The organism is Streptomyces sp. NPDC088923 (assembly GCF_044749745.1).
GTDB lineage: Bacteria > Actinomycetota > Actinomycetes > Streptomycetales > Streptomycetaceae > Streptomyces.
Window position 1 is genome coordinate 465,122 of the sequence record NZ_JBIVIO010000001.1, and the last position, 112,947, is coordinate 578,068.

95 protein-coding genes, 1 tRNA gene, 7 pseudogenes, 2 CRISPR repeat arrays and 1 riboswitch (1 of these 106 running past the window's edge) are annotated in these 112,947 nt (G+C 72.9%); of the genes and pseudogenes, 55 read left to right on the forward strand and 48 right to left on the reverse strand.

Going from position 1 to position 112,947, the window contains the following annotated elements; all coding sequences use genetic code 11:
- The 9 genes from ACIP4O_RS02290 to ACIP4O_RS02330 all read right to left on the reverse strand — a co-directional run.
- On the reverse strand, window positions 1–379 hold the 5' portion of the coding sequence (locus tag ACIP4O_RS02290; RefSeq protein WP_401570494.1) for a GNAT family N-acetyltransferase. Its footprint begins 128 nt before the window's first position; 379 of the gene's 507 nt are visible here — the first part of the coding sequence; it begins with the start codon at window positions 377–379; its stop codon lies beyond the left edge, outside the window.
- Window positions 376–1,155 carry an NDP-sugar synthase gene (locus ACIP4O_RS02295; RefSeq protein WP_401570497.1) on the reverse strand — a complete coding sequence of 260 codons (780 nt, stop codon included), beginning with the start codon at window positions 1,153–1,155 and terminating at the stop codon, window positions 376–378. The genes ACIP4O_RS02290 and ACIP4O_RS02295 overlap by 4 nt, the downstream gene beginning before the upstream one ends.
- A 117-nt stretch (window positions 1,156–1,272) precedes the next feature.
- Complete coding sequence (locus tag ACIP4O_RS02300) at window positions 1,273–1,707, reverse strand: hypothetical protein (protein ID WP_401570499.1); 435 nt, start codon at window positions 1,705–1,707, stop codon at window positions 1,273–1,275.
- A 257-nt stretch (window positions 1,708–1,964) separates the two neighbouring features.
- Entirely contained in the window at window positions 1,965–3,086 is a 1,122-nt protein-coding gene (locus ACIP4O_RS02305) for a sn-glycerol-3-phosphate ABC transporter ATP-binding protein UgpC (RefSeq protein WP_361330970.1), read from the reverse strand.
- A gap of 150 nt (window positions 3,087–3,236) precedes the next feature.
- Window positions 3,237–4,604, reverse strand: a complete 1,368-nt coding sequence (locus ACIP4O_RS02310; protein WP_401570502.1) for a beta-ketoacyl-[acyl-carrier-protein] synthase family protein — start codon at window positions 4,602–4,604, stop codon at window positions 3,237–3,239.
- Entirely contained in the window at window positions 4,601–5,065 is a 465-nt protein-coding gene (locus ACIP4O_RS02315) for an SRPBCC family protein (protein WP_401570504.1), read from the reverse strand. Before ACIP4O_RS02315 ends, ACIP4O_RS02310 begins: the two co-directional genes overlap by 4 nt.
- Window positions 5,052–9,146, reverse strand: coding sequence for an amino acid adenylation domain-containing protein (locus ACIP4O_RS02320; RefSeq protein ID WP_401570507.1), 4,095 nt, complete (start codon window positions 9,144–9,146; stop codon window positions 5,052–5,054). Before ACIP4O_RS02320 ends, ACIP4O_RS02315 begins: the two co-directional genes overlap by 14 nt.
- Window positions 9,143–9,454: an acyl carrier protein gene (locus tag ACIP4O_RS02325; protein ID WP_401570511.1), complete on the reverse strand. Its 312-nt coding sequence runs from the start codon at window positions 9,452–9,454 to the stop codon at window positions 9,143–9,145. Before ACIP4O_RS02325 ends, ACIP4O_RS02320 begins: the two co-directional genes overlap by 4 nt.
- 158 nt (window positions 9,455–9,612) lie before the next feature.
- Entirely contained in the window at window positions 9,613–11,418 is a 1,806-nt protein-coding gene (locus tag ACIP4O_RS02330; protein WP_401570513.1) for an acyl-CoA dehydrogenase family protein, read from the reverse strand.
- Between the two features lie 998 nt (window positions 11,419–12,416).
- Here ACIP4O_RS02330 and ACIP4O_RS02335 point away from each other — a divergent pair.
- The 5 genes from ACIP4O_RS02335 (at window position 12,417) to ACIP4O_RS02355 (ending at window position 18,178) form a co-directional block, all read left to right on the forward strand.
- Window positions 12,417–12,908, forward strand: a complete 492-nt coding sequence (locus tag ACIP4O_RS02335; RefSeq protein WP_361330952.1) for a MarR family transcriptional regulator — start codon at window positions 12,417–12,419, stop codon at window positions 12,906–12,908.
- Window positions 12,909–13,406: 498 nt separating this feature from the next.
- Window positions 13,407–15,014 carry an MFS transporter gene (locus ACIP4O_RS02340; RefSeq protein WP_401570516.1) on the forward strand — a complete coding sequence of 536 codons (1,608 nt, stop codon included), beginning with the start codon at window positions 13,407–13,409 and terminating at the stop codon, window positions 15,012–15,014.
- Window positions 15,015–15,357: 343 nt separating this feature from the next.
- The gene (locus tag ACIP4O_RS02345) at window positions 15,358–16,314 is read left to right on the forward strand and encodes a hypothetical protein (RefSeq protein ID WP_361330946.1); all 957 of its coding nucleotides are present in this window, start codon (window positions 15,358–15,360) and stop codon (window positions 16,312–16,314) included.
- 117 nt (window positions 16,315–16,431) lie between these two features.
- Complete coding sequence (locus ACIP4O_RS02350) at window positions 16,432–17,253, forward strand: hypothetical protein (RefSeq protein WP_401570520.1); 822 nt, start codon at window positions 16,432–16,434, stop codon at window positions 17,251–17,253.
- A complete protein-coding gene (locus ACIP4O_RS02355) occupies window positions 17,237–18,178 on the forward strand; it encodes an inositol monophosphatase family protein (RefSeq protein WP_401570522.1) in 942 nt (313 codons plus the stop codon). The genes ACIP4O_RS02350 and ACIP4O_RS02355 overlap by 17 nt, the downstream gene beginning before the upstream one ends.
- Before the next feature lie 22 nt (window positions 18,179–18,200).
- Here the strand turns inward: ACIP4O_RS02355 and ACIP4O_RS02360 are convergent, their stop codons facing one another.
- Complete coding sequence (locus tag ACIP4O_RS02360) at window positions 18,201–19,364, reverse strand: SLC13 family permease (RefSeq protein WP_401573775.1); 1,164 nt, start codon at window positions 19,362–19,364, stop codon at window positions 18,201–18,203.
- A gap of 236 nt (window positions 19,365–19,600) precedes the next feature.
- On the opposite strand from ACIP4O_RS02360, the gene ACIP4O_RS02365 reads away from it, so the two are divergent.
- On the forward strand, window positions 19,601–25,498 hold the full coding sequence (locus ACIP4O_RS02365; RefSeq protein ID WP_401570525.1) for a TIR domain-containing protein: 5,898 nt from the start codon (window positions 19,601–19,603) through the stop codon (window positions 25,496–25,498).
- 587 nt (window positions 25,499–26,085) lie between these two features.
- Here ACIP4O_RS02365 and ACIP4O_RS02370 read toward each other — a convergent pair.
- Window positions 26,086–26,325, reverse strand: a complete 240-nt coding sequence (locus tag ACIP4O_RS02370) for a transposase (protein WP_401570527.1) — start codon at window positions 26,323–26,325, stop codon at window positions 26,086–26,088.
- A 98-nt stretch (window positions 26,326–26,423) separates the two neighbouring features.
- Here ACIP4O_RS02370 and ACIP4O_RS02375 point away from each other — a divergent pair.
- A pseudogene (locus tag ACIP4O_RS02375) lies at window positions 26,424–27,235 on the forward strand (IS5 family transposase); the annotation flags it as partial.
- A 10-nt stretch (window positions 27,236–27,245) separates the two neighbouring features.
- Here the strand turns inward: ACIP4O_RS02375 and ACIP4O_RS02380 are convergent.
- The 4 genes and pseudogenes from ACIP4O_RS02380 to ACIP4O_RS02395 all read right to left on the reverse strand — a co-directional run bounded on the left by ACIP4O_RS02380 (window position 27,246) and on the right by ACIP4O_RS02395 (window position 30,260).
- Window positions 27,246–27,721: pseudogene (locus ACIP4O_RS02380) on the reverse strand (hypothetical protein).
- Window positions 27,722–27,767: 46 nt separating this feature from the next.
- Window positions 27,768–29,198 carry an MFS transporter gene (locus ACIP4O_RS02385; protein WP_401570529.1) on the reverse strand — a complete coding sequence of 477 codons (1,431 nt, stop codon included), beginning with the start codon at window positions 29,196–29,198 and terminating at the stop codon, window positions 27,768–27,770.
- Window positions 29,199–29,299: 101 nt separating this feature from the next.
- Window positions 29,300–29,974 carry an NAD(P)H-binding protein gene (locus ACIP4O_RS02390; protein WP_401570532.1) on the reverse strand — a complete coding sequence of 225 codons (675 nt, stop codon included), beginning with the start codon at window positions 29,972–29,974 and terminating at the stop codon, window positions 29,300–29,302.
- 212 nt (window positions 29,975–30,186) lie between these two features.
- Window positions 30,187–30,260, reverse strand: a tRNA-Thr gene (locus ACIP4O_RS02395).
- Between the two features lie 195 nt (window positions 30,261–30,455).
- Between ACIP4O_RS02395 and ACIP4O_RS02400 the strand changes: the two genes are divergently transcribed.
- The 17 genes from ACIP4O_RS02400 to ACIP4O_RS02480 all read left to right on the forward strand — a co-directional run bounded on the left by ACIP4O_RS02400 (window position 30,456) and on the right by ACIP4O_RS02480 (window position 50,313).
- Entirely contained in the window at window positions 30,456–30,785 is a 330-nt protein-coding gene (locus tag ACIP4O_RS02400; protein ID WP_401570535.1) for a hypothetical protein, read from the forward strand.
- Between the two features lie 54 nt (window positions 30,786–30,839).
- Window positions 30,840–31,148, forward strand: coding sequence for a pore-forming ESAT-6 family protein (locus ACIP4O_RS02405; RefSeq protein WP_009066937.1), 309 nt, complete (start codon window positions 30,840–30,842; stop codon window positions 31,146–31,148).
- 46 nt (window positions 31,149–31,194) lie between these two features.
- Window positions 31,195–31,581 (forward strand): DUF6507 family protein, encoded by a 387-nt coding sequence (locus ACIP4O_RS02410; protein WP_401570538.1) that lies wholly within the window; start codon window positions 31,195–31,197, stop codon window positions 31,579–31,581.
- Window positions 31,578–34,133 (forward strand): hypothetical protein, encoded by a 2,556-nt coding sequence (locus tag ACIP4O_RS02415; RefSeq protein WP_401570541.1) that lies wholly within the window; start codon window positions 31,578–31,580, stop codon window positions 34,131–34,133. The genes ACIP4O_RS02410 and ACIP4O_RS02415 overlap by 4 nt, the downstream gene beginning before the upstream one ends.
- Window positions 34,134–34,223: 90 nt before the next feature.
- On the forward strand, window positions 34,224–35,018 hold the full coding sequence (locus ACIP4O_RS02420) for an immunity 49 family protein (protein ID WP_401570543.1): 795 nt from the start codon (window positions 34,224–34,226) through the stop codon (window positions 35,016–35,018).
- Between the two features lie 406 nt (window positions 35,019–35,424).
- Window positions 35,425–36,288, forward strand: a complete 864-nt coding sequence (locus tag ACIP4O_RS02425) for an immunity 49 family protein (protein WP_401570545.1) — start codon at window positions 35,425–35,427, stop codon at window positions 36,286–36,288.
- A gap of 485 nt (window positions 36,289–36,773) precedes the next feature.
- Complete coding sequence (locus ACIP4O_RS02430; RefSeq protein WP_401570548.1) at window positions 36,774–37,637, forward strand: immunity 49 family protein; 864 nt, start codon at window positions 36,774–36,776, stop codon at window positions 37,635–37,637.
- 48 nt (window positions 37,638–37,685) lie between these two features.
- Window positions 37,686–38,327 (forward strand): hypothetical protein, encoded by a 642-nt coding sequence (locus ACIP4O_RS02435; RefSeq protein WP_401570551.1) that lies wholly within the window; start codon window positions 37,686–37,688, stop codon window positions 38,325–38,327.
- Between the two features lie 14 nt (window positions 38,328–38,341).
- Window positions 38,342–39,241 (forward strand): immunity 49 family protein, encoded by a 900-nt coding sequence (locus ACIP4O_RS02440; protein WP_401570553.1) that lies wholly within the window; start codon window positions 38,342–38,344, stop codon window positions 39,239–39,241.
- A gap of 110 nt (window positions 39,242–39,351) precedes the next feature.
- Window positions 39,352–39,588 (forward strand): hypothetical protein, encoded by a 237-nt coding sequence (locus ACIP4O_RS02445; RefSeq protein WP_361330906.1) that lies wholly within the window; start codon window positions 39,352–39,354, stop codon window positions 39,586–39,588.
- Window positions 39,585–40,907, forward strand: coding sequence for a type VII secretion integral membrane protein EccD (gene eccD, locus ACIP4O_RS02450; protein ID WP_401570557.1), 1,323 nt, complete (start codon window positions 39,585–39,587; stop codon window positions 40,905–40,907). Before ACIP4O_RS02445 ends, eccD begins: the two co-directional genes overlap by 4 nt.
- 26 nt (window positions 40,908–40,933) lie before the next feature.
- Window positions 40,934–42,157, forward strand: a complete 1,224-nt coding sequence (locus tag ACIP4O_RS02455) for a hypothetical protein (RefSeq protein WP_401570560.1) — start codon at window positions 40,934–40,936, stop codon at window positions 42,155–42,157.
- Entirely contained in the window at window positions 42,154–46,170 is a 4,017-nt protein-coding gene (gene eccCa, locus ACIP4O_RS02460; RefSeq protein ID WP_401570563.1) for a type VII secretion protein EccCa, read from the forward strand. Before ACIP4O_RS02455 ends, eccCa begins: the two co-directional genes overlap by 4 nt.
- A complete protein-coding gene (locus ACIP4O_RS02465; RefSeq protein ID WP_401570566.1) occupies window positions 46,167–47,663 on the forward strand; it encodes a DUF6177 family protein in 1,497 nt (498 codons plus the stop codon). The genes eccCa and ACIP4O_RS02465 overlap by 4 nt, the downstream gene beginning before the upstream one ends.
- Before the next feature lie 109 nt (window positions 47,664–47,772).
- On the forward strand, window positions 47,773–48,360 hold the full coding sequence (locus ACIP4O_RS02470) for a TetR/AcrR family transcriptional regulator (protein WP_361330893.1): 588 nt from the start codon (window positions 47,773–47,775) through the stop codon (window positions 48,358–48,360).
- Window positions 48,361–48,479: 119 nt separating this feature from the next.
- Window positions 48,480–49,052: an RBBP9/YdeN family alpha/beta hydrolase gene (locus tag ACIP4O_RS02475; RefSeq protein WP_401570569.1), complete on the forward strand. Its 573-nt coding sequence runs from the start codon at window positions 48,480–48,482 to the stop codon at window positions 49,050–49,052.
- A gap of 199 nt (window positions 49,053–49,251) precedes the next feature.
- Entirely contained in the window at window positions 49,252–50,313 is a 1,062-nt protein-coding gene (locus tag ACIP4O_RS02480; RefSeq protein WP_401570571.1) for an NUDIX domain-containing protein, read from the forward strand.
- Window positions 50,314–50,363: 50 nt separating this feature from the next.
- Here the strand turns inward: ACIP4O_RS02480 and ACIP4O_RS02485 are convergent, their stop codons facing one another.
- The 6 genes from ACIP4O_RS02485 to ACIP4O_RS02510 form a co-directional block, all read right to left on the reverse strand.
- Complete coding sequence (locus tag ACIP4O_RS02485) at window positions 50,364–50,945, reverse strand: hypothetical protein (protein WP_401570573.1); 582 nt, start codon at window positions 50,943–50,945, stop codon at window positions 50,364–50,366.
- Window positions 50,926–51,417 carry an RNA polymerase sigma factor gene (locus ACIP4O_RS02490; protein ID WP_361330881.1) on the reverse strand — a complete coding sequence of 164 codons (492 nt, stop codon included), beginning with the start codon at window positions 51,415–51,417 and terminating at the stop codon, window positions 50,926–50,928. Before ACIP4O_RS02490 ends, ACIP4O_RS02485 begins: the two co-directional genes overlap by 20 nt.
- Complete coding sequence (locus ACIP4O_RS02495) at window positions 51,414–52,031, reverse strand: class F sortase (RefSeq protein WP_401573777.1); 618 nt, start codon at window positions 52,029–52,031, stop codon at window positions 51,414–51,416. Before ACIP4O_RS02495 ends, ACIP4O_RS02490 begins: the two co-directional genes overlap by 4 nt.
- Before the next feature lie 14 nt (window positions 52,032–52,045).
- Window positions 52,046–52,462, reverse strand: a complete 417-nt coding sequence (locus tag ACIP4O_RS02500) for a sortase-dependent protein (RefSeq protein ID WP_401570576.1) — start codon at window positions 52,460–52,462, stop codon at window positions 52,046–52,048.
- 266 nt (window positions 52,463–52,728) lie between these two features.
- Complete coding sequence (locus ACIP4O_RS02505) at window positions 52,729–53,013, reverse strand: hypothetical protein (protein ID WP_401570579.1); 285 nt, start codon at window positions 53,011–53,013, stop codon at window positions 52,729–52,731.
- A 157-nt stretch (window positions 53,014–53,170) separates the two neighbouring features.
- Window positions 53,171–54,373 (reverse strand): helix-turn-helix domain-containing protein, encoded by a 1,203-nt coding sequence (locus tag ACIP4O_RS02510; protein ID WP_401570582.1) that lies wholly within the window; start codon window positions 54,371–54,373, stop codon window positions 53,171–53,173.
- Between the two features lie 615 nt (window positions 54,374–54,988).
- Window positions 54,989–55,383: a CRISPR direct-repeat array (repeat unit 29 nt; unit sequence CTGCTCCCCGCACGCGCGGGGATGGCCCC).
- A 129-nt stretch (window positions 55,384–55,512) separates the two neighbouring features.
- Here ACIP4O_RS02510 and ACIP4O_RS02515 point away from each other — a divergent pair.
- From ACIP4O_RS02515 to manD, 6 genes and pseudogenes are all read left to right on the forward strand, one after another.
- Window positions 55,513–56,709, forward strand: a pseudogene (locus ACIP4O_RS02515) (NAD(P)/FAD-dependent oxidoreductase).
- Window positions 56,710–56,742: 33 nt separating this feature from the next.
- Window positions 56,743–57,513 (forward strand): FadR/GntR family transcriptional regulator, encoded by a 771-nt coding sequence (locus ACIP4O_RS02520; RefSeq protein ID WP_401570585.1) that lies wholly within the window; start codon window positions 56,743–56,745, stop codon window positions 57,511–57,513.
- Window positions 57,514–57,629: 116 nt separating this feature from the next.
- Window positions 57,630–58,141: a CRISPR direct-repeat array (repeat unit 29 nt; unit sequence CTGCTCCCCGCGCGTGCGGGGATGGACCC).
- 567 nt (window positions 58,142–58,708) lie between these two features.
- Window positions 58,709–59,881 (forward strand): ABC transporter substrate-binding protein, encoded by a 1,173-nt coding sequence (locus ACIP4O_RS02525; protein WP_401573779.1) that lies wholly within the window; start codon window positions 58,709–58,711, stop codon window positions 59,879–59,881.
- Window positions 59,881–60,825 (forward strand): carbohydrate ABC transporter permease, encoded by a 945-nt coding sequence (locus ACIP4O_RS02530; RefSeq protein ID WP_401570587.1) that lies wholly within the window; start codon window positions 59,881–59,883, stop codon window positions 60,823–60,825. Before ACIP4O_RS02525 ends, ACIP4O_RS02530 begins: the two co-directional genes overlap by 1 nt.
- A complete protein-coding gene (locus ACIP4O_RS02535; RefSeq protein WP_401570590.1) occupies window positions 60,822–61,709 on the forward strand; it encodes a carbohydrate ABC transporter permease in 888 nt (295 codons plus the stop codon). The genes ACIP4O_RS02530 and ACIP4O_RS02535 overlap by 4 nt, the downstream gene beginning before the upstream one ends.
- A 45-nt stretch (window positions 61,710–61,754) precedes the next feature.
- Complete coding sequence (manD, locus tag ACIP4O_RS02540; RefSeq protein WP_401570593.1) at window positions 61,755–62,963, forward strand: D-mannonate dehydratase ManD; 1,209 nt, start codon at window positions 61,755–61,757, stop codon at window positions 62,961–62,963.
- Between the two features lie 237 nt (window positions 62,964–63,200).
- Here manD and ACIP4O_RS02545 read toward each other — a convergent pair whose 3' ends face one another.
- Complete coding sequence (locus tag ACIP4O_RS02545; RefSeq protein WP_007825338.1) at window positions 63,201–63,371, reverse strand: hypothetical protein; 171 nt, start codon at window positions 63,369–63,371, stop codon at window positions 63,201–63,203.
- Between the two features lie 476 nt (window positions 63,372–63,847).
- Here ACIP4O_RS02545 and ACIP4O_RS02550 point away from each other — a divergent pair, with 476 nt between their 5' ends.
- A complete protein-coding gene (locus tag ACIP4O_RS02550; RefSeq protein WP_401570596.1) occupies window positions 63,848–65,167 on the forward strand; it encodes a family 16 glycosylhydrolase in 1,320 nt (439 codons plus the stop codon).
- Window positions 65,164–66,582, forward strand: coding sequence for a ricin-type beta-trefoil lectin domain protein (locus tag ACIP4O_RS02555; RefSeq protein WP_401570598.1), 1,419 nt, complete (start codon window positions 65,164–65,166; stop codon window positions 66,580–66,582). The genes ACIP4O_RS02550 and ACIP4O_RS02555 overlap by 4 nt, the downstream gene beginning before the upstream one ends.
- A gap of 97 nt (window positions 66,583–66,679) precedes the next feature.
- On the opposite strand, the gene ACIP4O_RS02560 is transcribed toward ACIP4O_RS02555, so the two are convergent.
- Complete coding sequence (locus ACIP4O_RS02560) at window positions 66,680–67,126, reverse strand: anthrone oxygenase family protein (RefSeq protein ID WP_401570599.1); 447 nt, start codon at window positions 67,124–67,126, stop codon at window positions 66,680–66,682.
- 92 nt (window positions 67,127–67,218) lie between these two features.
- Between ACIP4O_RS02560 and ACIP4O_RS02565 the strand changes: the two genes are divergently transcribed.
- Window positions 67,219–67,797 carry a TetR/AcrR family transcriptional regulator gene (locus tag ACIP4O_RS02565; RefSeq protein ID WP_401570602.1) on the forward strand — a complete coding sequence of 193 codons (579 nt, stop codon included), beginning with the start codon at window positions 67,219–67,221 and terminating at the stop codon, window positions 67,795–67,797.
- 184 nt (window positions 67,798–67,981) lie between these two features.
- Here ACIP4O_RS02565 and ACIP4O_RS02570 read toward each other — a convergent pair whose 3' ends face one another.
- A complete protein-coding gene (locus ACIP4O_RS02570; protein WP_401570605.1) occupies window positions 67,982–69,082 on the reverse strand; it encodes a translation initiation factor IF-2 in 1,101 nt (366 codons plus the stop codon).
- Window positions 69,083–69,800: 718 nt separating this feature from the next.
- Between ACIP4O_RS02570 and ACIP4O_RS02575 the strand changes: the two genes are divergently transcribed.
- Window positions 69,801–70,607, forward strand: coding sequence for an HAD family acid phosphatase (locus tag ACIP4O_RS02575; RefSeq protein WP_401570608.1), 807 nt, complete (start codon window positions 69,801–69,803; stop codon window positions 70,605–70,607).
- Between the two features lie 76 nt (window positions 70,608–70,683).
- Here the strand turns inward: ACIP4O_RS02575 and ACIP4O_RS02580 are convergent, their stop codons facing one another.
- On the reverse strand, window positions 70,684–71,148 hold the full coding sequence (locus ACIP4O_RS02580; RefSeq protein WP_401570609.1) for a hypothetical protein: 465 nt from the start codon (window positions 71,146–71,148) through the stop codon (window positions 70,684–70,686).
- A 115-nt stretch (window positions 71,149–71,263) separates the two neighbouring features.
- Here ACIP4O_RS02580 and ACIP4O_RS02585 point away from each other — a divergent pair, with 115 nt between their 5' ends.
- Window positions 71,264–72,109, forward strand: a complete 846-nt coding sequence (locus ACIP4O_RS02585; protein WP_401570612.1) for an arylamine N-acetyltransferase — start codon at window positions 71,264–71,266, stop codon at window positions 72,107–72,109.
- Window positions 72,110–72,144: 35 nt separating this feature from the next.
- Here ACIP4O_RS02585 and ACIP4O_RS02590 read toward each other — a convergent pair whose 3' ends face one another.
- Entirely contained in the window at window positions 72,145–72,873 is a 729-nt protein-coding gene (locus ACIP4O_RS02590; RefSeq protein WP_401570615.1) for a GNAT family N-acetyltransferase, read from the reverse strand.
- A 245-nt stretch (window positions 72,874–73,118) separates the two neighbouring features.
- Here ACIP4O_RS02590 and ACIP4O_RS02595 point away from each other — a divergent pair, with 245 nt between their 5' ends.
- Window positions 73,119–74,576, forward strand: coding sequence for a sugar porter family MFS transporter (locus tag ACIP4O_RS02595; protein ID WP_401570616.1), 1,458 nt, complete (start codon window positions 73,119–73,121; stop codon window positions 74,574–74,576).
- A 100-nt stretch (window positions 74,577–74,676) separates the two neighbouring features.
- Here ACIP4O_RS02595 and ACIP4O_RS02600 read toward each other — a convergent pair whose 3' ends face one another.
- From ACIP4O_RS02600 to ACIP4O_RS02610, 3 genes are all read right to left on the reverse strand, one after another.
- Entirely contained in the window at window positions 74,677–75,081 is a 405-nt protein-coding gene (locus ACIP4O_RS02600; RefSeq protein WP_401570619.1) for a VOC family protein, read from the reverse strand.
- 485 nt (window positions 75,082–75,566) lie between these two features.
- Complete coding sequence (locus ACIP4O_RS02605) at window positions 75,567–76,736, reverse strand: GDSL-type esterase/lipase family protein (protein ID WP_401570622.1); 1,170 nt, start codon at window positions 76,734–76,736, stop codon at window positions 75,567–75,569.
- A gap of 90 nt (window positions 76,737–76,826) precedes the next feature.
- The gene (locus ACIP4O_RS02610) at window positions 76,827–77,408 is read right to left on the reverse strand and encodes a TetR/AcrR family transcriptional regulator (protein ID WP_401570625.1); all 582 of its coding nucleotides are present in this window, start codon (window positions 77,406–77,408) and stop codon (window positions 76,827–76,829) included.
- Between the two features lie 96 nt (window positions 77,409–77,504).
- On the opposite strand from ACIP4O_RS02610, the gene ACIP4O_RS02615 reads away from it, so the two are divergent.
- Window positions 77,505–78,002, forward strand: a complete 498-nt coding sequence (locus ACIP4O_RS02615) for an FBP domain-containing protein (protein WP_401570628.1) — start codon at window positions 77,505–77,507, stop codon at window positions 78,000–78,002.
- Window positions 78,003–78,041: 39 nt separating this feature from the next.
- Here ACIP4O_RS02615 and ACIP4O_RS02620 read toward each other — a convergent pair whose 3' ends face one another.
- From ACIP4O_RS02620 to ACIP4O_RS02635, 4 genes are all read right to left on the reverse strand, one after another.
- Window positions 78,042–78,746, reverse strand: coding sequence for an alpha/beta fold hydrolase (locus tag ACIP4O_RS02620; RefSeq protein ID WP_401570631.1), 705 nt, complete (start codon window positions 78,744–78,746; stop codon window positions 78,042–78,044).
- A gap of 66 nt (window positions 78,747–78,812) precedes the next feature.
- Complete coding sequence (locus tag ACIP4O_RS02625) at window positions 78,813–79,205, reverse strand: hypothetical protein (protein WP_401570634.1); 393 nt, start codon at window positions 79,203–79,205, stop codon at window positions 78,813–78,815.
- Window positions 79,202–80,206, reverse strand: coding sequence for a phosphotransferase family protein (locus ACIP4O_RS02630; RefSeq protein ID WP_401570636.1), 1,005 nt, complete (start codon window positions 80,204–80,206; stop codon window positions 79,202–79,204). Before ACIP4O_RS02630 ends, ACIP4O_RS02625 begins: the two co-directional genes overlap by 4 nt.
- 147 nt (window positions 80,207–80,353) lie before the next feature.
- Complete coding sequence (locus ACIP4O_RS02635) at window positions 80,354–81,751, reverse strand: NAD(P)/FAD-dependent oxidoreductase (protein WP_401570639.1); 1,398 nt, start codon at window positions 81,749–81,751, stop codon at window positions 80,354–80,356.
- Window positions 81,752–81,858: 107 nt separating this feature from the next.
- Between ACIP4O_RS02635 and ACIP4O_RS02640 the strand changes: the two genes are divergently transcribed.
- Window positions 81,859–82,800 (forward strand): aminoglycoside phosphotransferase family protein, encoded by a 942-nt coding sequence (locus tag ACIP4O_RS02640; RefSeq protein ID WP_401570642.1) that lies wholly within the window; start codon window positions 81,859–81,861, stop codon window positions 82,798–82,800.
- Between the two features lie 70 nt (window positions 82,801–82,870).
- On the opposite strand, the gene ACIP4O_RS02645 is transcribed toward ACIP4O_RS02640, so the two are convergent.
- Entirely contained in the window at window positions 82,871–83,680 is an 810-nt protein-coding gene (locus ACIP4O_RS02645; RefSeq protein ID WP_401570644.1) for an alpha/beta hydrolase, read from the reverse strand.
- 263 nt (window positions 83,681–83,943) lie between these two features.
- On the opposite strand from ACIP4O_RS02645, the gene ACIP4O_RS02650 reads away from it, so the two are divergent.
- Window positions 83,944–84,456: a GNAT family N-acetyltransferase gene (locus ACIP4O_RS02650; protein WP_401570647.1), complete on the forward strand. Its 513-nt coding sequence runs from the start codon at window positions 83,944–83,946 to the stop codon at window positions 84,454–84,456.
- Window positions 84,457–84,471: 15 nt separating this feature from the next.
- On the opposite strand, the gene ACIP4O_RS02655 is transcribed toward ACIP4O_RS02650, so the two are convergent.
- Window positions 84,472–84,852: a hypothetical protein gene (locus ACIP4O_RS02655; protein WP_401570650.1), complete on the reverse strand. Its 381-nt coding sequence runs from the start codon at window positions 84,850–84,852 to the stop codon at window positions 84,472–84,474.
- Between the two features lie 588 nt (window positions 84,853–85,440).
- Here ACIP4O_RS02655 and ACIP4O_RS02660 point away from each other — a divergent pair.
- The gene (locus tag ACIP4O_RS02660) at window positions 85,441–86,163 is read left to right on the forward strand and encodes a pentapeptide repeat-containing protein (protein WP_401570653.1); all 723 of its coding nucleotides are present in this window, start codon (window positions 85,441–85,443) and stop codon (window positions 86,161–86,163) included.
- A gap of 3 nt (window positions 86,164–86,166) precedes the next feature.
- On the opposite strand, the gene ACIP4O_RS02665 is transcribed toward ACIP4O_RS02660, so the two are convergent.
- The gene (locus ACIP4O_RS02665; protein ID WP_007825376.1) at window positions 86,167–86,667 is read right to left on the reverse strand and encodes a hypothetical protein; all 501 of its coding nucleotides are present in this window, start codon (window positions 86,665–86,667) and stop codon (window positions 86,167–86,169) included.
- 266 nt (window positions 86,668–86,933) lie between these two features.
- Here ACIP4O_RS02665 and ACIP4O_RS02670 point away from each other — a divergent pair, with 266 nt between their 5' ends.
- The gene (locus tag ACIP4O_RS02670; protein WP_401573781.1) at window positions 86,934–87,500 is read left to right on the forward strand and encodes a Uma2 family endonuclease; all 567 of its coding nucleotides are present in this window, start codon (window positions 86,934–86,936) and stop codon (window positions 87,498–87,500) included.
- Window positions 87,501–87,534: 34 nt separating this feature from the next.
- Here ACIP4O_RS02670 and ACIP4O_RS02675 read toward each other — a convergent pair.
- Window positions 87,535–87,741: pseudogene (locus ACIP4O_RS02675) on the reverse strand (response regulator transcription factor); the annotation flags it as partial.
- Between ACIP4O_RS02675 and ACIP4O_RS02680 the strand changes: the two are divergent.
- Window positions 87,731–88,168, forward strand: a pseudogene (locus tag ACIP4O_RS02680) (ankyrin repeat domain-containing protein); the annotation flags it as partial. The pseudogenes ACIP4O_RS02675 and ACIP4O_RS02680 sit on opposite strands and share 11 nt — an antisense overlap.
- A 51-nt stretch (window positions 88,169–88,219) precedes the next feature.
- Here the strand turns inward: ACIP4O_RS02680 and ACIP4O_RS02685 are convergent.
- Complete coding sequence (locus ACIP4O_RS02685) at window positions 88,220–88,768, reverse strand: GNAT family N-acetyltransferase (protein ID WP_401570655.1); 549 nt, start codon at window positions 88,766–88,768, stop codon at window positions 88,220–88,222.
- A gap of 182 nt (window positions 88,769–88,950) precedes the next feature.
- Between ACIP4O_RS02685 and ACIP4O_RS02690 the strand changes: the two genes are divergently transcribed.
- A complete protein-coding gene (locus ACIP4O_RS02690; RefSeq protein WP_401570657.1) occupies window positions 88,951–89,853 on the forward strand; it encodes a prephenate dehydratase in 903 nt (300 codons plus the stop codon).
- A gap of 70 nt (window positions 89,854–89,923) precedes the next feature.
- On the opposite strand, the gene ACIP4O_RS02695 is transcribed toward ACIP4O_RS02690, so the two are convergent.
- Entirely contained in the window at window positions 89,924–90,499 is a 576-nt protein-coding gene (locus tag ACIP4O_RS02695) for a TerD family protein (RefSeq protein WP_361319626.1), read from the reverse strand.
- Window positions 90,500–90,718: 219 nt separating this feature from the next.
- On the opposite strand from ACIP4O_RS02695, the gene arfB reads away from it, so the two are divergent.
- Entirely contained in the window at window positions 90,719–91,150 is a 432-nt protein-coding gene (gene arfB / locus ACIP4O_RS02700) for an alternative ribosome rescue aminoacyl-tRNA hydrolase ArfB (RefSeq protein ID WP_401570660.1), read from the forward strand.
- An 8-nt stretch (window positions 91,151–91,158) separates the two neighbouring features.
- Here the strand turns inward: arfB and ACIP4O_RS02705 are convergent, their stop codons facing one another.
- Entirely contained in the window at window positions 91,159–91,668 is a 510-nt protein-coding gene (locus ACIP4O_RS02705) for a flavin reductase family protein (protein WP_401570662.1), read from the reverse strand.
- Between the two features lie 448 nt (window positions 91,669–92,116).
- Between ACIP4O_RS02705 and ACIP4O_RS02710 the strand changes: the two are divergent.
- The 3 genes and pseudogenes from ACIP4O_RS02710 to ACIP4O_RS02720 all read left to right on the forward strand — a co-directional run.
- Window positions 92,117–93,259: pseudogene (locus ACIP4O_RS02710) on the forward strand (PAS domain S-box protein); the annotation flags it as partial.
- 273 nt (window positions 93,260–93,532) lie between these two features.
- Window positions 93,533–94,069 (forward strand): annotated as a pseudogene (locus tag ACIP4O_RS02715) (GGDEF domain-containing protein); the annotation flags it as partial.
- 175 nt (window positions 94,070–94,244) lie between these two features.
- On the forward strand, window positions 94,245–95,276 hold the full coding sequence (locus tag ACIP4O_RS02720) for a CBM35 domain-containing protein (RefSeq protein ID WP_401570665.1): 1,032 nt from the start codon (window positions 94,245–94,247) through the stop codon (window positions 95,274–95,276).
- A gap of 26 nt (window positions 95,277–95,302) precedes the next feature.
- Here the strand turns inward: ACIP4O_RS02720 and ACIP4O_RS02725 are convergent, their stop codons facing one another.
- From ACIP4O_RS02725 to ACIP4O_RS02735, 3 genes are all read right to left on the reverse strand, one after another.
- Entirely contained in the window at window positions 95,303–96,253 is a 951-nt protein-coding gene (locus ACIP4O_RS02725) for a 1-phosphofructokinase family hexose kinase (RefSeq protein WP_401570667.1), read from the reverse strand.
- A gap of 341 nt (window positions 96,254–96,594) precedes the next feature.
- Window positions 96,595–97,764 (reverse strand): N-acetylglucosamine-6-phosphate deacetylase, encoded by a 1,170-nt coding sequence (gene nagA / locus ACIP4O_RS02730; protein WP_401570670.1) that lies wholly within the window; start codon window positions 97,762–97,764, stop codon window positions 96,595–96,597.
- Window positions 97,764–98,696 carry an ROK family protein gene (locus tag ACIP4O_RS02735; protein ID WP_401570672.1) on the reverse strand — a complete coding sequence of 311 codons (933 nt, stop codon included), beginning with the start codon at window positions 98,694–98,696 and terminating at the stop codon, window positions 97,764–97,766. The genes nagA and ACIP4O_RS02735 overlap by 1 nt, the downstream gene beginning before the upstream one ends.
- Before the next feature lie 117 nt (window positions 98,697–98,813).
- On the opposite strand from ACIP4O_RS02735, the gene ACIP4O_RS02740 reads away from it, so the two are divergent.
- Both ACIP4O_RS02740 and otsB read left to right on the forward strand, forming a co-directional pair.
- The gene (locus ACIP4O_RS02740; RefSeq protein WP_401570674.1) at window positions 98,814–99,203 is read left to right on the forward strand and encodes a DUF3263 domain-containing protein; all 390 of its coding nucleotides are present in this window, start codon (window positions 98,814–98,816) and stop codon (window positions 99,201–99,203) included.
- A gap of 34 nt (window positions 99,204–99,237) precedes the next feature.
- Window positions 99,238–100,098: a trehalose-phosphatase gene (gene otsB / locus ACIP4O_RS02745; RefSeq protein WP_401570676.1), complete on the forward strand. Its 861-nt coding sequence runs from the start codon at window positions 99,238–99,240 to the stop codon at window positions 100,096–100,098.
- Between the two features lie 359 nt (window positions 100,099–100,457).
- Here otsB and ACIP4O_RS02750 read toward each other — a convergent pair whose 3' ends face one another.
- The gene (locus tag ACIP4O_RS02750) at window positions 100,458–101,900 is read right to left on the reverse strand and encodes a trehalose-6-phosphate synthase (protein WP_401570678.1); all 1,443 of its coding nucleotides are present in this window, start codon (window positions 101,898–101,900) and stop codon (window positions 100,458–100,460) included.
- 166 nt (window positions 101,901–102,066) lie between these two features.
- On the reverse strand, window positions 102,067–103,017 hold the full coding sequence (locus tag ACIP4O_RS02755; protein WP_401570681.1) for a glucosyl-3-phosphoglycerate synthase: 951 nt from the start codon (window positions 103,015–103,017) through the stop codon (window positions 102,067–102,069).
- 220 nt (window positions 103,018–103,237) lie between these two features.
- A riboswitch (SAM riboswitch) is annotated at window positions 103,238–103,393 on the forward strand.
- A gap of 14 nt (window positions 103,394–103,407) precedes the next feature.
- Between ACIP4O_RS02755 and thrC the strand changes: the two genes are divergently transcribed.
- From thrC to ACIP4O_RS02780, 5 genes are all read left to right on the forward strand, one after another.
- A complete protein-coding gene (gene thrC / locus ACIP4O_RS02760; protein ID WP_401570684.1) occupies window positions 103,408–104,703 on the forward strand; it encodes a threonine synthase in 1,296 nt (431 codons plus the stop codon).
- A 75-nt stretch (window positions 104,704–104,778) separates the two neighbouring features.
- Window positions 104,779–105,057 (forward strand): MoaD/ThiS family protein, encoded by a 279-nt coding sequence (locus ACIP4O_RS02765; RefSeq protein ID WP_164289041.1) that lies wholly within the window; start codon window positions 104,779–104,781, stop codon window positions 105,055–105,057.
- Between the two features lie 464 nt (window positions 105,058–105,521).
- A complete protein-coding gene (locus ACIP4O_RS02770) occupies window positions 105,522–105,725 on the forward strand; it encodes a cold-shock protein (RefSeq protein WP_008747198.1) in 204 nt (67 codons plus the stop codon).
- A 418-nt stretch (window positions 105,726–106,143) separates the two neighbouring features.
- Window positions 106,144–107,766, forward strand: a complete 1,623-nt coding sequence (gene groL, locus ACIP4O_RS02775; protein ID WP_007825444.1) for a chaperonin GroEL — start codon at window positions 106,144–106,146, stop codon at window positions 107,764–107,766.
- A 509-nt stretch (window positions 107,767–108,275) separates the two neighbouring features.
- On the forward strand, window positions 108,276–109,076 hold the full coding sequence (locus ACIP4O_RS02780) for a response regulator transcription factor (protein WP_401570687.1): 801 nt from the start codon (window positions 108,276–108,278) through the stop codon (window positions 109,074–109,076).
- A 52-nt stretch (window positions 109,077–109,128) separates the two neighbouring features.
- Here ACIP4O_RS02780 and ACIP4O_RS02785 read toward each other — a convergent pair whose 3' ends face one another.
- The 3 genes from ACIP4O_RS02785 to ACIP4O_RS02795 form a co-directional block, all read right to left on the reverse strand.
- On the reverse strand, window positions 109,129–109,971 hold the full coding sequence (locus ACIP4O_RS02785) for a helix-turn-helix transcriptional regulator (RefSeq protein WP_401570690.1): 843 nt from the start codon (window positions 109,969–109,971) through the stop codon (window positions 109,129–109,131).
- A gap of 314 nt (window positions 109,972–110,285) precedes the next feature.
- Window positions 110,286–111,104, reverse strand: coding sequence for an SDR family NAD(P)-dependent oxidoreductase (locus ACIP4O_RS02790; protein ID WP_401570693.1), 819 nt, complete (start codon window positions 111,102–111,104; stop codon window positions 110,286–110,288).
- 288 nt (window positions 111,105–111,392) lie between these two features.
- A complete protein-coding gene (locus tag ACIP4O_RS02795; RefSeq protein ID WP_401570695.1) occupies window positions 111,393–111,641 on the reverse strand; it encodes a hypothetical protein in 249 nt (82 codons plus the stop codon).
- A gap of 802 nt (window positions 111,642–112,443) precedes the next feature.
- On the opposite strand from ACIP4O_RS02795, the gene ACIP4O_RS02800 reads away from it, so the two are divergent.
- Window positions 112,444–112,935, forward strand: coding sequence for a GNAT family N-acetyltransferase (locus ACIP4O_RS02800; protein WP_401570698.1), 492 nt, complete (start codon window positions 112,444–112,446; stop codon window positions 112,933–112,935).
- Window positions 112,936–112,947 lie beyond the last annotated feature (12 nt).

Genomic DNA, 112,947 nt, shown 5'->3' on the forward strand with positions numbered 1-112,947 from the left:
AGTAGGGGGCGTTCCAGGGGACCTCGGTGAAGGTCGTCAGGGTGAGGGCCGGGGTGTCTTCCCTGCGGGCGTGGTGCGCCACGTGGTCGATCAGGAGACGGCCCAGGCCCTGGTGGGCGTGGGACGGGTGGACCGAGACCTGTTCGATGTGGAGACTTCCGTCGATCCTGTCCGCGATCAGGTAGGCCACCGGGGTGTCGTCGGGGAGCGTGCACACCCAGGCCAGGCCCGCGCGTCGGTGGTGTTCCAGGGTCGCGAGCGGGGGCGGGGCGTCGTCGGCTATCTCGGGCATGCCGAGGGCGCGGAAGGGTTCGCCCGCCGCCCGTTCGATCTCCTGGAGCCGGGGGAGGTCGGCGGGGCTCGCGGCCCGGATCGTCATGCCTCGTAGCCCCGTTCCTCCGCGAGTTCCCTCGCCGCCTCCTTCAGGTCCTTCGCCGTGTCGATCGCGCGCCAGTAGGCGCCCTGCGGGATCGGGTAGCCGGCGAGGCGGCGTTCGCGGGCGAGGCGGGGGAAGGCGGTGCGCTCGTGGTCGCCGCGCTCGGGGAGCAGGGCCGTGAAGGCGGGGGAGAGGACGTAGACGCCCGCGTTGACCGAGTACGGGGACGGCGGGGCCTCGATGAAGTCGCTGATGTGGCCGAAGGTGTCCGTCTCGACGACGCCCCAGGGCAGGCGCGGGCGCGCCAGCGCGAGGGTGGCCACGGCGGCGCGTTCGGCGTGGAAGGCGGCCATCGCGCGCAGGCCGAAGCGGGTCCAGATGTCGCCGTTCGTCGCGTACCAGGGCTCGCCCGGGTGCGGCAGGTGCGCGGCGGCGAACTTGAGGCCGCCGCCCCGGCCGAGCGGCTCCGGCTCGATCACCGTCTCGACGCGCAGGGGGAGTTCGGTCTGCCGGAGCCAGGCGATGAGCACGTCGGCGAGGTGGCCGCAGGAGATGACGACGTCCGTCACGCCCTCGCGCGCGAGCCAGTCCAGCTGATGGCCGATGATCGGCACGCCCGTGCCCGGGATCTCGACCATCGGCTTGGGCCGGTCGTCGGTGTACGGGCGCAGCCGGGAGCCCTGGCCCCCGGCGAGGATCACGGCCTGTCGGGGCGCCCCGGCCGGCCAGGCGGGGGCGGGGCCCTCGTCCGTGGTCGGGCGCGCGTGCGATTCGCTCATGGCGGCACTGTACGGGGGAGGGGGCCGCGCGGGAGGGGGCGGCCGTCCCGCGCGGGGGCCGCGCCCGGCCCGTACCGCCGTGCCCGGCCCCGTCGTACCGCCCTCCCGGCGCTCCGCTCAGCCCTGCATCGACGCCACGCCCGTCGCGTACGCCGTGTCGCAGACCGGGCGGGCGAAGGACTGGGCGCGGTTGGGGCCGTAGGCGCGGACCGCGGCCTCGCCGAGGGAGCGTGCGAGCGAGACGCAGTGCTCGGCGAGCGAGGGGCGTTCGCGGACGGCCTGCTGGAGGTGGGTGAGGGCGATGCCCGGGTCCTTCTCCCGGAGTTCGGAGAGGAGCTTGGCGCGCAGCACCTCCTCGGGGGCGCGGCGCTTGTTCTTCGCGTCCGCGCTCGCGGGCGCGGAGGCGTCGGAGGCGGAGGCGGTGAGCGTGGAGTCGCTCGTCCCCTGGGTCGTCCAGCTGACGTGCGTCACGGCGAGCGTCCCGGAGAGCACCAGGACGACGGGCAGGACGAGGGCGAGCGTTCGGCCGATGCGGCGGGCGGTGTAATTCACGCGGGGAAGCGTAGCGCTCCGTACTGATATAGCGACATTTAGTCACTCTATCGAGTGAGGTAATTCGGGGTTTCGTGGGTATGGAAGTTGACTTCGCAGGTCGGGGAGGGGGTACTCCGGGGCGCTTTCGGCAGGTGCGGGTACGGCGAGGGCCCCGCCCTCCCCACTGCGGGGAAGGACGGGGCCCGTTGGCGCGTGGTTGCCTCCGTGGCCCGTACAGGCCGGTAATGCACCCGTACGAGTGAAGGCGGCCGGCGTCAGTCGCTCAGGCGCTCGCCCGTCGAGGTCGCGAAGACGTGGCCCTCGCCGGCGCGCGGGACGACGTGGAGGACCTCGCCCTTGGCCGGGACCGCGCGGGAGTTGCCGCGGATGACCAGGTCCTTCGTCTCGCCACCGATCTCGACCGTGCCGAAGATGAACGCGTCGGCGCCCGTCTCCTCGACGACGTTGACGGTGACGGGCAGGCCCGCCGGGGCGTCCTTCGACAGACCCGCGCCGGAGCCCTCGGTCTGCACGTCGAAGTGCTCGGGGCGGACGCCGACGGTGACGGTCTTGTCGCCCTTGTCGGTGGCGGCCTTGAGCGCCTCGCGGTTGACCGGGACGACCGAGTTGCCGAACTTCACGCCGCCGTCGGTGATCGGGACCTCGATGAGGTTCATCGCCGGGGAGCCGATGAAGCCGGCGACGAAGAGGTTCGCGGGCTTGTCGTACATGTTGCGCGGCGAGTCGACCTGCTGGAGCAGACCGTCCTTGAGGACCGCGACGCGGTCGCCCATCGTCATGGCCTCGACCTGGTCGTGCGTGACGTACACGGTCGTGATGCCCAGGCGGCGCTGGAGCGAGGCGATCTGCGTACGGGTCGAGACACGGAGCTTGGCGTCGAGGTTCGACAGCGGCTCGTCCATGAGGAAGACCTGCGGCTCGCGGACGATCGCGCGGCCCATCGCGACACGCTGGCGCTGACCACCGGAGAGCGCCTTCGGCTTGCGGTCGAGGTACTCGCTCAGGTCGAGGATCTTCGCGGCCTCCTCGACCTTCTTGCGGATGTCCGCCTTGTTGACGCCGGCGATCTTGAGCGCGAAGCCCATGTTGTCGGCGACGGTCATGTGCGGGTACAGCGCGTAGTTCTGGAACACCATCGCGATGTCCCGGTCCTTCGGGGGCAGGTGGGTCACGTCGCGGTCGCCGATGCGGATGGCGCCGCCGTTGACGTCCTCCAGGCCCGCGAGCATGCGCAGCGAGGTGGACTTGCCACAGCCGGAGGGGCCGACGAGGACGAGGAACTCGCCGTCCTCGATGGCGATGTCGAGCTGGTCGACAGCGGGCTTCGTACCGCCGGGGTAGATGCGGGTTGCCTTGTCGAACGTCACAGTGGCCATTGCGGGCCCCCTTCACCGGCAGGAACGTGCCGGACGATCCGAGTAAAGAGAGAAGAAGTGGTGTAGTCCACACGGGTGAACTGCGGGTGACGGTACCCCGGCGTGTGCGGATTGTCAGTAGTCCCGGTCATGTGATGTTCATCCGTTGCCTCACCTGCCTCCCTCACCCGGTGTCTCGCCGCCGCGCCGCCCACCGGGCTCCGGGTGCGTGCTCACGCTCCGGAAGGTCAGCGCCACGTTGTGGCCGCCGAAACCGGCCGAGTTCTTCACCGCGTAGAGCCGCTCGGGCCCGGTCTTGCGGGGGGCGCCGTGCACGAGGTCGAGCGTGACGCCCTCGTCGGGGCGGACGAAGTTGCGGGTCGGCGGGATCAGCCCGTGGTGCAGGGCCAGGACGGTGCTGATCGACTCGATGGCCCCCGCGGCGCCGAGCCCGTGCCCGGTCATCGACTTGTTCGCGGTGATCGCCGGGCCCCGCACCCCGTACTCGCCCCCCTCGCCCCGGACCTCGCCGAAGACGTCCGCCAGCGCGCGGGCCTCCGCCGCGTCGCCCGGGAGCGTCGCCGTGCCGTTGACGTTGACGTGCCCGACCTCCGCGGGGCTCGCCCCGGCGTCCGCGAGCGAGGCGCGCAGGGCCGCCGCGCTGCCCGTGCCCCCGGGCTCGGGCTGCACCATGTGGTACGCGTCCGAGGAGACCCCGACGCCGGCCAGTTCGGCGTAGATCCGCGCGCCGCGCTCGCGCGCGTGCCGCTCCGATTCCAGGACGACGATGCCCGCGCCCTCGCCGAGCACCATCCCGTCGCGGTCCGCGTCGTAGGGGCGGCAGGCCGAGGCCGGGTCGTCGAAGCGCTGCGAGAGCGCCCGCATGGCCCCGAACGAGGCGAGCACCATCGGGTGCAGGGGCGCCTCGGCGCCGCCCGCCACGACGACGTCCGCCTCGCCCCGCCGGATCAGCCCGGCCGCGGTGACGAGCGCCTGCGTCCCCGAGGAGCAGGCGTTCACGGTCGCGTGCACCCCGAGGCGGGCGTGCACGAGGAGCGCGACGGCCGCCGCCGGGCCGTTGCCCATCGACATCGGGACCGTCATGGGCGGCACCCGGCGCCAGCCGCGCGCCTTGAGCGTCTCCCAGCCGTCGATGATCGAGTTCATGTCGCCGAGCGCCGCCGAGACGACGACGCCGAGACGGTGGCCGGGCACCCGCCCGTCGTCCAGGCCCGCGTCCGCCCACGCCTCTGCCGCCGCCTCCACCGCGAAGCGCGCGGAGCGGCTGAGCCTGCGCCGCTCCTGGTGCCCGAGGGCGAGACCGGGCTCCACCTTCGCGCGGGCGCCGAGCACAGGCGGCGCCTCCTTCGTCCACTCCTCCCCGTCCAGCAGGACGAGGCCGCTCTCGCCGCGCAGCAGGCCCTCCCAGGTCTCGGCGACGTTCCCGCCGAGCGCGGTGGTCGCGCCGAGGCCGGTGACGACGACCCTGTGCGCCGGGGCGGGCGCGCCGCGCCCCGTGTCCGTACCCGAGTCGTTCACGACGCCACCGCTCCCTTCCGCAACTGCTCGGCGAGCCGGGCGGCGTCCTTCTTGACGCCATTGACGAGCACCTTGCGCAGGAGCGACTTCGGCATGATCCCGAAGTAGTCCCCCGGGTCCACGTCGAAGGTCCAGTCGACGGTGGTGCCCCCGTCCTCCCGGGCGGTGTACGTGTACGTGCCGACGTAGCCGAACGGGCCGCTCAGCGTGTGGAAGGCCGAGCGGGTGCCGGGCACGAACTCGTCGATCTCGACGGTGAAGTCCATCCGCTTGCCGACCATCTCGAAGGTGATCGCGTACTGGCCGCCGGGGCGCGGCTCCCCGTTGAGGAGGGTCACGTCGACGCAGGCCGACTGCCACACCGGGTCCTGGAGCGGCTGCGAGACCCGCGCGAACGCCTCCTCGGGCGTCACCGGGAGCCGGAAGGTGTATGCGGCGTTGATCTGTTCAGTCCTGGCCATGCTCGGTCGTTCCTTTCACGAGGGGGGCGATGGCGTGGGCCGCGACGCGCGCGTGCGGCGGGTACATCACCGAGTTGTGGTCGCCGGGGACGTCGATGACGCGCAACTCCCCCTTGATGAGGGCTTCCCAGCCCAGCCGCGGCCCGTAGTCGGCCTCCTCCTGCGCCGCGCGCAGCAGCAGGTAGTCGAGCGGGGCGGGCTCGGGGAGGTAGGTCTGGAGCGCGATGCCGTTGGCGAGGTAGGCCTCGAAGTACCGCAGGATCTGCGCGCGGTCCGCGTCCTGGGCGAGCACCCCGAGCGCGGCGGCCTCTTCGAGGATGTGGTCGAAGGCGGCGTCCCCGCCCAGCTCCCGCAGGCGCTCCGCGGGGATGTCGAGCGTCTTGCCCGCGGGGACCGCGAGGTCCCGCGCGAACCAGGACAGGAGCGTCGCGTCGTCGGCCGAGTCGGGGATGTTCTCCTCGATCGGCGCCCGGCTGTCGATGCCGACCAGGAACTCGGTCTCCTCGCCGAGTTCGCGCAGCTGCCGGGCCACCTCGTAGGCGATGACGCCGCCGAAGCACCAGCCGCCGAGCGCGTACGGGCCGTGCGGGCGGACCTCGCGCAGCAGCTCGATGTAGCGCGAGGCCATGGCCTCGACGCTGATCTCGGCCTCGCCCTCCTGCTGGATGCCCGGCGCCTCGACGGCGAGCACCGCGCGGCCCTCGGGGAGGTGGCGGGTCAGCTCGACGTAGCAGAAGACGGTGCCGCCGAAGGGGTGGAAGAGGAAGAGCGGTCCCTGCTCGGTCGCCCCTTCCCGGGGAGCGGCTTCCCGCAGGGTCACGAGGGGGCCGCTCGCCGTGTCCTGGCCGCCGGAGCGCACGAGCGATGCCAGCTCCGCCACGGTGCCCTGGCTGCCGAGGAGCACGGAGATCGGGAGGTCGATGTCCCACTCGGCCCGGATCGCCGCGCTGAGCCGCACGGCGAGCAGCGAGTGGCCGCCGACGTCGAAGAAGTGGTCGTGCACGCCGATCCTGTCGAGGCCGAGGATCTCCGTCCACATGCGCGCGAGGGTGATCTCGGTGGCGTCGCGCGGCTTCTCGAAACCGGCGTCCGAGGAGGCGACGGGCCGCGGCAGCCGGGCCCGGTCCACCTTCTTGTTGGCGGTCAGCGGCAGTTCGTCGAGGACCATCACGATGCCGGGCACCATGTACGGCGGCAGCGAGAGCGCCGCCGCCGCGCGTATCGCGGCCTGCGTCGGCGCCGGTGCGCCCGGTTCGGCCAGTACGTAGGCCACGAGCCGGTCCTCGTGGATCGCGGCGACCGCCGTGAGCACCCCTTCGACCGCTTCGAGCACGGTCTCGACCTCGGACAACTCGACCCGGTAGCCGCGCAGTTTGACCTGGTTGTCCAGCCGCCCGTGGTGCCGCAGCCGGCCCTGGGCCGTCCAGCGCGCGCGGTCGCCCGTGCGGTACAGCCGTTCCCCGGGGGCGGCGGGGAGTCCGGTGACGAAGCGCTCGGCGGTGAGCTCCGCGCGGTCCCAGTAGCCGGTGGCGAGTCCCGCGCCGCCGATCCACAGCTCACCGGGGAAGCCCGGCTCCACGGCACGGCCCCGCGCGTCGAGCACGTACAGCCGCGTGTGCGCGAGCGGAGCGCCGATGTCGATGCCCTCGGCGGGCAGGACGGTCCCGGCCGTGGACCACACGGTCGTCTCGGTCGGCCCGTACACATTGCGCAGGCTCGCCACCCGCGTGGAGAGGAACTCCGCCAGTTCCAGCGGGAGTTCCTCGCCGCCGCACAGGACGTTGAGTCCCGGCTCCCCGTCCCAGCCGGCCTCGCGCAGCATGCGCCAGGAGGTGGGCGTCGCCTGCATCCAGGTGGCGCCGGACTCGCGTACCCGTACCGCGAGGGCCGCGCCGTCGGCGGCCGTGGCGCTGTCGCAGAGCAGCACCCGGCCGCCGGAGACGAGCGGCAGGTACAGCTCAAGACCCGCGATGTCGAAGGAGATCGTCGTGACCGCGAGGAGGCTGTCGAAGTCCCCGAAGCCGGTCTCCTCGCGCATCGCCAGCAGGAGGTTGGTCAGCGCGCTGTGCGGGATCGCGACGCCCTTGGGTCGTCCCGTCGAGCCGGAGGTGTAGAGGATGTACGCGAGATCGCCGGGCTCGCGGGGCGTGGCCGTCCGCGCGGGCCCGGTGGGGGCCGGTGTCCCGCGGTCCAGGTCCAGTACGTCGAGCTCGGGGAGCCAGTGCTCGCGCAGGGCGCCGCTGCTCAGGAGCAGCCGGGCCTGCGCGTCCCCGGCCATGTACGCGAGGCGCTCGGCGGGCAGCTTCGGGTCGAGGGGTACGTACGCGGCACCCGCCTCCAGGACGCCGAGGAGCGCGGCCAGCAGCGGCGCGCCGCGGTCGAGGAGCACGGCGACCCGGTCGCCCCTGCCGACACCCGCCGCGCGCAGCGCCGCCGCCGTCCGCTCGGTCTCCGCGAGCAGCCGGGCGTAGCTCCACTCCTGCGTACCGGCCGCGTCCCCCGCTTCCGCGGGGCTGTGGGCGACGAGCGCGATCGCGTCGGGGGTGCGTGCCGCCTGGGCGCGGAAGAGTTCCGGCAGTCCCTGGGCCGGTCGCGCGGGCTCCGGGCCCGTTCCCCAGGTGGCGAGCGCGGCCCGCTGCCTGTCGTCGCCGCGCGGGAGGGCGCCCAGTTCCTCGTCCGGGGCGGCGAGCAGCGTGTGCGCCGTCGAGACGAAGGTGGCGGCGAGTTCCTCCGCCGTGCCCGCCGTGAAGATGTCGGTGCTGTAGCGCAGGACGCCCGCGAAGGCGCCCTCGCGCTCCGCGCCCATCTCGACCCACAGGTCGGTCTGGCCCTCCTGCTGCGGCAGCGGGTAGGGCCGCAGGGTCGCGCCCGCGACGGACAGGCGCGCGTCCTGGCCGGGTGCGAGCAGGAAGAAGGCGTCCATGTCGTCCAGGAACGGCAGCCGGTCCCAGGCGAAGCCCGCCTGGAAGAGCGGCGTCCTGCTGGTGTCGCGGGGCGGCGCCAACTCCCGTACGAGCCACGGGAAGGGCAGCTCCTGGGCGCGCATGGCCTCGGCGACGCGGGTACGGGAGGAGGCGAGCAGCGCGCGGAAGCTCGCCGCCTCGTCCACCTCGCCCCGGACGACGACGGTGTTGACGAAGTTGCCGAGCGCGTCCCGCATGCTGCGCTGGAGCCGTCCCGAGGTCGGCGTGCCGACCAGGATGTCCGACTGCCCGCTGAGCCTGCTCAGGAAGACGAAGTACGCGGAGAGCAGGACGGTGTACGGGGTCGTCGACGTCTCGCGCGCGAGCCGCCGCACCGCCTGCGTCGCGTCGGGCGAGAGCGCGAAGGGGACGGAGCCGCCGTCGTACGAGGGGACGGGCGGACGCGGCAGGTCGCCGTACAGGTCGAGTCCGGCCGGGGGGTCGGCGAGCCGCTTCGCCTCGTCCTGGAGCAGGGCTCGCGCGCGGGGGCCCGCCAGGGACTCGCGCTGGCGCGCGGCGTACGTGGCGAAGGCCCCGCCGTCGAGCGTGAAGGGGCTCGGCGTGCCGTCGAGGCGCGCGCGCACCTCGGTCAGGAGCAGGGCCAGCGACCAGAAGTCGGCGGCGATGTGGTGCATGACCACGGCGAACACCCAGGTGTTCTCGCCGGTCCGGTACAGGTGCACGCGCCACAGCGGCGGCCGGGACAGGTCGAACGGGACGCGGCTGTCGTCCCTGATGAGGGTGCGCAGGGCGGCCGCGTCCGTGTCGCGGCAGTCCGTGTGGTGGACGACCGGCGCGAGGCCCTCGGCGACGAACTGCTCGGGTCCCTCGGGTCCCGCCCGCAGCCCGGCGCGCAGGGCCTCGTGCTCGGCGAGGAGGTCCGTGAGGATGTCCAGGACGCGGGCGCCGAGGGCGGGTTCGGCGGTGACCTCGGCGGCGAGGGCGAGGTGGTAGGCGGAGCACTCGGGGTCGCTCTCGTGGATGAACCAGAGACCGGCCTGCTGGGCGTTGGCGGGGACGGTGGGGAAGGCGGCGTCGGTGGTGGTGGCGTCGGTGGTGGCGGGGGCGTCAGCGGGGCTCGGCGGCGTGGGTGCGGTGAGGGTGGGGTGCGTCGTCATCGCCGGTCCTCCGCGGCGGGCGCGGGGACCGCTCCCGTGCTGATCAGCTGCCAGAGGGCCACGGAGAGGGTGTCGACGGTGGGGTGGTCCCACAGCAGGTCGACCGGCGGGTCGGTGAGGCCGAAGGAGTCCTCGATCTCCATGCCCACGGAGAGCGCGGCCATGGAGTCGAGCCCGTAGTCGGAGAAGGCCCGGTCGGTCTCCAGCTCGGCCGGCGTGACGCCCGCCTCGGCGGCGACCGCCTCGGTGAGGACCTTCCGTACGTCGTCCAGGGTCAGGGCAGGGGTGGTGGTGCCGGTGGTGTCCATCGGGGAGTGCCGCCTTTCGTGCGGGCCGGGTGAGGGGAGGGACGGGCGGGGCGTGGCGGTGCGGGCCGGGTCGGGCGCGCTCGCGCGGGGCGCGGCCGGGTGCGGGCCGGTCGTGCTCGGGCGGGGGCGGGTCGGGGCCGGGTGGGGGTCGGTCGTCGTCACGCGGCGGTCAACTCGCCCGCGGTACGGGACTCCTGGGCGCCGGGTGCGGCGGTGCGGACACGGCGCAGGGAGAAGAACTCGCCCGCCGTGCGCTGGGCGTCCATACGGGCGAAGAGGCGCCGGGCGGTGCCGGGGGCGAGCGTGCCCGCCTCGTACTGGTGGGCCTGGGCGCGGTCGAGCGCGGCGAGCAGCCACTCGCCCTCGGCGAAGAAGGCGCCGAGGTGCTCGCGGTTGTGGAGCCAGACGCCGAGCGCCGTCACCTTGGCGTGCACGGAGCCGAGTTCCTCGGCGATACGGATCAGGCGCGGTGAGGTGGTCTTGCTGGACTCGGCGGTCCTGGCCCGGTCGGCGGGGTCGCGCCGTACCTCCTGGACCCGGGCGAGGAGGTCCTCCAGCTCCCCGCGCAGGCGCCTGCCGCGCTCGCGCAGCGCGGTGAGCCTGTCCTCGTCGCAGTGGGCGTCCGCGGTGAGCGCGGCGAGGCGGCCGAGGAGCGCGGGCAGGCTCGCGAAGACCGCGTCACGGCCGCGGCCGAAGACGGCGACGCGCTCGGGCGCGAAGGGCGGCAGCTCGGCCCGCAGGTCGTAGAGCGGGGCCCAGTCGGTGTCGGCGTCGTGTCCGTACGCCTTGGCGAGGGCGGGGAGTTGCAGGGCGATGCTGTCGAGGCACACCGGCTCGCTGCCGTCGAAGACCGAGACGACGGCGCTGTCGCGGAGCATCTTCTGGAAGGTGCCGACGTGTTCGGCGGCGCGCAGGAAGTACCGGGCCCCGAGGGTGCGGGCGAGCACCTTGCTGTTGGTGTCGACGAGCCGTGCCACCTGCACCTTCGCCAGATTCCCCCAGATGCTGAACTGCTCGGTGTACAGGTGCAGTCCGCGCATCGCGACGAGGCTCTCGCACTCGGCGAGGAGCAGACTGAGGTAGGCGTTGGCGAGGGATTCGGTGACGTACGGGATCTCGTCCGCGGCGCCGTCGTACAGGCGGCGGCCCGAGAGGAAGCCGGCCACGGCGCGCAGCATGGTGTCGCCCGTGCCGAGCGAGAGACCGGTGCAGAAGGTGCGGGTGATCAGCAGGCCGCGCAGGGCGAGTTCGAGCCCTTCGCCCTCGGCGCCGAGCCGCGCGGAGCCGTCCACGCGGGCGCCCGTGAAGGCGACGCCGCTGATGTCGCAGCCGCGCAGGCCGTACGTGGGGACGCGGGGGACGCCGTCCACCTCGCCGGGGGCCAGCTCGGCGCGGTCGACGAGGAACATGGACTGGCGGCGCTGGGCGGGGGTGTGCGCGTCGCCGGTCGTGCCGAGGAGGACCACGTGCGTGGAGGTCCTGCCCCGGTTGATCGGCCACTTCTCGCCGTCGAGCACGTACTGCCCGGCGTCCGGGACCGCGGTGAAGCTGTTGGCGGCGAGGTCGGCGCCGTGGCCGGGCTCGGAGTAGGCGAGGCACGGGACGACTCCGCCGCGCAGCATCGTCGCGGCGAACCTCTCCTGCTGCGCGGCGTCGCCGCCGATCCAGGCGAGCATCATCCAGACCTGCGTGCTCTCGCTCACGGCGACGTTCATGTCCCTGCGGGCGATGACCCGGGTCAGCATGAGGATGTCCTCGGCGGACCGCAGCTTCCCGCCGAGGCGTTCCGGAACGAAGTACTCGTTGAATCCGAAAGCACGTAAGCGATATATTCCGGCGGAGGGGAGTTCGTCCCTTTCGTCGAGTGCGAGGGCGTCGGTGAAAGATATGGAGTTCGTCTGTTCCTCGGGGTCGCCGAGCCACTCCTCCAACGCTTCCGCGAGTTCCGTGCTTGAGTGTTTCATTGAGCGTTTCCTTTCCTTTTCCGGGCAGCCCGAAGAGAGCAGGGAGCGCTGTTGGCGCCTGCTGGACGACAAGCCTTCAGGAAGGCGTTCGGGTAGGGATTCTGCCGATGAGGCGTGCGGATTCCGTAGTCTCTCGGCGTTTATTGACGCGGTGTTGCCGCGTTATTGCCGCAGTGTTGTCGCGGCGTTCACACGGTCATGGAGCGGGCGCGCCGGGAACCGGCAGGTGCCCTGGCAGGTGGTGGTGCGGCCGCCGGGCAAGCCGGGTTGACGTCGCGTTTCCCATGTTTCAGCGGGATTTCGCGGCGCACTGGCCCAGCTGGTGCGGGCCCGGGCGGCGGTGTGGGACGGCGGCGGCGTACGCGCGGTACGCGGTCGATGCGCGCGGCGTCCGCGGCGTCATTGCCGTACGGACGGGAATGCGGCGGATCACCGCCTGCTGATCAGCGCGTGCTACGACAACAACTCATCCAAGAGAAACGCATCATGAAACCCCCGTGTCATCAAGCGTGAAATCTTCCCCGTGTGCTGCCCTGACCCCTTCCGTGGGAGAGGGGGTCTCGGTCAGCTGGTTCGAGAGCGTAGCAGGACGGAATCCCGGGCCTCTGTGCTCCGGGACCCCGAAGCCATTCCTGGCGCCATTCCGCGGGCTGGCTTTCGTACGCGTTCGCGGCGTCGCTGACCTTCGCTATCACGGAAGAACGAGGGGTTCCGGTTGGCGTGATGCGGAAGCATCTCCTCCGGCGTGTTCCCTTTGCCGGGCGAGGCCGGGAGGCGGCGCGGCGTGCGACGGGCGGAGGAATTCCCGAGGGCTCTGTGGTGGACGGGCGGGGAAGGGCGGGGAGCGGGAGAAGCCGGGGGAACGCGCGTGGGGGAGGGGGCGGTTGGGGTGTGCGGAGCCGGGCGGGGGCGGGATCGTGCCAGGCCGGAGGGGGTGGGTCCGGACGGAACGTTGTATCTTCGATGGTGGAGATTGCGACGATCGAAGGAGTCGGCTCATGGTGCGCGGTGCCAGCACGGAGCAGGTCGGGGCCTCTCCCCGCAAGGACTTCCCCATCGCCGAGCGCCCCGGGTACCTGCTGCACAAGGCGGGTCTCGTGCTGGTGGAGGACGTGGAGAAGGCGCTCGGCGCGGTCGGGATGCGGATTCGCGACTTCTTCGTCCTCGCCGCTCTGGCCGGGGGGCCCGAGCTGTCCCAGCAGGATCTGAGCCGGCTGCTCAACCTCGATCCGACGACCGTCGTGACGGTGATCGACGAGATGGAGCGCAACGGGCACGTCGAGCGCCGCCGCAACCCCGCCGACCGGCGCCGCTACAAGCTGTTCCTCACCGCGTCCGGCCGCGAGGCCCTCGCCACGGCGGACCGGGTGGCCACGGAGGTCGAGTCGGCCTTCTTCGGCGGTCTCTCGGCGGACGAGCGGGCGGCGCTGCGTACGACGCTCGGCATCCTGATGGCGGGACGCTGGCCGGCGGCGGTCTGTTCCGACTAGCTCCCTCCGACTGCGGCCGAGGCGTCGGCTCCGCCCCGCTCCGATGGGGTCCGCCCCGCTCCGACCGCCCCCCGCTCCGACCTCCCTCGCTCCCGCCGCCTCCCCGCTGCGATCGCCTCCGACCGGCGGGGCGCTCCCCCCGTGACCCAGGCCCGTGGCACCGGACTTCCCGGTGTCGCGGGCCTTTCGCTTCGCCGTGCGCGGCGGCCCGCGGTCGTGCCGTGCGCGACGGCCCGCGGTCGTGCCGTGCGCGGCGGCCCGCGGTCGTGCCGTGCGCGGCGGCCCGCGGTCGTGCCGCGGGGGCCGACTCCGCAGCGCCGCGCCCGCCCTGACGCGCCGACAGCGTTGACGCCCGGCAATTCAATCGTCTAGATTCCCATCATCTAGACGCTCAGCTATCTAGACTTCTGCTGTCTGGATTTCCGCTCTTCGTGGGGGTGGCCCTCCGGCCCCGGCCGTGAACGCCACCTCGTGACTCGCCAATGGGAAGGTCCCCGCATGTCCGCAGAACGCGCTCCGTCGCCCATGAGGTGGTGGACTCTCGGGATCGTCGCGCTGGGCTCGTTCATGCTGATGCTCGACCTGAGCGTCGTCTCGATCGCGCTCCCGCAGATCCACACATCCCTCGGCAGCAGCTTCGCCGATCTCCAGTGGGTCTTCGACGCCTACGCGCTCACGCTCGCGATCTTCCTCGTCGCGGCCGGTTCGCTCGCCGACCGCATCGGCCGCAAGAAGCTCTTCCAGCTCGGCTTCGCCGTCTTCACCGCCGCTTCGCTCGCCTGCGGACTCGCCGGTGGGGCCACGGAGTTGAGCTGGTTCAGGGCCGTGCAGGGGGTCGGTGCCGCGGTGATGTTCGCGGTCGGTCCCGCGATGCTCAGCCACGAGTTCCACGGCAAGGAACGCGCCACCGCCTTCACCGCCTTCGGCGGCGCGGTCGGCCTGGCCGTCGCGACGGGACCGCTCATCGGCGGTTCGCTCATCAACGCGCTGTCGTGGCGCTGGATCTTCTACATCAACGTGCCGGTCGGCGTGATCGCGCTCGTCATCGGCGCGCTGTGGGTCCGCGAGTCCAGGAACCCGAAGGCGCCCCCGACCGACTGGGCCGGGCTCGTCACGTTCAGCATCGCCCTCGGCGCGCTCGTGTACGCGACGATCCGCGGTCCCGTGGAGGGCTGGACGAGCGGTGAGACGCTCGGCCTCTACGCGCTCGCCGTGGTCTTCCTCGGCATCTTCGTGGCGCTCCAACGCCGCCTGGGCGAGAAGGCGTTGATCGACCCGGCGTTCTTCCGCAACCGTACGTTCGTCGGCATCTCGCTCGTCGCGATGATCGGCAACGCGGGGGCGCTGCCCTCGGTGTTCTTCGAGACGAGCTACCTGGAGAACGTCCTCGGCGTGGACGCCTGGGGCACGGGGCTGCGGTTCCTGCCGCTGACCGGGGCGATGTTCGTGGCCGGCGCGCTCGGCGGCGGCCTCATCGGCAAGGTGCCCTTCCGGGTGCTGCTCGGCGGTTCCACGCTCGTCATGGGCATCGGCATCCTGTTCCTCAACCTGACCGAGGCGGACTCCTCCTGGACGGTCCTGATCCCGGCCCTCGTCATCGCGGGCTTCGGGATGGGCGCCTTCAACCCGGCCCGGGCCGCGCTCGCGATCGGCGTCGCCGAACCGGCCAAGTCCGGTGTCGCGTCCGGCATCAACGAGACCTTCCAGCAGGTCGGCATCGCGGTCGGCATCGCGGGCGTCGGCGCCTACTTCCAGCACACCGTCTCCGAGGAGTTCACGTCCTCGGCGGCCGGCCGCCAGCTCGGCGCGGACACGGCCGAGAGCGCGGCCCACGGCATCAGCGCCGGAGGCATCGAATCGGTGGCCGCCGCGGCCGGGCCGCTGCGGGACAAGGTCCTCGCGGCCGGACAGGACGCGTTCATGAGCGCCTTCCACGGCGCCATGACGCTCAGCGCGATCCTCGGCATCATCGCCGCCGTCATCGGCTTCACCATGCTGCGGACGAAGGACCTGCACGCGACCGCCCTCTCGACCGTCCCGCCGGACGTCGACGAGGACGGGCGGGTACGTCCTGACGACGAGGCCGGGGTCGCCGTCGGGGCCTGACCTCCACAGGACCGCGGGCCGCGATCGCGGGGAGGGTGCCCCTGGGGGTGCCGTTCCGGCGGTCGCGGCCTCGCGCGGTGGGCGTGCGGGCGCGGGTGGTCGGCTTCGCGCGGTGGGCGTGCGGGCTGGGCGAACCCGGGCCCGTAGGCGGGCGAACCCGGTCGCGTAGGCGGGCGAACCCGGTCGCGTGGGTGGGCGAACCCGGTCCCGTAGGTGGGCGAACCCGGTCCCGTAGTGGTTCCGCTCTCGCGATCCCTCGCGGCTGAAAAGGCGTTCTGGTGGGCTCGCCACCCCGCACCTACCATCGGTCCGGTCGGAGCGGACGGGGGACGACGGGGGGACCATGGCCGGCGGAACGGGGGAACAGGGGCGCCTGGAGCGGCTGCTCAACTGGATCGCGCGGAACTTCGAGTTGCTGCTCGCGGTGCTCGGCGCCGTCACCGTCGGCGTGATGGACCTGTTCGGCGACTCGCTCGGCGAGGACGCGACGGCGGGGGCCACGGTCCTCGTGCTCGGTGCCCTCGCCGCCGGTTCGCTGCGCCAGCGCCGCCGGGACGAGAACCTGGCCGACGCCGTCCACGACATCCAGCGCGCCTTCGAGGGCATGCAGATGGTCCGCTCGCTCACGGGCAGCGAGATCGGCGCCGAGCTGCGCAAGGCGCGCGAGCGCAGCGACTTCTGGGCCTTCAAGGGCGGTACGGGCACGTATCTGCGCGCCGTGACGCTGCCGGAGTGCGTGGAACGGGCCCGCGGCAACCGTTCCAACCTCACCTTCACGATCGACATCGTCGACCCCGCCGACGCCGACGCCTGCCGCGCCTACGCCCGTTTCCGCCGCTCGTACGCGACCACGGAGGGCTCCTACGACCCGGAGGCGTGGACCGAGGGGCGGACGAGCAAGGAGTCGTACGCGACCGTCCTCGCCGCGGGCTGGCACCTCCAGCGCCTGCCCGGCATGACCGTGCACCTCTACTTGTCGTCCACCGCGCCGACCCTGCGCTTCGACGTCTCGCAGTCCCGGCTCATCATCACGCAGGACGACCGCGCGCGGCCCGGGCTCCTGGTCACCGAGAACCACCCGCTGCACCGCTACTACAGCGTCGAACTCCAGCAGAGCCGCAACCAGGCCCGCAAGATCGAGCTGGGCCGGGCGCGCGCACTCGACAACGACCCGACCAACGACCAGGCGCGGGCCTTCTTCGAGGACCTCGGCCTGCCGCTGCCCACCACCTTCTCCGACACCGACGTACGGCAGGTCGTGGAGAAGGCGCTGCACGCCGAGAACCCGTACCCGGTCTGAGCCGCACCGAGCCCCCCGCCCCATCCGAGACCCGCCCGATCCCAGCCCTACCCGATCCGAGCCCTACCCGATCCGATCCGAGCCGCACCGATCCGAGAGGCCAGGCCGCGCCACACCATGGACGTGCCCCACGGAACAGCGATCGACTACGACGCCCTGCACGCACTGCTCGACCCCGGTCCCTCCCCCGACCCCGACCCCGACCCGGGCCGTGCCCCCGGCCCCGGTTCCGCTCCGGGCGCGGGGCCGCCGTCCGCGGACCGTACCGTCGCGCGGGACCTCGCCGTCGCCGCGCTGCGGGCCGTCGCCGAGGGGCGCTGGGACCTGTCCGCGATCCGCCACCCGCTCGGCTTCCTGTGCCTGCCGGTGCTCAGGGACGGGCCGAAGGGGGTGTGCGTCCACCTCTTCGACGGCGCGGACGAGGAAGGCGGTGACGGCGCGGGCGCGGACGGAGGTGACGGCGCGGACGGCGGTGACGGCGCGGGCGTGCGGCGCGGCAGGGTCCCGCTCGTCCACGCCCACAGCTGGTCGCTCATCAGCCTCGTCCTCCACGGGCGCGTGACGAACCGCTCCGTGCGGGTCGTCGACGACCCCGTGGCGCCGACGCACCGGGTGTACGAGGTGCGCAGCCGCGCGGACGGCACGGACGAGGTGCGGCCCACCGAGCGGCTCGTGCGCGGGGAGCCGGGCGGCTTTGAGCGGAGCGTGGGCGGTGACGTCTACGTCGTCCGGCCCGGCGAGTTCCACGCGACGGTGGTGGGCGGCGGCCGGCCCGCCGCGACGCTCGTGCTCGGCGAGACGCTGCCGGGCCGCAGCGACATGTCCCTGGGGCCCTTGTCCGGCGAAGGGCACCGCTCGGTGCGGGAGTGGTGCGACCCGGGGGAGACCGTCGTGGCGGTGCGGGCCGCTCTGAGGAGGATCGATGGACCGGACGACTGAGGAACAGCGGCTCTACACGGCCGAGTTGGACGTCGCACTCGCCGCGGCCGAGGAGGCCGGGCGGATGCTGCGCGCCCGCTTCGGGGACACGTGGCGGATCGGCGTCAAGGGCGAGGACGGCGATGTCGTCACCGAACTCGACCTGGCGGCGGAGCGGATCGTTCTCGGCAGGCTGCGCGAGGCGTTCCCGGAGGACCGGGTGTGGTCGGAGGAGGCGGGGTTGCTCGCGGGCGCGGCGGACCGTACGTGGCTCGTCGACCCGCTCGACGGGAGCAACAACGTCGCGATCGGGCTGCCCACGTACGCGGTGGGGATCGGACTGTGCGTCGCGGGGGCGCCCGTGCTCGGCGTCGTCCACGAGCCGCACACGGGAGCGACGTGGCACGCGGTGCGGGGCGGCGGGGTGTACGGGCACGGGGAGCGGCTCGGCGGGGGGCGGACCGGCGGGGGCGGTGAGGTCTCCGTACCGGCGGCCGGGCCCGTTCCGGCTACTGGACCCGTTCCGGCCGCCGAGACGCTGCCCCCCGACACGCCGATGCCCGCCTCCGCGCCGCGTCTCGTCGTGGCCTGGACGCAGGGGCACTCGGTGCGCAAGGACGACGTGCTCGCCGAGGCGCTGCGGGTCGCGCTGGAGCGGCGCACGCGGCGCGTGCTCGCGCTGTGGGCGCCGTTGCTCGGCTGGTCGATGCTGGCGCGCGGGACGATCGACGGCTTCGTGGGGTACTGCGCGGAGGCGGTGGACTTCCCGCCGGGCGCGCTGCTCGCGCTGGAGGCGGGCTGCGAGTTCCGTACGCTCGAAGGCGGCCCGTTCCGTATCGGCTTCACCGGGCCCGACACGACGCGCTGCTTTGTCGCGGCGCGTCCCGGGGTCCTCGACCGGCTGGTCGCGCTGACGCGGGAGGCGGTGGGGGCCGCCGTGGCGTAACCACCGTACACGAGGGTCCTGTTCAGCTCGTCAGGACGAGTGCGCCCGTCGCCGCCGCCGTGCCCGTGACCGCGAGGACGAGCCCGGTGCCGACGAAGCGCGCGAGGGGCACCTTGACCCCGGCGGTGCGGCACCGCTCGAACCACAGGAGAGTCGCGAGCGAGGCCCAAGGGGTCACGAGGGGACCGACGTTGGTGCCGACGAGGAAGGCGAGGAGCTGGTCCCGGTTGCCGTCCGGGACGGCGGCCTCGCCCGCGAGGTAGACCGGCAGGTTGTTGAGCACGTTGGAGAGCCCGGCGCCGACCGACGCGGAGCGGAAGAGGCCGCCCGCGCCCTCCGCCGTGCCCATCGCGTGCGTCAACAGCGTATGCAGGCCATGGACGTTGACCGTCTCCACGACGAGGAACATGCCGGGCACCATGATCAGCAGCCGCCAGGGGACGAGCGAGAGGCGTAGTTCGCCCGGGCGGCGCAGCGCGAAGGCGACGACCACGACGAGCGCGGCGGCGAGCGAGTCCGCCCACAGCGGGACGGGGGCGACCAGGATCGCGAGGAGGAAGCCCGCGCAGGCCAGGGCGCAGGTCCGGAAGAGGACGGGGTCGGCGGGGCGGAACGGGGCCGTGGGGACGTAGACGTCGGCGCCCCGCCGCCCCCGCCGCCAGTACATCGCCCACAGGCACACCGCCGTCGCCGCGACGACGGCCGCCTGCGGCGCCCACATGCGGGCCGCGAGGCCGCCCGCCGAGAGGCCGACGCGGTCGGCGGCGAGCAGGTTCGTGAGGTTGGAGACGGGGAGCAGAAGGCTCGCGGTGTTCGCGAGCCAGACCGTCGTCATCGCGAGCGGCAGGGGCGCGATCCCGACGCGGGCGGCCATCGCGAGCATGACGGGGGTGAGCAGGACGGCCGTCGTGTCGAGGTTGAGGATCAGCGCGGTGGCGGAGGCGAAGAGCACGCAGAGGCCGAACAGGCGCGCGTAACTGCCCTTGCCGACGCGGGAGATCCCCCCGGCCAACACGTCGAACACCTGTGCCCGGCCGGTGAGTTCGGCCATGACGATGACGGTCGCGAGGAAGGCCAGGAGGGGTGCCGTGCGGCGGGCCACATCGCCTGCCGCGTGGGTGGGCAGCGCGCCGGTCGCGAGGAGGATCAGCCCGCAGGCGAGCAGGACGCAGGCCAGTAAGTCCAAGGGGTGCGGGCGGCGTCGCGGGGCTCTGGGTGTCGGCACGGCGACAGGTTCGCACACGGGCGCGGGGGCGAAGAAGGGTGCCGGGACGGGGGTGCGCGCGCGGGTACGGACCGTGACGCCGCTCGGGCCCGTACCCGTCGTTCCGTACCGCCTTGAGCCCCGACTCGTCCGCGCCGTGCCGACTTTTGGCCGGTTGTCCACCCTCGGGGGGTTACCCGGGTTCCTACCATGGGCGGATGGTGACGGGCAGCACGGACGCGGCGCAGCGGCAGGCCACTTTCTTCATCAGTTACTCCCCGGCCGACGAGGCGTGGGCCTCGTGGATCGCGTGGACGCTGGAGGAGGCCGGTTTCCGTACGGTGATCCAGGCCTGGGACTTCGTCGCGGGCAGCAACTTCATCGACTACATGGACCGCGGCGTGAGCGAGTCCGCCGCGGTCATCGCCGTCCTCTCGCGGAACTACCAGGGTTCGCGGTACGGGCGGATGGAGTGGCAGGCGGCGCTGCGCTCCGAGCCGGACCAGCCCGATCGCAGGCTGCTCACCGTGCGCGTGGACGAGGCGCCCGTCGAGGGGCTGCTCGCGACGATCACGTACGTCGATCTCGTCGGCGTGCCCGACGCGCGGACCGCGCGCGGGCTGCTCCTGACCCGGGTCGAACAGGCGCTGGACGGTCACGCGCGCCCCGGCAGCAGCCCCGCGTACCCCGGCGAAGGCGGCGCCGTGTCCGCGCCCGTCCCCGCGCAGTCCTGGCGGCAGCCGCTCACCGGGGGTGGTGAGCGCGGCGGCCGGCGGCGGCCCCAGGCCGCGCCCCACTACCCGCCCGCCCTGCCCGGCGGCGCGCGCCAGGAGGCCGTGAACATCCTGCACCTCGCGGGACCCGAGTTCGGGCGCGGACGCGAACCGGAGGAGCTGCTCAGGGACATCCAGAGCGACCTGATCGAGCTGCGGGACGGGGGTGCCCCACCGCCGGAACTCGTCGTTGTGTCGGGCGACTTGACCGCATCCGGTTCGCCCCGCAACTGCGCGCAGGCACTCGACTTCGTCACCGGGCTGCGTGCCCAACTGGGCCTCGCCCCCGGCCGGGTGCTCGTCGTTCCCGGCAACCAGGACGTCAGCGAGGCCGCCTGCCAGGCGTACTTCCACACCTGCGAGGCCGACGAGATCCGCCCGCAGCCGCCCTACTGGCCCAAGTGGCGGCACTTCAGCAGACTGTTCGGCGAGCTGTACCAGGGGCTCGACGTCGTCTTCGGCGCCGACCAGCCCTGGACGCTCTTCCCCGTACCCGAACTGCGCACCGTCGTCGCCGGGTTCAACTCCTCGATCGCCCGCACCCACCGCCTGGAGGACCGCTACGGGATGGTGGGGCGGGCGCAGGCCGCGTGGTTCGCGGAGGCACTGCGCCGCTACGAGGACGAGGGCTGGCTCCGGGTCGGGCTCGTCCGGCACCCGCTGCTCGCCCCGGCCGCCCACGCGGCCCCCGCCGCCCGCGCCGGTGCGGGTGGCGGCGAAGGGCCCGGCCCGCTCCGCGACACCGAGGTCTTCCAGCGCCTCCTCGCGCCCCGGCTCCACGTGCTCCTGCACGGCCCCGGCGGGGACGGCCGGGGGCAGGGCGCGCTGCTTACCCATGCCGAACTCCCCTCCTCGAACGGCCCGTTGCCGCTGTTCGGCGCCGCCGGTCCGGCCCGTTTCAGCCTCCTGCGGATCGGCGCCCAAGGCGTCGAACGGTGGGCGCCGCGCGGGGACGGGACCGCGGAGGGCGCCGCCGCCGAGCCCGTTGTCTTTCCCGTCCAGTGGCGGGCGGCCCCCCGCTTCCCGGGCGGCGCCGGGAACGAGGAGAGCCCCGCGCGGGACGCCGCGCACTCCGACAACCGCGCCGTCAACGACCCGGCCGCGCAGCTCGCCGAGCGCGTCAAGGACGTGCTGCGCGCCCGCCGCCCCGGCGTGCGCCTGCGCGACGTACGGCCCGCCACGCCCGAGGACCTGACGCAGGTCGTCGCCGCCTGGGACGAGGACGGCGTGGTACGGCTGCTGCGCGTCGCCGTCCAGCCCGGCACCCTCACCGACGCCGCCCTCGACCGCTTCCTCGCCCAGGCGCACGCCGACGACGCGGGCACCGAGGCCGAGTTGGTGTACGCGGGCGAGCGCCCCGAGCCCGGACTGCGCGAGCGGGCCGCGCGCGGCGGGGTGCGGGTGCGCAGCTTCCTCGAACTGCAAGGCCTCATCGACCTGCGCGAGTACGTCGCCGCGCAGACCGCCGAGCTTGCCAACGACGGTGCGTACGCACCCGAGTTGTACCTCCCGCAGCGCTACCGCGACGAGAGCCACCCGGGCGACGAGGAGGGCGAGGACCTCGTCGAGGAGATGCTCCGCCTCCTGGAGACCGACCAGGGCCGCGTGCTCCTCCTCCTCGGCAACTTCGGCCACGGCAAGACCTTCGCGCTGCGGGAGCTGGCCCGCCGCATCCCCGAACGCCTGCCCCACCTCGCCCCGTTGCTCATCCCGCTCCGCTCGCTGGACCGCTCGCACAGCCTCGACGGTCTCGTCGCGGCCCACCTCGCCAACCACGGTGTCGACGTCATCGACCTGCGCGCCCTGCGCTACATGCTCCGCCAGGGACGCGTCGTCCTCCTCTTCGACGGCTTCGACGAACTCGTCAACCGCGTCAGCTACGAACGCGCCGCCGACCACCTGCACACCCTCCTCAACGCCGCCGTCGACCGCGCCAAGCTCGTCATCAGCGGCCGTACCCAGCACTTCCGCTCCCGCGAGCAGGTCCTCACCCCGCTCGGCGAGCAGGTCGGACTCCTGCCGCAGCGCCGGCTCCTCTCCGTCGAGGGCTTCACGCCCCACCAGATCCGCCGCTACCTCACCAACTACTACGGCGAGGAGGCGACCGCCGCACGCCGCTACGAACTTCTCCTCGGCGTACCGCAGTTGCTCGACCTGTGCGCCAACCCCCGGCTGCTCAGCTTCGTCGCGGCCCTCGACGAGGAGCAGGTACGGGCGGTGGCGCGCTCCGAGGGGACGCTCAGCGCGGCCCGCCTCTACGAGGACGTCTTCAGCACGTGGCTGCGCTTCGAGGAGCGGCGCGGGCAGGGCGGCCCGGGCGCGGCCCCCGGACTGGAGCTGGACCAGCTGTGGCGGGCCGTGACGGCGATGGCGCTGCGGCTGTGGGAGAGCGGGCGCGGGAGCCTGCGACTCGACGAGCTGACCGAGATCGTCGCGGAGACCTTCGGACGCGGGAGCGACGGGATGCTCTTCGCGCAGGAGGCGCAGGCGGTGGGCGCGGGCACGCTCCTCATCCGCGTCGACGACGGCATCTTCCACTTCATCCACGAGTCGGTCATCGAGTGGCTCGTGGCGAGGGAGACGGCGCGGCGCCTCGGCGAGGGCGACGACGCGCTTCTCGCCAGACGCGAACTCTCGCCGCTCGCCGTGGAGTTCTTCTGCGACCTGGCGGACTCCGAACGGGTCGCCGCGTGGGTGCGCCGGACGCTGGAGAGCCCGGGGCAGGGAGCGGGCGAGGCGGGGGCGGGTACCGGGAGCCGCGCCGCCCAGGGGGCCACCGACGCCGCCCGTACCAACGCCTACCGCATCACCCGCAGGCTCCGCGTGCCCGCCGACGCCGACCTGCGCGGGGTGCACTTCCCCGGCGAGGACCTCTCCGGGCGCGATCTGTCCGGGCTCGACCTCACGGGCGCCAACCTCACGGACGCCCAGCTCACCGGCGCCAACCTCGCCCGCGCCGTCCTGCACGGCGCCCGCCTCGCCGGAGCCCGCCTCGACGGCACCGACCTGCGCGCGGCCGACCTCCGCCACGCCGATCTGCGCCGCGCCCGGCTCATCGGCGCCGACCTGCGCGGGGCCCGCCTCGCCGAGAGCCGCTGGCGCCGGGCCGTCCTCATCCGCACCGAGATCGACGAACAGGCTGCCGCGTCACAGGAGTTGGCCACCGCGACGATCGCCCCGGGGATGCCCCTGGAGACGGTGCTGCGCCCGGCCGCCGTGAGCGTCCCGTACGGCTTCAGCCGACAGCAGGGGCGGCTGCCCGAGCCCATCGCTTACAGCCCCGACGGGGAACTCCTCGCGGCCGGCAGCCAGGACGGCAGCGTCCTGATCTGCGCGCCCGAGAACGGCGAGGCCCTGCGGGTCCTGCACGGGCACACCGACCGCGTCTACGCGATCAAGTTCAGGGACTCGGTCCTCGCGACGGGCAGCGCGGACGGCACCGTACGCCTGTGGGACCCCGTGTCCGGGCGCTGCCGGGCCACGCTCTCCGTGCACCGCGACGGCGTGTGGCCGATCACGCTCAACCACACGGGCACCGTCCTCGCGACGGGTGACGGCGACGGCGTCGTACGGCTCTGGGACACCGCAGGCGGCGAGCGACTGCACGCCCTCCCCGGGCACACGGTCCTCGTCTACACGACCGTCTTCAGCCCCGACGGGCGCACCCTCGCCACGGGCGACAGGAGCGGCACGGTACGCCTGTGGGACGTGGCGACGGGGCGGCTCCTCGCGAGCCTCGGCCCGCATCAAGGGCCCGTGTTCCGCGTCCGGTTCAGCCCGGACGGCACCCTCTTCGCGACCGCCGACGAGGGCATCGACGAGCATGGGACCGTACGGATCTGGCGCGCGTCCGACCAGCGGCTCCTGCACGAGATGCACGGCCACACGGGCCGCGTCTACACGCTCGACTTCCACCCCGACGGCGACCTCCTGGCGAGCGGCGACACCGACGGCGGGGTGCGCCTGTGGGACCCGCGCACCGGCCTGCCGGGGCCGTCGCTCGACAAGGGCTCGGGCGGGGTCTACCAGGTCGTGTTCGCCGACGACGGGCGTCACCTCGCGGCGTGCCACTCCAACGGTGCCGTCCGCCTGTGGCAACTCTCGGTCGGCCACGAGGGGTACGAGGCCGTCCCCGAGCGCTTCCAGCCGACCCCGCACCAGGGCTCAGCCTGGGCCTGCCGCTTCCGCCCCGACGACACCCAGCTCGTGACGGCGGGCGACGACGGAGTCGTGCAGATCTGGGACGCGGCGACGGGCCAGGGCAAGCCGATCCTGCGCGGACACGGGCGGCGCGTCAACGCGGTCGCCTTCGACGCGACGGGAACCCGCCTCGCGAGCGCGGGCAGCGACGGGACCGTACGCCTGTGGGACGTGGCCACGGGGCAGCGCGTGCGCGAACTCGTGGGCCGGGGCGACCGGTTGATCTCGGCCGCCTTCAGCCCCGTCGGCACCGTCCTCGCGACGGCGGGCAGCACCGGGCACGTCTACCTGTGGGACGCGGACGGGGGTACGTTCCTGCGCGAGCTCGACGTCGAGACCGACCGCACCTGGGCGGAGGCGTTCAGCGCGGACGGCGAGGAGATCGCCACCGCCAACGACGACGACACGGTACGCCTGTGGCGACGCGCGACCGGCTCCCACGGCCTGCAACTCGACGGCCACCAGGGCCGGGTGCGGTCCGTCGCCTTCGCGAAGGACGGCTCGTCGATCGCGACGGGCTGCGACGACGGGCGCGTCCGCCTGTGGCACACGGGGGACGGCGCCCTCGCCGAGACCCTGAGCGCCCACACCGACCGCGTCTACGCGGTGGCCTTCGGCCCCGACCTCTCCTGGCTCGCGAGCGCCTCGTGGGACGGCACGGCGGTCGTCTGGCGCGACGGCGCCGCCCAGCACGTACTGCGCGAACACACCGGCAAACTGTGGACGGCGGCGGTACACCCCTCGCTCCCCCTCCTCGCGACAGCGGGCGACGACCGCGTCATCCGCCTGTGGGACCCGGCGACGGGAACGAGCGTGGCCGCCCTGACCGGCCACAGCGGCCGCGTCTACTCCCTCTCGTTCAGCCCGGACGGCGGACACCTGGCGAGCGCGGGCGACGACGGGACGGTGCGGCTGTGGCGGGTGAACGGCGATGCGACCGGAGACGTGACCGTCACGGCGAAGGCCACGCTCGTCGGCGTACAGGGCGGCTGGGCGGCCTTCACACCGGACGGCGGATACAAGGCGGAGGGTGAGGTGGGGGGCGAGTTCTGGCACGTGGTCGGGATGACGAGGTTCGCCCCGGGGGAGCTGGACCGGCACCTGCCGGGGGCGCGGAGGCTGGCGCGGGGGGAGGAGTTGTGAAGGGGGGCTCGCAGGGGGGCGCTTGGGGGGCCTGAGCGGGCTCGCCGGGACCGCCGGGCTCGCCGGAATCGCCGGTGAGAGGCTGTCGGCGTGAGCGAGTCCCCCTTCCCCGACCCGTCCGCCTCCCGCGCGGCACCGCCTTCCGCGTGCCCCGTACAGGCCTCCCTGAGTCGGGAAGTTCCGTGCCTGCCCTGACAGCGGTCGAGTCCGACCTGGCCCTTGGCGGCCTGGAGACACTCCTCGATGCTCCAGCAGACACCGGCGACGCGGACGCGTTCGGCCAGTGTCGCGGTGGTGGGTGACCAGCACAGGTAGAAGGCGAGTTCGCCGGCGGTCCGGTTGCGGCGGATCAGCAGGTGATGGTGGCTTCCGGTGCCGAGGTGGACTCAGGCCCAGTCGTAGTGGCGGTAGCCCTTCGCGCCTCTTCCGGTGCTGTGTCGTTGCCAGGCCGTGCCGGCCAGGCGCCCGGCGACGGTGTCCGCACGGACTGTCGTGCGGCCGTGGTTGATCCTCACCCGGGCCGAACAGGCGACGGCCAACACGTAGCCGGTGCCGCGTGCTTCCAGGACAGTCCGCAGGTGGGGGTCCTAGCCGTAGGCTTCGTCGCCGGTCACCCAGGAGGCGGCGATCCCGGCGTCCAGCGCGGCGGTGATCATCTCCCCGGCCAGATGGGGCTTGGTCGCGAACTCCACCGTCTCGGGTATTCCAGCCTCACGGCAGGGCTCGGGATCGGTGCTCCAGGAATGCTCGGGCAGGTAGAGCCGGCGGTCGATCAGGGCCCGGCCCCGTAGGAACGCAGGTCGTCGCGGACCGCAACGGCGTCCCATCGGGCGTACCTCAGCAGACGCTGCAGGGGCCCGGGGCGCTTATGCCCCGCTCGTTCGGCCAGCTGCCAGCAGTTCTTCCGCTCGACGCCCGTCAGTAGCCCGAGCAGGTGGGAACGGGCCGCTGCCCGGGCTCGACGCGCCCGAACGGCATACGGTTCCGAGTTCGTACCGGTATTCCGTGGCGGGACGTGCCCGTCGAGTACGGGCCGTGGGGCCGTGTCTACGACTTGTTCCGCCGGTGGCAGCGGGACGGCACCTGGCACCGCTTCCTCACCCGGCTCCAGGCCATGGCTGACGCGAAAGGCGCGGTCACGTGGGACCTGAGTGTCGACTCCACGGTGTGCCGCGCCTATCAGCACGGGCCGGGGCCCGCAAGCGGGGCGACCTGCAGAAGGAATCACCGGGCGGCGTGTTCACCGAGCCCGGGGACCACGGACTGGGAGGCTCGCGCGGCGGGTTCACGACCAAGCTGCACCTGGCTGTCGAACAAGGTCAGAAGCCCATGTCGATCGTGGTTACGGCCGGACAGCGCGGCGACTCGCCGCAGTTCGAGCACGTCCTGGAGAAGGTCCGCGTGCCGCGCATCGGGTCCGGCAGGCCGCGCGTCCGCCCCAACCGGGTCCGCGCGGACAAGGCGTACGCATCCCGCGAGAACCGCGCCTACCTGCGCCGCAGCGGGATCCGCTGCACCATCCCTGTCAAGGCTGACCAGGCGCACAACCGCAGAAAGCTCGGATCTCTCGGCGGCCGGCCACCGCGCTTCGATCCGGCCGACTACCGCGAGCGTCATGCGGTGGAGTGCGGGATCAATCGGCTCAAGAGGAACCGCGCCGTTGCCACGCGATACGACAAGCTCGCGGTTCGCTACGAGGCGACCGTCTTCGTCGCGGCCGTGAACGAGTGGCTGTGACCCTTAGCCGTCACGCGGTGGGATCCACGTTCCACATCTCCGGCAGATCGCTGCCGCAGAAGACGCAGACGAAGTCGTCGTTGCGCACGATGTTGTGCTCCTGGCACTCAGGACACCGGCGGAACACCACCTCGTGGGTGAAGTCGGAGGGGCGTTCGAGCCCTACGGCGTCCAGGGCATGAGCGACTTCCGACCAGGAGCCGATGCCGGGGCAATACCCGGTGGACTGGTTGCTGACCTCGCTTACGGCCCGCCGTCCGCCTCGCGCACAAAACTGATCCCGTCGGCGCTTATGACCATGGCTCCGCCAGCGCAGGCCACGTGCTCACGCCCTCGAGGCGCCAACCGAAGCGCACCTTCCACGCCGACCACGAAGGTGAACCGCTTGGCCAGTTCCGCCGCCAATCGCCCAGTGATCCAGTCGCCGAATTCAGCTGCCGAGCTGATTCGGCCCCCACCGCTGCCAGGTCGGACCGCAGCCTTCAGCTCGACCGGTCCGACGTATCGGTAACTCCGCCTCCGCGCACTTCCGTCAGCCGACCTCGAGCACTTCCGACCTTCTCCGCGTCCGCCCAGCCAACACAAGAGGCAGCACCCCCGGTACGAGCAACGCCCCGAACGCCGCGCCATAGCAGACCAGTTGGGGTGCTCCGAAGGTCAGGGAGGCATTGAGGACAGCAGTGGCGAGGCCCAGGACCGCGATCTGCCCGAGGTTCTGGCTGGTCTGCATCGCCCCGCTCGCCTGCCCATGCCGCCCAGGGCCGCTGTGCGCTAGCGAGAGCACGGTGAGCGCGGGCGCCATCATTCCCATGCCGACCGCGGCCAGCGGCATCGCGGCGGCGCCGAGGAGCGCTGGCACCCCGGGCAGCGTCCCCGCGAGCGCCACCGCGACCGCCGTCGTCTGCACCCCGGCGCCAACGCCGACCAGCCGGTGCTGGGGCCATCCGTCGAGCCATCGCCCCTGCATCCACGAACCCGCCGCCCATACCACCGCGGCGCTGGTGAACACCAGACCGATCACGACCGCGTCCACCTTCCGCTCGGTGATGAGCATCAGCGGCACGAACGCCTCCAGCGTGAAGAACACGCCCGAACTCAGGCCCTGTAGCAGCACGGTGGCGGGCAGCCCGGACGCGGACCGCCAAGTCCCAACCGGCAGCAGTCGCGGGGTGAGCGCCACGAGGAGCACGGCTCCGGTGCCGGCGAGCACCGCGTGGCGCACGTTCCACCCGGACACTCCGTACTGGCCGAGCGCCGCGCCTACGCTCACCGCGAGCGTGACGAGGAGCGCGGGCCGCGCCGTCGTCTCGCGGGGCCGGTCGTCGGACCAAGCCCGGCGCCGCAGCACGACGATCATCGCGAGCGACGGTACCAGAGTCAGCGCGGCCAAGCCGTAGAACACGGCACGCCACGACCACGTCTCGGTCACCAGCCCGGCCAACGGCGGTCCGGCGAGCGACGGCACGATCCAGCCTGCGCTCATCAACGCCAGCGCCCGGGGCCGCAGCCGCTCCGGATACGCCTCTCCGATCGCGGTGTTGACCGATACGGCGACCATCCCGGCCGCGAGCCCGTCCAGGAACCGCCCGGCCGCCAGCTGCCAGATCGACGTACTGCTGGCGGCCACGAGCAAGGTCAGCACGGTCAGCACCATGCCCGCCGCGAGCGGCCGCCTGGCCCCGGAGACATCCGCCCAGTGCCCGCCGAGCACCCCACCGAACATCCCCGCCGCCACGAAACACCCCGCCACAAGCGGAAAGAGCGCCACCCCATCGAGCGCCTCGGCAGCCGTCGGCAAGGTGGGCACGACTGCGAGTGCCGCGAAACCGGTCAAGAACATGGTCGCGAGAAAGGTGACACTGGCAGCCACATAGGGCCGCGAGAACAGCCCGCCTCCGTCGTCCGCCGCGGCGAATTCCGTAGGAAGGGACGAGAGTTCGGGGGAGTCCGTTGGTCGCGTCATAGCGCACACAGGAGTACCGACCGACACGCACCCCCGTCAACAGGTTTAGACCAGCGCTCTTGCGTCGCCCCGATATCGCCACGCCACTTGCGACACAGGCCCTAGGCGCGGGAAACGGCCGGAAGGCATTGGGCGACGGCTTCGGCGACGGGGGTGTGCCCGGTGGTGAGTTGGAGGACCCGTGGGGTGGTGGAGTCGGTCGCGAGGAGTGCGGCGAGGACGGCCGCGACGTCGGCCCGGGCGATGTCGCCCACCTCGGTGCTGCCCGCGAGGTGGACCCTGCCGGTGCCGGGCCGGTCCCGGAACCAGGCTGGTCTCACGACGGTCGTGTTCAGGGCCGCACGGGCGAGGAGGTTCTCGTCGGCTCGGCCCCTGGCCCTGAGGAAGGTCTCCACGAGGGGGTCGTCGGGGTAGTGGATGGTGGGGTCGGCTCCCATGGCGGAGAGCATGACGAAGCGGCGCACACCGGCCCGTTGCGCCGCGTCGGCGAAGGTGACGATGGCGTCGTGGTCGACCGGATTGGCCTGCCCGGGGGCGTCGCCGAGTCCCGCTCCGGCAGCGAAGAGCACCGCCCGGGCGCTCCCGATGTGCTGGGCGAGGTCGTCGGCGGTGGCGGTGGCGAGGTCGGCCACCAACGGGCGTGCACCGGCGGACCGGACCGCGTCGGCCTGCCGCGGCCGTCTGATGACGCCGCTCACCTCCTCACCGCGGTCGGCGAGGATGCGGGACACCAGCAGGGCGACGCGGCCGTGGCCGCCCGCGATGACAACAGACATACCGCTGACGGTACCGATCATCAGCACACCCCCGGCCGGGAATTCACCCCCGCCGGCCCGACGAGGCGGAGGTTCACCCAGGCGGCCCCGCGCGCCTGTCCACCGGGAGCGAGTGATCAAGGCGGCCGGAAAGGGCCGCTCCACTCCGACGAAAAACCCCCGGAAACCCTAAAAGCCCAGGTCAGACGTTGCCTGACCTGGGCTTTCCGCCGAGCCCCCTGTCGGATTCGAACCGACGACCCACGCTTTACAAGAGCGTTGCTCTGGCCATCTGAGCTAAGGAGGCGGGTGCCAGCAGTGTAACGGAGGGAGGCGGTGGGGTGCGGCGTGGGCGGCGTCCGGAAGAGGGTGGCGGGCGTTGCCAGGGGGCGGGGGAGGGGGCACGATGCCGGGCGGAGAAAGAGCGGGGCACGGGGGTGCCGGGCGTGAGCGTGGGCCGCCGTGACGGGCCGGGGCCGTGGGCGCCGGGACAGGGGGAAGCGTGAAGTTCGACATGGGTTCGACGACGCTGGCGTCGCTCATCAAGAGCACCGGCGGTTCGAGTGACGACCTCGGGGCGCTGATTCAGCAGCTCCTCGCCGCGGCACAGCCGCTGGAAGGCAAGTTCAACGGCAACGGCAAGGCGGTCTTCGACGCCTTCAAGGCGCACGCCGACGAGATCACCGCCGAGCTGAACGGCTCGCTCTCCTCGATCCTCGGCGGGCAGTCCGGCATGGACTCCGCGTTCGGCACGGGTGACCAGGAGCAGGGCGACAACGCGCACCGGAACATGGGCGCGGCGAACTTCGACGCGGCCCGGTTCCGGGGCTGAGCCCCGCATTACCGGTCATTTTCGGCCAAGAACACCGCACAGGGGGAGCATCGCATGGCAACGCAGGATCGCCGCTCGTACGACACCGGCGCCTCGGGCGAGGTGCAGGGCGGCTTGCAGGGGATCATCGGGCGGCTGGAGACCGTACTCGCCGACCGCGACGGGGCCGTCAAGGCGGCCATGGCGGACTACCAGGCCGATGGGGTCTCCGACGAGTACCACGGCAAGGAACTGCGCTGGAACAAGGCGGCGAACGAGGTGCGGGAGATCATCCGCCTCGTCCGCTCCACGCTGGAGGACAACGACGCCACCGCGCACTCCACGCTCGCCAAGGCGCGCTCCGCGGTGGAGAACATCGGCTGACACGACCGGCAGCCAACAACTGAGGTCACTGCAACGGGGGTTCGTGGTGAACGGGTGGGACATCGACGTCGACGGCGTCGAGTTCGTGACGGGGCTGGTCGGCCTCGCCATGCAGGACATGTCCAAGGACGTCGAGGCCTACGGCACCGACGTGCAGAGCGCGGCGGCCTCGGCCGGGACCGTCTCGGGCTTCTACTGCGGACCGGCGCCCACGGGCGCCGTCGGGGCCGCGCTCGCGCTCTTCGCCGAGGGCACGGCGCAGGACGTGGCGATGCTCGCCGCGCGCGCCGCGAAATCGGTCAACGGGGCGCACGAGGCGACCGGTTACTACATTCTCGGCGACGAGGAGATGGCCGCCCAGGCGCAGCACCGGGCCCTCGCGGCCCCGAAGGTCGAGCTGCCGGGACGCGGTGACGGCGGGGGTCACAAGTGATCTCCCCCGGCGCGATCCCGCAGTTCACGGGCGATTTCGAGCAACTCGACAAGGATGCCTCGGCACTTCAGAGCGACGCGATCGCCATCCGTGACGGCGGCGCGGACGTCCACTCCCGTTTCCAGGCGCTCGCCGCCTTCTACGAGGCCCCCGAGGCCGAGGAGTTGTTCGCCACCACCCAGCCGGTGATGGACGGCGCCGACGCCTTCGCGACGAAGCTGGAGACCGTCGCGGGCGCGCTCCAGACGTACGCCGCCGAGGCACGCCCGCAGGCCGAGCGCCTGGAGCAGCTCAAGACGCAGGCGTTGGCGTTCGTCGAGAGCGTCGAGGACGACGACGACTGGACCGAGGACGAGGGGAAGGTCGAGCGCCACAAGGCGCTCATGGACGGCGTCGCCGCGGCCCAGGCCGCCTTCCAGGAGGCCGAGCGGCGCGCCGCGAACACCATCAGCGCGCTCGTCGGCGGCCCCCGTTTCGTCGAGGACAACGGCGATCACACCGTCGACGACAAGACGGTGATGTACGGCTACGGCCTCGAACAGCTCCAGCACGCCGAGGAGTTGCCGTGGGGGGCGCCTGAGGAGCGCACCTACGAGCGGTGGAGCCTCGGCTGGTGGGGGCACGGGGTGAAGAGCTTCGTGTGGGACGGTCTCATCATCGACAACATCGGGGGCGCCCTCGACGGCCTGTGGACGCTCGTCGGCGGTCACGGCTGGGGCAAGGCCGGGGATGCCTGGAGCGGGCTCGGCGACGTCTTCGGCGGCATCTCCGCGTACATCATGACGCCCTACGACTGGGCCATGGACCAGGTGTTCGGCCCCGCGCCGCCGGACGCCACGACCGAGCGGCAGAAGAAGGCGCTGCGGGAGTTCGGCAAGGGGCTCGTCGCCTGGGACCAGTGGGGGGACGACCCGGCGCGCGCCTCGGCGACGGTCGTCTTCAACTTCGGGACGCTCTTCCTCGGCCCGGCCGCCGCCGCCTCGAAGGCGGGAAAGGGCGGCGCGGCGGCGAAGACCGCGGCGAACGTCGCGAAGGTGATCGACCACCTCGACCCCGTCGCCGCCGGCATCAAGGCCGCGGGCAAGGTCGCGAGCCACCTGCCGAAGCTCTCCGAACTCCCTTCCCGCCTCCTGCCCGCGTCGCGGCTCGCGGAGGACGGGACTCCGGCCGTCCACACGGTGGTGGAGGCGCCGGACGGCTCGTACGTACGCATCGAGGACGGCGAGTTCATCCAGTACGACAAGAACGGCCACCGCGTCGAGGCGGAGGCCCCGAAGGAGACGGCCCTGGAGCAGCGCCCGGCCACGACACCGGCGCCCCACCGCGAGCCCGCGATGGCGGGCGCGAGACCCCGAACGCCCGAGGCCCACGCGCACGTGGCGGACGACGCGGCGGCCGCCCCCGGCCGGACGGACCCGGCGGGACACACGCGCGGGCACGCGACCGAGGGCGCGGATACGGGCCCCGCGCGGACCGGCGACGGCCCCGCCGTGCCCCCGGCGAGGTCGGGCGGCGGCGGAGGCGGCCACGGCATCGGCGGCGGGCACGGGCTCGGGCCCGGGATCGACGGGCTGGACGACGCGGCCCGCACGCGTGGGGGCGGCGGAGACGGAACGGGTGCGCGCGGCGGCGACGGTACGGGCACGCCCGCCCCGGTGACCCGGCCCCCGTACATGCGGGAGGGCCCGAACCCGTACCCGGAGCACGCGACCCCGGAGCAGATCAAGGAGATCCAGGTCTACCGGGCGAACCACGAACCGGGCTACTTCGAGAAGTACTACAACAGGGAGGGCGACCGCCTCCACCTCACGGTCCACGACGAGAGCGGGCGCACGCCGGTCCAACTGCACGTCGATCCCGAGACGAAGGCCAAGCGGGCGGCGTCGGACGCCGCGCCGCCGATCGGGGAGAAGTACGTCGACGAGGGGGCGCGAAGGGGCGACCGGGAGGGAGTTTTGGACGAGAAGACGCTCAAGAAGCTGGACGAGGCGGCGGCGGAGCGGCAGAAGCACATCGAGGCCGCGATGGAGGCCGAGAAGAAGAAGCAGCAGCTTCTCTCCAGTGGGGATGATCCGGCGGCACTGCGTGCGGCTGAGCAGGAGTCCTCGTCTGCGATGGACGCGCGGACGAAGGCGGCGGAGCGGTACGGGGAGACGGTCGCGGCGGAGCAGGTCATCCCCGAGCACTACCCGGGGTCGACTCCAGAAATCTTGCACGGTCCCTTGAACGGCAACGACCAGTTTGACCAGGTGTGGAAGAAGCCGGACGGCGGCTATGTCGTGGTCGAGGCCAAGTCGACGGTGACTACGGGGCTGGGGTCGCGGAGGATTGCCGAGCTCAACGGGGACCGTGCGATGCAGGGGACACGCGAGTATTTTATGGATACGCTTGAAAAGATGCGCGATCGCGGTGACGAATTCCCGAGCGAAAGGACGCTGGCGGACGAGCTTGAAAAGGCATTGAATGAAGGAAATGTCGAGTACATCCTCGTCAAGGGCAAGGTTGACGGTCCTCGATACGCGGGGTACGAGAAGTATCAGTTCAAAATCTGATGACGGGAAATTCTGATGGTTGTGACCATTGAGCGCCACGGGGCCCCAGGGCCCCACGCTGCCGAATCGGCGAGCAGCCAGGAGAAGAGCTTGGCGGAGAGTGTGGAGTCTCTCGAGCGGTCTCCGGGAATGATTGACGCCTATTTTCGCAAGTCTGTTTCCTATGTGCGGGCCAGGGTTGCGATTGATCCCGAGGCTGCGGAGTTGCCGACGTGGAAGGCCGTGACAACGGCGATGCAGTTGGGGTCGTTGTATTTTCGGCTGGGTGCGCCAGGGGCTGTGGATCCTGTGGTGGAGCGGGTTGCTCGGGTGGAGCGGTCTGTACCGCTCCCGGCGGAGGATCAGCGTCGTAAGCCGAATTTCGGGTACTGGCTTGATGCGTTCTACCTTGCGGTGGTGTGCCGGGACGGGGCTCGGGCCAATGCTTTGTGTGAGGTTCCCGTTGCGTTGATGCGGGAGGCTCCTTTTCATTTTGATGAGTATTTGCCGAATTGGGTGGATGCCCTTCAGTCGTATTGTGTGGGACGGGCTGATCTTGGGGAGAAGCTGACGGCTGCGATTCAGTTGTCTGATCCGTCGGTGTTGCGGGTTGTGGACAGTGGCATGATGAATAAGGTGCTGTATCCGCCGATCAACCTCTTTTACTTGTTCCTCCGGAATAAGCGGGATGAGTTCGGTCCTGCGCTTGTAGATGCGCTGAAGCTGCACAGGGCGTACTGGTCTGCGGGCGAAGACACGGCGAAGAACACTGCTGGCTTCTTTTCGCTCCCCCTTCTGGCGATGGCCTGTCTCGCTCGGGACGCGGGTTTCCCGATCGATGTGGAGTCGCCCTACATTCCTCACTTTCTCCTCAGCGGGGAGTGGGTGGGAGAGTTCCCGACGTGACCGGCGTGCAGGGGGCGATGTGACGTCTCGCCCCGGCGGGGGAGTCGTGTGTCGGGTCTGATGCATGCGCCTGCGGAGTGTGGTTCTGAGAGTGGGCGTTGGGTGGTGTCGCGCCGCCGGCGCTTGGTTCTAGTTCGTCTAAGAGGTGGCGGGGTGGGCGGTCGCGGGATCGGGCATGTCGGCGAGATTTACCGGCGCAATGCTCTAAGGCTCGCTGCGGCCCTCGAGGGACTCGACGCACTTCTCGGTGTAAAGGGAGAGGAGGAAGGATGACGTACTTCGGGCCAGCCGAGGGGTACGGCCTTGCCGTGCCCGACATCATCGACCGTCGAGGTCCTGATCTCACCGACCGTTTGTGAGCGTAAGGGGGCGTTTGTCCTTGCGTGATGGGGGAGAGGGAGTGCCGGTGAAGATCGCGCGCCACGGTGTGCTCGGCCCTTACGCCGCCGAGTTGGCGAGTGATTTGGAGAAGGAGGTAGCCGAAGATGTGGAGTCTCTGGAGCGGTCCCCGGGCATGATTGATGCCTACTTCCGTGACTCCATTTCCTGGGTGCGGGCGCGATTGGCGATCGACCCGGAGGGTGCGGAGTTGCCGACGTGGAAGGCCGTGACCACCGCCACGCAGTTGGGTTCCCTTTATTTTCGGCTGGGTGCTCCGGATGCTGTGGGGCCCGTGGTGGAGCGAGTGGCTCGAGTGGAGCGGTCTGTGCCGCTTCCGGCGGAGGGGCAGCGTCGTAAGCCGAATTTCGGATACTGGCTCGATGCCTTCTACCTGGCGGTGGTGTGCCGGGACGGGCCGCGGGCCGATGCATTGTGCGAAATTCCTGTTGCGTTGATGCGAGAGGCTCCTTTCTATTTTGATGAGTATTTGTCGAATTGGGTGGATGCTCTTCAGTCGTACTGTGTCGGGCGGTCCGATCTTGCGGAGAAGTTGACGGCTGCGATTCAGCTGTCCCACCCATCCGTGTTGCGGGTGGTGGACGGCGAGACGATGAACAAGGTGCTGTATCCCCCGATCAACTTGTTCTATCTTTTTCTTCGGGACAAGCGGGAGGAGTTCGGCCCTGCTCTGATTGATGCGCTGAAGCTGCATAAGTCGTACTGGTCTGCGAATGAAGACTCGGTGAAGGGTATCGCCGGTTTCTTTTCGCTTCCCCTTCTGGCGATGGCTTGCCTCGCTCGGGACGCGGGGTTTCCGATCGATGTGGAGTCGCCCTACATTCCTCACTTTCTCCTCAGTGGGGAGTGGGTGGGGGAGTTCCCCACGTGAAGCGGCGCTCGGAGGGCATCGTGCGGGGATGGGGCTTGTCCCTCCTGATGCGTGTGCCAGAGGAGTGTGGTTCGTGGGAGGGGGAGTTGGGTGGTGTCGCGCCGCCGGGGTTGAAGTCCGGTCGGCGTGTGGATGGATGCCGTGGAGAGCGCTCGTGGTGTTGAGCGTCGATCCGGATGCGCGTGAAGTCCCGGCGGACGTGGCAGTCTCCCAGGATGTTTGGGGAATTTCAGTTCTCGGAGTGTTTCGCATCCGGAGGTTTACTCCGCAATGCCCCGAGGCCCCCTGTGGCGCTCGGAGGACTCGACCCCTTCCCGGTGTGAGTCGGCAGGAGGGGGCAGTGACGTACCTCGGGCCTGCTGAGGGGTGCGGCATCTCCAAGCCCGGCGGCATCGACGGTCGGGGCCCCGCGCTCATACCGACCGTCTGTGAGCAGGAAAGGGGGCCTGTTGTCCATGCGTGTCGAGGCAGAGGGAGGATTTGACGTGAAGATCGCGCGCCACGGCATCCTGGGGCCGTATGCCGTTGATGCGGCGAGCCGGATGGAACATGGAGTGGCGGAGGCTGTGGATTCGCTGGAGCGGTCCCCGGGCATGATTGATGCCTACTTTCTCAAATCCATCACCTCAACGGAATTTCGGTTGGCGCTCGATCCGGAGGCTGCGGAGTTGCCGACGTGGAAGGCTGTGACGACGGCGCTGCAGTTGGGGTCGCTCTATTTTCGGTTGGGCGCTCCGGACGCTGTGGGTCCCGTGGTGGAGCGGGTTGCCCGGGTGGAACGGTCCGTGCCGCTCCCGGCAGAGGATCAGCGGCGTAGGCCCAATTTCAGTTACTGGCAGGATGCCTTTTATCTTGCGGTGGTGTGCCGGGATGGGCCCCGAGCCAATGCGTTGTCCGAGGTCCCTGTTGCGTTGATGCGGGAGGCGCCTTTCCATTTCGATGAGTACCTGCCGAATTGGGTGGATGCTCTTCAGGCGTACTGTGTCGGGCGGTCCGATCTTGCGGAGAAGTTGACGGCTGCGATTCAGCTGTCCCACCCGTCCGTGTTGCGGGTGGCGGATGGCGACACGATGAACAAGGTGCTGTATCCGCCGATCAATTTGTTCTACCTCTTCCTGCGGAACAAGCGGGATGAGTTCGGTCCTGCGCTGGTGGACGCACTGAAGTTGCACAGGTCGTTCTGGTCTGCCGATGAGGACCGGGTGAACGACATCTCCGGCTTCTATTCACTTCCCCTCTTGGCGATCGCCTGCCTCGCCCACGACGCGGGCTTTCCGATCGACGTGGAGTCGCCCTACATTCCTCACTTTCTCCTCAGTGGGGAATGGGTGGGGGAGTTCCCCACGTGAGCGGCATTCAGGAGTCGATGTGACGCCTCGCCCCTGCGGAGGGGCCGCGTGTCCGTCCTGATGCGTGCGCCCGAGGAGTGCGGTTCGTGGGAGTGGGCGTTGGGTGGTGTCGCGCCGCCGGGGCTGGCGTCGGGGCTGGATGTGGCGGCGCGGATGGCGGCGGTGTTGCGGGGGCGTGGTCTTCTGGAGCCGGAGCAGGTGGAGTGGTTCTGGTTCGTCTACGAGGTGGGTGGTATCGGGATCAGGACGGTGCTCCCGGTGCGGGGCCGGCTCGACTCGGCTGACCTCGGCAGGCGTATCGAGGCGAGTCGGCCTTCGGGATATCCGGATGCACGGGTCGGGAACCTGTCGGTCTCGGGGCGGGGCGTGTGGATTGATGCCGACGGGGAGGAGCGGCGCGAGGAGGGGCTCGTGGTGTTGAGTGTCGATCCGGATGAGCGTGAACTCTCGGCGGATGTGGCGGTCTTCCATGATGTCTGGGGGTATTTCGATTTTCGGGGGGTTCCGCATCCGGAGGTTCATCGGCGCAATGCTCCGAGGCTCGCTGCGGCGCTCGGAGAACTCGACGCGCTTCTCGGCGTGAAGGCGGTGGAGGGGGAGATGACGTACTTCGGGCGCGCCGAGGGGTACGGCCTTGCCGTGCCCGACGTCATCGATGGTCGCGGGCCCGATCTCACCGACCGTCTGTGAGGGGAAGGGGGCGTGTGTCCATACGTATTGAGGGTGAAGAGGGACTTCCGGTGAAGATCGTGCGCCACGGCACCCTGGGGCCGTATGCCGTTGATGCGGCGAGCCGACTGGAGCAAAGCGTTGCGGAGGGTGTGGATTCGCTGGAGCAGTCGCCCGAAATGATTGACATGGATTTTCGGACGTCCCTCAGCTTGGTGCGAGCGCGGTTGGCGATCGACCCGGAGGCTTCGGGGTTGCCGACGTGGGAGGCTGTGACGACGGCGTTGCAGTTGGGCTCGCTTTATTTCCGGCTGGGTATGCCGGGCGCAGTGGGGCCTGTAGTGGAACGGGTAGCCCGAGTTGAGCGCACTGTGCCGCTTCCCGCGGAGGATCAGCGTCGTCAGCCGAATTTCAGGTATTGGCTTAACGCCTTCTACCTTGCGGTGGTGTGCCGGGACGGCCCTCGGGCCGATGCATTGTGCGAGGTTCCTGTTGCGTTGATGCGAGAGGCTCCTTTCCATTTTGATGAGTATTTGCCGAATTGGGTGGGTGCTCTTCAGGCATATTGTGTGGGGCGGTCTGATCTTGCGGAGAAGTTGACGGCTGCGATTCAGCTGTCGCACCCGTCCGTGTTGCGGGTGGTGGACGGCGAGACGATGAACAAGGCGCTGTATCCGCCGATCAACTTGTTCTATCTGTTTCTTCGGGACAAGCGGGATGAGTTCGGCCCTGCTCTGATTGATGCGCTGAAGCTGCATAAGTCGTTCTGGTCTGCGAATGAAGACTCGGTGAAGAATATCGCCGGTTTCTTTTCGCTTCCCCTTCTGGCGATGGCTTGCCTTGCTCGGGACGCGGGCTTCCCGATCGATGTGGAGTCGCCCTACATTCCTCACTTTCTCCTCAGCGGGGAGTGGGTGGGGGAGTTCCCCACGTGAACCGACGGGTGGGCCGGCAGCCGACGCCGAGCGTGCCCGTGCGGTACCCACTTGCCCTCGTGGGGTGTGGTGGGGGATTTTCTTGGGGGACGAAGGGGGAGGGGGCCGTTGTGGGTGCGCAGGACTATGACGGGCAGTTGCTGGAGTCGGTCGCCGTGCGGCGGCGAAGGTTGCGTGATGCCGTGGTGTTCGGGGGGCGGCGCGGCAGGCGGGCCTGGGACGAGCGGGTGGGGAAGGCCGTCGTCGGGATGGTGATCGCGGCGGTGCTGTGCGCGGGGTGCGTCGGGTGGTCGTTCCTCTCGCACCGGGTGATCGGGAAGAGCACGTACGGGGTGTCGACGCGGTGAGTGGTACGGGCGCGCTGAGCAGGGTGACGCTGGTCGGGGAGCGGCGGCGGGCCGATCTGGTCCTTCCGGCCGGGGAGCCGGTCGGGGTGCTGCTGCCGGAGATCCTGCGAGTGCTCGACGACCGGGTCGGGGAGCGGCCCGAGGTACGGCAGTTGATCACCGTCGAGGGTGAGGCGCTGGCGCAGGACGTGACGCTGGAGGGTGCCGGAATCGCGGACGGCGCGGTGCTGCGCCTCGTACGGGCCGAGGACGCGCCCTCGGCGCCGGTCGTGCACGACGTGAGCGACGAGGCCGCCGCCGACCTGGAGGTACGGGCCTGGCGCTGGGGGCCGGGGGCACGGCGCTCCGCGGCCGGGCTCGCGGCGACCGGCTGGGCGCTCGCCGCCGGGATCGTCGCGCGCGGCGAGGCCACGCCCGGCACCGTGGCGGGCGTGCTCCTCGTGGTCGCCGTGCTGTGCCTCGCGGCGGCCCCGTTGCTACGGGGCAGGGCAGCGCCCGCCGCCGCGCTGACCGGGGCGGGCGGGGGGCTCGCGGTGCTCGCCGCGTGGACGTACGCGGACGCCGGGGACTGGTCGGGCGCCGCGCGCCTCGCCGGGGTCGCCGGGGCGGTGGGGCTCGCGCTGCTGTTCGCCGCGTGGTGCACGCCGCTCGGGCGCGGGGCGCTGTTCGGGGCCGGTGCGCTCGGCGCCTCGTTGCTCGTGTGGGAGGCGGTGCTCGCGGCCGGGGGTGCGGTACGGGCCGGTGCGCTCGCCGCCGTCGTGGGTGTCGTCCTGCTCGGTGTGCTGCCCCGGCTCGCGCTCATGGCCTCCGGGCTCACCGCGCTCGACGACCGGCGCGCGGCCGGGGCCTCGGTGAGCCGGCACCGGGTGGGCGCGGCGCTCGCCGCGACGCACCGGGGGCTGAGCCTCGCCACCTGTGTCCTCGCGGTCTCGACCGCGGGGGCGGGGATCGTACTGCTGCGCGAGGTCTCGGTGTGGACGGTGTCGCTCGCGGCGGCGACCGCGCTCGCCCTCGCGCTGCGCGCCCGCGCCTTTCCGCTCGCCGCGCAGGTCGCGGTGCTCCTCGCCGGGTCCGCCGCCGTCGTCCTCGCGCTGCTCCTCACCTGGCGCGAACACGCGGGTGCGCAAGGGGCGTTGGCGGTGCTCGTGGTGCTCGCCGCGGCGTGCCTCGCGGTGCTCTTCGCGGAGCCCGCCGAGCACGTACGGGTGCGGCTGCGGCAGGCGGGTGACAGCCTGGAGTCCCTGGCGGTCGTGGCGCTGCTGCCCCTGCTCCTGGGAGAGTTCGGGGTGTACGCGCGGCTGCTGGACACTTTCTCGTAAGCGGCGGGTACGGAGCGGGGGACGGGATGACGGCGCCGAGCGATTGGCAGCGTGACTTGATACGGGAGGTGGGGGCGGCGGAGGCCGGAGGGGAGCGCTCGCGGCCCGCTGACCCGCCCGCCCCGGCCCGTACCCCCGGGCCCGCCCCGTCCCGTACCCCCGACCCCGCGCCGGCCCGTACCCCCGACCCCGCAGCCCCCACCCGCCCCCGCACCCCCGACCCCGCGGGCCCCGTCCGCGAGCCCGTCCGCCCCCGTCCCCCCGCGCCCGAAGCCACCCCCGGCCGCGAACTCGCCCCCCGTACCCCCGGCGAGGTCCAGCGCCCCGCCGCCGTCCCCGAATCCGCGCCCGTCGCCGATCCGCGGCTCCTCCTCGCCCTCGGTCCGCCCCGCCACGGCGACGCGCTCGCGCGCCGGGCGGGGGCCGGGCTGCGCAGGCTCGCGGCGCCCGCGGCGAAGGAGGCGGGGAACGCGGCGCGTCTCGCGGAGGCCGTGCAGCAGCCGGTCACGACGGGACGGGTCATCGCTGTGACGTCCTTGCGCGGCGGGGCGGGCAAAACGACCGTGGCGGCGCTGCTCACCCGTACCTACGCGCACTACCGGCACGATCCCGTGCTCGGACTGGAGGCCGACGCGGCGCTCGGCACGCTCCCGCTGCGCCTCGGCGCCCGCACCGTCCGCTGGACGGTCGGGGACCTCGCGGACGTGCTCACGCCGCAGGCGCGTCTCACCGACGTGACCGGCTACCTCGTGCAACTCGAAGAGGGCGGCTGGCTGTTGCCGGCGAGCCGGGGGCAGGTCGGCAATCCGCTCGCCGGGCGTACGTACTACACGGTCGCCCTCGCGCTGCGCCGCCACTTCGGCGTGACCGTCGTCGACTGCGACGCGCTGCCCGGCCAGGTCGCGCGCACGGCGCTCGGCACCGCGCACGCGCGCGTGCTCGTCACCCCGGCGACCGCCGAGGGCGTCCACGGCACCCGCCAGGTCCTCGACTGGCTCCTCGGCCTGCTCCCTGCCGCGCGGGAGAACACCGTCGTGGTCCTCAACGCGACCTCGCCCGACGCGACTCTCGATCCGACGACGGCGCGCGAGCACCTCGCCGAGACCGGCGTCCCTGTCGTACTCCTGCCGTACGACCGGCACTTGGGGCAGGGCGGACCCGTGCACGCGGACCGCCTCGGCGAGGCCGCGCGCGCCACCGCGCTGCGGCTCGCGGCCGAAGCGCTCGGGCGGGCGGTGCGGACGCGATGACACAGCGGCTCGTCCACCGTCCCGCGCGCGCCACGCGGCCGCTGCCGCCGCCCGCGCCGCGCGCGATCGAACCCCCGCCGAACCTGCCCGAGGGCAAGGTCGGCAACGCGGCGACGGCGCTGCTGCCGCTCGCCGGGGTGATGAGTTCCGTCGTCATGATGACGATCGTCCGCAACAGCCAGTACGCGGTGCTCGGCGCGCTCGTCCTCGTCCTCGCGCTGTGCGGCGCGCTCGCGCTGTTCCTCTCGCAGCGCGGCAAGGCGGGGCGCACCCGGCGCGTGCAGCGCGAGCGGTACCTGGAGTACCTGGAGCGGCTGCGTGAGGAGCTGGCGGACGAGGAACGGGCGCGAAGGGAAGCGGCGTTGCTCCTCGACCCGGCGCCCGCCGCGCTGCTCGACCTCGTCCGCGACCCGGCGCGCCGCTGGGAACGGCGGCGCACGGACGCCGACTTCCTGCGCGTACGGGCCGGGACGGGTGACGTCGTGGTGCAGGACCTCGACATCGCCGAGCACGTGACGGGGTCGGGGGCGCTGACGCCGCCCGATCCCTTCATGCTCAACGAGGCGCGGGCGCTGCGGCAGCGCTTCACGAGCGCCGCCGGGTTCCCGCTCACCGTGCCGCTCGACGGCGTCGGCAACGTCAGCGTCGTCGGGGCGCGCGAGGACGTGCTGCGGGTCGTGCGGGCGCTGCTCGTGCAGGCCGCGGCGACGCACGCGCCCGACGACGTGGCGCTCGCCGTCGCGAGCGCGGACGAGGCGGAGTGGGAGTGGGCGAAGTGGCTGCCCCACGTCCTCGACCCGCAGCGCTTCGACGGGCCGCTGCCCGCGCGGCGCATCGCGGCCGCGCCCGCGGAACTCGCCGCGCTCATCGCGGGCGACCTCGGGCGCAGGGCCGGGTACGCGGCCGAGGTGCGGCGCGGGCTCGCGGCCAGGGAGGCGCTGCGGATGGGCGGCCGGCTGCTCGTCGTCAGCGACACGTACGGGGACGTCGCGGCCGAACTGCGGCGCCCCGACGAGGCGATCGGCCTCGCCGACATGGGCGTCACGGTGCTGCACCTGCTCAGCGAGCGGGTGCACGAACCGGACCACGTGGCGGTACGGGTCACCGTCGACGGGGAACGGCTGCTCGTGGAGGACCTGCGGGCGCCCGCACCGAGCGGCTCCCCGTCCGCCGTGCCCCAGGCCTCCGCGCCCCCCGCCCCCGTCCCCGGACGCGCCGACGAGGTGAGCACCCCCGCCGCCGAGGGCCTCGCCCGCGCCCTCGCCCCCCTGCGGCTCTCCGCCGAGTCGGCCGCCGAGGGGACGCCCGTCGCCGGGCCCGTCGACTTCCCCGCCCTCCTCGGCATCGAGGACGCGGCCCGGCTCGACCTCGCCGAGCTGTGGCGACCGCGCTCCGCGCGCGAGTTGCTGCGGGTGCCGATCGGCCTCACCGACCGGCACGAACCCGTCCTCCTCGACCTCAAGGAGTCCGCGCAGCTCGGCATGGGGCCGCACGGACTGTGCGTCGGCGCCACCGGCTCCGGCAAGAGCGAACTCCTGCGCACCCTCGTCCTCGCCCTCGCCGCGACCCACACCCCGGAGCAACTCGCCCTCGTCCTCGTCGACTACAAGGGCGGCGCCACCTTCGCGCCCTTCACGCGCCTCCCGCACGTCGCCGGGATGATCACCAACCTGGAAAACCAGGCGGGACTCGTGGAACGCGTGCACGCCTCGCTCGCGGGCGAGGTCAAGCGCAGACAGCAAGTCCTCAAGGACGCCGGGAACTTCGCCGACATCGGCGCGTACGCCCACGAGCGCGCCACGCGCAGACCGGACCTCGAAGCGCTCCCGCACCTCTTCGTAGTCATCGACGAGTTCGGTGAACTCCTCACCGCGAAACCGGACTTCATCGACCTCTTCCTCTCCATCGGACGTATCGGCCGCTCTATCGGCGTGCACCTGCTCCTCGCCAGCCAGCGCATCGAGGGCGGGCGCCTGAAGGGACTCGACACCTACCTCTCCTACCGCCTCGGCCTGCGCACCTTCTCCGCCGAGGAGTCCCGCACCGTCCTCGACACCACCGACGCCTTCCACCTCCCGCCGCTGCCCGGCTTCGGCTACCTGAAGGTCGACACGTCCACGTACGAGCGCTTCAAAACGGCGTACGTGTCCGGGAGTTACGCGAGCCCGGTGCGCGAGCGGGAGGAGGACGCGGCGCCGCGCGTGCTGCCGTACCCCACCCGCGCGCTGCCGAGCGCCGAACCGGCCCCCGAGGCCGGTCCCGCCGCCACGCCGCCCGCGACCGGGACCGGGCTGCTCGGCGTCATGGTCGACCAGCTCGCCGCCGCACCGCCCGTACGCCGCATCTGGCTGCCGCCCCTGCCCGGCGCCGTCACCCTCGACCAGGCCGCGGGCCCCCTGGAGGCCACGCACGAAGGGCTCCGCCTGCCACGCCCCAAGGGCCCGCTGCGGGTTCCCGTCGGCGTCCTGGACGATCCCGCGCGGCAGCGGCAGGAGCCCTGGTACGTGGACCTGACCCGCGCGGGCGGGCACCTCGCCGTCATCGGCGGCCCGCAGTCGGGCAAGACGACCCTGCTGCGCACCCTCGCCCTCTCCCTCGCCCTCGTCCACACCCCGTACGACGTCGCGCTCTACGGCCTCGACCTCGCGGGTGGCGGCCTCGCCGCGCTCTCCCGCCTGCCGCACGTCGGCGGCATCGCGGGCCGCGCCGACCACGAGCGCGCGGCCCGCACCGTCGCCGAGGTCCGCGCCGCGCTCGCCGCGCGCGAGGAGGCCTTCCGCCGCCACGGCATCGACTCGCTCGACGAGCTGCGCCACCTGCGCGCCCAGGGAAAGGCGAGTGAACTCGGCTCCACGGACGTGGTGTTGCTCGTCGACGGATACGGCGCCCTGCGTGAGGAGTTCGCCGCGCTCGACGAGGACGTCACCGACCTGCTCAAGCGGGGCGGCGCCTACGGGGTGCACGTCGTCGCCGGGATGCTGCGCTGGAACGACGTCCGTATCGCCGCCCAGTCGCTCTTCGGCACCCGCGTCGAACTCCACCTCAACGACCCCGGCGACTCCACCGTGGACCGCAAGCTCTCCGCGACGCTCGACGCCGCGACCCCGGGCCGCGCCCTCACCGACGGCCGCCTCTTCGCCCAGGTCGCCCTGCCCCGTATCGACCGCGAGGCCGCGACCGGCGACCTCGGCGGGGCCGTCGAGCAGGCCGCGCGGACCCTGCGCGCCGCCTGGCCAGGCGAGGTCGCCCCGCAGGTACGGATGCTGCCCGCCGAGCTCCCCGCGCACCGGCTGCCCGGACCCGCCGCCGAACCTGACCGCGTCCCGCTCGGCGTCGAACAGGACACCCTCGGGCCCGTACTCCTCGACCTCTTCGGGCAGGAACAGCACTTGCTCGTCCTCGGCGACAACGAGTGCGGCAAGACCAACCTGTTGAAGCTCGTCGTCTCCCAACTCGTCGCCCGGCACAGCGCGAAGGAACTCGTCTTCGGCGTCTTCGACCCGCGCCGGGGCCTGCGCGGCGTCGTTCCCGAGCCGTACCGGGGCGGCTACGCGCACAACGCGCGGCTCGCCGACGCGCTCGCCACCGGCATCGCGAAGGAACTCGCCCGGCGCCTGCCCGAGAGCGCCGACCCGGACGCCGCCGAGAGCGGCCCCGCCTTCACCGGTCCCCGCATCGTGATCCTCGTCGACGACTACGACATCCTCGCCACGGCCGGGCAACAACCCCTCGCCGCCTTCCTCCCCTACCTCTCCTCGGCCCAGGACCTCGGCCTGCACTTCGTCCTCGCCCGCCGCGCCGCGGGCGCGGGGCGCGCGCTGTACGAGCCGCTCCTCACCGCGCTGCGCGAGACGGGCGCGACCGCGCTCGTCATGGACGGCGAACGCGCGGAGGGGCAGCTCTTCCCCGGCGTCCACGCGAGCCACCAGCCGCCGGGGCGCGGCATGCTCGTACGGCGCGGAGGGCGGCCCCGCCTCGTCCAGCTGGCCCTCACCAGCGAGCCCGCGCCGTGACCCGCGACGTCATCGCGCTGACCGCCGCGCCGCCCGACCGCGCGACGCTCCTCGCGGGCCTCTTCGCGGGCGGCCCCGACCTCCGCCTGGACACGACGGCGCGGAGCGCCGTCACCCAGCTGTGCGCCCCCGACGGGCGCCCGCTCGTCGCGATCGAGGCTTCGGCGCTCGTACGGGTGCCCGCCGAGGTGCGCCGGCTGCTCGGCGTCGCCCCCGAGGGCCCCGTGTGGTGGACCGAGGCCCGTGCCTCGACGGCGGTACCCGAGGCGTACGCGCTCGCCCGCTCCTTCGCCGGGCGGCTCGTGACCGTCCTCGGCGGCACCGTGTGGCCCCCGGACGCCCTCACGACCGACGTCGTCCCGCTCCGTACCGACATCGCCGCGGTCCCCGTGCCCGACACCGGCATCCCCGCCGTGGACGTGCTCACGCCGCGCGCCCTGGTCGTCATGCAGGACCGGCCCGTCGTCCCGCTCAGTACGTGGCTCGCCGACGCCCTGCGGCACGCGGCCGACAGCGGCCGCGCCCTCCAGCTCGTCACCCCGCCCGCGAGCCGCCTCACGCTCCCGCTGCGCACCGCGCTGCGCGGGCTGCCGCACCGCTGGGTGGTACGGGACGAGCGGCGGGGTCTGTACGACGGCCTCTCGGGCGTCCGGCTGCGCTGGAGCGGCGGGGCCTTCGGCCCGGACCTCGACGAGCGCGGCGCGGCGATCCTCGTGGAGCCCTTCCGCGAGCCGGTCGCGGGGGCGGTGCGGCAGCTCGTCCTGCAAGTGCGCACCCGGCACCACCCGGACGCGGAGCTGCTGCTCGGCGGCGCGCTCGAAGCGCTGTTCCGGCGGCTCACGGGCGCGGCACCGCAGGGCTGGGGCACCGCGGAACCGGCGGGGAACCCCTGGTCGCGGCGGCAGCTCACCGAACTGGCCCGCGCCCGCGCGCCCCGGCCGACGCTGCTCACCGTCGTCGGCGCGGGGGCGCTCGCGACAGTGCGGGTGCTGCGGACGCGGGAGGGGGTCGAGGAGGACGTGACGGTGGTGGTGGGGGAAGGGGGCGCGGGCGGCGCTGAGGGGGGCCGCGACGAGGGCGGACGGGGTGCGGGTCCGGACGCCGTGGACGAGGTCGCTCGTGAGCTGCACGCGCGGCACGGTCTGCTGAGCCTGCTCGCCTCGTACCGGACCGGACGCGCGGACCTCACCGTGCCCGCGCGCTTCGAGCCGCCGCCCGTGCCGGTGCGCCTCGTCGTGCCGGAGGACTCCGCGCGGACAGGCGCGGGGCTGCCCGCTTCCGCGCGGCTCGGCGCGGGCGCGGGGGCGGGACGCCTGTACCGGCTGGGGGACGGGAGCGACGCGGTGGCGGCGTGGCGGGCGCTGGAGCGGGTGACGGGGGAGGGGGCGGGGGGTACGGAGTCGGGCCCGGGGGGCGGTTCCGGTGCGGGTGCGGGTCCGGGCGTCGGTTCCGGTTCCGGTGCGGGCGTCGGTTCCGGCACCGGTGCGGGCTGAGGGCGGCGTCCGTCGGGGCCGTGGTGCGGGGCCGTCGTCCGTCCGTGGGGGCGCGCCGCCCCGCCCCGTACAATATGGAACGACGATCCGATTCGATGGAGGAGCCGCTGTGGCCACCGACGAGACCCCTGGCGCCGCGCCGGAGGCGCCCCGGGCCATGCGGCGGGACGTGCGGCGCAACCTCGACGCGCTGCTCGCCGCCGCCGCCGAGGTGTTCCGCGCGGAGGGCGTGGACGCCCCCGTGCGGCACATCACGGAGCGGGCCGGGGTCGGGGTCGGCACGCTCTACCGGCACTTCCCGCTCCGCTCGGACCTCATCGTCGCCGTCTTCCGGCACGAGGTCGACGCGCTCATGGCCGCCGCCGCGCCGCTCTCCGCCGCGCACCCGCCCGTCGAGGCGCTCGTGCGCTGGCTCGAACGGCTCGCCGGGTTCGTCGCGACCAAACGCGGGCTGAGCGGCGCGCTCCACTCCGGCGATCCGGCGTACGAGGGGCTGCGCGAGTACTTCGAGAGCCGCTTCGTCCCCGTCATCGAGGGCCTCATGGACGCCGCCGCCGCGACCGGCGAGATCCGTGCGGGGCTCTCCCCGTACGACCTCCTCGTCACGCTCGCCAACGTCGTCGACCCCGACGATCCCGCCTACACGGGCCGGGTCGTCGCCCTCCTCATGGACGGGCTGCGCTACCGGGCGGGGTGAGGTGCGGGCGGCCCGTGCCCGAGCCCCCGCGACCGGACATGATGGGGTGCTCCCCGGGGCGGAGCAAGTGAGGCCGCCGGTAAGGGGGTTGCCGAAGCGTGGTCGAGGAGGGGGCAGGGATGGCGGCGTACGTCGTGGTGCCGGGGATCGACGGGTCCGACGAGGCGCACTGGCAGAGCCTGTGGGAGGCGGAGTGGGGCGCGGACGCGGTGCGGATCGCGCCCGGGTCGTGGGCGGCGCCGGACCTGGAGGACTGGGTGGGGGCCGTGGGCGCGGCGTACGAGGCCGTGGCCGGGCGGGGGCGCGTCGTGTTCGTGGCGCACAGCCTGGGGTGCTGGGCGGTCGCGGAGTGGGCGCGGCGGGCGAGGCCCGCGGGCGTCGCGGCCTTCCTCGTCGCGGCGCCCGACCCGCGCGGCACGGCCTTCCCGGCCCAGGCGGCCCCCGGCTTCGTGCCCCTGCGCGCCGAGCCGCTGCCGTGCCCGGCGGTGCTCGTGGCGAGCGCGGATGATCCTTACTGCACGAGCGAGACGTCGGCGGAGCTGGCCGAGGACTGGGGTGCCCAGTGGCATCTCGCGGGACGGCGGGGACACCTCAACACCGCGAGCGGGGTGGGGTATTGGGCGGAGGGCAGGGAGCTGCTGAGGTGGTTCGAGGAGGTGGGGGCGCCGGACCCGCACCCGGCGGATCGCTGACCTCCCCGCCGGACGGAGGGGTCGCTGAGGGCCCGCCGGACGGAGGGGTCGGGGGGAGGGGACCGCCGGACGGAGGGCGCGCCCCGTCCCCGGCACGTCTCGCGCCCGTGCGCCTCTCCCTCCCCCCGGCTCCTCCGTCCGGCCCCTCCCTCCCCCGCCCCGCCTTCCGTTCCCGGACGCGGGGGCGCAGAATCCCCCCATGACCACGCCTTCGCCCGGCCCGGCCGCCTCGCCCGTCCCGCCCGCCCACTGGTCCGCGCACTACGAGGCGGGCAAGGACTTCCAGGTGCTCGGCGAGGAGGAGAAGGCGCTGTACGGGCGGGTCGCTGCCGCCGTCGGCGCGGGGCGAGCACTCGATGTGGGCTGCGGGACCGGCGCGTTGGCCGCCTTCCTGCACGAAGGGCTCGGGTACGAGACCGAGGGCGTCGACTTCGCCGAAGGGGGCATCGCCCGCGCGCGGGAGCGGTGCGGGGGCAGGGTCGCCCTGCGGGTGGCGGACGCCGAGCGGGAGCGCGTGGGCGAGGCGGGGGCCTACGCGCTGGTGACGGTACGGTGCGTCGCCGCGTACTGGAGCGATCTCGCGCGTGTCGTACGGGAGTTGGGCGCACTCCTGCGGGAGGGTGGCGCGCTCGTCGTGGTGACCCATGTGGCGGAGCGGCTGCCGGACTCGCGTCGGGCGATCGCGCTGGACGAGGACGAACTCACCGTATTGGCGGCGGCCTTCGAGGAGTGCGAGCGGTACGACGTCGACGGCCTCGCCGCCCTCGTGCTGCGGCGCCCCGGCGGCTCGTACTGCGTGGCCGAGATGGCCCGGGAGCCGGTCGCGCAGGCGGTGCTCGGGGCCGGGGTCGTGGTCGCGGACCCGAACGGACGTGTGCTGCTGGGGCGTTCGGGCCAGGGGATGTGGAGCCTGCCCGGCGGGAAGGTGGACGCAGGCGAGTCCGTGACGGACGCGGCCGTCCGCGAACTCGCCGAGGAGACCGGGCTCACCGCCACCGCGACCCGGCTCCTCGCCCTCCTCCACGACGACCACGTGGGGCTCCGCCGCGTCACCGCCGCCGTGCGCGCCACGGAGTGGCACGGCACCCCGCACGTCACCGAGCCCCACCTCTTCACCCGCTGGGAGTGGCACGAGCGCGAGCAACTCGCCACGCTCGGACCGATCTTCACGCCCTCCGCGCACGTCATCGAGGTGGCCTTCCCCGGCACCCTCCCGGGCCTCGCGCTCCCGCACACCTACCCGCTCGCCCCGACCGTGTGAACCGGCGCGGGGTCCGGGCCACCGCCCGGCCCCGCCGCCCGGCGTCGTGCTCACCTCGCGGCGGAGGGTTCTTCCGGGGTCGGCCGCGCGCCCGAGGCGGTCCGCCGCGCGTCCGAGGCGGTGGGGCGTGCGGCCGTATCGGCCGGGCCCGCGTCCGGAGCGGCCGGGCGCGTGTCCGAGCCGGTCGGCCGCGCCCTCGGGTCGCTCTCCCGTCCGTCCGGGTCGCTCTCCCGTCCGTCCGGACCGCTCGGCCGCTCGTCCGGAACGGTCGACGGTTGCGACGGGACGGGCGCCGGGGTCTGCTCGGTGGGGCGGCTCGGCTCCGCCGACGCGGACGGGTCGCCCGGCGTGGCCGGGGCGCCGCTCGCCGAAGGCCCCGGGCCGAGGGGGAGCTGGCGGCGCTCGGGCGGGTCGGCCGCGTGCGGCGTCAGCGTGAACAGAGCGGCGCACGCCGCCGCCGTCGCGAGCGCAGCGCCCGCTCCCGTACGGACCGCCCTGCGGCGGCGCGCACGACGGCGGACCGTCGCGAACTGACCTTCGTGGGCGGCAAGAAGATCCGTGCCCTCGTCGCCGCGCAGGAGGACGAAGAGCGGGTCGTCCGCAGGGTCCTCGTCATCGAACCGGGTGGTCAACGGTCCTCCTCAGATGGGCTCGCAGCAGTTCGCGGGCGGCGTGCAGGTCGGCCTTCACCGTGCCCTCCTTGCGTCCGGTGAACGCGGCGACCTCGCGGACCGGCATATCGGCGTAGTAGTGGAGCAGGATCGGCACGCGCAGCCGCTCGGGGAGCGACTGGACGAGCAACCTGACGGTGGGGTCGGGGAGTTGCTCCGGCTCGCGGAGCGCCGTCTCGGTGCCGGCGCGGCGCAGGGCGGTGCGTTCGCGCTCCAGGGCGCGCCAGTGGTCCCGTACGAGGTTCGCGGCCGTCACGTACAGGAAGCCGCGCGGCTCACCGACCGAACTCCAGCGCGCCCACAGGCGCGTGAAGGCTTCCGAGGCGATCTCGTGCGCCGTGCCCTCGTCGTCGACGAGCCGCCGTACCCACCCCGCGAGCCGCGGGTAGAGCACGGCGAACAGCTCGGCGGCCTCCCGCTCGCGGCGCCTCACGAGCCCCCCGTGCGGTGCGCGAAGACGATGACGTTGGCCGAGTACCCTGCCGCACTCCGCTGCCCGCCACAGGTGATGAGCCGCAGCTCGGCGCGCTTCACGTCCCCGTACACCTCCTGCGTGGGGAACTCGGTCTTCGCCACGGTACGCACCCGGTCCACGTCGAAGCGCACCGAGGCCCCGCCCGCCCGCCGCACGACGACACGGTCCCCGCGCCGCACCTCGCCCAGCCGCCGGAACACCCCGTCGCGGTGGGGCCCCGTCGTCACGTGCCCGAGCACGACGGCGGGACCGCGCTCGCCCGGCAGCGGCCCGTTCTCGTACCAGCCCGCGACATCGTGCGCGACGAGCGGCGGCACCTCCACCGTCCGGTCTGGCGCGAGGCCGAGCGGCGTCAGCGAGGTGTCGACACCCGCGGCGGGGACGAGGAGGCGGGTAGGGCGGGCGGTCGAGGCACTCGGGTCCGGGGCCGCGCTCGTACTGCGGGACGACGGGCTGGGCGACGCGGTCGTACGTGCCGTACCGGGTGCGGCGCCCGTGTCGCCCGTACGGGCGGGGCCGGGCCCGCAGCCGGTGCCGAGGAGCGACACCAGCGCGAGCCCGGCCACGAGCAACCCGGAGCCGCGCCTCACGCCCCCGCGCCCTGACGGCGGCGGCGCAGCACCACGACGCCACCGGCGAGCAGGACGGAGGCGGAGGCGACCCCGCCGATGACAGCGGTGTCGCTGCCGCCGGAGGCGTCGGTGCCGGAGCCCGTGTCGGGGGCGCCGACGGGGACGGTGCCGACCTGCCCGCGCGCGGGGGCGGGAGCCGGGGTGGAGTCCTGCCTGGCCTCGGACGGGACGGGAGCGGCCTCCTTCCCGGCCTCGGAGGGGACGGCGCTCGGCGGGGGAGTGGAGTCCCGCGTGCCCGCCTTCGCGGAGGGAACGGGGCTCGCGGCGGCGGCGGACTGCCGGGGCGCGGCCTCGTCCGCGAAGGCGGGGACGGCGGCGGTGCTGAGGGCGGCGGCGAGTACGGCGGCGGCCAGGAACGAACTGCGTCGCAAGGTGGGGTCCTTCGTCTCTGGGGTGGCCCGCGCGGTGTCGCACGGGCGGAGGCGTCACGCGCGGCGTTGCGCACGGGACGCGGGTGTCGCACGCGGTGTCGCGCGGACGGGAACAGAGACGGAGGGAGGGCGGGGCGGGTTGTAAAGAACGGGCAAAGGGCGGGGGTGTCCGGTATGGGGCGATGAGGGCCGGTCGGTGGGGGCTGGGGCGGTCGGCGGCCTACGGGTGGGGCAGCCGGCGGCCTGTGGCTGGGGCGGTCGGCGGTCTACGCGCTCAGCGCCCCGTCGTGGCCCGTCCCCCGCGTACGGCCCGCCTCCGCCGCCCCTCGCCCCGCGCACTCCCCGCACGCGCGGGGCCACCAGGTGGCGATGTGGGTGGCGCGGGGGTCCTGGCGCTGGCCGAGGTCCACGACGGTTTCGGGGTGGAGGGGGGAGCCGCACCACACGCAGTGGGCGCCGCGGACCTGGTCGGGTGTGAGCGTGGCGGGGTGGGGGAGTGCGGTGTCGGTGTCGTGGGGAAGTGCGGCGGCGTCACCCTGGGTCGTCCTCATGGCGGGCTCCATGTCGATACGCGTCCTCGTCATGACATGGTGGGACAAGCGCAAGGCCCCGACTGTCAGTTGTTTACTGACAGTCGGGGCCATGGATTCACGGAACGGAGGGGCCGGGGCGAGCCCCCGCGGTGCGGGCGCCTGTGGCGGGCGGACGTCAGGCCCCCAGCCACGACCCGTACGACAGGAACGAGTCCGGCAGTTGCCGCTTCGCCGCCTCCAGCGCCGCGTACGTCTCCCGCACCGTCGCGTGGTAACGCGCCTGCTGCGGCGCCGCCTTGCGCGCGGCGAGCAGGTGCGTGAAGGCCCCCGAGAGGTCGCCGGTCCACACCTGGGCGCGGGCGAGTTCGGCGTAGTGGTGGCTGCGGCGCGAGGCGGGCCAGTCCGCGGGGAAGGTGATGTGCACGCCGTCGCGCGCGGCGCGCCCGTAGTCGTCGAGTTCGGCGGCGACCGAGACGCGGTGCACGGCGACGTTCGTCGGCCCGAAGGAGAGCCAGTGCACGCGGGTCGCCTCGCCGGTCCCCCGCGCGATCCGCTCGGCCTCGTCCAGGTGCGTGCCGGCCGCCTCGGCGTCCCGCGCCCGCCCCGCCATGACGGCGGAGCCGAGGTGCAACTGCCCGGTCACGACGTCCCGCTCACGCCCCGGTTCCGCCTGTTCGAGCGTGTCGAGGCCGAGCCGCATGAGGCGTTCGCCGGTGCGGTACTGGCCCTCGCGGAGGTAGGTGAGGGCGCGCATGTAACGGTGCATGGAGCTGACGACGGCGCTGCTCGCGCGCTGCGCCGCCCAGTCCATGCGCGCGAGCGAGAGCGCGGCGAGGTCACCGAAACCGAGCTTGGAACTGACGTCGTACGCCGTCCGGTACGTACGGGCGAGCAACGACCAGCCCTCTGTGGAACCGGCGTTGTGCGCGTGCGTCGTCACCTCCTGCACGAGCGCGGCGACGCGCCCCGCCACCCGCTTGATCTCCCCGGCCCGCACAAGCCCGAGCAACTCCTCGGTCTCACCGTCCAGTTGCTCGTACGGCCTCGGATGAACGTCCGGGTCGGCCCCGAGGTCGTACACGTCGAGCGCCTCGCGAATGGGCCGGATGAGCACGTCGAGTTCGTCCTGCCGCAGCTCCGTGTAGTACGGCTGCCCGGTGATCGCCGCGACGTCGACCCGCAGCGCCCGCGCGATGCACGCCGTGACGTGCGGCGTGAGCGGGATGAGGGCCTTCTCGGTCTTCGTGATGGTCGAGTACGAGAGCCCGGCGAGGTCGGCGAGCGCCTTCTGCGTGAGGTGCCGCTCCTGCCGCAGCCGCTTGATGCGGACACCGGTGGGAGTGCTGAGACGGTCGTCGACGGGCGCGATTTCTTGCATGGGGTGCTCCGGTGGGAGGGGCGGCGCGGCGTGAGCACGGTAGTGGCGCTCGCGGGCACGGCGCCCGGCGAGCGGCGCGGTTCACCCGCGCGGGGAGGGGATGGGGGGCGGCGCGGGGGTGGTGTTCGGTGGCGCGGGGTGGCGGACCCGTGAGGGGGCCGTGGGCGGTGGTCGCCGTACGGCCCGTACGGCTTCCGCCGGGGGAATACCCGCCGGGCCGCACGGTACGGGGGGGCGCGGGCGGGGCTCGCCGAGGCGCGCGCGGGGGTTGGCGGGGGTTCTGCACCCCGGGGGTGTGCCGCTGTGCGACGGGGGGAGCGCCCCTGGGGGGATTTCGGGGGCTTGGGCTCGGGGCGGTGGGGATCACCGTGCGGGGAGTGCGCGGTGGGCGCGCGGGGGTTGACGGTTTCGGCGCAACGGGGCGTGATCCGCTGGGTGGGGGCCTGGGGGCCTGGGGGCTGAGCCGGCTGCGGGTGGGGTGGCCGAGGGGGGGCGGCGCTAGGCTACGGGCGGTCAGTGAGGCTCGGGTGCTGGACCGTCTTGCCCGAAAGGTCGGACTCTCCACTTCTTGCTGAATCGGCGCTGCCTGGAAGGTAAAAGCGCTGCTCACGCAGTCTGCTCCCCGCACGCGCGGGGATGGCCCAAAAGTCGTGAGCGCGCTGCCGGTGCGGCCCTTCTGCTCCCCGCACGTGCGGGGATGGCCCCAGGAACACGACGGCCTGTCGACCAGCGAGGCGCTGCTCCCCGCACGCGCGGGGATGGCCCCGGTGAAAATCAGCGGCCAGAGCCCCCCGATTCCTGCTCCCCGCACGCGCGGGGATGGCCCCACGTGGCGCGAGGCGCACACGGTGAGCGAGGACTGCTCCCCGCACGCGCGGGGATGGCCCCGGGGTGCCGAAGGCGCCGTACGGGCACAAGGCCTGCTCCCCGCACGTGCGGGGATGGTCCCCTGGCCGCGCAGATGGACGCGGCGGGGAATGTCTGCTCCCCGCGCCTGCGGGGACGGTTTCCGCTCGGCTACGCGTTGTCCCCGGTCGTGACCCCCACGTCCTCCGGCCGCCTCCGCAACCGGCGCGTACTTCCGGCCGCCCTCGGGCAGGAACACCCCCGTCGATGTTCGCCCGCTTTCGGGAGTCGCCGTGGCGTCCGTCTCCTCCCCTCCCGTTGACACCCTTGTTCTCGGTGCCGGTGTTGTCGGCGCCTCACTCGCGCATCAGCTCGGGCTGCTTGGGCTCGGGGCGGGTGTCACCGTGGTGGACCGGCGGGAGCCGGGTCGGCATCCCGGGTCCAGTGGGCATGCTCCTGGGTTTGTGGGGCAGCTTTCGCGTACTCCTGAACTCGCCCTGCTCGCACGGGAGTCCGGGCGGCAGTACGTCGGGTTCGGGGAGAGCGTCTTTCGGCAGGTCGGGGCGCTTTCGCTGGCCACCGATCCGGCGCAGCTCGACCAGCTTGCTCAAGACGCCGAGTAGGCCGCCGAGTTCGGGGTTGAGGCCCACCTTGTCGGTCCTGAGCGGGCTCGGTCGCTCGGGGGTGAACTCGTGCCCGGTGACGGAGTCGTCGGCGGGCTGCACGTGCCTTCCGATGGGCTCGCCGAGGCCGTTCCGCTTGTCGATGCTCTCGTCTCCTCCGCTGAGCGGAACGGCGTGCGGTTCCGGTTCGGAGCTGAAGTCGCGGGCGTTGAGGCGGACGGGAGTGTGCGGCTCGTGGGTGGGGAGGTGCTGCGGGCTCGGCGCGTTGTGGTCGCGCTCGGGATCTGGGGCGCCTCGCTGCTCCGTCCGCTCGGGGCCGTACTCCCGCTCGTACCCGTGGAGCATCCGTACGTGTACACCGAGGACGTGCCGGACGGCGGCCCCGACGACCCTCCGTACGTGCGGTTTTCCGGTCAGCACGTCTACGTGCGACGGCACGGTGAGCGGTACGGGTTCGGGACGTACGACCACGACCCCATCCCGCACGCACAGGACCGGTTCGGCCTCCGCGACGCCGACGCCGAGCGGCCGTTCAGCGACGCGGCCTTCGGGCCCGCGCTCGCTCGTGCGCAATCCCTCGTACCCGCCCTGCGCGGGCGGCGGATCGGGCGGCGGCTCAACGGGGTCTACGCGCTCACCCCCGATGCCCTCCCTCTCGCCGGGCCGCTCCCCGGGCTGCCGCGCGTGTGGGTCGCGGAGGGCTGCTGGGTCACGCAGGCCGGGGGGCTCGGGGCGCAGCTTGCCCGGCAGCTCAGCGGGGAGGGGGAATCGCTCGTCGATCCGGCGCGGCTCGATCCGGGGCGCTTCGACGGGTGGGACGCCGATCGCGTACGTACCGCCGCGCTCCGGCACTACCGGGGAGTGTGATGCGCGCCCGCTGCCTTCGCTGGCCCTCCCGCTATGCTCCACCGCATGTCCACCAGCACTCCCGAGCCCGCGCGGCGCGGTCTCCTCACCGAGCGCATTGCCCGCGAGCTGGAGCACGGGATTCGTACGGGGGAGTACGCGCCGGGGGACAAACTGCCCTCGGAACGCGAGCTTTCCGTACGGTTCGGGGCGAGCCGGAACGTCGTACGGGAGGTGTTGCGGCGGCTGGAGGCGCAGCAGCTCATCGAGGTGGCGGCGGGGCGCGGTTCCTTCGTACGGGAGCAGACGTCCGCGCAGGCGCGGGGGTACGACGCGCTCTACCGGGCCGGGCGGCCCACCGTGCGGCAGCTCATCGAGGCGCGGCTCCCCCTGGAGACGGAGATGGTCCGCCTCGCGACGGAGCGGGCGACGGAGCGGGACGTCGAGGTGATGCGGGCCTCCGTGGTCGCGCTGGAGTGCGCGGACGAGCCGGTGAGCAAGGCGCGGGCGGATTTGGAGTTCCACGAGGCCATCGCCGTCGCGGCGGGGAATCCCGTGCTGCGGATCATGCTCTCGTCCATCAGCGGGATGATGTTCGAGATGATGCTGCGCTCGAACTCGGACCCGAGCATCGCGGAGCCGGGCGTCCCGCACCACCCGGAGATCTTCGAGGCCATCGAGCGCCGCGACGCGGACTTGGCGGTGGAACGGATGCGGGCGCACCTGCGGCTCGGGCTGCGGACGTACGGGCGGGACCTGGACGTCCAGGTGGACGTGATGGCGAAGCAGCACATCGAGATGTTGTTGGGGGAGGGGAGAGGGTGAAGGGAGACGGGGGTTCGCCCGCCACGGGCTGTATGACGGATTTGGCGGATATGCCGGAATCCGCGATTGTTGCGCGAGCGGCGCTGAGGCGGGGGTAAACCCGCAGGTCGGAAAGGCTGCTCCCCGCGCGTGCGGGGATGGACCCACCGTCTACCACACCGACCTGGTCCCCGCGACCTGCTCCCCGCGCGTGCGGGGATGGACCCCGGTGACCGCGCGCGATGTCCGCGTACCGGTACTGCTCCCCGCGCGTGCGGGGATGGACCCCGGGACGGGGCAGGCTTCCCCTGGTCTGCCCACTGCTCCCCGCGCGTGCGGGGATGGACCCCGCTCGCGCTCGCGGAGCGCGGCGACCTCCGCGCTGCTCCCCGCGCGTGCGGGGATGCACCCGAGGGTGATCAGCCGGTCGAACTGTGTCGACGCTGCTCCCCGCGCCTGCGGGGATGGACCCGCGCTGTGCCCTCAGTACCGGGGAAGCCGCGACTGCTCCTCGCGCCTGCGGGGATGGGCCCCCGATACCGGCGATCACCACCGCGCCGCCGACCTGCTCCCCCCCGCGGGGATGGACCCGTGTCGATGATCCACAGGGTTGTTTGGGTCACCTGCTCCCCGCCCGCGCGGGGGCGGCTTTCTCCCGGCCCGACGACCCGGAGCGTGGGGTCTGCCCCCGCCCCCGCGCCGCCCCCCTCCCCGTCCCGCCCCTCACTCCTACCGCTCCCCGTCCCGCCCCTCACCCCTACCGCCCCCCGCCCCCTCCTGCTAATCTCCTCCCCACTTGACCAACTGGTCCTACCAGTCGGACCACTGCCCGCAAGCCTCCGCCCGCCCCGATCCACACCGCCCCGTCCCCCGCCCCCAGAGAGGTGGCACAACGATGTCCACCCCCCGGCCCCCGGTCGGCCGCCCCACCAGCAACCCCCCGACCGCCCACCGCGCCCACCCCCCGCGCCCCGCGCTCCCGGCACCCCATCCCGCGAGCAGCGCCCCCGCCACCCCCGGCCCCTCAGCGGAGCGCACCCCCCGCCCGCCGGCGGCCCGCACCGAGCCCGCAGCCTCCCGTCCCCCAGCGAAGCTCCGCCGTCGCACCCTCACCCGCTTCGCCCTCCTCACCCCCGCGGCCGCCCTCGCCACCCCCGCCCTCGCCGCCTGCGGCACCCCCACCGGGCCCCCCGCCAAGAGCACCCCCCTCCGCGTCATGGCCATCAACCACGTCTGGTCGCAGGCCATCAAGAAGAAGCTGCCCGAGTTCGAGGAGCGCATCGGGCGCAAGGTCAGCATGCAGATGCTCACCGCCGATCAGCTCGCCTCCAGTTACAACGTCAAGCTCAACGCCTCCGGGACCGACGTCGACGTCATGATGGTCCGGGCCCTGCAAGAGCAGCTCGTCTTCGGGCACAACCGGTGGCTCGTCGATCTCACCGCGCGCGTCGCACAAGACGCGGGCTTCGCCTGGCGGGACTTTCAGGACTCCGCCCGGGACGTCTCCCTCACCGACGGGAAGATACTCAGCGTCCCCGTCGTCACCGAACGCCCCGCGCTCTACTACCGCAAGGACCTCGTCGGCGGACGGCCGCCGGCCACTCTCGACGATCTCTACGCCACCGCCCGCGAACTCACCCGCAAGGACAAGAACTTCTTCGGGTACGTCGGGCGCGGGCAGCGCAACGGGGCCGTGTCGCAATGGTCCAGCTTTCTGTACTCGCACGGCGGCGACTTCCTCAAGGGCGGTCGCTCCGCGATCGGTTCGCCGCAGGCGCTCGCCGCCTACCGCTACTACGGGAAGCTGCTCCACGACGCGGGTCCGCCCGGCGCGACCAACATGAGCCTGGAGCAGGCCATGCCGATCTTCGCGCAGGGCAAGGCCGCCTTCTACATCGACGCCGACGCGATCTACAGCAGCTTCCTGGACCCGAAGGTCTCGACCGTCCGCGACAAGGTCGGCTTCGCGCCCTTTCCCGCCGGGCCCGCCGGAGCGCGCCCGCACAACATCCCGTCCTGGAGCCTCGGCATCAACGCCTTCTCCCGACTCCAGGACGACGCCTGGGAGTTCATCCTCTGGGCGGCGAGCAAGGAGATGGTCGCCGAGGTGCAGAAGAGCGGCATCCCGGGGGCCCGTACCTCCGCCTGGCAGGACTCCCGTACCCTCGCCGCCTTCCCCGACGACCTCGCCGAGGCGATGCGCCTCAACGCCGAGCGCGGTATCGGCTACGACCGCCCGCGCGTGCTCCAGGTGAGCCGCGCCCGCGACATCGTCGGCCGGCCCCTCGTCGCCGGGATTCTCGGGCGGCCCGTCGATTCCGTCGTACGGGACGCCGACGCCGAGTTCGCCGACTTCCTCGTCCGCGACAACCGCCACAAGGAGGCGTGATGGCCACCGAGGTCATGGCCCCCGTCCGCGCGACGAAGGCCGAACAACCGCGTAAGCAGAGGACGTTCGAGCAGAGCAACCGGCGGCTGCGCTGGATGATGCTCGCACCGGCGCTCCTCTTCGTCGCCGCGATGATCGTCTTTCCGCTGCTCTACACGCTCGACCTGAGCTTCACCGACGCCTTCGGGGCGGTCAACGCCCCAAGTAAGCACATCGGTTGGCAGAACTTCGTCGACGCGCTCGGGGACACCCGGCGGTTCTGGCCGGCCGCGGGGCGTACCGCCGTCTTCACCATCGGGGCCGTCGTCCTGGAGACCGTCTTCGGGCTCGCGGTCGCGATGCTGCTGCGCAAGCCGTTCCGCGGGCAACGCTGGCTCCGCACGGTCCTGTTGATCCCGCTGCTCACGACCCCGGTCGCCATCGGCATCCTGTGGCTGCTCATCCTCGACCCGACCAACGGCATCGCGAACCACCTGCTCACCCAAGTCGGCATTCCCCGGCAGGAGTTCCTCGGGTCCGTCGGGCAGTCGCTGCCGACGCTCATGCTCATCGACGTGTGGCAGTGGACCCCGATGATGACGCTGCTCCTCCTCGCCGGGCTCAGCACCCTGCCCGAGGAGCCCGAGGAGGCCGCGCTCGTGGACGGCGCGACGGGCTGGCAGCGCTTCCGGCTCGTCATCATGCCGATGCTGCTGCCCACCCTGGGGACCGCGCTCGTCCTCCGCGCGGTGGACGCGCTCAAGACCTTCGACCTGCTCTACGCGACGAAGGGCCCCGGTGGCGGCTCCGACTTCGAGGCCGAGACCCTCAACGTCTACGCCTACGGGCTGACCTTCGACTACCAGGAGTACGGGCTCGCCGCCGCTGTCCTCGTCCTGTTCACGCTCTTCATCATCGGCGTCGTCCTCCTGCTGCGCCGCTCCGGGAAGGAGTCCGCCGCATGAGCGCCCCCACCACGACGGCCCCGGCGAGCACCCCCACCGCGCCGGTCGATCCCCTCCTCACCCGCAGGCTGCGCCGCGCCCGTACCCGCAAGGTGCTCAAGGCCGTCGCCATCGTCGGCGTCATGCTCGTCTTCCTGCTGCCCATGGTGTGGATGTTCGCCGCGGCCTTCAAGACGAACGTGCAGGTCACGGACCCCTCTGTGGGGCTGTGGTTCAAGCCGACGCTGGAGAACTTCCGCAGCGTCCTCGAAGCGGGGACGCTGGTGCGCTCGATGGGCAACTCGGTCCTCATCGGCGTCGTGTCCACGCTGCTCTCCGCGCTCCTCGCCGTGCCCGCCGCCTGGGCCGTGGGACGGTTCGGCATGCGGCGTACAGGCTCGCTCGTGCTCATCGCGCGCATCGTGCCCGCCGTCTCGCTCCTCGTCCCCTGGTACTACCTCTTCGCGCGGGCCGGGCTCGTCGGCAGCTACACGGTGCTCATCCTCAGCCACATGTTCGCCGCCGTGCCGCTCATCCTGTGGATCATGACCGGCTTCTTCGCCGGTCTGCCCGTCGAACTGGAGGAAGCGGCGCGTACGGACGGGCTCTCGGCCTTCGGCGCGTTCTGGCGCATCAGCCTCCCGCTCGCCGCCCCCGGCACCGCGACGGCCTGCCTGCTCGCCTTCGTCTTCAGCTGGAACAACTTCATGTTCTCGCTGGTCTTCGCGGACGAGAACACGCAGACCGTCCCCGTGACCCTCTACAACTTCATCTCCTACGCCAGCACCGACTGGGGCGGGCTCATGGCGGCGGCGACCCTCATCACCGTCCCCGTGCTGCTCGCCGCGATACTCGGCCAGAAATACCTCGTCGCGGGACTGACCTCCGGCGCTACCAAGGGCTGAACGGCCCGCCCCCACCCGTCACTTGCGAGAAAGAGCACACGCACCATGAAGATCACCTCCGCCGAGGTCGTCGTCACCTCCCCCGGCCGGAACTTCGTCACCCTCAAGATCACGACCGACGAGGGCCTCACCGGACTCGGCGACGCGACCCTCAACGGCCGTGAGCTGGCCGTGGTCTCGTACCTGCGCGACCACGTCGCCCCGCTCCTCCTCGGCCGCGACCCGCACCGCATCGAGGACACGTGGCAGTACCTCTACCGGGGCGCGTACTGGCGGCGCGGGCCCGTCACGATGGCCGCGATCGCCGCCGTCGACATGGCGCTGTGGGACATCAAGGGCAAGGCGGCGGGGCTGCCGCTCTACCAGCTGCTCGGCGGGGCGAGCCGCGAGAAGGTCATGACGTACGGGCACGCGAGCGGCCGTGACATCCCCGAACTGCTGGACTCCGTACGGGAGAAGCTCGCCCTCGGCTATCCCGCGATCCGGGTGCAGACCGGCATCCCGGGGCTGAAGGCCGTCTACGGGGTCGGCGGCGCCGAGGCCGGTACGGGTCCGGACGGTCACCCGCGCCCGCTCGTCGAGGACTGGGACACGGCCGCCTACCTGCGGCACCTGCCGAGCGTCGTCGAGGCCGTACGGGCCGAGTTCGGCGCGGAGTTGCCGCTGCTGCACGACGCGCACCACCGGCTCACGCCGCTCCAGGCGGCGCGCCTGGGCAAGGACCTGGAGCCGTACCGGATGTTCTGGCTGGAGGACTGCACCCCGGCCGAGAACCAGGAGGCGCTGAAGCTCGTACGGCAGCACACGACGACTCCGCTCGCGATCGGCGAGGTCTTCAACTCGCTCCACGATTACCAGTACTTGCTCACCCACCAGCTGATCGACTACGTCCGTTCGGCCGTCACGCACTTCGGCGGCGTGACCCCGCTGCGGCGCCTGTTCGACCTCGCGGGGCAGTACCAGATCAGGTCGGCCATCCACGGTCCCGAGGACATCTCCCCGGTCGGCATGGCGGCGGGCATCCACCTCGACCTCGCCATCCACAACTTCGGCATCCAGGAGTACAGCGGCTACACGGAGACGACCCACCGCGTCTTCCGCCACGCGTACACCTTCACGGACGGCTACCTCCACCCGGGCGAAGCCCCCGGCCTGGGCGTGGAGTTGGACGAGGAACTGGCCGCCGCGCACCCGTACGACCCGGCGTACCTGCCGGTGAACCGGCTCCAGGACGGGACGGTCCACGACTGGTGAGCCATGGGTGAGCCACGGGTGAGTCACGGGCGCTGGCGGCGCGTGGCAGGGTAGAGGGAGTGGTGCGTACGGGTGGTCGCCCGCACCGGAACCGTGTGCGACCTCCACCGGCGAGCGTCCCGTACCCCCTCGCCCGGGTGCCCCCGGGCACGAAGAAGGGGTGCTCCACGGCGTGCAGGCCGTGAGGCACCCCTTCTCCCCTCAAGGGGATTCCCCATAGGGGAAACGGAGTTCAGCTCACCATCGATACCAGCGGCCACGCTTGCCACCCGTCCCGGCGGACCGGAACAGGAAGCCGAGCAGCCAGATGACGAGCACGGCGATCGCGATCCACCAGAGGATCTTGACCGCGAAACCGGCGCCGAACAGGATCAGCGCGAGAAGAAGAACGAGCAGCAGGGGAACCATGATTATCAACCTCCGCGACTCCGAGTGCCCGGCCTTCGGTCATGCACACCACATATTCGCGATGTGATCATTTCGAGACCTTCGAGGGGGCGGCGATCGCGGCGTTAGGCCTACGTCCGCTGCGGCGGGGCGCTCGGCGTCCGGAATTGGTCCAGACGAATGTATTGACGGACTCCCGGGGCGCTTCTTAAATCGACAGCGTCAACAGGTGAACGGGGCAAGCCCTTTCTGAGCGGGGCGGATTCATGTTGTGTTCACTGACATGAACGCGACACATCCCCACCCCGGTACGAGCACACAGTGCCGCTCCACCCGCTCCACCCGCTCCACCCGCACCGTCCCGAGCGGCCGCTCCACCCGCTCCACCCGCTCCACCCGCCCCACCGCTCCACCCGCACCGTCCCGAGCGGCCGCTCCACCCGCACCATCGCGCGACCTCCACCCCCACCGCCCCCACGGAAGCGATGTGATGCCCCATGCGTACGACGCGCACCTCCGCCCGGCGCCGCAGATCCTCCCGGCGTCCCCGTCCCCTCGCGCTGCTCGCCGCCGCCGCGTGTCTCGGCTTCGCCGCCCTGACGCCCGCCGCCGCGCAGGCCGCGCCGCCCGCCCCCGTACCCGCATCGGGTGCGGCCCCCGCCGCCGCGAGTGCCGCCGCCGCGACGTTCACCGACGACTTCGACGGGCCCGCCGGGGCCGGGGTCGACGGCTCGAAGTGGCTCACGGAGACCGGCGACAACGTCGACAACCACGAGCGCCAGTACTACACCTCGGGTACCAACAACGCGGCTCTCGACGGACAGGGTCACCTGGTCATCACCGCGAAGAAGGAGAACCCGGGGAACTACAACTGCTGGTACGGGCGGTGCGAGTACACCTCCGCGCGGCTCAACACCTCCGGCCGTTTCACCTCGCAGTACGGGCACGTCGAGGCCCGGATGAAGCTGCCGCGCGGGCAGGGGGTGTGGCCCGCGTTCTGGATGCTCGGCAATGACATCGGCTCAGTCGGCTGGCCCAACTCGGGCGAGATCGACATCATGGAGAACGTCGGTTTCGAGCCGAACACCGTGCACGGCACGATCCACGGGCCCGGCTACTCCGGCTCGGGCGGGATCGGTGCGGGCTACTCGCTGCCCGGCGGCGCCGCTTTCGCGGACGGTTTCCACACCTTCGCGATCGACTGGAGCCCGAACTCGATCAAGTGGTTGGTGGACGGCAACGTCTACCAGACCCGCACGCCGGCCGACCTCGGCGGCAAGCAGTGGGCGTTCAACAAGCCGTTCTTCGTCATCCTCAACTTGGCGATCGGCGGCTACTGGCCCGGCGACCCGAACTCCTCCACGCAGTTCCCGCAGCAACTCGTCGTCGACTACGTGCACGTGAGCGACGGTGGCGGCACGACCCCGCCGCCCACCGGCACGAAGACGATCAAGGGCATCGGCGGCAAGTGCCTCGACGCCGCCGCGGCCAGCAGCGCCAACGGAACGGCGGTCCAGCTCTACGACTGCAACGGCACGAACGCGCAGGCGTGGTCGGTCGGCGGGGACGGCACGCTCCGCGTCCTCGGCAAGTGCCTCGACGTGCCGAGCGGCTCGACCGCGAACGGCGCGAAGCTCCAGCTGTGGGACTGCAACGGCTCGGGCGCCCAGCAGTGGGTCGTCACCGGGGCGAAGGACATCGTCAACCCCCAGGCGGACAAGTGCGTGGACGCCACCGACAACTCCTCGGCCAACGGGACCCGCGCACAGCTGTGGACCTGCGCGGGCACCGCCAACCAGAAGTGGACCGTGTCATGACCGCGCCCTCCCCGCGCCGCGCCCTCACCTCCCCGCGCGCCGTCCTCACGCCTCGCCGCGCCCGCCTCCTCCCCGTGCTCCTCGCCCCCCTCCTCGCCCTCGGTGTCGTCCAGGCCCCGCACGCCTCGGCCGCCACGGGGAGCATCACCGGGCTCGGCGGCAAGTGCCTGGACGTCGCGGCGGCGAGCAGCGCGAACGGGGCCGCCGTGCAGATGTACGACTGCAACGGGACCGCCGCGCAGCAGTGGAACGTCGGCGCGGACGGCACGGTCCGCGCGCTGGGCAAGTGCCTCGACGTGCCGAGCGGTTCGACCGCGAACGGCGCGAAGCTCCAGCTCTGGGACTGCAACGGCTCGGGCGCCCAGCAGTGGACCGTCACCGCCGCGAAGGACCTCGTCAACCCGCAGGCCGACAAGTGCGCCGACGTCACGGACAAGAGCACGGCGAACGGCGCGCGTGTGCAGCTGTGGACCTGCTCGGGCACCTCCAACCAGAAGTGGAACGCGCCCTCCGCCGGAGGGGGGACCACTCCGCCCCCCGGTGGAGCGCCGGCCGCTGTCGCCCCGTACCTCTACAACGGCTGGGGCAACCCGCCGAGCCCGACGACGGTCATGAACGCGACCGGCGTGAAGTGGTTCACGCTCGCCTTCGTCCTCTCCAACGGCACGTGCAACCCGCAGTGGGACGGTGCCCGTTCGCTCACGGGCGGCATCGACCAGCAGACGATCACGACGGTGCGCGCGGGCGGCGGTGACGTCGTGCCGTCCTTCGGCGGATGGAGCGGCAACAAGCTCGAACAGTCCTGCACGAGTGCGAGTGCCCTCGCCGGGGCGTACCAGAAGGTCATCAGCGCCTACGGCCTGAAGGCGATCGACATCGACATCGAGGCGGAGGCGTACGACAGCGCGGCCGTGCAGCAGCGCACGGTCGACGCGCTCAAGACCGTGAAGGCGAACAACCCGGGCCTGAAGGTCTTCGTGACGATGGGGACGGGGCAGAACGGGCCGGACACGAGCCTCATCAACAGGGCCGCGCAGTCCGGGCTTTCGGTCGACGCCTGGACCATCATGCCGTTCAACTTCGGTGGCAACGGCCAGAACATGGGCACGTTGACGACGCGGGCGGCGGAGGGGCTGAAGAACTCCCTGAAGAGCGCCTACGGTTACGGCGACGACCAGGCGTACCGCCTCATGGGCATCTCCTCCATGAACGGTACGACGGACGTCGGCGAGACGATCACGGTCGCGGACTTCCGCACCATGACGGCGTACGCGCAGCAGCACCATCTCGCCCGCCTCACCTTCTGGTCGGTCAACCGCGACCGCCCCTGCACCGGCGGCGGGGCCGACACGTGCTCCGGAGTCCCGCAGAGCGACTGGGAGTTCACGAAGGCGCTGGCGGCGTACACGGGCTGAGCCGCGCGAAGGCCGGCTGATCGGGCCGGGGACGCGAAGGTACGGGGTGGGGCACCGCGAAGCTCGGACGCGGTGCCCCACCCCGTACCGGGCCGGTTCAGACGAGGGCGCTGACCAGGAAGGCGAAGGCGGCGACGAGGACGGCGACGCGGGCGTAGTGGTAGCGGTCCCAGCGGTTCATCTGCTCCTTCCAGTCCGCGGGCCGGTTCTCGGGGGTCCACGTCTTGCTCCGGTTGTTGATCGGGACGAGCAGCAGGACCGACATGAGCACGCTCACGATCAGCAGCGCGGCGGCGGTGACGACGAGTCCGGCGCCGGAGTCGTCCCATTCGGCGATGGCCCAGATCGCGGCGAGGACGAGCGAGCCGATGTACCAGAACGGCATGAGGGCGCCGAGCATCCGGCCGCCGTGGGAGCGGGCGAGCTGACCGCTGTCCTCGGGAAGGCCGTTGAAGATCCGGTTCATGACGAAGGCGACGGACAACTCCACCCCCACCATCAGTCCGACGATCACGGTGGTGCAGACCTGGAGTGCGTTGATCATGATGATTCCCCCTGAGATCTAGCGTTGCTAGGTGATGTGGCAACGCTAGTACTACTGCCGCTCGATTGTCTAGCGGTGCTAGGGTTCGGGTTATGTCGGTACAGGAACGCAAACAGCGCGAACGGGCGGAGCGGGAGCGGCTCATCGTGGCGACGGCCCGGGAGCTCGCCGAGCGGCAGGGCTGGGAGGCGGTCACGACCCGTCGGCTCGCCGAGCGCATCGAGTACAGCCAGCCCGTCCTCTACAGCCACTTCCGCGGCAAGCGGGAGATCATCGGTGCCGTCGCTCTGGAGGGCGCCGCCGAACTGGCCGCGGCGGTGCGGGCGGCGACCGCCGCGGCGGACGGCCCGCGCGAGCGGGTCGCCGCGCTCGCCCGCGCCTACCTCGACTTCGCCGCGCACAACCCGGCGGTCTACGACGCCCTGTTCCAGCTCGACGGCGGCCTGGCGTACGCGCGCGAGGACACCCCCGAGCCGCTGAAGGACGCCTTCGCCGCGCTGCTGGAGAGTCTGGGCGACGTCGCCGGGGACGGTGTCCACCCGGCTCTCTTCACCGAGGTGTTCTGGGCGTGCCTGCACGGCGTCGCGACCCTGACCCGGGCGGGACGGATGCGCCCGGAGGACGCCGAGCAACGGGTGAAGCTGCTGGTGGACCGGTTCGCCGTGGTCTGACGCACCGCCCCGAGGGAGTCATCGCCCGCCACCTCCAGCGCGCCCCCGGCGAAGTGGATGGCTCCCGCGCTCCGTCACGGCGGTGGACGGCGCGCACCTCCGGCCGCCCCTCCCCGGCTTCCCGGCGCTCCAGCCCACCGCCCGCCGCCCGCCGCCCGCGTCTGCCGTCCGCGCCGCTCGCCGTTCACGCCGTCGCGCTCAAGCGGTGCTCCTCGCGGCAGTCGCGGCAGTGGCCCGGGGTGGGGGCGCGGAAGACGCGGTCGCAGGTGTCGCAGGTCTGGAAGGGGTGCGGGCGCAGGGGATGGGGGTCGGGGCTGCGGCGGGGCGGTGCCGGGAGGGGGGTTTCCTTCAGGCGGAAGGCCAGGAGGGCGGCCGGGCGGGTGAGGAAATGGTCCGGGAGTCCGGTCGTGAGGGTGTCGGCGAGCCGTGCCCGGTCCATTCCGGTCGCCAGCCAGCGGGTGACGGCCGGTGCGAGGGACGCGGCCTCGCGCTCCGAGAGGACCAGCCTCGGGTCCAGGCGGCGGAGCGAGGTGAGGACGGCGAGGGCTTCGGGGGCGATATCGGCGAGGGGGACGGGGTCGCGAGGACGGACGGGCGCGGAACCCACGGCCTGTGGGCGGTCCGGGGCCTGCACGCGGTCCGATGCCTGCGAGCGCTCCGGGGCCTGGACGCGGTCCTGGGCCTGTAGCGGGTCCGAAGCCTGCCGGCCGTCCTGGGCCTGCGACCGCTCGGGGACCTGCGACCGCTCAAGGGCCTGTGATCGCTCGGCGGCCCGCAGTCGGTCCTGGTCGCGTTCGGCATCCGCCGTCGTGCGCCAATCCCCCCGGCGCCCCCTCGGATTCGGTGGTACGGGGCGGCTCCCGGGCTCGGTACGGGGACCGGGCGGCCGTCCGCCCCCGGTGCCGGGCCCCCGTTCCGCGCGAGGGCGCCGCGTCTGCGTCCGGCGAGGGCTCCGCGTCTCCGGGCGAGGGCGTCGCGCCCCCTCCCGTGCGGCCTCGCGCGGCACGTCGTGCACGTACGTCCGGGTGCGGAAGTGGCCGCTCGGCAGGTGCACGCGGCGGCGCTCCACGTACCCCTCCGCCTCCAACTCCCGCAGCGCGCGCGAGATCAGGATCTCGCCCTCCGCGAAGTGCGCGCACAGCGCGGCGATCGAGACGCGGGCGCCGTCCGGCAGCGAGAGGAGGTAGGCGGCCACGCCCACCGTGACGGCGCTGCCCGGCCGTTGGACGAGGGCGTTCGCCAACACCGTGAAGCCGGAGGTCAGTCGGGTGCGGACGTGGATCACTCCGCTGTGCGGCGAAGTGTCGGGAGAAGCACCGGAATCGGCGCATGCGGGCGCGTTAGACTGCGTGCCATCCATCGGGAAGGGTTTGCTTCCTGGTTGGTCAGGCCCTCGATCGGGATGCCAGTCCCGGCCGGGGGCCGAACTATTTGTCTGCTTGTCGCGGCGAACGTAGCCGCCTGCGCACGGAGCGTGCAAGCGCCTCACTCGGACGAGTGGCGGGCGGTACGCGGTTGACGCCGTCGGTCGAGCGGCCGTCCTCCCGGGAGCCCGCGCCGCCGCGCCGCGCCCGCCCTCGCGGGCCCGCTCGCGCGGCGGGTGGGTGGGTGGGTGGGAGTTCTTTCCCACCGTTTCTTTCAGGGTGATCCGCGCCCCACCGCACCCCGGTCGACCCGGCACCGGTGGACCACCGGGCACCCCCGCCCGCCGGGTAGCGGTGGGCCGGGGGGCGGCACGTTGCCCGGACGCGTGCGCGGGCGACGGCACGGGACGGAGCGGGGTGAACGTGCGTATACAAGTCCGATTGCTCGCGGGGCCCTCGTCGGCGCGCTGCCGCTCGGCGTTCACGGCGCTCGGGGCACGGGGACGTGGGCGCGGACCGGCCGCCCCGCCGGACCTGTGTGTATACGTCAGATATCGATTCGGGGAAGTGCTTGTGGGGCGGGGTGCAATGCGCGTAGACAAACGGGCGTCGCACTCTGCTCTCCTGAAAGGCGCCTCCATGCGGAAGTCCCTCAAAGCGGCCGGCCTCACCGCCGCCTGCGCCCTCGCCGGAACCCTCGTCTACGGGGTCGGCGCGGCCGGTGCGCAGGGCAACGCCCCGCAGGCCGGTCACGAGCCGCAGAACATCGGCCTCCTGACGAAGCAGATCGACGCCTACTACGGCGCCGAGAAGCAGGCGGACGGCACCTGGACCGCCTCGGCCGACAGCGACTACGCCAAGGACCTCGCGCGGATCGAGAAGGGCGCCAAGGCCGACATCAAGCGGGCCGCCCAGCGCTACGGCCACGACCGCCACCACCACGGCGCCAAGCCCGCGATCGTCCTCGACATCGACGACACCGCGCTCCTCAGCTTCGACTACGAGCGCCGCACCAACTACGTCTACAACGACGCCACATGGAACGCCTACGTCGACGAGGCGAACCGCCCCGCCGTCTTCGGGATGCCCGACCTCGTCAACTACGCGCGCGGGAAGGGCGTCGAGGTCTTCTTCCTCACGGGCCTGAGCGAGCCGCAGCGCGCGGGCGCCGAGAAGAACCTCACGAAGACCGGCTACGACGTGCCGCTCGACGCGAAGCACCTCTTCCTCAAGAACAAGACCAACCCGCCGTCCTACCTCAAGAACTGTGCCACGGCGACGAGTTGGACCTGCACGACCGTCGAGTACAAGGCGGGCACGCGCAAGTACATCGAGTCCCAGGGCTACCGCCTCGTCGGCAACTTCGGCGACCAGCAGTCCGACCTCACGGGCGGCTACGCGGACAAGGGCTACAAGCTGCCGAACCCGACGTACTTCGTCGAGTAGGCGGAGCAGGCCGAGCAGGCCAAGTGGGGGGCGAGGGCGGTCCGGTACGGGTACGGGGCGCCCCCGCCCCCCTCCCTCACTGCCCCGCCTCGCCCGGCTCCCAGCCCCGCGCCCGCAGTACCGCCGCGATGTCGGGGGCGCGGTAGTGCGGGCCCTTCATGACCTTGCCGTCGGCGCGGCGCACGGGGGAGCCGTCGGGGCCGAGCTTCGACATGTTCGCGCGGTGCACCTCGGCGAGTACGGCGTCGAGGTCGATGCCGTGCGTCAGGGCCGTGCCGTACGAGACGTAGACGAGGTCCGCGAGTTCCTGCGCGAAGTGGGGCAGCGCCTCCGCGTCCCCCGCCACCTCCCCGGCCGCCTCGTCCACCTCGGCGAACTCCTCCGCGAGCAGGGTCCGCCGCAGCGCCGCAGTCCGCTCGTCCACCGTGCCGGGCGTCTCACGCTGGTGCAGACCGAAGGCGGAGTGGAAGGCGCGGAGGTAGGCGGCGGGGGAGGGGGCCTCGGTGGTGGGGGTGGTGCCGGTGGGGGCGGTGTCCGTCATGGGGGCGAGCCTATCGGCCGTACGGGGGAGGGCCGGGCGGGTTCCCGCAGGCGGGGCGCGGGGCCCTGGACCTGGGGGCCCCGGCCCGTGCGCGTCTCCCCATAGGGTCGGCCGCATGAGCAGCAGCAGCCAGTCCACGGAGTCCGGTCCCGACCTCGCCGCCTATCTCGACCGTCTCGGCATCAGTGCCGCGCCGTCCGCGCTGCCGCCCACGCTGGCGACGCTCCGCACCGTGCAGCGGGCCCAGCTGCTCGCCGTTCCCTTCGAGAACCTCGATCCCGTGCGCGGGATCGTGCCCGCGCTCGATCTGCCCGCGCTGGAGGACAAGCTCGTGCGGCGGCGGCGCGGCGGGTACTGCTTCGAGCTGAACGGGCTGCTCTCGGCCGCGCTCACGGCGCTCGGCTTCACGGTGCGCCCGCTCGCCGGGCGTGTCGTGCTCGGCGTCGGGGACGAGGGCTGGGCGAGCCGCCCCGCGACGCACCTCGCGCTCGCCGTCGACACGGAGGAGGGCACCCACCTCGCCGACGCCGGTTTCGGCGCGCTCGGCGCCCTGCCCGAACCCCTCCCGCTGCGCGACGGCGCCGAGCGCGCCGCGCACGGCCGCCGCCACCGCCTCGACCGCCACGAGGACCGCTGGAGCCTCGCCGCCCTGACGCCGGACGGCTGGGAGACGCAGTACGTCCTGTCGACGGCGCCCTCGCCGCACGTCGACCGCGAGGTCGCCAACTGGTACGTCGCGACCCACCCCCGCTCCCCCTTCACCCGCCGCCTCGTCGCCAACCGGACCACCCCCGACGCCCACTACGCGCTGCTCGGTGAGCCACCCGTGAACGGCACGACGGAACGGGCCGAACTGACGACGACGTACGCGGACGGGCGGAGCGAGCGGCGCCCTGTGACGGGGTGGGCCGAGGTGGCGGCGGTGCTGACGCGGGAGCTGGGGGTGGGGGACGTGGGGTGAGGGACGGGGCGCGTGGTTTTGTGCGCGGCGGGCGGTCAGTTCCCCGTACCCACGTACCGCGCGTGCGTGAAGGGGGAGACGTCGCGCCAGCCGACCGTCAGGTAGAGCTTGCGGCCGGCGGGGGTGCAGGCGAGGACGGCGCGTTCGGCGCCGGCCGCGCGGGCCGCCGCGTGCAGGTGGCGCATGACGTACGCGCCGAGGCCGCGCCGCTGGTGCGCCTCGGCCGTCTCGATCTGGTCGACCGCGGCCGAGGGGCCGCAGACGCCGACCTGGCCGTGCGCGGCGAAATCGCCCGTCGTGGTGGTGAGGACGACGCGGGTGACGTCGGCGCGGGTCCACAGGGCGAGGCGGTAGCCGTCCGGTACGGAGCCGGGGGAGGTGTCCGCGGCGTCCAGGTCCTTGGCCATGAACCAGTCGTCCGCCGCCATGCACTCCCAGCCCGGAGCCAACCAGGGGATGACGCGCGCCGGGTCCGCGACGATCTTGAGCTGGGTGCCGAACCCCTGCGGAGCGGCCGTCACGGCGCGCACGTCCTCCTCGCGGACCTCTTCGCCGATGCCGCCGAACACGTGCCGGCCCACGTGCTTCTCCTGGCCGACCGTGATCCACCAGCCCCAGGGGCGCGGCTCGGGCGGCGCGGCGGCGCGCGAGACGGTCCAGCCGTGGACCCACTCCCGTACGTACGCGGCGCCGGTGAGACCACCGGCGGCGATCGTCGCGGTCCGGGCGGTCGTCCTGTCCTCGTGTGCCGTCGTGCTCGTCATGAGACCCTCCCGAAGCTTTCCGTCACCTCTTCGGTAACGACCAGCGCACGCTAGCACCCCTTACTTCTGTGTGTCTCCGGGATTCGAGGTGACCTGCGGCAGGCATGAACTCCGCCATTCGGCGCACCCGTACAGGCGGAAGTGATCAGAAGTGGATGTACTCCTCGGAAGGGGACGTCCGCGCGCCGCCTCGGCACTGGTGCGCGCGGGCGGCATCCCGTGGTCCGAGTGGAAGGTGCGTACGGATGGCGACGAGCCCCGAACCGGCGACAGCGGCAGGTGGCCCCAAGGGGAAGGCGCTCGGGGTCTCGATCGCGGCCGCGGTCGGCGGCTTCCTCTTCGGCTTCGACTCCTCGGTCATCAACGGCGCGGTCGACGCCCTCGGCGACCACTTCCACCTCGGGGACTTCCTGAGCGGTTTCGTCGTCTCGATCGCGCTGCTCGGCTGCGCGGTGGGCGCCTGGTACGCGGGGCGGCTCGCGGACAGCTGGGGGCGGCGGCGGGTCATGCTGCTCGGCTCGGTCATGTTCATCATCAGCTCGGTCGGTTCCGGTCTCGCGTTCTCCGTACCGGACCTGCTGGTGTGGCGTGTGATCGGCGGCCTCGGCATCGGGATCGCCTCCGTCATCGCGCCCGCGTACATCGCGGAGGTCGCGCCCGCGGCCCAGCGCGGCATCCTCGGCTCGCTCCAGCAACTCGCGATCACGATCGGCCAGCTCGTCGTGCTCAGCTCGAACAAAGGGCTCGCGGGCGCGGCGGGCGGCTCCTCGCAGGACCTGTGGTTCGGGCTACCGGCGTGGCGGTGGATGTTCCTCGTCGGCGTGATCCCCGCGGCGGTCTACGGAATCCTCGCGCTGTCCATCCCCGAATCGCCCCGCTACCTCGTGCTCAAGGGCAAGGACAAGGAAGCCGCGGGCGTCCTGGAACGGGTCTCGGGCGCGGTGAACGGCCGGTCGAAGGTCCAGGACATCCGCGAGACGCTGCGCAAGGAGCCGAAGGCGACCTTCAAGGACGTGCGCGGCCCGCACTTCGGCCTCCAGTCGCTCGTCTGGGTCGGCATCGCGCTCGCCGCGTTCCAGCAACTCGTCGGCATCAACGCGATCTTCTACTACTCGACGACGCTGTGGAAGTCGGTCGGCTTCTCCGAGTCCAGCTCCTTCACCACCTCGGTCATCACGGCCGGCGTCAACGTGGTGATGACGATCGTGTCGATGTTCTTCGTCGACAAGGTCGGCCGCCGCAGGCTGCTCCTGATCGGCTCGATCGGCATGTTCTGCGCCCTGCTCCTGACGTCGATCGCCTTCTCGCAGCAGCAGGGCTCCGGCGACGACGTCAGCCTTCCCTCCCCCTACGGGCCGCTCGCCCTCATCGGCGCCAACGCCTTCGTCGTCTTCTTCGCGCTGTCGTGGGGCCCGGTCATGTGGGTCATGCTCGGCGAGATGTTCCCGAACCGGATGCGCGCGATGGCGCTGGCGCTGTCGACGGCGGCGAACTGGATCTTCAACTTCATCGTGACGTTCTCGTTCGAGCCGCTGACGCGGAACGTGGGCCTGTCGTGGCTGTACGGGGCCTTCGCCTTCTTCGCGATCGTGAGCTTCTTCTTCGTCCTGGGGAAGGTCCCGGAGACGAAGAACCGCGAACTGGAGGAGATGACGGGGGAGACGCACCGGCGGGTCGCGCGGGAGCCGAGGCGCAGCGCCTGAGGCGCGAGGGAGCGAGGCGGAACGCCTGAGGCGGGCGGACCTCGCCGCGTGCGGGCCCGAGGGTGGGGAACTCCTCGGGCCCGCACGGGTTTCCGGGGACTCAGACGTCGGCGTCGATCCCGTACTTGGCCCTGGCGGCCTCCGAGACCGGCGTGAAGAAGTTGACCAGGTTGCCGTCGGGGTCGCGGACCAGGCAGGAACGGTTGCCCCACGGCATCGTGGTGGGTTCGGCGACGACCTCGGTGCCGGACAGGCCGGTGCGGAGCCGGTCCACGTCGGGGACGCGGAACTCGATGATCACGCTCTCGTTCGCGCCGGGGCGGCAGGCGCCGGGGGCGAAGGAGGCGAGGGTGCGGGAGTGGGCGAGGGCGAGGCTCCCGTGCGGGGTGTGCACTTCGGCGAAGTCCTCGGTGGCCCAGGCGGCCCGCGCGCCGGTGGCCTTCTCGTAGAAGGCGGCGAGGCGAGCCACGTCGGTGGTGACGATGCGGAGCGAGACGAAGTCCATGACGGTCCTTAGGGGTCCTGGGGAGGTACGTGTGCGGGCCACGCCCCGCCCGTGGTGAGCGGCGGCGCGCGACACCCGGGACGGTAGGAGCGGAAGCGGACAGCATCGGTCCGCTATCCGTCCGGACCCCGGAGGAAAGAGCGCTCTATGGCCCGCCGGGCCGTCGTTCAAACCACCCGTACGCGTGGGGTTCATCACGGCGTACAAGCGGTAGTCATGTGGGTGCGGGGAGTTACTACCGTCCCCCTGCTCCCCGCACCGCGTACCGTCCGTCCCGCCCCCGAGCCCGCTCTCCTCCACCGTCCGCCCTCCCGCCCCGCCGGCCACCCCCCAGGCTCGGCGCGGCGGAGGCGGGCGCAGGGCTCGCGGGGTCGGGGCGGGCGGTGCGGCAGGGACGGGCGCGCCGGCACCACGGCCCGTACCGCCTGCTCGGGTGCCCTCGCCCGCTCGGCCCCGCACCGGCTCCCCGGTCCGGTACCGCCTCCTCAGCCCCGTACCGCGAAGGCGCCGCTCTCGCCGAAGGCCGTCGCCGCGAAGCGCTCGGCGATGCGGAGGTGGGTCTCGGGGGACGGGTGGAGTTCGTCGGGGAGGGGGCAGGCCGCGTAGTCCTCCGCCCCGTACAGCTCCGTGCCGTCGAGGTAGTGCAGGTGCGGATCGGTCGCGGCGCGGCTCGCGACCACGCGGGCCATCTCCTCGCGGACGGTTCGCAGGGTCAGGCGGCCGGCCGTGACCTCGGCGGGGTCCCCGGTCGCGTGGAAGGCGAGCCGGCCCTCGGCGAGAGCGGTCGTGTCGAAGGCGGCCGGGCCCGGCGTGTCCTCGTGGATGCGGCAGTAGAGCGCCGAGATCACGAGGAGCGGCGTCTCGGGGTGGCCCTCGCGGACCGTGTCGAGGAAGCCGTGGAGGGCGGGACCGAGCGCGCGCAGCCGCAGGAGGTCCGCGTTGACGAGATTGATGCCGAATTTGAGACTGAGGAGGTCGGCGGGGGTGTCCCTGAGCGCACGCGCGGTGAACGGGTCGAGCAGGGCCCCGCCGCCGAAACCGAGATTGACGAGGTCCACGCCCGCGAGCGCCGCGGCTCGCGCGGGCCACGTCGTGCTCGGGCTCGCCGCGTCCGAACCGTGGCTCACCGAACTGCCGTGGTGCACCCACACCCCGCGCCCCCGCGCGGGCACCGGCTCGACCGGGGCGTCCGCGCGCAGCGCGACGAGTTCCGTCGTCTCCTGGTGCGGCAGCCAGATCTCGATGTCCTTCTCGCGTGCGTCGAGCCCGTCGAAGCGCAGCGTGCCCGGCTCGGCGCCCGGCTCGATCTCGCCGCGCCCGGTCGCGAGGTCGATGACGAGCGTCCGGCCGCCCGGGACCGTGCCGCGCGCGGTCAGCTCGCCGTCCACGAGCAGGTCGTAGACGCCGTCGGGGCGCGGGGGCGCGCCCGGGTAGCGGCGCTTGGTGGGGAGGGTGTCCAGCTCGACGGTGGTCGCGGCGGTCCGCAGCGCGAGCCGCACGCCGGAGGGCTGGCTCTCGGCCATCGTGAGCTGGGGGTCGGTGTTCTGGGCGCGCGCGGCGGCGGGGAGCCGGTGGGGGAGCAGGCCGTGCGCGGTCGGCTCCAGTTCGAGCGCGCCACGGATGAGGGCGGGGGTGAGGGGGACGGTGGTGAGCATGGCGGGTGCGGGGTTCCTGGTGAGGGGGCGGGGGGTACGGGGGCCGAGGGCGGTGGCTTGGCGCGGTCGCCGGGCTGGTGTGGGCGGGTTTCAGGCGGTCGCGGGCGCCGGGGGCCACGTGCGCAGGAGGTGGTCGAGCGCGTCGAGGGTGCGGTGCCAGCTCTCCTCGGCGGCGGGCGCGCTGTGGGCGAAGTTGCCGCTCAGCTCCAGGTCCACGAAACCGTGGAAGACGCTGCCGAGCAGCCGTACGGCGTGCGTGGCGTCGGGCTCGTCCAGCGCGTAGCCGCGCAGGAGCGCGCGGGACATCCGGGCGTGCCGGGGGCCCGCGCTCGCGAGGGCCGTCGCGTGGTCCAGCGGGTGGCGGGTCGCCGCGTACCGGCCGGGGTGCTCGCGCGCGTACGAGCGGTACGCCTCCGCGAAGGCGAACAGCGCGTCCTTGCCCGCCCGGCCCGCGAGGGCGTCCGCGGCCCGGTCGGACAGCTCGTCGAGCGCGAGCAGCGCGATGCCGGTACGGAGGTCGTCCGAGCTGCGCACGTGCGCGTACAGGCTCGCGGGTTTCACGCCGAAGCGGCGGGCCAGCGCCGAGAGCGTGACCCGCGCGAAGCCCTCCTCGTCGGCGAGGTCGGCCCCGGCCCGTACGAGCCGCTCCGTGCTCAGTCCCACTCGTCCCATCGCGCCACCCGGTCCCTTCGCTCGCCCCGCCGCCACCTGCTGCCTGCGCCGGTAAACCATTTGCCTACAGCCTATAGGCAATTTAGCCTGGCTTATATGAAGCCGTTGACCGACCCCGAGATCCGAGCCGCCTTCGTGAACTGCTCAAAGGGCGAGGCCAAGCGCCTCCACACCCCCCGTGACCTGGCGGAACGCCCCTGGGAGGACCTGGACTACATCGGCTGGCGCGACCCGCAGGCCCCGGACCGGGCCTACCTCGCGACAGTCGTCGACGGCCGCACGCTCGCCCTGACGCTGCGCCGCCCGGCGACGGCGGCGTGGCAGACGCGGCGCGGCATGTGCTCGATCTGCCTGACACCGCACTCCGGCGGCGTCGCGCTCATGGTCGCCCCGCGCGCGGGCAAGGCGGGCAAGGAGGGCAACTCGGTGGGCACGTACCTGTGCGAGGACCTCGCGTGCCCGCTCTACGTGCGCGGCAAGAAGGACGTGGGCTCGGACCGGATGCACGAGTCGCTGACGGTGGAGGAGAAAGTCGTACGGATGATGACGAACCTGGACGAGTTCGTGGGGCGGGTACTGACCGGCGCGGCATGAGGGGGCGGCGCGCGGCGTGACGGGGGAGGGGCAGAGCGGTCAGCGGGCGGCGGCGAGGAGGAGCCGGGCCAGCTCGCGCGGGCGGGAGAACATCGGCCAGTGGCCGGTGTCCATGCCGACGAGTTCCCAGTTGCCCCGGGCGTCGTCGAGCAGCGCGGTCACGTCCTCCTCGGGCTCGGGCCCGGCGAGGCGGCACAGGACGTACGTGCCCGGGAGTTCGGCCAACGGGCGGGCCAGGACAGCGGGTTCGGTCAGTGAGGGCCCCGGGTGGGCGGTCGCTCCGGCCAGGATGCGGGCGATCTGCTCCTCGGTGAGGCCGTGCCCGGCGAAGTGCTCCGCACCGCCGGGCGGCCACCAGCCGCCGTGCGCGGCGAGCGTCGCGCGCAGCCCCGCCCCGCCGTCCGGCCACGAGTCGGCGAACGAGACGCCCTCGGCCGGGACGCTCGCGTCGACCAGGACGAGCCGCCGCAACCGTCCCCCGATCCGCCCCGCCGCCTGCCCCACCGGGATGCCCGCGTAGCTGTGCCCGACGAGCACGACGTCCCCGAGGTCCCGCCGCTCGACCTCGGCGACGATGTCCCGCACGTGGGCGCGCTGCCCGGTCGCCGCCGCGTCCTCGCGCTCGGCGAGACCGGACAGGGTCAGCGCGTGGGCGCCGTGGCCCGCAGCCCGGAGCAGCGGTGCCACGTCCTCCCAGGCCCAGGCGCCGAGGCGCGCGCCCGCGACCAGTACGAAGTCGGTCATGCGGCGAACTTAGCGGCTCGGCGGGGCGAAGGCACGGGAGTTGGGCGCGCGCACGGGGCGGCGCGGTCACGCCGTGGCGGGCGGGATCTCCGGCCGGTGGCGGAGCTGCTCCCCGTACTCCCTTGTCGGATCGAGGAGTTCGGGCCTCTCGCGCCAGTAGTGCGGGCCGTGGAGGTGGAGCATCGCCCAGTGCCACGCCTCGTCGTGGAAGACCAGGCCGCGGTACGGGGCGTCCGGGGGCTCGTAGGGATAGGCCGCCAGGGCCTGCGCGCGGGCCTCGTCCGGGGTGCGGGAGCCGTGGCGTTCGAGGACGGAGGCGAACGCGGCGCGCTCCTCGCGGAGATACGTGAGGTACTCCTCTTCGCTTGAGGGCTCTTCGCTTCCGGGCTCTTCGCTTGTGGGCTCCTCGCTTGTGGGCTCCTCGCTCCCGCGTTGCTCGCTCCCGCGTTGCTCGCTCACACGCCGCCCCAGCTCGCCCGCAGCCACGTGAGCGCCGCCTCGCCCTGCGCGCGCTGGAAGGGGCGCAGCGTCGGGAGGCCCGGCGGCGCGGGGAGGGCCGCGCCGGTGAGGAAGAGGCCCGCCACGCCGACGAGGCCCGTGGCGACGGCGGCGGGGTCCGCGTCGCGCGCGGCGAGGTGGGCGTCGAGGAGGGGGCGCAGGCCGGGCGCGCCCATGAGGACGCTCGGGCCCATCCCGACGACGTCGACCCACGCGGCCCCGGTGGCCGCGTGCGGCCAGTCGACGAAGATGACGGGGCGGTCCGGGTCCTTGGTGAGCAGGAGGTTGTCCGCGCGCAGGTCGCGGTGGAGCAGCGTATTTCCGGCCACCGCTTCCGGCCACCCGGCCTCCCGCTCCGCGAGTTCCGGGAGCCGCGCGCGGGCCCAGGCGGGAAGCCCGGCCACGGTCTCCGCCGCCTCCGCCTCGCCCGCCTCGTACGCCGTCAGGAGGAGTCGCCAGTGCCGGAAGCCGTCGTCCTCGGCGAGCGAGGGCGCGCCGAGGGGTGGCGCGGGCGTGAGCCGCGCGGCGAGGGCCTCCGTCGCGTGCAGGACGCGCGCGAGGTCCCGCGCCGACCACGGCTCGCGCGGCTGGCGGCCCGCGATCTCCTCGTACGCGAGCACGACCCAGCCCTCCTCCGTCTCGGCATGGTCCAGGAGCCGCGGGACGGGTACGGAGGCGGGGAGTGCGGCGGCGATCCCGGCCTCCCTGCGGTGGAAGCCGGGCGACCGCGGGTTCGGCTCCGGTCCCACGGCCTTGACGAACAGCCGCCGCCCATCGGCCAGTCGCACCCGCGCGGCGACACCGGGCGAGAAGCCCCCGGCCTGCGACACGGCCGCCACGACCGCCGCCCCCCACCGCTCCTCGGCGCACGCCCGCACGGAGGCGGGCACGGCGTCCCACGCCAGACGGACCCCGGTGGCGGCGGGCACGGGGGCGGTGGCGGGCGCGGGCTCGGGGTGCATGGGGCAAGGGTCGGGCGGGGGTGAGGGACGCGCAAGGCGATTTACGGGGCGGGGCCGGGTGGTGCGGGGCCGAACCGGGTGGTGCGGGGCGGGGGCCGGGTGGTGCGGGGCGGGGGCCGGGTGGTGCGGGGCCGGGCCGGCCGCGTCTCACCTCCCCGCCACCCGGTCCGCCCACCGTGCCAGCCGCGCCGTCTGCGGCGCGTGCGTGCGGGATTCGGCGCGGTCCGCCGCGCGGTAGGCCGCGTACATGGCGTGGACGCCGAGCCAGCGCAGCGGTTCCGGTTCCCAGGTGCGGACGCGGTGGTCGACCCAGGGGAGCGCCGTGAGTTCCGTCGGGCCGCCCTGGCCCGAGTCCTGGCGCACCAGGTCGCGCAGCGTGCGCGCCGCCAGGTTGCTCGTCGCGACGCCCGAGCCCACGTAGCCGCCCGCCCAGCCGAGCCCCGTCGACCGGTCCAGGCACACCGTCGCGCACCAGTCGCGCGGCACGCCGAGCACCCCCGACCACGCGTGCGCCACCCGAGCCCCCGCGAGCTGCGGGAAGAGCTTCACGAGGAGTTCGCGCAGTTCGACGACGGTCGACGGCTGCGTACGGCCGTCGTTGTCCGTCCGCGAGCCGAAGCGGTACGGGACGCCCCTGCCGCCCAGCGCGATCCGGTCGTCCGCCGTCCGCTGCGCGTACAGGTACGCGTGCGCGAAGTCCCCCAGCGTCTCGCGCCCCTCCCACCCGGTCCGCTCCCAGAACGCGGCGGGCAGCGGCTCCGTCACGATCATCGAGGAGTTCATCGGCAGCCACGTGCGCCGCTGCCCCTTCAGCCCCGCCGTGAAGCCCTCGGTGCAGCGCAGCACATACGGGGCGCGCACGGTCCCGTACGGCGTCAGCGCGTGCTGCGGCCGTATCTCGGTGACCGGCGTCGACTCGTATATCCGTACGCCGATTTCCTCCGCCTTCGCCGCCAACCCCCGTACCAGCTTGGCGGGTTGCAGCCGCGCCCCGTGCGGTGTCCACGTCGACGCCACGGCTCCGGAGACCCGTATCCGCGCCGCCGTCTCCCGCGCCCCGTACAGCTCCCTGTCGTTCTCCCCGTACGCCAACTCCTCCTCGTGGAAGGCCCGCAGGCGCGCGGCCTGCGCGGGCGTCGTCGCGACTTCGAGCACCCCGCCGCGTACGAGGTCGGCGTCGATGCCTTCCGCCTCCGTCGTCCGCACGACCTCGGCGACCGTCTCGTTCATCGCCCGCTGGAGCCGCACGGCGGCGTCCCTGCCGTGCAGCCGCGCGTAGCGCTCGCGGCCCGCGATGCCGTTGTAGAGCCAGCCGCCGTTGCGGCCCGAGGCCCCGTACCCGCAGAAGGAGCGTTCGAGCACGGCGACATCGAGGTACGGGAGCGCGCGCTTGAGGTAGTACGCGGTCCACAGCCCCGTGTAGCCGCCCCCGACCACGCACACGTCGGCCCGCGTGTCCCCGGCGAGCGGCTCGCGCGGCGCGGGCAGCCCCTCGCGCGCCCACCAGTACGAGATCCCGCCGTTCACGACATCCCTGCCGTCCATCCCCGACCGCCTCCTCGGTGCGGCACGGCGTCACGGCGCCGCGCAGGTGGGGGACGGTATCCGGTCCCGAGGGGGCGGGGGTAGAGCGGCGCTCGTACCCTTCCCGTATGGCCCTTTCCGTCCCCTTCGCCGTCCCCGCCCGCTTCGCCGAGGGCCAGCGGCGGTACGAGGGCGACGCGGGCGCCGCGTTCGTGGCCGCCGCGCCCGCGATGGCGGCGCGACGCCTGGAACGGTGGTCGCTGCGGCCCGACGGGAGCGTGCGGCACGGCGTCGCGGCGCTCGTCCTGCCCGTACGGAAGACGAACGGCGAACGGGCCGTGCTCAAAGTGCAGTTGCGGACGCAGGAGACAGCGGACGAGGGCGCGGCGCTGCGCGCGTGGGACGGGGACGGAGCGGTGCGGGTCCTGGGCGAGGGCGTGGAGGAGGTGGCGGGTACGGGGAGCGCCACGGGCGCGGGAACCGGTTTCGAGGTGTCCTGGCTGCTCCTCGAACGGGTAAACCCGGTAAGGGACTTGAACGGTGTGCCGGACATGCGCGCCGCGCTGAGCCCGCTCGCCGCGCTCCTCGCGCGCCTGACCGCCGTGCGCGCCCCCGCCGGGCTGCGACGCCTCGACGACGTGGCCGACGACCTCCTCCTGCGCGCCAAGAAGGCCGCCGCGCGGGACGCCGCGACGCGCGCGCTGATCGCCGACTGCGCCGCCGCGCTCCGAGACGTCCGGAGCGAAGGCCCGTGCGGAGAAAGGCTGTTGCACTGGGACCTCCACTTCGGCAACGTCCTCGCCGCCCGCCGCGAACCCCGGCTCGCCATCGACCCCAAACCCCTCTCGGGCGCCCCCGCGTTCGACCTGCTCCCCGCCCTCGCCAACCGCTACGACCCCACCGACACCGCCCGCCGCTTCGCCGCCCTCGCCGAGGCGATCGGCGCGGACCGTGAGCGGGCGGCGGCCTGGACGCGGGGGCGTGTGCTCCAGGCGGTGCTGTGGGAGGTCGAGGCGGGGCGCGAGGTGGCGGGGCTGTGGGGCGAGTTGGCGGGGGCGATAGGCGGGTGAGGCGGGTTGGGGCGGGGCGGGCAGGGCGCGGCCCCCGTACGTGCGGACGCCGCGCCCCGTCCCGTACCCGTCAGGCGGCCCTGTCCGACATGTCCGCTGCGGCCGTTGTCAGGTGCCGGGCCAGGAAGCGCGCCGCGCTGTCCGCCTCCACGTAACGCGGGAAGTCGAAGTGCTTGCCCGCGTTGGCGTGCAGGCTCTTCTCCCGCGAGCCGAAGGCGTCGAACAGGGCGAGGCACGCCTCGCGCGGAATGCGCTCGTCGTCCCACTGCACCGCGTACTCGACCGGCACGGTGATCCGCTGCGCCGCCTCGGTCAGCGCGTCCGGCCAGTGCAGGCCGAGGACGGCGGCCCTGATCCGGGGCTCGGCCGCCACGAGCGGCACGCCGATCGCGGTGCCGAGACCGACGCCCACGTACCCCACGGGCCCGCCGATCTCCGGGAGTTCGAGGAGCGCGTCGAGAGCCGCGCGGTACTCGGGCACGGCGATCGAGGCGAGCCGGGCGTTGTACGGGACGACGACGGGGCCTTCGGGGGCACCCGCCGCCTGCGCCTCGCGCAGCGCGGCGATGTCCCGCTCGTCCCGCGCCCCGCGCGGCCTGTCGCCGTGGCCGGGCGCGTCGAGCACCGCGACGTGGAAGCCATGACCGGTCACGAGGGCGTGGGCGCGGCCCGTCATCGCGCGGTGCTTCTTGTGGGTGCCGCCGCCGTGGCCCATGAGGACGAGCGGGGCGGGCGCGGAGGCCGAGGTGGGCGAGGCGGACGAGAGGGAGGAGGCGGACGTGGCGGGCGACCAGAGGACGCCGGGGACGTCGCCGAGGGTGAAGTCACGGGTGAGCACGCCGTCCGTGGCGGATTCGGCGGTGAATTCGAGAGAGTGCACGGTGGTGCCTTTCGGGAGTGCCGGGTGTTCAGGCGCTCCCGGCGGGCCTACCTCGGCCGCCGGCCGTGACGCGAAAGGGGGAGCACCCACGTCGAAACAGCGTTCATGGGTCCCTCACCTCCTCAGGCGGTGTCACGGTCGAGGGCAAGCTATCAGCCGGGGCCGGTCTCCTCCCACCCCTTTTCCGCGAAGCCGGCCGCGCCACTTCCGCGCCGCCGCCCGCCTTGCCGGAATGTCCGGTTCCGGCCGGTTAACCTGCGCGGATGAGTGAGACGAGCGGGCGCGCGAGTGGCGGCTACCAGGGCCGGATCAGGACCGCGCAACCCGAGGACCTGGCCGAGATCTACGCGATGGTGACCGAACTCGCCGTGTACCACGAGTCGTTGCACGAGCTGATGGCCACCGAGGAGGAGATCGGCGAGGCGCTCTTCGGCGAGGACGCGATGGCGTGCGCGTACCTCGCGCAGACGGCGGACGGCGTGATGGTGGGCTTCGCGCTCTGGTACCGCAACTTCTCCACCTGGCGCGGGCGGCCCGGCATCTACCTGGAGGACCTCTACGTGCGCCCCACGTCCCGGGGCGGCGGCCACGGCAAGGCGCTGCTCGCGGCGCTCGCCCGCACGTGCGTGGAGCGTGGCTACGAACGCCTCGAATGGTCCGTACTCGACTCGAACACGTCGACCGTGGCCTTCTACGAGTCGATGGGCGCCCTGCCGCACACGGGCTGGACCGAGTACCGGCTCACGGGCGAAAGCCTGCGCCAGCTGGGGAGTTGAGGCCCTCGCGCGGGTTCAGCGGGCCCCGTCCTCCCACGGGTTCGCCCAGTCGCACACGGGGCAGGCGTAGCGGCCGTTGAGCCCGGCGACGAGGGTGCCGCAGCGCTGGCAGGGGGTCTGCGTGAGGCGGAGCGCGGCGCGCGCGGGAGCGGGGGCAGGGATCTCGGGGGTGGGGGCGGAGGGGGGCTCGGGGGAGCGAGCGGCGGGGGGCTCGGGGGAAGGGGTGCTTGGTGAGGCGGCGCTTGGTGAGGCGGCGCTCGGTAAGGCGGCGCTCGGTAAGGCGTCCGCCGCCGCACCGTCGTCGGCGGCGGGGGCGTCCGGCGCGGGGGTGTCCTGGGAGGGTGTGCCCGGTGCGAGGGGTTCCGGGGCGGGGGGTTCCTGGGCGGAATCCGTCATGTGGGCACATTAACCGGCCACGGGCGCGGTAGACACGCCTCCGCTTGTACGGCCCGTGCGGAGCCCAGGCGGGGCGCGGTTGGTCGGGAACGTAGCGCATGTGCGGCGGCGGTGCGTTGGCGCGGAGACGGCCGCCACCCGGACGAGTGAGAGGATTTTCGGGATCGGCGAAGTTATCCACAGATTGCGGGGGTTGGTGCGGGCGGGGGTGGGGGGTGCGGAAGAATTGGTATCGGGGTCGCCCCCTGGGAGGGCGGGGGCTGCCCGAAAACGGCGTCGTGGGCTGCTGGGCGTCGCGGTCCGCTGGGCGTCGCGGTCCGCTGGGCGTCGCGGTCCGCTGGGCGTCGCGGTCCGCTGGGCGTCGTGGTCCGCTGGGCGTCGCGGTCCGCTCGTCGTCGCAGTCCACTCAGCATCGGCGTCCGCTCGCCGTCGTCGCCCGCTCCGTGTCGTCGCCCGCTCCGTGTCGTCGCCCACTCCGCGCCATCCCCCACTCCGCGCCATCGCCCACTCCGTGACGCCGCCCGCCCCTCCCCCGCCTTCCCGCCCCTCCCCCGCCCCCCTGTCAGCCCCATACGGCACAGTGACCCCATGACCTCACGTCCCACCCGTCGTCCGTCCTCCGCCGCCCCGCGCCCCGCGCGGCGGACGCCCGCCGTGCGGCCGCCGCGCAGGCCGGACTTGCGGTTGCCCGCGCTCGTGGAGCCGCCCGGCTGGGGGCTCGTGCCGGACGGGGACTACGACGGGGTCGAGTGGCGGGGGGACGTGCTCGACGAGGGCGACGGGGGCGGGGCCTCGTTCCTCGACTGCCTGCTGCGCGACTGCGGTCTCGGCGGTACGCGGCTGACGCGGGCGCGGTTCGTCGACTCGCGCCTGGAGGCGGTACGGGGTGTGGGGACCCAGCTCGCGGAGGCCACGCTGCGCGATGTCGAGGTGATCGACGCGCGGCTCGGCGGGACGCAGGCGCACGGGGCCGTGCTCGAACGGGTCGTGGTGCGGGGCGGGAAGCTCGACTACCTCAATCTGCGCGGCGCGAAGCTCAAGGACGTCGTCTTCGAGGCGTGCGTGCTTGTCGAGCCGGACTTCGGCGGGGCGAGCCTGGAGCGCGTCGCCTTCGTGGACTGCGTCGTGAAGGGCGCGGACTTCAACAAGGTGACGCTCAAGGACGTGGACCTGCGCCGGGCCGCCGAACTGGGCGTCGCCTCCGGGATCGGCGGCCTGCGCGGCGCGGCGATCAGCCCGGACCAGCTCATCGACCTCGCGCCCGCGCTCGCGGCCGAGTTGGGGATGCGGGTCCTGGACCTGGGAGAGTGAGGCTCAGGACACGCGCGGGAACCGGGCGCGCAGGTCCCACACCAGCGGGTTCTCGTCCAGCTCCTCGTGCATCTCGGTGAGGTCGGCGAGCAGGTCGTGGAGGAAGTCGCGCGCCTCCCGGCGCAGTTCGGCGTGCGCGAAGCTCAGCGGCCGCTCGCTCTCGGGGCGCCACTCGGCCTCGATGTCGACCCAGCCGAAGCGGCGCGCGAAGAGCAGCCGGTCCGCCGACTCGGTGAAGTCGAGCTCCGCGTACTGCGGCCTGCTCGCCCTGCTCCCCATCGGGTCCTGGTCGAGCAGCTCGGCGATATCGCACAGCGCCCACGCGAAATCGAGCACCGGCACCCACCCCCAGGCCGTCGCCAGCTCCCGGTCCTCCTCCGTGTCCGCGAGATACACGTCCCCGAGAAACAGGTCGTGCCGCAGCGCGTACCGGTCGGCACGCCGGTAGTCGGTCTGCGGCGAGTCGGGATGGCGGCGGGAGAGGGCGTAGCCGATGTCGAGCACGGGGGGAATGGTGTCACGGGGCGGGTGGGACGAGCGGGGCGGGCGGCGGGCGGCGGGACGGGGCGGGGCGGCGGGCGCGGGGGCGACCCGGCGGCGGACCGTGCCCGGTTCGGGTGGAGGGCTTCGGCTTCGCGTATGCGTTATGCGTTTTCCGCATACGCTGAAGACCGTCGCCGAAGCGAAGGAGGTTCGCCGTGGCAGAGCCGGTTCCCGAGTACGCGTCCACGTCGGCCGAGCCGGACCAGTGGGCGCGTCGTGCGTCGCTCCTGGCCGAGCTGGCCGACTCCAGCCTGCCGGCCCCCTCGGTGGACGCCGCCTTCGAGGTATTCAGCGCCGCCGCCCCCAAGGGCTGGCGCGTGGAGCTGGTCGAAGGGGAAATCCACGTGACACCACCGGCGAACGGCGAGCACGAGGAGATGGTGTCGGAGCTGAGCGGTCAGGCCCGGGACCACCGCCGCGACCTCGCCCGGTACACCGGGATCGGACTCCGCGTGCCCGGTGCCTCGGGCAGCGGGCGCGTCATTCCCGATCTGGTCCTCGCCCCGCGCGGAAGCTTCGCGGACAGCGAGGAGTGGCACGATCCCGCGCCCGTCCTGCTCGCCGCCGAGGTGACGTCCTCCTCCACGGCCGCCAACGACCGAGTGCGCAAGATCCGTGGATATGCGCGGGCCGGTATCCCCGTCTACCTGGTCGTCGATCGCGAGGCGGACCACATCCTCGGCCGCACCCGTCCCTCCGGCGACGACTACCGCCAGAAGACGACCTACAAGATCGGCGACCCCGTACCGCTCCCCGACCCCGTGGGATTCACCGTCGATTCCGGGGAGCTGTGAGGCCGACCCGACCCGCTCGGCAGCCGAAAACCCCTCATTCCAGCAGCCGTTGCTCCTTCGCCACCGCCACCGCCACCGCCACCGCTCCGGACCGCGTGTCCACGCCCAGTTTCTGGTAGACGCGGCCCAGGTGAGTCTTCACCGTGGCCTCGCTGATGTGGAGGGCGCGGGCGATCTCGCGGTTGCCGAGGCCCTGGGAGAGCTGGGCGAGGATGTCCCGCTCGCGGGGGGTCGCCGCGGGCGCCGACCCGGACGCGCAGGACGCGCGCCTGGAGAGCGCGTGGCTCGCCACCGGCGTCACGGGGAGCGTCGCGATGATGCGCACGCTGCTGCCCGCCGGCCCCGATGTCGGGCTGCGCAGTCGTTTCGGCGGGATCGCGCTCATCCCGGCGAGCGAGCGCGGACACGTGGCGTACGTCGAAGCCGCGCTGCGCGAGACGGGCATGGACGTCAACCACGTGAACCGGCTCGGGTGGACCGCGCTCCTGGAGGCCGTGATCCTCGGCGACGGCGGCCCGGCGCACGAGGAGATCGTGCGGCTCCTGCTCGCGGCGGGCGCCCGGCCCCGTCTCGCGGACGGCGAGGGCGTGACGGCCCGCGAACACGCGGAGCGGCGGGGGTTCGCGCGGATGGCGGCGCTGCTGGCGGAGGCGGAGGCGGGGGAGTAGGCGCCGGGGGGCGCGTCCAGTGCCCGCCCCCGCGCCCCTCCGCGCCCCCCCTCAACCCCTCGCCCCGCCCCCCTCCGCCAGCAGGTCCTTGCGCAGCACGTACGTCGGGCGCCTGCGCCGCAGGTCGGGGCGTTCGTCGATCACCTCGTAGCCCAGCGCCGTCCAGAAGGCCATGGCCGTGGCGTTGCCGCGCAGGACCGCGAGGCGGACGCCCGTGCGGCCCTCCTCGCGGAAGCGGTCCTCGACGGCGCGGGTCAGGCGGCGGCCGTGGCCCTCACGGCGCGCGCGGCCGTCGATCATCAGGAGGCCGATCCACGGGTCCGGGTCGTCGGGGCGCGAGGGATGGTGGCGCAGGGTCGCGGCGAGGCCGACGAGCCGGCCCCGCGAGCGGGCGAGCAGCACCTCCGCGTCGGGGTGCGAGAGTTCCTCGGCGAGCGAGGCGGCGACCTGTTCGGGGCGGATGTTTTCCGGGTCCGGGAAATCACCGCTGAGCTGCTGGAACTCCTTGTCCGAGGCGTACAGCTCGGTCAGTTCGAGCAGGACGGGAGCGGGGAGCGCGAGCGGGTCGTCGGCGGCGGGCAGAAGCGTCTCGATGAGCATGGGGCGGAGCGTAGGTCCCCCACCCGCCCGGCCCGCGCCGCCTCACCACGGAGCCCGCGCCCCCTCACCACGGAGCCCGCGCCCCCTCACCACGGAGCCCGCGCCCCCTCACCACGGGGCCTGCCCGCCTCACCACGTGGACAGCGCCGCGTCGCCCCGCCCGCTTTCGGTACGTTGGCACCATGAGCAGCGCTTCCGCCGTCGCGTACCAAGGTGAACCAGGGTCCAATTCCGCCGCCGTGAGCGCGGTGATGTTTCCGGGCGTGCCCACACTGCCCTGCGCGACCTTCGAGGACGTTCTCCAGGCGGTGCACGAGGGCGAGGCGCGCGTCGCGCTCATCCCGATCGAGAACTCCTCGGCGGGCCGGGTCGCCGATGTGCACCAGCTGCTGGCCACCTCCGGGCTGCGGATGTTCGCCGAGTACTTCCACCCCATCCACTTCGACCTCCTCGGCCCGCCCGGCGCGCGCGTCGAGGACGTCAAGGTCGTCCGCAGCCACGTGCAGGCGCTCGGCCAGTGCCGCCGCATCACCCGCGAGCACGGCTGGACGGCACGCGTCGCCGAGGACACGGCGGGCGCCGCGCGCGAGGTCGCCGAGCTGGGCGACCCGGCGCACGCGGCCTTCGCGCCGCCTGCCGCCGCCGAGCTGTACGGCCTCCAGGTCCTCGCCCCGCAGGTCGAGGACGAGCACCACAACACGACCCGCTTCCTCGCCCTCGCCCGCGCGGACGAGACCCCGCGCCCGGAGCGCGCCGAGGGAGTCCCGTACGTCACGAGCCTGCTCTTCCGCACCCGCAACATCCCCGCCTCGCTCTACAAGGCGCTCGGCGCCTTCGCGAGCAACGGCGTCAACCTCACGAAGATCGAGTCCTACCAGCTCGGCGGCAGCTTCTACGCCAGTCAGTTCTACGTGGACGTGGCGGGGCACCCCGAGGACCCCGGTTTCGTACGGGCCCTGGAGGAGCTGTCGTTCTTCTCGGCCGAGCTGCGGGAACTCGGCGTCTACCCGGCGCACACGTTCCGCGAGGAGCTGCACCGGCCGGTGGAGGAGGAGCCGCCCTCCTCCAGCCCCTCCGGCGATTGAGGAACGGGGCGTGAGGCGGAGCCCCACAAGCGGGGGCCCGGGGCGCGGCCCCGGACCCCTCCCGCCCTCGTCAGACGTTGACGCCGAAGTCCTGCGCGATGCCGACGAGGCCCGAGGCGTAGCCCTGGCCCACGGCGCGGAACTTCCACTCCGCCCCGTTGCGGTACAGCTCGCCGAAGACCATCGCGGTCTCGGTCGCCGCGTCCTCGGAGAGGTCGTAGCGGGCGATCTCGGTGCCGCCGTCCTGGTTGACGATGCGGATGTAGGCGTTGCGGACCTGGCCGAAGTTCTGGTTGCGGGTCTCGGCGTCGTAGATCGAGACGGGGAAGACGATCTTGTCGACGTCGGCGGGCAGGCCCGCGAGGTTGACGTTGATCGCCTCGTCGTCGCCCGCGCCCTCGCCCGTCCGGTTGTCGCCGGTGTGGACGATCGTCTGGTCCGGGGTCTGCTTGTTGTTGAAGAAGACGAAGTGGGCGTCGGAGTAGACCTTGCCCTGCGTGTTCACCGCGATCGCGGAGGCGTCGAGGTCGAAGTCCGTACCGGTCGTGGTGCGCACGTCCCAGCCGAGGCCGACTGTCACGGCGGTCAGGCCCGGGGCCTCCTTCGTCAGCGAGACGTTGCCGCCCTTGGACAGGCTTACAGCCATGGGATGTGTCCCTTTCGTCGAACGATCACGGCCCCGCGCCTTCGGCGGGACCGTCGTCATTCCTATGAACGCGGGGGCACGCTGCCAAGGTTCCTGGCTCCTTTGCTTTCTTTACGAATCTCTGCGAGCCGGGGCGTACGGCAGCTCCGCGCGCCCCCTCCCGTACCCCCGGCGTGAAAAGCGCGTGCCGCACGCCCCGGGACGCGCGACCATGGAGGCATGTCCGGTCCCCATGTCATCCGTGGCTCGGTCGTCCTGCCCGAGGCGGAGCTGAAGTGGCGCTTCTCGCGCTCCTCCGGGCCCGGCGGCCAGCACGTCAACACCTCCGACACCCAGGTCGAGGTCCTCTTCGACCTCGCCGCCACCGAGGCGCTGCCCGGGGTCTGGAAGGCCCGCGCCCTCGAACGCCTCGCCCCCCGCCTGCGCGACGGCGGCGTCCTCGCCGTCCGCGCCTCCGAACACCGCTCCCAGTGGCGCAACCGCGAACTCGCCGCCGCCCGCCTCACCGCGCTCCTCGCCGAGGCCACCGCCCCACCCCCGGCCGCCCGCCGCAAGCGCAAGATCCCCAAGGGCATCAACGAACGCCGCCTGCGCGAGAAGAAACAACAGGGCGAACGGAAGCGGGGCAGGTCAGGGAAGGACTGGGGGTAGGGGGCGCGTCACCCCAGCCCCCGGTACTTCCCCTTGAAGTACACCAGCGGTTCCCCGTCCTCGCTCGGTAGGCCGGCGCTCAGGACGCGGCCTATGACGAGGGTGTGGTCGCCCGCCTCCACGCGCTGTTCCGTGCGGCATTCCAGGGTGGCGAGGGCGCCGCCCATCAGGGGGGCGCCGGTGTGTGCGCCGCGTCGGTAGGGGAGGTCCTCGAAGAGGAGGCGGTCGCTGACGCGGCCGCGCATCGCGAAGCGGCCCGCGATGTGGCGCTGGCTGCGGGCGAGGAGGGAGACGCCCCACAGGGGTTGTTCGTCGAGGAGGTCGTCCATGCGGGAGCCGGCCCGCAGGCTCACCATGACGAGCGGCGGCTCGAGCGAGACGGACAGGAAGGCCGTCGCCGTCATGCCCGCGTCCTCGCCGCGCGGGGCGTCCGGGTCGGTCTGCGGTTCGTGGGCCGTCACCAGGACGACTCCGGCCGCGAGCCGGCTGAGCGCGGCCTTGAACTCCTCGTCACTCACCCCCACAGCATGAGGGGTGACGGGGGCGGCGGGGGATGGGGCGTCGGTCCTGAACACGTCATGCACGCTAACTCGCCGGTAGCCCTCACCGCATCGGACCAGCGGCCGAAGCGGAGGTCCTAAGACCGCACCGGTGTGCGGGACCCGCGGGGGGTCGGGCGGGGCAGGGCGGGCGAGGGGGAGCAGGTGGCCGAAAACGTACAGGTGACGTACAGAGAGTGCGCACGAGGCCACAGATCCCGCTGTGACTTGAGTCACAGCACTCACATTTAGTTGACCGTGAGTACCGGGCGCACAGCTCACTGTGATTCAGTGGGGGAGTGGCCAATGTGCTGATGTGATCGGATGATCAGCGGTCCGGGTCGTCGAGGGGGGCGGTCCGCTCCGCCGGTGGTCCGGGGAAGGCGCGTCCTGGAGTCGCAGTCGAGGTCTCGGGGAGTAGACGAGCATGGAGACCGAGTCGGAGCCCTACGTCCGTCTTGCGACCATGCGGCAGCTCCACCAGGCCGTCTCCGACCTCGCGACGGCCCGCAGCCTCGCCGACACCCTCCAAGCCGTCGTCGACGGCGTCGTCAACGGCATCGGCTGGGAACTCGCCGCCGTCAACATCGTCCAGCCGGACGGTGACCTCGTCGTCGCCGCGCTCTCCGGCAGCGACGCGGCCGACTCCCTCATGACGGGCCGCGTCGGCTCCCGCACCGCCTGGGAACGCCGACTCGCCGCCGCCGAGCAGTGGGGCGCGCTGCGCTTCCTGCGCCACGACATCGCCCGCGCGCTGGAGACCGACGGCATACCCGCCTGGTACACCCCCGGCCCCGAACCGCGCTTCGCCGACGAGTGGCACCCCGAGGACCAGCTCCTCGCGCCGATGTACGAGTCCGGGGAGGCCGGTGACCTCGTCGGCGTCCTCGCCGTCGACCGCCCCCGCGACGGCCGCCGCCCCGGCGCCTGGGGCTGCGAGGCGCTCCAGATGTACGCGGCACAGGCCGCCACCGCCATCGTCAACGCCCGCCTCCGCTCGAACATGCAGCGCGCGCTCGTCCGCCTGGAACGCGAGCAGCAGGCACTACGCGCGAGCGAGGAATCCTTCCGGCAGGCCTTCGAGTACGCGCCGAGCGGCATGGCCATCGCCGAACTCGGCGGCGAGCACCACGGCCGCGTCCTGCGCGCCAACGACGCCCTGTGCCGCCTCCTCGGCCGTTCCGCCTCCGCGCTGCGCCGCTGGTCCTTCGTCGACCTCGCCCACCCCGAGGACGTCGGCGTCCTCCTGCGCACCTCGGCCGAGGGCGGCCGCGCCGAACTGCGCCTGCTGCGCCGCGAGAAGAGCGGCGAGAGCTACGTGTGGGTGCACCTGCGCAACTCCGTCGTCGCCGACGCGGCCGACGGACCGCGCTTCCTGCTCACGCACGTCGAGGACATAGAGGACCGCAAGCGCCGCGAACTCCACCTCGCCCACCGCGCCAGCCACGACGCCCTCACCGGCCTGCCCAACAGCGCCGAACTGCGCTCCCGCCTCGCGGCCCGCCTCTGCGAACGCCCCTCCGCGCGCCCCCCGACCCCGGTCGAGAGCCTCGACGCGGCCTACGGCGACCACCGCCCGGACGCCTCCGCGCGCCACGAGAACTACGAGAGCTACGAGGAGTACGCGGCGGCGCACTACGCGAGCGAGCCCTACCCGACGGGCGGCGTCGCACCGTACGGGCCCTACAGCGGCGAAAGGCCGTACGGCACGGAGACGCCGTACGGCACGGAGACGCCGTACGGCACGGAGACGCCGTACGGCACGGAGACGCCGTACGGCACGGAGACGCCGTACGGCGCCGAGGCGCAGCGGCCCGACGAGGCGCCGCACCCGTACCCGCCGCACCCCGTGACCGACTCGGGCGGCCACACCTACGACTTCACCCAGGACCCCGCAGCGCCCTACGCCGCCCCCGCCACCGGCTACGAGACGCACACGCACGCCGTCGCGCCGCCGCCCGAGGGCATGCCGGACAACGGCGTGAAGGGTCTCGCCGTGCTCTTCTGCGACCTCGACGGCTTCAAGCCGATCAACGACCGCTACGGCCACCACGTCGGGGACGCCGTCCTCATCGAGGTCGCGCGGCGGCTCAGCGGCGGCGTACGGGACGGGGACACGGTGGCACGGCTCGGCGGGGACGAGTTCGTCGTGCTCGCCGACGGCGTCGGACGCAGCGACGCGGAGGACCTCGCCGTCCGGCTGCGGACCGCGATCACGCAACCGATCAGGGCCGACGGGCGTTCCGTACGGGTGGGGGCGAGCTTCGGCATCGGCTGGGCGCGCTGCGGCGAGAGCCCGGAGGAGGTCCTCCAGTCGGCGGACCAGCGCATGTACGTCGAGAAGCGCTCCCGGTCGCGGCAGCACCGGCGCGCGATCTGACCCGCGCGCCCCCCTCGGGCGCCGTGTGGTCCCGGCCACGCGGTGGGCTCGTGCGGAGCGGGTAGGCTCGCCGGGACCGGCCGGTGCCGCTCGCGCGCCCCCGGTACGCCTGTCCCGTACCGCGACCAGCACGTCCCCGCACGTCACGTTCAGCACGTCAAGGAGTGAGCCAGCGATGACCCCCGGTCCCCCCGGCAACAACGGTGCGAATCCGCCCGAGGGCGAGAACCCGGGGGCGGCGGGCACGGAGGAGGACGACCCCTTCGGCTACCTGTACGCCGACGGCCAGTCCGCCGGGGCCAGGCCTCCCTCGGGCGGCGGCTACGGCTACCCGGGCCAGCGCTCGCACCACCAGGTCAGGGCGGTCGGCGAGCGCCAGTACGGGTACGGGTACCCGCCCAAGGAAAGCCAGCAGAGCGCCCCCGGCCAGGGCGCCCCGACGGCCGCGTACCCCCAGCAGCAGAACGCCCACTACGCCGCGCCGGAGAACCTCCCCGGCGGGCCCCCCGCGGGCGGCGGCCGTCGCGCCGCGAACGGCCAGGGCGGCGGCCGGGGCGGTGGCCGGGGCCGCGGGCCGAACAACAAGGGCCTGCTCATCGGCGCGGTCGCGGTCGTGTGCGCCGTCGCCGTGGGCATCACCGTGGCAGTGGTCACGGGCGGCTCGGGCGACGACAAGCAGGCCGCGAAGGACCCGGCGCCCAGCGCGACGGCCTCCGAGGGCCACGGCGGCGAGGGCGACGACAAGCAGCCCGGCGACGACGCGTCGAAGGAGCCGGTGGAGGAACTCCCCAAGGCCGACGCGAAGACCCTCCAGCTCTCGGGCGGCCCCTCGGTCGCCTCGGACGTCGAGGGCGCCAAGGCGGACGGCGGCAGCTACGTCGCCGGCTTCAACAAGCCCGGCGCCAAGCTCACCTGGAACGTCAGCGTCCCGAAGGCCGGCGAGTACACCGTCTTCCTCGACTACGGCGTCCCCGGCAAGGACCAGCAGGCCAGCCTCTACGTCAACGGCGGCGACCGCCGCGACCTCTCCCTGAAGAACTGGGCGCAGGCCCCCGAGGGCGACTGGGAGAAGGGCTGGACCACCTCCTACGTCTTCGCCAACCTGACCAAGGGCACGAACGCCATCTCCTTCTCGTGCGACCAGGGCGACAGCTGTGACGCCAACTTCGACCGGGTGTGGCTGAAGGCCGGGCACGTGACGAAGTAGGGACGCGGGCGCGGAGCCCGGGTCCCTCACCCCGCCTCCGCCACCTTCACCTCTCCCCGGAGTTCCGCGTACGCCCGCGCGTCGAACTCGCCCGCCACCGGCGAGGTGACCGCCGCTGCCGCCAGGGCGGTCGCGTGGGCGAGCCGGGCGGGCCAGGGCTGCGCGTCGGCGAGGCCGGTGAGGAGGGCGGCGACGACCGCGTCCCCCGCACCGGTCGGATTGCCGGGCAGGGGCCGGGGGAGAGCCGCGCGCCACAGCGTCGTGGGGGTCGCGGCGAGCAGGCCGCGATCGCCGAGCGAGGCGACGACCGCACCCGCCCCCCGGCGGCGGGCGTCCCGGGCCGCGCGGGCCGGTTCCCGGGACCCGGTGAGCTGGGCCAGCTCGTCCTCGTTGGGCTTGAGGATGTCGGGGCGCGCCGCGACACCCCGGCGCAGCGCCTCACCGCTCGTGTCCAGGACGACAGGCACCCCGGCCGCCCGCGCCTCCCGTACGAGCGTCGCGTACGCCCCCACCGGCACCCCCGGCGGCAGGCTCCCGCACAACGCGACCGCCGTCGCCGCGGGCAGCAGCCCCGCGTACACGTGCCGGAACGCGTCCCACTCCGCAGCCGAGACGAGCGGCCCCGGCTCCCGCAGCACCGTCGCGGCGGCCCGCGCCGCCGCCCGCGACACCACCCGCGCTCTGGTGTCCGTCACCACCGTGACCGTGCGCCGCGCGGGCTCCGCCGTCTCCACGAGCGCGTCCGTGACCCCGTCGGCCCCGGCGAGCAACCCCCGTATGCGCTCCCCCGTCGGCCCCCCGCACAGCCCCGTCACCGTGACGTGCCGCCCGAGCGCACCGAGCACCCGGGCCACGTTGAGCCCCTTGCCGCCCGCGCGTTCACTCACCTCGCGCACCTGGTGGCTCGCCCCTGGCACGAGCGCGGGGACGCGATACGTCAGGTCGAGCGCGGTATTGAGCGTGACGGTCAGCAGCATCCGCGCACCCCCTCCCCCTCACGGTCCGGTGCGACCCGGCACCGGCACGAGGTCCGATCATGCCAAAGCCGTACCCGGCCCGCCCAGAGGCGGGAGCGGAGCGGACCGCTATGGACGGGACCGAACGTTTCCCGCCGCCACTCCGTCACAAAGACGCGCACGGAGGAGCGATACACCGTGGACGGGGGCGGTACGGGGCGAGCCGCCCGCAAGGGGGGCGGGCGGCTCGCCCCGATCCGGCTCGGGCGGGCGGGCGGCTCGCCCCGGTCCGGCTCGGGCGGGCGGTACGGGGCACTTCGGCGCGAGGGGAACGGGAACCGCGCCGCCTCGCGCGCCCCCCCTCAGCCCCGCGCCGCCGCCGCCTGCCGAGGCGTCACGAGCCACTGCCCCTTGCGCAGCACCCCCACCACATCGAAGCCCGCGTCGAGCACCACGACATCCGCGTCCTTGCCCGGCTCCAGCGAGCCCACCCGGTCCGCGAGGCCGAGCAGGCGGGCCGGGTTCGCGCTCAGCGCCCGTACCGCCGCCTCGATGCCGAGACCGTCGACCGTCACGGCCCGCTTCAGCGCGCGGTCCATCGTGAGCGTCGAGCCCGCGATCGAACCGCCCTCCGTCAGCCGCGCGACACCGTCCACGACATCGACCTCCAGCGGCCCGAGCCGGTAGCGCCCGTCGCCGAAGCCCGCCGCGTCCATCGCGTCCGTCACGAACGCGACCCGGTCCGCGCCCTTGTGATGGAAGGCCAGCCGCAGCGCCGCCGGGTGCAGGTGCGTGCCGTCGTTGATCAGCTCGACGGTGATCCGCTCATCCTCCAGGAGCGCCGCGACCGGTCCCGGCTCGCGGTGACCGAGCGGCGGCATCGCGTTGAACAGGTGCGTCGCCACGGTCGCGCCCGCGTCGATCGCCTCCACGGTCTGCTCGTACGTCGCGTCCGTATGGCCGATCGCCGCGATCACGCCCTGCTCGACGAGCAGCCGCACCGAGTCCAGGCCGCCGGGCAGCTCCGTCGCGAGCGTCACCATCCGCGCCTGCCCGCGCGCCGCCGCCAGCAGCTTCGCGACCTCCGCCGGGTCCGGGTCCCGCAGCAGAGCCTCGCTGTGCGCACCCTTGCGGCACGGCGAGATGAACGGCCCCTCGAAGTGGATGCCCGCCAGCTCACCGTCCTCCGCCAGCTCCGAGAGCAACCCCGCGCGCTCCGCGAGCGCGTCCAGCTCCCCCGTCACGGTCGAGGCGACGACGGTCGTCGACCCGTGCGCGCGGTGCGTACGCAGCGCCGTCCGTACGTCCTCGACGTCACCCGCGCCGAACGCGGCCCCGCCGCCGCCGTGGTTGTGGATGTCGACGAAGCCGGGCACGAGCCAGTGCCCGCGCAGATCGAGCTCCGGGGCGCCCTCGGGAGCACGCTCCGCGATCCGCCCCCCGGCCACGACGAGCCTGCCGTCCGGCACCTGCCCCGTGGGCAGGACCACGGTGGCGCCGGTCAGGACGGTGTAGTCGGTGCTGGCAGCCATCAGGCGCTTACCTCCGTGGCGAGTAGGTCCCAGGCGAGCAGGCCGGCGCCGAGGCAGCCCGCCGTGTCCCCGAGCGCGGCGGGCACGATCTCGGGGAGCGCCTGGAAGGTGACGCGCTCGGCGACGGCCGCGCGCAGCGGTGTGAACAAGGTTTCCCCGGCTTCGGCGAGCCCGCCACCGATGATCAGCGTCCGGGGGTCGAGCAGGGTGACGGCGATGAGCAGCCCGTCGGCGAGCGCCGCGACGGCCTCCGCCCACACGGCGAGCGCGCGCGGGTCCCCGGCGACCACGGCCCGCGCGCAGTCCGCGGCGGTCGCCTCCGCGTCCCCGCTCGCCTCCGCCCACGCGGTGGTGACGGCGGAGGCCGAGGCCACCCGCTCCAGACAGCCGCGCTGCCCGCAGCCGCACGGCGGCCCGTCCGAGCGCACCACGACGTGCCCAAGCTCCCCGGCCGAACCGTGCGCGCCGGGCTCTATGACCCCGTTGATGCCGTAGGCGCCGGCGATGCCCGTGCCGAGAGCGAGGAAGAAGAAACGGTCGGCGCCGTGGCCCGCGCCGAGCCGTCCCTCGGCGATTCCGCCGGTCCGTACGTCGTGGCCGAGCGCGACGGGGACACCGCCGAGCCGCTCGCTCAACAGGGCCCGCAGCGGCACGTTCTCCCAGCCGAGGTTCGCCGAGAAGACGGCGATCCCGTGCTCGGTGTCCACCACACCCGGGATCGCCATCCCGACCGCGCTCGCCCCCTCGCCGAACCGCTCGCCGCCGTACGCGTACAGCTCCGCGGCGAAGGCGAGGATGCCCTCGACCACCGCCTCGGGCCCCTGCTCGCGCCCGGTGCGCCGCCGCTCCTCGTGCAGCAGCTCACCCGCCGCCCCCACCAGGGCGGCCTTGATCCCGGTGCCGCCCACATCGAGGGCGATGACATGTTTCACGTGAAACAGTTTGGCGCCTCAACCGGAAGAGGTCTAGTCCATTCGCGTGGCGAAGTTGCCCGAACCGGGGACGGGGGAGGCGGGCGGGTGTCGGAGCGGCGCTCTAGGCTGCGAGGAATGAACGACACGCACGAGGAACCGGGACGGGGGGCGGAGGCCGGGGAGTCCGTACCGGAGAGCGGGGAGTCCGGACAGGGGGTCGGGGAGTCCGTACCGGAGGCGGGGGAGTCCGTACCGGAGAGCGGGGAGTCCGGACCGGTGGCCGCCGCCTCACCCGCCCCGGCCCCCCTCTCCGCCCGCGACCGCGACGTCCTCGCCCTCGAAGGCGAGAGCTTCGCCGGGCCCGGGGCGAAGGAACGCGCCGTCCGCGAGCGGCTCGGCATGTCACCGACCCGCTACTACCAACTCCTCAACGCCCTCCTCGACGACCCCGCCGCCGAGGCACACGCCCCCGTCACCGTCCACCGCCTGCGCCGGGTACGGGAGGCACGCCGGGCGCAGCGGTGAGACGGGCGCGGCGCGGGCGGCCTAGAGTCGGCGCATGACCGCAGCGCCTGACTCCCACTCCTCCCGTTCCCCGCTCCCCGAGCCCGTGACCGAGGCCGGGCGGGCGGGGTTGCGGGCCGTTCTCGATCAGCCCTCGGCCGCCGTCGTGGCGCTCGACTTCGACGGCACGCTCGCCGACATCGTCCCGGACCCCGATTCCGCGCGCGCCCGCCCCGGCGCCGTCGAAGCGCTCGCCCGTCTCGCGCCGCACGTCCGCTCCATCGCCGTCGTCACCGGGCGCCCCGCCGAGACCGCCGTCCGCTACGGGGGCTTCGCGGACGTCCCCGGCCTCGAACACCTCGTCGTACTCGGCCTGTACGGCGCCGAGCGCTGGGAAGCCGCGAGCGGCGAACTCACCGCCCCGCCCCCGCCCCCCGGACTCACCGCCGCGCGCGCCGAACTCCCCACCGTCCTGGCCGAGAACGGGAACTTCCCCGGCCTGTGGACCGAGGACAAGGGCCAGGCCGTCGCCGTGCACACGCGCCGCGCCGAGGACCCCCAGGGCGCGTACGACGCGCTCCTCGCCCCGCTCACCGCGCTCGCCGAACGCCACGGCCTCATCGTCGAACCGGGCCGGATGGTCCTGGAGTTGCGGCCGCCGGGCATGGACAAGGGCAAGGCCCTCACGACCTACCTCGACGAGGTCGGCGCCACCTCCGTCCTCTACGCCGGCGACGACCTCGGTGACCTCGCCGCCTACGCCGCCGTCGAAGCGGGCCGCCCCGCCCGCCCCGGTCTCCTCCTCGCCTCCGGCACCGAGGTCAGCGAACTCACCGTCCGCGCCGACCTGCCCCTCGCGGGAGGACCGGAGGAAGTGGTGGCGTTTCTCGCGGCATTGGGGGAGGCGCTGGGCTGAGGGGGCTCAGGGATGTGGGTGGGGGGAGGCGGCGGGGGTGGCTTCCGCACGGCTCGGGGCAGCCCCGCCCTCCCGGGGGGCGGGAAGCGGGGGTGGCTTCCGCACGGCTCGGGGCAGCCCCCGCCCTCCCAGGGGGCGGCCCCAATACCAGTCTTCCAGAGCCGCCCCCGCTTCCCGCCCCGTCCCGCCACATCTGTGGACAACTCCGGGAAACCCGCACAACGTCTCACTCGACCGAGTGAGACGCGTGCACGCACAAGGCGAGGTATCCACAGCCGCCGAACGGATCATCACACTGCCGCGCCGCCCATGCGGGCGCCGAGCCCACCGACCGCCCCGCGCCCTCGCCCCCACAGGCCCTACGCCCCGCCCAGCGCCTCCAACTGCTCCATGAACCACCGCCCCGGCGGCAGCGCCGTCGCCGCCTCCGCCAGCCGCTTCGTGCGCGCCGACCGGGTCTCCGGGTCCTGGGTGAGCGCCGTGTGCAGCGCCTCGGCCGTCGCCGAGACGTCGTACGGGTTCACCACGACCGCGTCCGCGCCCAGCTCCTCGTACGCCCCCGCCTCCCGCGACAGCACGAGCGCCACGCCCGCGTCCGAGACGACCGGGACCTCCTTCGCCACGAGGTTCATGCCGTCACGGATCGGGTTGACCAGCGCGACGTCCGCGAGCCGGTAGGCCGCGAGCGAGCGCGGGAAGTCGTCGTCGACCTTCAGCAGCACCGGCGTCCAGTCCGCCGTCCCGAACTCGTCGTTGATCTCCTGCGCGACCCGCTCCACCTCCGCCGTGTACGCCCGGTACACCTCCAGGTCCTGGCGGGACGGGTACGCGAAGGCGAGGTGCACGACCTGCCCGCGCCAGTCCGGGCGGTCCGTCAGCAGCCGCCGGTACGCGTGGAGTCCCCGCACGATGTTCTTCGACAACTCCGTACGGTCCACCCGCACGATCGTGCGCCGCCCCTCGCCGCCGATCTCCCGGCGCAGCGCCGCGATCCGCTCGTCCACGTCCTCCTGGTGCGCGCGGTCGCGCAGGAAGTCGGCGTCCGCGCCGAGGCCGTGCACCGCCACCTCGGTCCGGCCCGTACCGCCGACGAGCGCGTCCGCGCAGGCCGTGAAGGCGTCCGCCCAGCGGCGGGTGAGGAACCCCGCGTGGTCCGCGCCGAGAATCCCGCGCAGCACCTGCTCCGCCACGTCGTCGGGCAGCAGCCGGTAGTAGTCGAGCGGCGCCCACGGCGTGTGCGAGAAGTGCGCGATGCGCAGATCGGGGCGCAGCGCGCGCAGCATCCCCGGCACGAGCACCAGGTGGTAGTCCTGCACGAGCACCGCCGCGCCCTTCGCCGCCTGCGCCGCGAGCGCCTCGGCGAAGGCGCGGTTGTACGCCTCGAAGGAGGCCCAGCGCGCGCGGAACTCCGGGCCGAACGCGGGCTCCAAGGGCGTCTGCCACAGCATGTGGTGGGCGAACCACAGCACGCTGTTGGCGATGTCGTTGTACGCCTCGTGCTGCGTGCGCGGATCGATCCCGAGCATGTGGACACGGCGCCCGCCCGTGTCCGCCGGGTCCAGCTCCGCGCCCGAGCGCCGGGCCGCCTCGCGGTCCGCGTCGCTCAGCGCCGCGCACACCCACACCGCGTCGACCTCGGGCCCGATCGCCGAGAGCCCCGAGACGAGCCCCCCGCCGCCGCGCTTGGCCCTCAGCTCGCCGTGCGCGCCGAACGCGTACGAGACGGGGCCGCGGTTGGAGGCGAGGAGGACGGCGGCACCGGTGCCGGTGCCGGTGGGGCGGGTGGGGTCGTCAGTAGGCATGGTGCATTCCTCGCCTCGGGATCATGGGCTCAAACGTGCGAACTGTGCGGGACTCGGCATCCGCCCCCAACTGCCATGTTCTGCCGCGCCCCCCGCGGGACGACGGCCGACGGACGCACCCGCGCCCCGCCCCCACGCGCCGCCAACGCCCCGCCCCGTGCCCCCCTCAGGCCGCCTCCCTCCGCTCCGTGTACTCCGGGATCTCCCGCATCGGCGGCCGCTCCTCCGTGTCCACGGGATGCGTGTGCGCCGCGAAACCGCCCTCGGGCAGGCGGTCGAACTGGGTCAGCTCGGGGCGTACGAGATGGCCGCGCGCGAGCCGTACCTGCGCCGTGCGGTAGATCGTCGCCGCCATGCGGCCCAGCGCCTGCCCGTCCTGGTGGCGGTGCACCCGCACCCCGACGTCCACCTGCGCGAGCGCGTCGAGCCCCACCGTGTGCAGCGCGTCCACGAGGAGACCCAGCTCGACCCCGTACCCCACGGGGAACGGCAGCTGTTCGAGGAGCGAGCGCCGCCCCGCGTACTCGCCGCCCAGCGGCTGCACGAAACCCGAGAGCCGCGGCCAGTGCATGTTGAGCAGCGGGCGCGCCATGAGTTCGGTGACCCGGCCGCCCTGGCCGGGCTCGGAGCCGAGCGGACGGTCGTACATCGCCTTCACGAGATGCACGTCCCGCTCGGCGAGGAGCGGGCCGAGGATGCCGGTCACGAAGGCGGACCGGAAGTCCTTGAGGTCCGCGTCGACGAAACAGATCAGCTCACTGTCGGTCGCGAGCAGCGAGCGCCACAGCACCTCGCCCTTGCCCGGCACGGCGGGCAGCCGCGGCAGCACCGCGTCCCGGTGCACGACCCGCGCCCCGGCCGCGCGCGCGACCTCGGCGGTGCGGTCCGTGGAGCCCGAGTCGAGGACGACGAGTTCGTCGACGAGAGGGACGGCTTCGACGAGTTCACGCCGGATGACGTCGACGATCGCGCCGACGGTCGCCTCCTCGTTCAGTGCCGGAAGGACGACGGCCACCGAGGCCCCCGTGGCGCGTTTGAGCGCGGCGAGCCGTTCCACGGGCCAGTCGTTCGCGGTCCAGGAGCGATGCTCCAGCCAGCGTTCCACCTCTTCGATCACGGCGTCTGTCCCCTCGTGCGTACGGACCCGGTGCGAGGCCCTTCGACTGCCGCCCCTTGCGGAGGGCGCCGATGAGATCTTCATCTCGGCGTGCGGACGGCTCGCTCCACGATCCAGGGCTTCGGTTACAGTCTTGAACAACGCGGGTGACCATCCCATGTCGGGGTGCGCTGTCACCTTGTGTCACAAACGCCCCGGGCCCGAAGCCCGGGTGCCACAACGCTCATCCAGAGGGGCAGAGGGATACGGCCCGTTGAAGCCCCGGCAACCCTCCAGCCAGTCTCCGCGCGGTTCACCGATACCGCCACCGAAGGCCCTGGCTCGGGAAGGTGCCAATTCCGTCTCGCGGCGAGATGCGCCGCGGGGAAGATGAGGAGAAAGGGCCTCCCCATGGCTGTGCAAGCCGCCGAAACCCCGCAGAACACCACCTCCGCCGTCGACCTCGGCCCCGCCGTCGCGCTCTCCTGTCGCGAGTGCGGCGAGCGCTTCCCGCTCGGCCCGGTCTTCGCCTGCGAAAGCTGCTTCGGCCCCCTTGAGGTCGCCTACGAGCTGCCGTCCGGCGACGTCGAGGAACTGCGCCGCGCGATCGAGGCCGGCCCCAAGAACATCTGGCGTTACGCACCGTTGCTGCCCGTGCCCGCCGACGTGGCGAGCCACCCCAACACCAACCCCGGACTCACGCAACTCGTGAAGGCGGACCGGCTCGCGAAGGAACTCGGCGTCACCGGCGGCCTCTACGTCAAGGACGACTCCGGGAACCCCACGCACTCCTTCAAGGACCGCGTCGTCGCGATCGCCGTCGAGGCCGCGCGCGCCTTCGGCTTCACGACCCTGTCCTGCTCCTCGACGGGCAACCTCGCGGGGGCCGTCGGCGCCGCCGCCGCCCGCGCCGGCTTCCGCTCCTGCGTCTTCATCCCGCACGACCTGGAGCAGGGCAAGGTCGTCATGGCCGCGGTCTACGGCGGCGAGCTCGTCGGCATCGAGGGCACGTACGACGACGTGAACCGCTTCTGCTCCGAGCTGATCGGCGACCCGCTCGGCGAGGGCTGGGGCTTCGTCAACGTCAACCTGCGCCCGTACTACGGCGAGGGCTCGAAGACGCTGGCGTACGAGATCTGTGAACAGCTCGGCTGGGAGATCCCCGACCAGATCGTCATCCCGGTCGCCTCCGGCTCGCAGCTGACGAAGATCGACAAGGGTCTGAAGGAACTGATCAGGCTCGGTCTCGTCGCGGACAAGCCGTACCGGATCTTCGGCGCGCAGGCCGAGGGCTGCTCGCCGGTCTCGACCGCGTACAAGGCCGGGCACGACGTCGTACGCCCGCAGAAGCCGAAGACGATCGCGAAGTCCCTCGCGATCGGCAACCCGGCCGACGGCCCCTACGTGCTCGACATCGCCCGCCGCACGGGCGGCGCCGTCGAGGACGTGGACGACGAGCAGGTCGTGGACGCGATCAAGCTCCTCGCGCGCACCGAGGGCATCTTCGCCGAGACGGCGGGCGGCGTCACGGTCGGTGTCACGCGCAAGCTCATCGAGAACGGGCAGCTCGACCCCGCCCTGACCACCGTCGTCCTCAACACCGGCGACGGCCTCAAGACCCTGGACGCGGTCGCCCCGACCACCGGGCCCACCGCGACCATCCGCCCCGACCTGGACGCCTTCCGCGCCGCCGGTCTCGCGGGCTGAGCCCGGCCGGGCTCCGCTGAGCCCCGGCCGAGCCCGTCCCCCCAACTTTCCGCGCTGCCCGAGAAAGGCCACGCCATGAGCGTTTCCGTTCGTATCCCGACCATCCTGCGCACCTACACCGGCGGCCAGGCCGAGGTCCCCGCCGAGGGCGCGACCGTCGCCGAGGTCCTCGCCGACCTGGAGCGCAACCACACCGGCATCTCTGCCCGCGTCCTCGACGACGACGGCAAGCTCCGCCGCTTCGTCAACCTCTACGTCAACGACGACGACATCCGCTTCGAGCAGGGCCTCGACACCGCCACCCCGGACGGCACGGGCATCTCGATCATCCCGGCGGTCGCCGGCGGCTGCTGAGCCCCGCGCCGGACGGTCCCCGCCTCGCCCGTACCCCTCGCTTCACCCCTGCCCCCTCCGCACCACAAGCGGAGGGGGCAATTCCATGGGATTCGCAGGAGTAGAGTCGGGGTATTGCTTCGCCCCTTTCTTCACGGCGGCTCCAGGAATCCCCGACGCCGCACGCGCACCTGTCGGAAACCTGGGAATCAATTCCGCTTTCCGTGCCGCCCATTTGCGGCTTTGCGTTCCTTTTGCCGGGCCCGACGTGTCCTGAACTCCCGTGAATTCTCCGGCCATGTCAGGATGCGGGCCGAGCCGATTTCTCGTCCGACTGACCTGTTGCGGACGGCAGTTGGGCAGATACATTCAGCGGCGGTCGACGCGTTCCGGCGCACGCCCCCCAAGATTCCCGCGGGGGTGAGGTCTGACCCGGGTGCGCGAAGTGCGTTCCTGTGCAAGGGCCAGTAATAGGGGAGTTAGGCATGGCTCAGGGCACCGTCAAGTGGTTCAACGCGGAGAAGGGCTACGGCTTCATCGCGGTCGACGGTGGTGCGGATGTATTCGTCCACTACAGCGCGATCCAGATGGACGGTTACCGCACCCTGGAGGAGGGTCAGCGGGTCGAGTTCGAGATCTCGCAGGGCCAGAAGGGCCCGCAGGCGGACATGGTCCGCGCTGCCGCCTGAACAGCGCTCCGACCGGTACGGGGCCCCGCGGCCGCGTACGACACGACATGACGAGCACGGGCGAGGGCCCGCACCCGGAGAGCGGGGGCGGGCCCTCGCCGCGTGTGCGCGTACGCGCGGCGGGCGCGGCGGCCCCGGACGGGCCGGCGTCCGGGGCCGCCGCGCCCGCGCGCTTACACGCACGGGTGGCATGGGTCGGCCCCGGGTCGGGTAAGGCGCACTCAAGTGGCTTGCACTCGATGGGGCAGAGTGCTAATCATTAGCGTTAGCACTCTGATGGTGAGAGTGACAGAGAGACCGGGTCGGTGAGGCCCGGCGGCCCCGCCGTGGCAAGGAATTCGGCGCGGGTCCCAGGCCGTCCGTCGCGGGCGCCACACGGTCCCTCAGCCCACCCCGTGTCCTGGGAGGACCACTTCACATGGCCAAGATCATCGCGTTCGACGAGGAGGCGCGGCGCGGCCTTGAGCGCGGTATGAACCAGCTCGCCGACGCCGTCAAGGTGACCCTCGGTCCCAAGGGCCGCAACGTCGTCCTGGAGAAGAAGTGGGGCGCCCCCACGATCACCAACGATGGTGTCTCCATCGCCAAGGAGATCGAGCTGGAGGACCCGTACGAGAAGATCGGCGCCGAGCTGGTCAAGGAGGTCGCGAAGAAGACGGACGACGTCGCCGGTGACGGCACGACGACCGCGACCGTCCTGGCCCAGGCCCTGGTCCGCGAGGGCCTGCGCAACGTGGCCGCCGGCGCCAACCCGATGGCCCTGAAGCGCGGCATCGAGCAGGCCGTCGAGGCCGTCTCGGGCGCGCTCCTGGAGCAGGCCAAGGACGTGGAGACCAAGGAGCAGATCGCCTCCACCGCCTCCATCTCCGCCGCCGACACCCAGATCGGCGAGCTCATCGCCGAGGCCATGGACAAGGTGGGCAAGGAAGGCGTCATCACCGTCGAGGAGTCCCAGACCTTCGGTCTGGAGCTGGAACTCACCGAGGGTATGCGCTTCGACAAGGGCTACATCTCGGCGTACTTCGCCACCGACATGGAGCGCATGGAGTCGTCGCTCGACGACCCGTACATCCTCATCGCGAACTCCAAGATCAGCAACGTGAAGGACCTCCTTCCGCTGCTGGAGAAGGTCATGCAGTCCGGCAAGCCGCTGCTGATCATCGCCGAGGACGTCGAGGGCGAGGCGCTCTCCACCCTGGTCGTCAACAAGATCCGCGGCACCTTCAAGTCCGTCGCGGTCAAGGCCCCCGGCTTCGGCGACCGCCGCAAGGCCATGCTCGGCGACATCGCCATCCTCACCGGTGGCCAGGTCATCTCCGAGGAGGTCGGCCTCAAGCTGGAGAACGCCGGCATCGAGCTGCTCGGCCGCGCCCGCAAGGTCGTCATCACCAAGGACGAGACGACCATCGTGGACGGCGCCGGCGACAGCGAGCAGGTCGCGGGCCGCGTCAACCAGATCCGCGCCGAGATCGAGAACAGCGACTCGGACTACGACCGAGAGAAGCTCCAGGAGCGCCTGGCGAAGCTCGCCGGTGGCGTCGCCGTCATCAAGGCCGGTGCCGCGACCGAGGTCGAGCTCAAGGAGCGCAAGCACCGCATCGAGGACGCCGTGCGCAACGCCAAGGCGGCTGTCGAGGAGGGCATCGTCGCCGGCGGCGGCGTGGCCCTGCTCCAGGCCTCCGCGGTCTTCGACAAGCTGGAGCTCGAAGGCGACGAGGCGACCGGCGCTGCCGCCGTGCGCACCGCCCTGGAGGCCCCGCTCAAGCAGATCGCCGTCAACGCCGGCCTCGAAGGCGGCGTCGTGGTGGAGAAGGTCCGCAACCTTGAGGTCGGCTACGGCCTCAACGCCGCGACCGGCGAGTACGTGAACATGATCGCCGAGGGCATCCTCGACCCGGCCAAGGTCACGCGCTCCGCCCTCCAGAACGCGGCCTCCATCGCCGCGCTCTTCCTCACCACCGAGGCCGTCATCGCCGACAAGCCGGAGAAGGCCGCCCCGGCCGCCCCGGGCGGCATGCCGGGCGGTGACATGGACTTCTGATCCGGCCCCCGGCCGCACGGCCGGGCTCGGATGAGGGTTCCCCGGGGCCCGTACGTCTGCGGACGTGCGGGCCCCGGTTGCGTGTGGGGGGCTTGCTGGGCGAGGCGGGTACGGGTTCCCTGCGGGGCGGGGTGGGGGCCCGCGCGCGTACGGCGCGGGCGGCTCGTGCCCGTACCGCGTCGGGCGGGCGCCGTTCCTGCGCCCCGTACACGTGAAAGCGGCACCTCCCGGTCCAGGAGGTGCCGCTTCTTCGTGTGGCCGACCGTCCGCGTTCCCCCGGGGAGCGACGGCCGTGCCGGGTGCGGCCCGCGTCGCTTCCCCCGAATCCGGCGCGGGCCGCCCCCGTACCACCGCCCCGTTCCGGACGGTCGTCACCGGGACAGGATGCCGTGAACGGGCCCGGCAGGGTATGAGTACTTGTACTCATAGAGGCGGTCACGGCGAACGTCGCGGGCCGCGCGGCCCGACAGCCTCACGGACTTCTCGTACTCCAGGAAGAGGACGGCACGGTGGACGGAGCGGACGCGGACCCCGTCGCGCTCGCCCGGCTGCTCGAACTCGCCGTCGCGGCACTCCACGAGACCCGCCCCGAACAGCTGTGGGCCCTCGCCTTCACCGAACTGCTCGACGCGCTCGACGCCGACCTCGCCGTCCGCAAGGCCGGGGAATGGAACCCGGGCGAGGGCACCGTCCGGCTGTGGACCCCCGAGGGCCCGGCCCACCACCTCCTCGGCCCCGACCAGCTCGACGTGATCCGCGCCGGCTACCCCTTCGTCGACCACTACACCGCCGGCCACCCCCTCGAACCCCTCACCGCCCGCACCACCGCCGGAGCCCACGCCTGGCGCCACGCCGCACCCGCCGGACGCCTGCGCGACGCGCTCGGCTCCACCGACATCCTCGCCCTGCCGCTCCCGCGCCCCGAGAACGGCGCCATCAACGGCTGTCTCCTGCACCGCACGGGCCGCACCCCCTTCACCCCCGCCCACCTCGCCTACGCCCGCCGGGCCCAGCCCGTACTCGCCGCCGTCGAGGCACACGCCGGCCACCTGCGCGCCTGGCGCACGCCCCCCGGCGGCCCGGAAGCGGCGAAGGTACGGGAGGAACGCGCCGCCCAACTCGGCCTCACCCCGCGCGAGATCACCGTCCTCGCCCTGCTCGCCGAGGCCCGCACCGCGAGCGCCATCGCCCAGCGCCTCGGCATCTCCCCCCGTACCGTCCACCGCCACCTCGCCCACCTCTACCGCAAGTTCGGGACGACGGACCGGCTCGCGACGGTGCTGCGGGCGCGGGAGACGGGCGTGCTGTGAGGCGGGGGTGCTCGGTGAGGTGGGGCGTGCTGCGCAGTGGTGAGCCGTCCGCTCAGGCACCCGGGGCGCGGGCCGGGAGGGAGTTGAGGAGCTGGAGCTTCTCGTGGCTGTCGGTGCCGGGGGTCGCGGTGTAGACGAGGAGCGACTGCCACTGGGCGGGATCGATGAGCACCTGGCAGTACAGGTCGAGCGCCCCGAGATCCGGGTGGCGCACCCGCTTCGTCTCGGTCTGCGGCAGACCCACCTCGTGCGCCGCCCACAGCGCGGCGAACTCCTCGCTGCGCGCGAGCAGCGCCTCGGCGATCTCCTCGGCGCGCCCGCCCTTCCCCTCCCGCGCGTACGCCGCGCGCAACTCCGAGGCGAAGAACCGCCCGCGCAGCGTGTGGTCCTCCGCCGGGTAGAGCGGCCGCACGGTGCCGGGCGCGGCGAACCAGCGGTACGTGATGCTGCGCTCCAGACCGGTGAAAAGGGTCTGGTCCCCGAGCAGCGCGGTCGCCGCGTGGGTCTGCTTGAGCGTCTCGCCGACACCCGAGAGGACCTGCGCGGGGGTGTCCTCCAGTCGGTCGAGGATGCGCATGAGACCCGGTGTGATGTGGTCCGTGCGGCTCGTGCGGGCGGGGGCGTTGTGGCCGGCGAGGAGGAAGAGGTGGTCGCGTTCGGCGAGCGTGAGGCGCAGCCCGCGCGCCATCGCGGCGAGCATCTGCTCCGAGGGCTGCGGACCGCGCTCCTGCTCGATGCGCGTGTAGTAGTCGGCGGACATCTCGCACAACGCCGCCACCTCCTCGCGCCGCAGCCCACCGGTACGGCGGCGCGGACCGCGCGGCAGCCCGACGTCCTCGGGTTGCAGCGCGGCCCGTCGGGTGCGCAGGAAGTCGGCGAGCTGAGCCCGGTCCACGGCGGTCCTCCTGAAGGGTGTCCCTGACGGTGGGGCTGGTGGTGACCGTCTGAGTGGCGGTGGCGGTGGCGGTGGCGGTGGCAGTGGCAGTGGCGGTGGCAGTGGCGGTGGTGCTGGTGTTGGTCCTGGTGGCGGTGACGGTCTTGGTGGCGGTGGCGGACTTGGCGTCGATGATGCCGGGCGGGCGGGGGTGCGTGCGCCCGGGGGTGGCGTGCCGTTGGGGCGGGGAGTGGTGGAGCGGGGTGGGGTGAGGCGGGCCGGGCACGGCGCGGCGGGGTACGACGGGGCGCTTCCGGCCGTGTCCTGGCCGGGGCTCACAGCAGCATGCCGCCGCTCGCCTCGATGCGCTGCCCGGTGATCCAGCGGGTGCCGTCGGCGAGGAGCGAGGCGACGGCCGCGCCGATGTCGACGGGGTCGCCGACGTGACCCATCGCGATGACGCTCGCGAGGCCCTCCCGTACCTGCTCGCTGTCACGCAGGTAGCCGCCGCCGAAGTCGGTTCCGGTGGCACCGGGGGCGATCGCGTTGACCGCGATGCCGCGCGGGCCCAGCTCCTTGGCGAGGTACCGCGTGAAGACCTCCACGGCACCCTTCATGGCGGCGTACGGCGCGGCGTCCGACTGCGTGAAGCGTGTCAGCCCGGTCGAGACGTTGAGCACCCGGCCGCCGTCGGCGAGCAGCGGAAGGAGCGTCTGGGTGAGCAGGTACGGACCCTTGAAGTGCACCTCGTACATGCTGTCGAGCTGCGCCGCCGTCGTCTCGGCGACGGGCGCCATCGCGGCGGAACCGGCGTTGTTGAAGAGGTGGTCGAAAGTGTCCCGCCCCCAGTGCTCGGCCAGCGCGGCCCGCACGTCCGCGGCGAAGCCCGGGAACGAGCCGAACTCGGTCGTGTCGAGCCGGAAGGCCACGGCGGTACGCCCCAGCCCGCGCACCGCGGCGAGCACCGCCTCGATCTCCTCGGCGTGCGAGCGGTAGGTTAGGAGGAGGTCCTGCCCGGCCGCGGCGAGATGCAGGGCGGCCTCCTTGCCCAGTCCGCGGTTGGCGCCGGTGACGAGGGTGATCTTGGGGGTGGCGGCGGGGGCGGGCGTCGCGGTGGGGGTGGCGGCGTCGCGGTTGTCGTGGTGGTCGCTCATGGGGTGCTCCGTAGACGTTCGCGTGGGCTTTCGCTTACGTCATCGAGAGTGCCCGGTGGGGCGAGGGGGATGAAGGCCGCACTCATCGGGGGATGGTGAGTCCCCCCTTGTGGGGGTGGGGGTGGGCGCGGTGTGGGGATGGGGGTGCGAGCGGTGCGGGAGGAAGTGTGGTGATTGGGGCGCGTTGAGATCAGGGTCCGTGTGGGGTGCGCGTGGAGCCAGGTGGTGCGGGGTGGTGTGGCGCGCGGGGGCCGGGGCGGGGGCGGGCGTGGCGCGCGTGGGTGTGTCTCAGTGGCGGCGCTGGGCGCGGAGATAGAGGCCACTCAGGACGAGCGTGGGCACGGCGAAGCCGAGGGCCAGATTGGCCTGCCGGTGATGATCCGCGTTGCACGCGCTCGCGGTGGGCCCACCGGACTCCCCGGTCCCCAGCACACTCCCGCAACCGCTCCCGCCCACCGGCCACATGAGCAGCGCGAGCACGACGAGGACCCCGAGCCCCGCGAGGCCGCCGTAAAGACGGGGGGCGGTGATACGCATACCAAGACGCTACGGCACCGGGGGGCCCACTGGAAGGGGAGCGGAGGGGCGGGGTCCGGATGGGGCGGGGGGGCGGTCGGAGAGAGAGGGTGGGTGGGGAGCGGGTGGGGGGCTGGGTGGGGTGTCGGGGTGTGCTGAGGGCTGCTGCGGGGGTGGGGTGAGGGGCGGGGGAGTGGGGCTGGGGTGGGGGCTTGGGAGGGGGCGAGAGTGGGCTTAGGGGCATGGGTGGGTGGCGAGTGCTGGGAGTGGGCGGGGAGTTGGGGGTGGACTCGGAGGCTGAGCGGGCCGGGGGCGGGGTCGGAGCCGAGGCCGGGGGCAGGAGGGGCGGTGGGGCGAGTCGGAGACGGAGTTGGAAAAGGGGGATGGCGGGGAGGGAGCGGAGCGGGAGCCGGGGGCAGGCGGTAGCCGCCTTGAGCGGCTCCAAGGCCGGGGCCGGGACGGGTGGCGGCGGATAGGGCAGGCAGGGCAGGCAGGGGCGGCGGTGTGGCGAGTGTGCGGGCTTGCGCCTGTGCCTGCGTCTGTCCCCTCGCCTGTCCCCTCGTCTGCCCCTGCGCTACCTGTGCCGGGACACACCCCCACCCACCCGGGGGGCGACCCCGATACCAGTCTTTCGCAAGTCACCACCCCCCAGGCACCACCATCCGAAATCTGTGGATAAAGTCGGTGAACCCAAAAAAGCGCTCACTCTTCCGTGTGAGAGGAATTCGCTGTCCACAGGGCGGATTTGCCCACCGCCGCCGCGCGTGATCAAGTGCCCGTAATCCAGGTGCCGCCACCCCAGCACCGCCGCTACGGTCGCGACATGCCTCGACTGGAACGGTTGACCGCCGCGCACGCCTCGGCGGTGCTGGAGTTCGAGCGGGCCGAGCGGGAGTGGTTCGCGCGGTGGGTGCCGGACCGGGGGGACCCCTACTTCACCGCCGAGGGCTTCGCCGAGCGGCACGCCGCGCTCCTGGCCGAGCAGGACGCGGGCGTCTGCCGCTTCCACGTACTGCTCGACGACGACGGGCACACCGTGCTCGGCCGCTTCAACCTCATGGACATCGTGGCCGGCGAGGACGTGGAACTGGGCTACCGGCTCGCGCGCCGGGCCACGGGGCGCGGGCTGGCGACCGCAGCCGTACGGGAGGTGTGCGCCCTCGCCTGTGCGTCGCTCGGCCTGTCACGGGTGTGGGCGGACACGGCCGCCCGTAACACCGCGTCCCGCGCAGTCCTCGCGCGTGCGGGATTCGGCCCCGGTGTACCGGTCGACCGGGCGGGAGAACCGGTACTGCGGCACGTCCGCCGGCTGTGACGAGCCGGTACG

Bases quoted from the DNA above. Each gene is read 5' to 3' on its own strand.
- ACIP4O_RS02295 (WP_401570497.1), bottom strand. From the start codon at position 1,155: ATGAGCGAATCGCACGCGCGCCCGACCACGGACGAGGGCCCCGCCCCC.
- ACIP4O_RS02305 (WP_361330970.1), bottom strand. From the start codon at position 3,086: ATGGCCACTGTGACGTTCGACAAGGCAACCCGCATCTACCCCGGCGGT.
- ACIP4O_RS02315 (WP_401570504.1), bottom strand. From the start codon at position 5,065: ATGGCCAGGACTGAACAGATCAACGCCGCATACACCTTCCGGCTCCCG.
- ACIP4O_RS02320 (WP_401570507.1), bottom strand. From the start codon at position 9,146: ATGACGACGCACCCCACCCTCACCGCACCCACGCCGCCGAGCCCCGCT.
- ACIP4O_RS02325 (WP_401570511.1), bottom strand. From the start codon at position 9,454: ATGGACACCACCGGCACCACCACCCCTGCCCTGACCCTGGACGACGTA.
- ACIP4O_RS02330 (WP_401570513.1), bottom strand. From the start codon at position 11,418: ATGAAACACTCAAGCACGGAACTCGCGGAAGCGTTGGAGGAGTGGCTC.
- ACIP4O_RS02335 (WP_361330952.1), top strand. From the start codon at position 12,417: ATGGTGCGCGGTGCCAGCACGGAGCAGGTCGGGGCCTCTCCCCGCAAG.
- ACIP4O_RS02340 (WP_401570516.1), top strand. From the start codon at position 13,407: ATGTCCGCAGAACGCGCTCCGTCGCCCATGAGGTGGTGGACTCTCGGG.
- ACIP4O_RS02345 (WP_361330946.1), top strand. From the start codon at position 15,358: ATGGCCGGCGGAACGGGGGAACAGGGGCGCCTGGAGCGGCTGCTCAAC.
- ACIP4O_RS02350 (WP_401570520.1), top strand. From the start codon at position 16,432: ATGGACGTGCCCCACGGAACAGCGATCGACTACGACGCCCTGCACGCA.
- ACIP4O_RS02355 (WP_401570522.1), top strand. From the start codon at position 17,237: ATGGACCGGACGACTGAGGAACAGCGGCTCTACACGGCCGAGTTGGAC.
- ACIP4O_RS02365 (WP_401570525.1), top strand. From the start codon at position 19,601: ATGGTGACGGGCAGCACGGACGCGGCGCAGCGGCAGGCCACTTTCTTC.
- ACIP4O_RS02370 (WP_401570527.1), bottom strand. From the start codon at position 26,325: ATGGGACGCCGTTGCGGTCCGCGACGACCTGCGTTCCTACGGGGCCGG.
- ACIP4O_RS02385 (WP_401570529.1), bottom strand. From the start codon at position 29,198: ATGACGCGACCAACGGACTCCCCCGAACTCTCGTCCCTTCCTACGGAA.
- ACIP4O_RS02390 (WP_401570532.1), bottom strand. From the start codon at position 29,974: ATGTCTGTTGTCATCGCGGGCGGCCACGGCCGCGTCGCCCTGCTGGTG.
- ACIP4O_RS02405 (WP_009066937.1), top strand. From the start codon at position 30,840: ATGGCAACGCAGGATCGCCGCTCGTACGACACCGGCGCCTCGGGCGAG.
- ACIP4O_RS02455 (WP_401570560.1), top strand. From the start codon at position 40,934: ATGACGGCGCCGAGCGATTGGCAGCGTGACTTGATACGGGAGGTGGGG.
- eccCa (WP_401570563.1), top strand. From the start codon at position 42,154: ATGACACAGCGGCTCGTCCACCGTCCCGCGCGCGCCACGCGGCCGCTG.
- ACIP4O_RS02475 (WP_401570569.1), top strand. From the start codon at position 48,480: ATGGCGGCGTACGTCGTGGTGCCGGGGATCGACGGGTCCGACGAGGCG.
- ACIP4O_RS02480 (WP_401570571.1), top strand. From the start codon at position 49,252: ATGACCACGCCTTCGCCCGGCCCGGCCGCCTCGCCCGTCCCGCCCGCC.
- ACIP4O_RS02505 (WP_401570579.1), bottom strand. From the start codon at position 53,013: ATGAGGACGACCCAGGGTGACGCCGCCGCACTTCCCCACGACACCGAC.
- ACIP4O_RS02510 (WP_401570582.1), bottom strand. From the start codon at position 54,373: ATGCAAGAAATCGCGCCCGTCGACGACCGTCTCAGCACTCCCACCGGT.
- ACIP4O_RS02520 (WP_401570585.1), top strand. From the start codon at position 56,743: ATGCTCCACCGCATGTCCACCAGCACTCCCGAGCCCGCGCGGCGCGGT.
- ACIP4O_RS02525 (WP_401573779.1), top strand. From the start codon at position 58,709: ATGGCCATCAACCACGTCTGGTCGCAGGCCATCAAGAAGAAGCTGCCC.
- ACIP4O_RS02530 (WP_401570587.1), top strand. From the start codon at position 59,881: ATGGCCACCGAGGTCATGGCCCCCGTCCGCGCGACGAAGGCCGAACAA.
- ACIP4O_RS02535 (WP_401570590.1), top strand. From the start codon at position 60,822: ATGAGCGCCCCCACCACGACGGCCCCGGCGAGCACCCCCACCGCGCCG.
- manD (WP_401570593.1), top strand. From the start codon at position 61,755: ATGAAGATCACCTCCGCCGAGGTCGTCGTCACCTCCCCCGGCCGGAAC.
- ACIP4O_RS02545 (WP_007825338.1), bottom strand. From the start codon at position 63,371: ATGGTTCCCCTGCTGCTCGTTCTTCTTCTCGCGCTGATCCTGTTCGGC.
- ACIP4O_RS02550 (WP_401570596.1), top strand. From the start codon at position 63,848: ATGCGTACGACGCGCACCTCCGCCCGGCGCCGCAGATCCTCCCGGCGT.
- ACIP4O_RS02555 (WP_401570598.1), top strand. From the start codon at position 65,164: ATGACCGCGCCCTCCCCGCGCCGCGCCCTCACCTCCCCGCGCGCCGTC.
- ACIP4O_RS02560 (WP_401570599.1), bottom strand. From the start codon at position 67,126: ATGATCAACGCACTCCAGGTCTGCACCACCGTGATCGTCGGACTGATG.
- ACIP4O_RS02565 (WP_401570602.1), top strand. From the start codon at position 67,219: ATGTCGGTACAGGAACGCAAACAGCGCGAACGGGCGGAGCGGGAGCGG.
- ACIP4O_RS02575 (WP_401570608.1), top strand. From the start codon at position 69,801: ATGCGGAAGTCCCTCAAAGCGGCCGGCCTCACCGCCGCCTGCGCCCTC.
- ACIP4O_RS02580 (WP_401570609.1), bottom strand. From the start codon at position 71,148: ATGACGGACACCGCCCCCACCGGCACCACCCCCACCACCGAGGCCCCC.
- ACIP4O_RS02585 (WP_401570612.1), top strand. From the start codon at position 71,264: ATGAGCAGCAGCAGCCAGTCCACGGAGTCCGGTCCCGACCTCGCCGCC.
- ACIP4O_RS02590 (WP_401570615.1), bottom strand. From the start codon at position 72,873: ATGACGAGCACGACGGCACACGAGGACAGGACGACCGCCCGGACCGCG.
- ACIP4O_RS02595 (WP_401570616.1), top strand. From the start codon at position 73,119: ATGGCGACGAGCCCCGAACCGGCGACAGCGGCAGGTGGCCCCAAGGGG.
- ACIP4O_RS02600 (WP_401570619.1), bottom strand. From the start codon at position 75,081: ATGGACTTCGTCTCGCTCCGCATCGTCACCACCGACGTGGCTCGCCTC.
- ACIP4O_RS02605 (WP_401570622.1), bottom strand. From the start codon at position 76,736: ATGCTCACCACCGTCCCCCTCACCCCCGCCCTCATCCGTGGCGCGCTC.
- ACIP4O_RS02610 (WP_401570625.1), bottom strand. From the start codon at position 77,408: ATGGGACGAGTGGGACTGAGCACGGAGCGGCTCGTACGGGCCGGGGCC.
- ACIP4O_RS02615 (WP_401570628.1), top strand. From the start codon at position 77,505: ATGAAGCCGTTGACCGACCCCGAGATCCGAGCCGCCTTCGTGAACTGC.
- ACIP4O_RS02620 (WP_401570631.1), bottom strand. From the start codon at position 78,746: ATGACCGACTTCGTACTGGTCGCGGGCGCGCGCCTCGGCGCCTGGGCC.
- ACIP4O_RS02630 (WP_401570636.1), bottom strand. From the start codon at position 80,206: ATGCACCCCGAGCCCGCGCCCGCCACCGCCCCCGTGCCCGCCGCCACC.
- ACIP4O_RS02635 (WP_401570639.1), bottom strand. From the start codon at position 81,751: ATGGACGGCAGGGATGTCGTGAACGGCGGGATCTCGTACTGGTGGGCG.
- ACIP4O_RS02640 (WP_401570642.1), top strand. From the start codon at position 81,859: ATGGCCCTTTCCGTCCCCTTCGCCGTCCCCGCCCGCTTCGCCGAGGGC.
- ACIP4O_RS02650 (WP_401570647.1), top strand. From the start codon at position 83,944: ATGAGTGAGACGAGCGGGCGCGCGAGTGGCGGCTACCAGGGCCGGATC.
- ACIP4O_RS02655 (WP_401570650.1), bottom strand. From the start codon at position 84,852: ATGACGGATTCCGCCCAGGAACCCCCCGCCCCGGAACCCCTCGCACCG.
- ACIP4O_RS02660 (WP_401570653.1), top strand. From the start codon at position 85,441: ATGACCTCACGTCCCACCCGTCGTCCGTCCTCCGCCGCCCCGCGCCCC.
- ACIP4O_RS02685 (WP_401570655.1), bottom strand. From the start codon at position 88,768: ATGCTCATCGAGACGCTTCTGCCCGCCGCCGACGACCCGCTCGCGCTC.
- ACIP4O_RS02690 (WP_401570657.1), top strand. From the start codon at position 88,951: ATGAGCAGCGCTTCCGCCGTCGCGTACCAAGGTGAACCAGGGTCCAAT.
- ACIP4O_RS02695 (WP_361319626.1), bottom strand. From the start codon at position 90,499: ATGGCTGTAAGCCTGTCCAAGGGCGGCAACGTCTCGCTGACGAAGGAG.
- arfB (WP_401570660.1), top strand. From the start codon at position 90,719: ATGTCCGGTCCCCATGTCATCCGTGGCTCGGTCGTCCTGCCCGAGGCG.
- ACIP4O_RS02720 (WP_401570665.1), top strand. From the start codon at position 94,245: ATGACCCCCGGTCCCCCCGGCAACAACGGTGCGAATCCGCCCGAGGGC.
- ACIP4O_RS02725 (WP_401570667.1), bottom strand. From the start codon at position 96,253: ATGCTGCTGACCGTCACGCTCAATACCGCGCTCGACCTGACGTATCGC.
- nagA (WP_401570670.1), bottom strand. From the start codon at position 97,764: ATGGCTGCCAGCACCGACTACACCGTCCTGACCGGCGCCACCGTGGTC.
- ACIP4O_RS02740 (WP_401570674.1), top strand. From the start codon at position 98,814: ATGAACGACACGCACGAGGAACCGGGACGGGGGGCGGAGGCCGGGGAG.
- otsB (WP_401570676.1), top strand. From the start codon at position 99,238: ATGACCGCAGCGCCTGACTCCCACTCCTCCCGTTCCCCGCTCCCCGAG.
- ACIP4O_RS02750 (WP_401570678.1), bottom strand. From the start codon at position 101,900: ATGCCTACTGACGACCCCACCCGCCCCACCGGCACCGGCACCGGTGCC.
- thrC (WP_401570684.1), top strand. From the start codon at position 103,408: ATGGCTGTGCAAGCCGCCGAAACCCCGCAGAACACCACCTCCGCCGTC.
- ACIP4O_RS02765 (WP_164289041.1), top strand. From the start codon at position 104,779: ATGAGCGTTTCCGTTCGTATCCCGACCATCCTGCGCACCTACACCGGC.
- ACIP4O_RS02770 (WP_008747198.1), top strand. From the start codon at position 105,522: ATGGCTCAGGGCACCGTCAAGTGGTTCAACGCGGAGAAGGGCTACGGC.
- groL (WP_007825444.1), top strand. From the start codon at position 106,144: ATGGCCAAGATCATCGCGTTCGACGAGGAGGCGCGGCGCGGCCTTGAG.
- ACIP4O_RS02790 (WP_401570693.1), bottom strand. From the start codon at position 111,104: ATGAGCGACCACCACGACAACCGCGACGCCGCCACCCCCACCGCGACG.
- ACIP4O_RS02795 (WP_401570695.1), bottom strand. From the start codon at position 111,641: ATGCGTATCACCGCCCCCCGTCTTTACGGCGGCCTCGCGGGGCTCGGG.
- ACIP4O_RS02800 (WP_401570698.1), top strand. From the start codon at position 112,444: ATGCCTCGACTGGAACGGTTGACCGCCGCGCACGCCTCGGCGGTGCTG.